Raw genomic sequence first — 95,278 nt, 5'->3', positions numbered from 1 at the left:
GCTCCGTTCGGACCGCGTCGGCGCTGTTCGCGTCGGGAGGCGCTTTATAGGCGGGCAGACTTCACCACGCAACTCCTTTTTTCAGGCGTAATGCATTTTTCGGAAGGCCGCTCAAAAGGCGGCGTTGGGCAGTTCATCTTCGTGCCAAGTGCGACCATCGCGTTCGATCAGGGCGATGGCCTGAGACGGCCCCCAGGTTCCGGAGATGTAGGGTTTGGGCTGGTCGCGGCGGGACTTCCAGCCTTCCAGGATGGTTTCCGCCCAGGCCCAGGCGGCTTCGACCTCGTCACGGCGCATGAACAGCGTCGGGTTGCCGCGCACGACGTCCATCAGCAGCCGCTCATACGCGTCGGGGAAGCGGGAGCCAAAGGTTTCGGCGAAGCTGAGATTCAGCGGCGCCTGTCGCAGGCGCATGCCGCCGGGGCCGGGTTCCTTCGCCATCAGGTGCAAACGGATGCTCTCATCCGGCTGCAAACGGACGATCAGCCGGTTCGCTTGCAACTCGCCCGCCGATTGCGGGAAGATCGAGTGCGGAATGGGACGGAACTGGATGACGATTTCCGACATCTTGGCGGGCAGACGCTTGCCGGTGCGCAGATAGAACGGCACCCCGGCCCACCGCCAATTGGCGATTTCCAGCTTCAGGGCCACGAAGGTTTCCGTGCCGCTGCCCGCCGGAATGCCGGGTTCGTCGGCGTAAGCCGGAACCGCGCCGCCCGTGACCGCGCCCGCGCGGTACTGCCCGCGCACGGTGCAGGCCCCGACATCCTCAACCCCCATCGGCTTGAGGGAGCGCAGGACCTTGAGCTTTTCGTCGCGCACCGCCTCTTGCGCCAACGAGACCGGCGATTCCATGCCGACCAGACAGACGAGTTGCAGCAAATGGTTCTGCACCATGTCGCGCAGCGCGCCGGAATGGTCGTAATAATCGCCGCGCCCCTCGACGCCGACGGTTTCGGCGACGGTGATCTGGACATGGTCGATGTGGTTGGCGTTCCACAGCGGCTCGAACAGGGAGTTGGCGAAGCGCAGCGCCAACAGATTCTGCACCGTCTCCTTTCCCAGATAATGGTCGATGCGGTAGATCTGGGATTCGGCGAAGACCGCGCCGACCTGCGCGTTGATCGCGCGGGCCGAGTCCAGATCGCGGCCAATCGGTTTTTCCAGCACGACGCGCGCCGCCGGAGTCACCAGCCCGGCGCCCTTCAGCCGGTCGCAAATCGGCCCGAACAGGCTGGGAGAGGTCGCGAGGTAGAAGATCCGCACCGGCCCGTCCCCGCGCCCCGCGAAGCGTCCGGCCAGATCGCTCCAGCCCTCGCTCGACGTCGCGTCCACCGAGACGTAATCCAGGCGCGCGAGAAAACGTGCGATCAACTCCTCGTCCAACTCATCGGCGGCGACGTGGCGGCGCACCGCCGCGTCGGCCTTCGCCCGGTATTCCGCCGGATCAAGCGCGCTGCGCGAGACGGCGATGATCCGGCTGCCCGCCGCCACCTGCCCCGCCCGATCACGCAGATACAGGGCCGGAAGCAGCTTGCGCAGGGCCAGATCGCCGGTGCCGCCAAACACCGTGTAATCGAAGGCGGGCAACGGCGGCGCGGCGACAATGCGGGGATGCGACATCGGTCTTCTCAGCTTTCGGTGTTTTCGGTTGCGGCGGGTTGGGATGCCATCAGGCTCAACACGGCCTCGCGGGTCGGCATGGCCGGAATGGCCCCGCGCTGGGTGGTGGCCAACGCCCCCGCCCCATTGGCGAAGCGGCAGACATCGGCCAACGGCGCGTTCGGTCTGGTCAGCAAGCCTGACAGGAACCCGGCGACGAAGGCGTCCCCCGCCCCGGTGGTGTCCACCGGGCGCACGGAAAAGCCGGAAACGCGCACATGATCGGTTCTGGTCAAGCAGGTGCAGCCTTTCGCCCCGTGCGTCACCACCAACGCCTGTGCGGCATCGTGCCACAGCGTCCGCCCAGCAACAACGGCGTCGGTGGATCCAGTCAGAAATTCAAGCTCTTCGTCGCTCAGTTTAACGACGGTGGCGCGGGCGACTCCCTCGCGGATCGCGGCTCGGGCGGCGTCGGCGTCGGGCCACAGGTCAAGCCGCAGGTTGGCGTCGAAGGAGACCATGCGGCCCTGCGCCCGCGCGGCGTCCACCGCCGCCCAGGTCGCCGCGCGCGGCCCGTCGCCGATCAGCGCCAGAGAGCCAAAATGCAGCAAATCCGCCGCGCCGATGGCGGCCAGATCGAGATCCGCCGGAACCAGATTGCCCCACGGCTCGCCGTAAAACAGAAATTCGCGGTCGCCGTCTTCGGCCAGGGAGACGAAGGCCAACGGCGTGCGGTTCGCCGGATCCTGGCGGACCAGCGTCGCGTCAACCCCGGCGTCGATCAGCGATTGAATGAGAAAGCGGCCAAAGCCGTCCGCGCCGACCTTGGCGATCATGGCGCTGGGAACCCCCAGCCGCGCCAGACCAACGGCCACATTGGCCGGAGCGCCGCCCGGCGCTTTCTGGAAGGCGGGGGCCGTGGCCAGATCGGTGCCGGTCACGGTGGGCACGAAATCGATCAACACCTCGCCCATGCAGATCGCGCGGATCTGGCGGGCCGTCACCGTCTCCGGCAGCGTGGCGATGGACATGGCGATGCGGTCCTTGCAAAGAGGGTGTCGGAGAAAAAATTGCCTCCGCTCCGCCGTCGCCGACGGCGCGGAGGCAGTTCAGGAGAGAGAACGAACAGACGGCGCTACGCAGACAGACTTACTTCGACGTCCAGCCCTTGTACTGGCCGACGTTGTCGCGGGTGATGAGATCGGACGGGATCAGGGTGACGGGCTGGGCCGGGGCCTTGCCCTGCATCAACTGATAACCGACATCGACGGCCTTCTGGGCCATGGCGAAGGGATCCTGAGCCGAGGAGGCCTCGACCAGATTGCCCGGCTGCTTCAACGCCCCTTCGATGTCGGGCGCGCCGTCCACCGAGGTGATGATGATGCCGGTCCGCTTCAACTGCTTGGCGGCGAGGTCGGCGCCGATGGCCTGCGGGTCGTTGATGGTGAACACGGCGTCGACCTTGTCGAAGGCGGTCAGGTAGCCGATCATGACCTCAAGACCGCCTTCGCGCGACCCCTTGGCGTTCTGGTTGTCCGACAGGATCTTGATCCCGGCGCTCTTGCCCAGAACCGCCTTGCAGCCGTTGACGCGGTCAACCACCGCCGACACCGGCGGGCCGTTCATGATGATGACGTTGCCCTTGCCGCCCAGCTTGTCGGAAATATACTTGCAAGCCTTCTCGCCCGCCTCGACGTTGTTGGTGGTGACGGTGGCGGCGGCGCCCTTGGCGGCCACGTCCACGGCCACGGCGATGATGCCGGCGGCCTTCAGGCGGGCCATCGCCGGGGCGATCGCCTCGGGATCGGCGGCGTTGACCAGAACCATGTCGACGCCCGACGCGATGAAATTGTCGATCTGGGTCGATTGCTTGTTCAGGTCGTAATCGGCGGACACAGCCGTGACCTTGACGTTCGCGCCGCCCAGTTCCTTGGCCTTGGCCTCGGCGCCCTTGACGATCTGCACGAAGAACGGATTGCCGAGATTGCCGACGGTGACGCCGATGGACTTCAAGTCCTTGGCCATGGTCGGGGCGGCGGTGGCGAGCAGGGCGGCGGTGGCCAGCAGCAGGGATTTCTTCAACACGAGAGATTCCTCCAGTTCTTGAGCGCTTGGACGCGCGTTTTGACAGTGGTGTGCGGAAGCGTTCGGGCGTCTGACCCACCCCGCAGACCGGACGCCGTAGGCGGTCATGCGGGTGTTCGGTGAGGGGGCGCCGTCCATTTAGGTCCGGGCGCTGCCCTTGTTGCGGTAGCGGTCCAGCGCCACGGCGCCGACGATGACCAGCCCCTTGATGATGAGCTGCCAGATTTCGGTGACGTTCATCAGGATCAGACCGTTGGACAGGACCGCGATGATGAGCGCGCCGATCAGCGTGCCGAAGATGGTGCCGATGCCGCCGACGAAGCTGGTGCCGCCCAGGATGACCGCCGCGATGGCGTCCAGCTCATAGCCGGTGCCGAGCTGGGCGCCGTTGGCCGAATAGGTGCGGGCCGCCGACATCACCCCGCCCAGCGCCGCCAGAACGCCCGAGGCGCAATAGGCGAACATCAGCACCGCCCAGACCTTGATGCCCGACAGACGGGCCGCGTCCGGGTTGCCGCCGACGCCGTAGATGCGCACGCCCAGAACCGTCCGGCGCAGGATGAACCAGCTCAGCGCGATCACGGCGAGCGCGATCACCACCAGCCAGGGAACCCCGAACAGATACTCGTTGCCGATCCAGGCGAAAGGCAGGTCGGCGTTGAAAACCGTGGTGTCGTTGCCCAGCAACCGGGCCAGACCGCGCACCGCCGTCATCGCCCCCAGCGTGACGATGAAGGGCGGCAGACGGAAAAAGGCGATCAGGCTGCCGTTCAACGCGCCCAAAATCAGACCGCTCAGCAGGGCGAGCGGGATCGCCGCCCAGGCCAGCCCCGTGGTGGACAAGGCGACCGCCGTGACCGCCGACACCGCCAGGACCGCGCCCACCGCCAGATCGATGCCGCCGGTCAGGATGACGAAGGTCATGCCCGCGCCCAGCACGATGTTGATGGAGGCCTGTTGCGCCACGATGGCGATGTTGCGGGCGGTCAGAAACTTGCCGGTCGCCAGATCGAAGGCGACGCAGATCAAAATCAGGACCGGCAGCATGCCGACCACTTGCACGATGGCGCGGATCTTCTGGCGCCGGGCGGCGGCGGCGGCCTGGGCCGCGTCGTCGTTGGCGGCGTCCGCCGTCTTCAATTCGGTAGTTTTGATGGCCGACTTGGCGATCATGGTGGTGCCCTCCTTCCAGCGCCGGCTTGTTGATGACCGCCGGCCTTCCGTCAACCCTGCGGGCTGCGGTGTTCGTCGCGATGCGATGGTGTCTCGCCGCCCGCCGGGCTTTCCCGGCGGCGCGGGTCAGAGCGTGACGCCGGTGGCCAGCGCCATGAGGTTTTCCTGGTTGATGGCCGTGCCGCTGTCGCCGCCGACCTCGCCCATGATGTGGCCCTCGCGCATCACCAGGATGCGGTCGCAGATGCCGATCAGTTCGGGCAATTCGCTGGAGATCACCAGAACGCCGACGCCGTTGCGGGCGAGCTGATCGATGGTCCGGTAAATCTCGGCCTTGGCGCCGATGTCGATGCCGCGCGTCGGCTCGTCCAGGATCAGCACGCGGGGGCCGACCTCCAGCCAGCGCGACAGCAGCACCTTTTGCTGGTTGCCGCCCGACAGCGAGCCGACGTTGGTGGTCGGACGGTCCACCCGGATGCCCAGCCCCTTGATGGCGTCCAGGGCGCGTTGCTTGGCCCGGCTGCGGTCGAGAACGCCCGCGCCACGGGCGTCGCCGCCACAGACGTAAAAGTTGATGTTGTCCTGCACCGACATGTCGAGGAACAGGCCCTGCGCCTTCCGATCCTCGGTCAGATAGGCGAGACCGGCGGCGAGGGCGCCCGCCGGGGTGGGCCGCGTCAAGGCCACCCCGTCGATGCGCACCGCGCCGCCGACCAACGGGTCGGCGCCGTAAATCAGACGCGCCAACTCCGTGCGACCGGAGCCGACCAGACCGGCCAATCCCAAAACCTCGCCCGACCGCAGCGTCAGGCTGGCGGGATGGACGCGGCGGCCGCCGTCCGTCACACCCTCGACCTCCAACACCGGGCGACCCGGCGCTCGGCTGGTCTGGTGGTCATGCTTGTAAAAACCGGCCAGATCGCGGCCAACCATCATGCGGACCAGCCGTTCGGCGCTGATCTCGTGCTTTTCCAGCGTGCCGACGTAGGACCCGTCGCGCAGCACCGCCACCCGGTCGGACAGCGCGTAAATCTCGTCCATCCGGTGGCTGATGTAGATGATCGCCAGCCCTTCGCCGCGCAATTGCCGCATCAGGGCGAACAGACGGTCGGTTTCCCGCGCCGACAGGGTCGTCGTCGGCTCGTCCATCACCAGCAGCTTGGATTTGGTGTGCAGGGCGCGGGCGATCTCGACCATCTGCCGTTCGGCGATGGACAGGTCGCGCACCAGCGTCGCCGGGCCGAAGGTCGCCCCCAGCCGCTGCAACACGCCCCGGCAATCCTCGCGCATTCCGGCGCGGTCGATCACCCCATGGCGGGAGCGTTCACGACCGAAGAAGATGTTTTCCGCCACCGTCAGGTTGGGCAGCAGCGACAACTCTTGATAAATGATGGCGATGCCGTGGTCACGGGCGACCTGCGGATTCGTGACCTGCACTGGCGCGCCGTCGATCAGGATTTCGCCGCCGGGATCGGCCTGATAGGCCCCCGACAGCACCTTCATCAGGGTGCTTTTTCCCGCCCCGTTCTCTCCCATCAGCGCCAGGATTTCACCCGACCGCGCGTCCAGACGGACGTCGCGCAACGCCTTGGCGCCGGGAAACGTCTTGGAGATTCCACGCATTTCGAGGATCGGCGGGCGCACGTCCATCGTTGGCGCGCGCAAGGCGGTCGCACCCATGTTTCTCTCCCGATGACTGATCGTGGTGACGGGTTCGACGCCGGTCTATTGGTTGACCAGAATCTCCCGGCTTGGGCTGTAATTGAGATGCAGGGGCAGGATCGCCGCCCCCAACGCCGCCGCTTGCCGCCCGACCTGGCCGAGCCGCAGCGGCGGCGGTCGTCGGGCTTCCGGCACGGCGTCGCTCAGGCATGTGTTCAAACGCGCTTCCAGATCGCGCCGGACCTCCATCGGAAGATCGGCGTCGATGACGATGGCCTCGACGTCCAACAGGCAGGCCGCCGACAGCAGCGGCATCACCAAGGCGTCGGCGGCGTCGTCCAGCCATTCCCCGACCAGGGCCGGGTGCAGCGGGATCGCGCGCTCCAGCTCGCTGCGCATCGTGATGTCCACGCCGTTGCCGCGCAGATGGCGGATCAGCGAGTTGATTGAGGCCCGCGTCAGCAGAATGTCGCAACTGTGCGTCGGACGCGGCGCGGTGGACAGGCGCGACGGCCCGACCGGCATCAAGCCGATGTCGCCCGCATTGCCGGTCACGCCGCGATAGTAATCGCCGTTCATCACCAAACCGCCGCCGATGGCCGAGCCGATGAAGAGATAGACGAAGGTCTGAAGCTCCCGCCCGCAGCCGCGAAACATTTCGGCGACGGCGGCGGCGGTGCCGTCATTCTCGCGGAACACCGGCAGGCCGGTCGCCTCGCCCAATTGGGCGGCGATGTCCACGTCGTTCCACACCTTGTAATCCTCGACCCGGATGTCGAGTTCGCGCCGCCAGCTTCCCATGTCGTACGGGGTGGCGACGCCGATTCCAGCCATCCGCCCCTGCCCGTCCATCGGCAGCGCGGCGCGCATCGCTTTGATGTCGTTCAGCGCCAGCGCAAGGGATTCTTCGGGCATCGGAAAATCGCGCTCGTGATGGCGGCGCTCCACGACATGGCCGCGAAAATCGACCAGCAGCGTGTCGACCGACCGGCGTCCGACCTTCACCCCGATGGAGTAGGCCCCCTCCGGGTTCAGCGACAGCAGGGTGGCGGGTTGCCCACGAGCGCCCGACCGCTTGCCTTCGCTGCGGATCAAACCGCGCTCTTCCAATTCCTTGACGATCACGCCGGCGGTGTTGCTGGTCAGGCTGACTGACCGGGAGAGATCGGCCTTCGACGCCTGCCCCAAACGGCGCAAGGCGTTGAGGATCACACGCTCGTTGAACAGGCGCAGATTGACGGAGTTGCTGCCCTGGCCGTTGCCGGTCCCAGTGCTGAGCACGCTTCCCGCCGCGCTGTTCGTGTAAGAGACGTAGGACACCCCGGCACCCTCCCTGATCGTTCATCCGTGATGCGGCCACTGTAGCGGACCTTGCGGCCCCTGTGACCGGGTGAACGTCTTGACGACAATCTCCCACACGAACCATCCTCGGTCAATAAGTAATTCATGGTGATTTAATTTTCTGGAACTGCGCCAAGCCGCGCGCTAACGTCGCACTCATTGCTGAACGCCCCGGTCAACCGACTCAAAGGTTGCTGACGCAGGGGGTGGCGAACAACTTATGCCTAGGGAGATGACGCCATGTTGAAAGGGATCAACCCCTTGCTTGGCCCGGATCTGCTGAAAATTCTGCGCGCCATGGGCCATGGCGACGAAATCGCCGTGGTGGACGCCAACTACCCGGCGGACACCGACGCCAAGCGGTTGGTGCGGCTGGACGGGGCCGACGCTCCGGCCATCGTGGACGCCATTTTGTCGGTGATGCCGCTGGATGATTTCGTCGAACACAGCGCCTTCCGCCCCGGCATCAAGGACCAACCGGATCGGGTCGAGCCGGTGATGACCGAGTTGGCCGCCATGGTCGCCCGGCATGAGCCGTCCATTGCCCTGGTTCCCTTGCAGGGCGACGCCTTCTACGCCCGCGTCAAAACGGCTTACGCCCTCGTCGCCTCGGGCGAGCGGCGGCTGTACGGCAACATCGTGCTGCGCAAGGGGGTGGTTCGCCCGAACTGAGGCGCACACCAACGTCGCCAACCGCCCATCACGAGAGAGAAATCAGGCGCAGAGGTTTTTTGCGCCTATTTCTTGCGGCTCTCGATTTCATTGGTAGCATATCCCCATCGTCATTCAATTTGATGATCGGCACTCCCACGCCGCCGCAATCTTTGGAACAGGGGATGCACGATGGTGGTTGGCAGCGGACGCGACGCCTTTCTCGATTCGAAAACCTACCGGGACGAACAGGACTCCATCCGTCGGCATCGCGCCGAGTCCGGCGCGGAGGCTGAAACGGAACGCCCGCTGGTCGGGTTGGCCCTGTCGGGCGGCGGCATCCGCTCCGCCTCCTTCTGTCTCGGGGTCATCAAGGCGTTGCGCCGCAACGGGCGGGTTGGCGCGTTTGATTATCTCTCCACCGTGTCGGGCGGCGGTTACGCGGGATCGGCGCTGACCTGGCTCATCCGCCAGGGCAAGCTGGACCAGTTCGACGATTACCTCGCCCGTTTGCGCTCCCACGGCCATTACCTCGACCCTGGGCGGCGCCTGACCGCCACCGCGATGGCGGCGGTGGTTTTGCGCACCGTGCTCATCAATTTGCTGGTCTATGGCGGCCTGCTGACCGTCGGGCTGTATGCCCTGGAAATGCTCGCCACTTGTCTGCCCGGCGGCGTCGGGTTGACCGGCGCGCTGTGGGGGGCGGTCGCCATCGCGGCTTTCTTCGCGCTCGCCGCCCTGGTCTACGCCTTGGCCACCGGCGTCACCGCCGACGTCGTCGCCAAACGCCGCTACCTCTGGCGGCTGGGTTGGCAGCACTGGGGCGGGTTGGCGCTGGGCGGCGCGGTCGGCTTGATCGTCATCGGCCTGCTGCCCTCTTTGCGCGCCGCCGTGGACGTCCTTCTGGCCGACTACATCAGCCAGGATTTCGCCGGGGCCGGGCTGGGCGGCGTGTCGGTCGCCGTCAGTTGGCTGGTGTCGGTCGCCGCCAAGCTCAGCGGTTCGACGAAAGACGACTCCCAACCCTCGACCAACGCGCCGACGTCCCCGCTGATCGGCGCGCTGGCCCCCGTCGCCGCCGCGCTGGCCGTGGTCGGCGTTCTGCTCGTCGCCTATGATGTCTCGTTGAAACTGCCGCTGTGGGGGGCCTTGCTTCTGCTCGCCGTCGCGCTGCTGACCGGCTGGATCGCCGATCTCAACATGATGTCGCTGCACCGCATGTACCGAGACCGGCTGATGGAAGCCTTCCTGCCCAACGCCGACGCCGTCGCCGCCCAGGAATGGACCGCCGCGACCGAGGCGAACGGCGCGCCGTTGACCGGCTTCGACCAACGCCCGTTCCACCTGCTCAACACCAACGTCATCCTGATCGATTCGCCCAACACCCAGGTGCGCGGGCGCGGCGGCGACAATTACGTGCTGACGCCGATCCATTCCGGTTCGGCCTCCACCGGCTGGTTTCCCACCAGCGACATCATGGGCCGGGGCGGGCGCGACGGCTTGACGCTGGCCACCGCCGTGGCGATTTCCGGCGCGGCGGTCAACGCCCATGTCGGGCCGGGGGCGCAGCCCAGCATCCTGCGCAACGGCGCGGTGTCGTTCCTGCTGTCGCTGTTCGGCCTGCAACTGGGTTACTGGGTCAGCAACCCGGAAAAACCCATGACGAACGGCAATTATCTGGTTCCCGGCTTCCGGTCGCTGACCGGCGGCGGCTTCCACCGTTCGGCGTGGTTTCACATGCTGAGCGACGGCGGGCATTTTGACAACACCGGCCTGTATGAGCTGATTCGCCGACGGGTCCGCACCATCGTCGCCGTCGACGGCGCCGCCGACCCGACCTACCGATTCGCCGATCTGGCCGCCTTGATCGAAAAGGCGCGGGCTGATTTCGCCGCCGACATCAGCTTTCCCGGCGGGCCGGGCGGCAATCTGGCCGATCTGCGCCCCGAACGGCCATCGGTCAATTTCCCCGGCGTGAGCGTCGCGGAACGCGGCTGGATCGAGGGGGTGATCGCCTACCCCGACGGATCCAAAGGACGGCTTGTCTACATCAAGCTGACCATGGTGGACGCCCTGCCCGCCGACGTTTACGGCTACGCGGCGGGGAATTCCCCCTTCCCGAACCAGAGCACCGCCGACCAGTTCTTTGACGAATTCCAGTTGGAAAGCTACGTCACGCTGGGCGACGCGATCGCCCAAACCATCCACTGGCCGGATGCCCCCACGTCTTGAGCCAAAGACCGTGAACCAACGAAAAAGGGCGGTTCCAACCGGAACCGCCCTTTTGCTTTTTCAACGGCCCAGCAAGCCGAACACCGACGCGCCGGACTCCGCGCCGCTCACCGCGTTGCGGAACAGGCCGAACAGCTCGCGGCCACAGCCATGCCCAGCGTCCTCGCTGGCGGGCGGCGGCGCGCCCCGGCTGTCCCACTCCGCCGCGTCCACCAGCGCGTCGAGCGTCCCGGCCTCGGCGTCCAACCGCAACAGGTCGCCGTCGCGCACCCGGCCCAGCGGGCCGCCGCCCTTGACCTCCGGCGTCACATGGATGGCCGCCGGAACCTTGCCCGACGCGCCCGACATGCGCCCATCCGTCACCAACGCGACCTTGAACCCCTTGTCCTGAAGCACGCCCAAGGGCGGCGTCAGCTTGTGGAGTTCCGGCATCCCGTTGGCGCCCGGCCCCTGATAACGGACCACCACGACGACGTCGCGGTCCAGCTCCCCGGCGCGGAAGGCCGCCTGCACGCCCTCCTGGCTGTCGAAGACGCGGGCCGGAGCCTCGACCACGCGGTGTTCGGCCTTGACCGCCGACACCTTGATGACGCCGCGCCCGAGATTGCCGGTCAGCACCCGCAAGCCGCCCTCCGCCGCGAAGGGGGCGGCGACGGTGGCGACGACGCTCGGGTCGCCGCTCTGTTCAGTAGGCTGCGCGCGCCAGGACAGCGCGCCGCCGTCGCTCACCTCCGGCATGGCGCGGTAGGCCTCCAGGCCGCCATCGCCCCACACCGTCGCCACATCGGCGTGCAGCAGCCCGGCGTCCAACAATTGCCCGATGATGAAGGGCATGCCGCCCGCCGCGTGGAAGCGGTTCACGTCCGCCGAGCCGTTCGGGTAGACCCGCGCCAGCAGCGGCACCGCCGCCGACAGGTCGGAGAAATCCTCCCAATTCAACTGAATGCCCGCCGCCGCCGCGATGGCGGGGATGTGCAGGGTGTGGTTGGTCGAACCGCCGGTGGCCAGCAGGCCGACGATGCCGTTGACCATCGCGCGTTCGTCGACGATCCGCCCAATCGGCGCGCCGCCGCCGGGCTGGGTCATCGCCACGACCCGGCGCGCGGCCTCCTCGGTCAACGCCTCGCGCAGCGGGGTGTTGGGGTTGACGAAGCTGGCGCCGGGCAGATGCAGGCCCATGATCTCCATCAGCATCTGGTTGGTGTTGGCGGTGCCGTAGAATGTGCAGGTCCCGGGCGCGTGATAGGATTGCGATTCGGCTTCCAACAGTTCCTCGCGCCCGACCTTGCCCTGGGCGTAGAGCTGGCGGGCCTTGGCCTTGTCGGCGTTGGACAGGCCGGACGGCATCGGCCCGGCGGGCACGAAGATCGTCGGCAGATGACCGAAGGACAGCACGCCGATCATCAGACCGGGCACGATCTTGTCGCAAATGCCAAGGCACAGCGCGCCGTCGAAGGTGGCGTGCGACAGGGCGACGCCGGTGGCCAGCGCGATCACGTCGCGGCTGAACAGCGACAGCTCCATCCCCTCATAGCCTTGCGTCACGCCGTCGCACATGGCCGGAACACCGCCCGCCACCTGGGCGACGCCGCCCGCCTGGCGCACCGCCTCCTTGATGACCGCCGGATAGCGTTCATAGGGTTGGTGGGCGGACAGCATGTCGTTGAAGGCTGTGACGATGCCGATGGACGGCTTGACGCCGCCGCGCAGCCCCTCCTTGTCGGTGGCCGAGCAGGCGGCGAAGGCGTGGGCCAGATTGGCGCAGCCCAGCTTTTCGCGGCGCGGCGTGGCGCTCGCCGCCTCCAGACGGGCCAGATAGGCGCTGCGGCTGTCGCGGCTGCGCGCGGCGATCCGGTCGGTGACGCGGGCGACGACGGCGTTCAGAGTGGCGGAATGCAGGGGCTTGCTCATGCTGACGACTCAACCGCTGGAGGGGCCGCTGGAAGGGCGCGATGGTTCACAGGGCCAACCATACGCCCACTCCGCTCTTCTGTTAAGAAAAAAATTTTCACAAATTGGTGGATTTTGCCGAATTTCACGATGCTTTCTCGCCTTTGGTGAAAACCATCGCCATACTGCTGGCTCATCCACCCATCATCCGCTCGCCTCACACCGTCGGCCCCATGCCCCACCCGATCAACATCCTGGAAGACATCCGCCGTCTGCGGCCCACGCTGAAACGCTCCGAAGCGCAGGTGGCCGATCTGGTGCTGGACAACCCGCGCGCGGTGTTGGAGTTGAACGTCACCTCGCTGGCCCACCGGGCCGAGGTCAGCGAAGCCACGGTCGTCCGTTTTTGCCGCAGCGTCGGTTGCGGCGGCTTCCCCGATTTCAAGCTGCGGCTGGCCGAGTGCCAGGCGCGCGGCGGCACCCCCTATGTCAGCCAGGACGTGGCGCCCGACGACAGCGTCAGCGTCTTGGCGCGAAAAATTTTTTCATCGAGCGCCGCCGCCCTGACCGCCGCCGCCAACGCGCTGGACGATTCGGCGCTGGGCGACGCCATCGCCCGGCTGGCCGACGCCCCGCGCATCCTGTGCGTCGGGATCGGCGCGTCGGGGGCGCTGGCGCAGGACGCCGCCCACAAGCTGTTGCGTTTTGGCGCCAACGCGCAACCCTGCTCCGATCCGGTGCTGGCCCGGATGCTGCTGCTGAATTTGGGAACGGACGGCCTGCTGCTGGCCCTGTCCAACAGCGGGCGCAGCGGCGCCGTGAACGATCTGGCCGCCGCCGCCCGCGCGCAGGGCCTCGCCGTGGTCGCCATCACCGCGCCCGACTCGCCGCTGTCCCGGTTGGCGACGGTCACAATCGCCAGCCTGCCGGTGGAAGACACCGAAATGTACACGCCGATGGCCTCCCGGCTGGTGCATCTGACCCTGATCGACGTGCTGTCCACCGGGGTGGCCCTGCGGTTGGGCGACCCGGCCCGCCAGCATCTGGCCAAGGTCAAGGCGGCGATCAACGCCAGCCGCACCCGCTGAGCGACCCGCGACCCGACCGCCCGACCGTTTCACGCTTCGGTTGACGTATGCGTCGCACTGGACGCGCCGGACGGTCCGTGCGACAAATTCGTTGACACAACAGTCCGCACACCGCAGCGGTTGCCATGACCCGGATTTTGATCGCCGACGACCACCCGATGGTGCGTGACGCCCTGCGCAACGCCGTCCTCTATTCCTGCCAAGCCAGCAGCGTGCTGGAGGCGGACAGCCTGGACGCTGTGATCGCCGCGTTGCAGGGCGGGGCTGAGGATTTCGACCTTGTGCTGTTGGACGTCAACATGCCGGGCATGAACGGCTTGAACGGACTGCGCACGCTGCGCCAGCGCTTCCCCGCGACCCCCGTCGTCATGGTGTCGGCGCATGAGGAGCGGCGGATGGTGCGCGAGGCCATCGACAGCGGCGCGGCGGGCTTCATCCCCAAATCCACCCCGCGCGACGCCATCGCCGCCGCCCTGCGCCATGTGCTGAACGGCGAAATCTACCTGCCGCCGCAAAGCGAGGAGGCGTTGGCCGAGGAGGTCGCCGAAGACGCCGAAACCGCCGACATCGCCCGGCGCATCGCCACCCTGACCGCTCAGCAATTGCGGGTCTTGGAATTGCTGGGCACCGGCAAACTGAACAAGGAAATCGCCTTCGACCTCAGCATCACCGAAACCACGGTGAAGGCGCATGTTTCGGCGATCCTGCAAAAGCTGAAGGTCTACAGCCGCACCCAAGCGGTGGTCATCGCCAACCGCGTGCTGACCGACAAACGTTAAGCGAAGCGTTTGGCCCCGGCGACGCACAGAACGACCAATCCCGTCGCGGCGACCATCGTCCATGCGACGGGTTCGCCAAGCAGAAGCCCCGCCAGCGCCAGCCCAAAAAAGGGTTGCAGCAATTGCAACTGGCCGACCCCGGCGATGCCGCCCAGCGCCAGACCGCGATACCAGAAGACGAAACCAATCAGCATGCTGAAGACGGAGACATAGGCCAACCCGGCCCAGGCCGCGCGGTCCACCCCGCTCCAGGCAACGGGCAAGGTCGCTAGCGCCACCGCCGCCATGACCGGAAACGCCAGCGCCAACGCCCAGGAAATGACCTGCCAGCCGCCAAGCCGCCGCGACAGGGTCGCGCCTTCGGCGTAGCCAAGCCCGCACAGCGCAACCGCCAAAACCATCATAAGATCGCCGTCCAGCGACCCGTCGCCCGCCTGAAACAGGGCGAATCCGGCGACGCAGAGGCTTCCCAACCCTGAAAACAGCCAAAACATCGGCTTTGGCCGTTCGCCTCCGCGCAGCACGGCGAAAATGGCGGTTGCGAGCGGCAACAACCCAATGAAAACCACCGAATGGGCCGACGTCACGCGCTGAAGCGCCAGCGCGGTCAGCAGCGGGAAACCGACGACGACGCCCAGCGCCACCACCGCCAGCGACGCCAGATCGCCGCGCCCCGGACGGGTTTGCCGCAACGCCCACAGCAGGGCGGCCCCCAACAGAGCGGCGATCACCGCCCGCGCCGAGGTCAGGAACAGCGGATCGAACCCGCCGACCGCAAGCCGCGTGGCGGGCAGCGACCCGCTGAAAATGACCACGCCGCACAAGCCGCTCCACCACCCATCCGTCCGCGCCCGCATCCCATCATCCTTGGTTGGATTCATTCGACGCGGGGGATGCTAGCGTGAACGGCGCTGGCCCCGACAGCGACAGTCCCATACAATTTCACCAAACTGTATGGCTGACTGAAGCGATACGGATGACGGAGAGCCAAGCGATGGAGCAGCGGGCAAAGACACGGACGGGCGCGGTGATGGACGCGATCCGCCGAAAAATCGCCGGTCGCGCGCTGTCCCCAGGCGAAAAGCTGCCCTCGATCCGCCGCTTCGCCGACGTCATGGGCGTGTCGCCCTCGACCGTGGTGGAGGCCTATGACCGGCTGGCGGCGGACGGGGTGATCCGCGCCCGCCCCGGCTCCGGCTTTTTCGTGGCGGGCGGCGCGGCGCCGCTCGCGGTGGCGGCGGTCGAACCCCGGTTGGATCGGGCGATTGATCCCTTCTGGGTGTCCCGGCAATCGCTCGACGCCGGGGCCGGAATGCTCAAGCCCGGCTGCGGTTGGCTGCCCGCCGATTGGATGCCGCAGGCGGCGATCCGGCGCGCGCTGCGCCACCTTGCCCGCGCCGACGAGTCCGTGCTGGCGGATTATGGCGGCGCGCGCGGCTCCTTCGCTCTGCGTCGGTTGCTGGCCCGCCAATTCGCCGACGAAGGGCTGGCGGTCGGCCCCGATCAGATCCTGCTGACCTTGTCGGGAACCCAGGCCATCGACCTGATTTGCCGGTTCCTGCTGCGCCCCGGCGACACGGCGCTCGTCGATGATCCGGGTTATTTCAATTTTCAGGCCCTGTTGCGCGCCCATCAGGTCCGCATCGTCGGCGTGCCTTTCACCCCGACCGGGCCGGATCCCGCGCTGTTCGCGCAGGCGTTGGCGCAGCACCGCCCCCGCCTCTACATCACCAACTCCGCGCTGCACAACCCGACCGGGGCGACTCTGTCGCCGCAAACCGCCCACACGCTGCTGAACGCCGCTGCGGCCCACGACCTCGTCATCGTCGAAGACGACATCTTCGCCGGATTCGAGCCGACCCCGTCGCCACGATTGGCCGCCCTGGACGGGTTGTCGCGGGTCATTCGGATTGGCAGCTTCTCCAAAACCCTGTCGGCGTCGATCCGCTGCGGCTACGTCGCCGCAAGGCCGGATTGGCTGGAGGCGCTGGTCGATCTGCAAGTCGCCACCAATTTCGGCGGTCCAAGCCCGGTCGCCGCCGAAATCATCGTCGCGGCCTTGAGCGACGGCAGCTACCGCAAGCATCTGGACGGCCTGCACCGCCGGTTGGCGCGGGCGCGGCGCGAAGCGGCGGGCAAACTGGACATTCTTGGCGTGCGGCCCTGGCTGACGCCGCGCGGGGGCCCGCATCTGTGGTGCCGATTGCCCGATGGCCGCGACGCGGCGGCGGTGGCGCGGGCGGCGCTGCGCGACTCGCTCATCCTGGCGCCGGGCAACGTCTTCAGCGTCTCCCAATCGGCGAGCGGCTTCATGCGCTTCAACGTCGCGCAAATGGAAAACCCGCGCGTTTACGAGACGCTGGCCCGCATCCTGGCCACTCCGCCCGTCGCCGACAAAGCGGGCGATCACGCCAGCAGATTGACCGCGCCCGCTCCGGCGTCGGGTTGAGGAACCGCCTGCGCGGCGACCGCGCCGGACAGCGCGTCGCTGACGCCGCCGACGTCGGTCGCCTCCGGCCCCTGCCCGCTCGTGTTGTCGGCGCCGCCCAGCAAGGACGCGACGGTGACGCTGGAACCGAAGGCGGCCTGGCGCAAATTGTTGACCTCCTTTTGCGCCGCGTCGATCATTCTCTCATCGACCTTGAACTCTTCCCGCTTCTCCTTCCGCCGCTTTTCGGATTCCTCCTGCTCGTTGGCGATTTTTGCGTCGCTCAACGCGCGCTTGGCGACGCGCAACACCTTTTCGACCCGCTGCCCGAAGGCGTCGGCCTCCTTGTAGCGGGACATTTTCAGGTCATTGTCGGTCATCAGGCTCTGCATCGCCGCGTGCGCGCTGTCCCGCCGATTGCCGGGAATCAGACCGTCGCCGCCACGCAAGCCGGACAACGCGCCATCCACCAAACGCGCCAACTCCGGCGGCAAATCATCATCCTTCGCATCCGACGCCCCTGCTTTCTCGTCGTCCGCCCCGCTCGGCGCCGCCTCGCCCATTGGGGCGTCCATTGCCATTGGGGCGTCCATTGGGGCGTCCAGGCTCGGGAACGCCGCCTGCGTCGGTTCCGGCTGGACCATCGTCGGCTGTTCGGGGGTGGTCGCCGCGTTGTCGCCCGCCGTCGTCGTCACCTTCAGGGAAAAAGACAGCGCCGTGTGCTGAACGGTCAGCGTGGTCACAGTGGTGGTGCGGGTGATTTCCGTCGTCCCAATGGCGCCCGCCCCGCCGGGCAAGCCCATCTCCGCCGCCGCCGCGACGCCGCTGGCGTACTCCTTGGCCGCCCGCCCGGCCTCGCGCGCCAGCAAAGCGGCCTCGCGCGCCAATTGCGCCAGCTTGTTGCGGTCGCCCTGGGCGAACCGCATCATCCGTTTCAGATCTTCGATCTTGCGTTCGACCTGTTCCAACTTCTGTTCGGCGGAAGCCTTGGGGCCGCCGATCCGACGCGCCTCCTCCAACGCCGCCTGCGCGGTGGCGTGGTCGCTCTGCTGCTTGGGCGACAATTGAAAGGACTGCGCCGCCTTCGACGCCTTTTCAGCCAATTGGCCCAGCGCGTCCTTCGCCCCAATCTCTTTTTCCCAGGGCTTTTTGGCCTGCTGCATGCGGAACATGCCGCTTTGCGCATCCGACAGAACGCTGAAAACACCGCTCATGCCCGCCGCCCCCCGGTTGGATTGGCAACAAACCTAAACGGGAAAGTTTAAAAGAATCTCAAAGTCTCTGCACGTCTGCGTGCAAAACGGCGCGGCGCCACCCTCAGGCTGCGGCGGATCGTCGCGCCCGACCATCGCCGGGGCTGTTCCGCCGCATGGCGGCGCTGTATAACTGAGCGAAGCTGTCGGGGATTCCCGCCCGCAGTTTTTCTTGACAAGCAGCCCCTGGAAACCGCCTAATCAGGACCAATTTAGTCCTGTATTCCGAAGCCCGCACGCCGCGTGCGGGCGGATCGGCAACCGGGGTTCCGCGTCCATGATCCGGCTGAGCAAGCTGACCGATTACGCCATCGTCGTGTTGAGCGAGATGGCCCGCCATGTCGGCGCGGTCCACACCGTCACCCTGTTGGCGGAGCGCACCGGCGTGCCCGCGCCCACGGTGGCCAAGCTGATGAAGGCGCTGACCCCCGCCGGGCTGACCACGTCGCAACGCGGCGCCGCCGGTGGTTATGCGCTGAGCCGACCCGCCGACGCAATCTCAATCGCGGAGATCATCACCGCGCTCGACGGCCCCATCGCGCTGACCGCCTGCGTCGACGGCGCCGACAGCCAATGCGGCGTCGAACGGCTCTGCCCGATGCGCGGCGGTTGGGAAAAGGTCAACAACGCCATCCGTGGCGCGCTGGAGCAGGTGACGCTGGCGGACATGATGACGCCGGTTCTGTTTCCGCTTCCCGCCACCCCGTCCGTTGCGGCCCCCGCCCCGCAACCGGCGCTCCAACCGATTTCTTGAGAAGGACGAGGCACGCCATGGCCGCCCAACCGGAAACCATCGATCAAGTCCGCGCCGTCACCGAGCAGAAATACAAGTACGGCTTCACGACCGACATCGAATCCGACGTTGCGCCCAAGGGGCTGAACGAGGACATCGTTCGCTTCATCTCCGCCAAGAAGAACGAGCCGGAGTGGCTTTTGGAATGGCGTCTGCGCGCCTTCCGCGTCTGGCAGACGATGGAGGAGCCGCAATGGGCCGCCGTGAGCTTCCCGCCGATTGATTACCAGGACGCGCATTACTACGCCGCGCCCAAGCAAAAGGTCGGGCCGAAGTCGCTGGACGAGGTCGATCCTGAATTGCTGGCGACCTACGCCAAGCTCGGCATTCCGTTGCGCGAGCAGGAAATCCTGGCGGGCGTCGAAGGGTCGGAGGGCAAAAGCCCGTCCATCGCGGTGGACGCGGTGTTCGACAGCGTGTCGGTCGCCACCACCTTCAAGGCCAAGCTGGAAGAAATGGGCATCATCTTCTGCGCCATTTCCGAAGCGGTGCAAAAGCACCCGGATCTGGTGAAGAAATATCTGGGATCCGTCGTTCCCTACACCGACAATTTCTACGCGACGCTGAATTGCGCGGTCTTCACCGACGGCAGCTTCGTCTACATCCCCAAGGGCGTCCGCTGCCCGATGGAGCTTTCCACCTATTTCCGCATCAATCAGGCCAACACCGGCCAGTTTGAACGCACGCTCATCATCGCCGACGCGGGATCCTACGTCAGCTATCTGGAAGGCTGCACGGCGCCCCAGCGCGACGAAAACCAGCTCCACGCCGCCGTGGTCGAGTTGGTGGCGCTGGACGACGCGACCATCAAATACTCCACCGTGCAGAACTGGTATCCCGGCAACGCCGAAGGCGTCGGCGGCATCTACAATTTCGTGACCAAGCGCGGCGCCTGCCGGGGCAAGAACTCCAAGATCTCCTGGACCCAGGTGGAAACCGGGTCGGCGATCACCTGGAAATACCCGAGCTGCATCCTGCAAGGCGACAATTCGGTCGGCGAATTCTATTCCGTCGCCATCACCAACAACCGCCAGCAGGCCGACACCGGCACCAAGATGATCCACATCGGCAAGAACACCCGCTCGACCATCGTGTCGAAGGGGATTTCGGCGGGCAAGGCGCAGCAGACCTATCGCGGGCTGGTCAAGATCCTGCCCAAGGCCGAGGGCGCGCGCAACCACACCCAGTGCGACAGCCTGCTGATCGGCGACGCCTGCGGCGCGCACACCGTGCCCTACATCGAAAGCCGCAACCGCTCCGCCCGCGTCGAGCATGAGGCGACGACGGCCAAAATCAGCGACGACCAGCTTTTCTACTGCCGCCAGCGCGGCATTTCCCAAGAAGACGCCGTGTCCTTGATCGTCAACGGCTTCTGCAAGGAGGTCCTGAAGGAACTCCCCATGGAATTCGCGGTCGAGGCCCAAAAGCTGGTCGGCATCAGCCTGGAAGGCAGCGTCGGGTAAACGGGGAAGACGGAAACAAAAAGGTGAGGACAGGATGGAGAAGAATTTTTTCGTCTACATCCTGGCGAGCCGAACGAAAGGAACCTTGTACGTTGGCGTCACCTCAAACTTGCCGCGCCGCATGATGGAGCACCGAGACGGCATCGTTCCAGGCTTCACAGACCGTTATGGCGTTAAACGTCTGGTCTATGTTGAACCTTACGACACCGCTGAAAGCGCCATCACGCGTGAGAAGCGATTGAAGAGGCGGAATCGGGACTGGAAGATTCGGTTGATTGAGGAACACAACCCTGATTGGTCGGATCTGTATGAACGACTGAACGCATAACCAAGCCGTCATCCCCGCGAAGGCGGGGATCCAGACGATGCGAGACGAACCTTATGGGACAGTCTGGATCCCCGCCTTCGCGGGGATGACGGTTGCTTCAAAGGGCATAGCGAACAGACGGAAAAGGCGGTCGCATCCGGGCAAGCGTGGCGACGGCGTGAGAAAAGGACAGAGCGCATCATGATCGAAATCAAGAATCTGCACGCCAAAGTGGACGGCAAGGACATCCTGAAGGGCGTCGATCTGACGATCCGCCCCGGCGAGGTTCACGCCATCATGGGGCCGAACGGCGCCGGCAAAAGCACCCTGTCCTATGTGCTGGCCGGGCGCGAGGGGTATGAGGTGACGGACGGCTCCGTGACCTATTACGGCAAGGATCTGCTGGCGCTGGAGCCGGAAGAGCGCGCCGCCGAGGGCGTGTTCCTGGCCTTCCAATACCCGGTTGAAATCCCCGGCGTCGCCAACACGACCTTTCTGAAAACGGCGATCAACGCCACGCGCAAGCATCGCGGCGAGAAGGAACTCGACGCCATGCAGTTCCTGAAGCTTCTGCGGGAAAAGACCAAGGCGCTGGGCATGTCGGACGACATGCTGAAGCGCGCGGTCAACGTCGGCTTTTCCGGCGGCGAGAAGAAGCGGAACGAGACGCTGCAAATGGCCATCCTCGAACCGAAATTCGCCATTCTCGACGAGACCGACAGCGGCCTGGACATCGACGCCCTGAAGATCGTGGCGGAGGGCGTCAACGCCCTGCGCTCGCCGGAGCGTTCGATGCTGGTCATCACCCATTACCAGCGCCTGCTCGACTACATCGTTCCCGATTTCGTCCATGTGCTGGCGGCGGGACGGATCGTGAAGTCCGGCGGCAAGGAACTGGCGTTGGAACTGGAAAAGAACGGCTACCGCGATTTCGGCGTGGACGAGGCGGCGTGATGACGACGACCGGCTACTCAACGCGCGGGGCCGATCCCACGACCGCCCCCGCCTTCCTCGCCCCGCTCGACGGACAGTCCGCCGCGATCCTGCCTGTGGTGGCGGAACTGCGCGCCCAGGGCCGCGCCCGCTTCGCGGCGGTCGGCCTGCCGACCATCAAGAACGAGGCGTGGCGCTACACCAACCTCCGCGATCTGGCCAAGCTGACCGTGACGACGGCGAGCGGCGACGCCCCGATTGACCGCCTGCCGACCGTGCGCGCCGACGGCCAGAGCGGCCCGCGTCTGGTCTTCGTCGATGGCCGTTTCCGCGCCGACCTCTCGACGGCCGACAGGCTGCCCGACGGAGTTCTGCTGACCGACTTCGCCAGCGCCTGCCAAAGCCACAGCGGCCTGATCGCCGACCATCTGGGACGGCTGGCCAGCGCCGAGGACCGCCCGCTGGTCGCCCTGAACAGCGCCGACCTGACCGATGGCGCGGTTCTCCGCGTCGCCGCCGGCGTCAGCGTGGACGCGCCCATCGAGCTGGTCTTCGTCTCGGTCGGGCGCGACGGCGCGACCACCGCCAGCCACCCCCGCGCGCTGATCGTGCTGGAGGCCGGGGCGCGCGCCGTGCTGGTCGAGCATCACGTCAGCCAGGGCGGCAACGCGACGCTGAGCAACCACGTCGCCGAAATCACCGTGGGAGAGGGCGCGACGCTTCATCACTGCAAGGCCCAGCGGGAAAACGCCGCCAGCTTCCACCTGTCCCACATCGCGGCCAGCGTCGCGGCGGGCGGCTGCTACGACAATTTCATCCTGACCATCGGCGCGCGCCTGTCGCGCAACGAGGTGGTCAGCGCGCTGAACGGCGGCGACGCCCGGACCCATGTCAGCGGCGGCTATATGGTGCGCGGCAACCAGCACGCCGACATCTCGACCATCATCGACCACGCCCAGCCCAACGGCACCAGCCGCGAGATCTACAAGGGCGTGATCGACGACAGCGCGCGCGCCGCCTTCCAGGGCAAGATCATCGTCCGCCCGCAGGCCCAGAAGACCGACGGCCACCAGTTGAACCGCGCGCTGCTGCTGTCCGACAGCGCCGAGATCGACGCCAAGCCGGAGTTGGAAATCCACGCCGACGACGTCAAATGCAGCCATGGCTGCACGGCGGGCGAGCTGGACGACGCGGCGCTGTTCTATCTGCGCGCGCGCGGCATCGACAAGGAGACAGCGCGCGGTCTGCTGATCGGCGCCTTCCTGTCCGATGTTCTGGACGAAATCGCCGAAGCCCCCATCCGTGAAGCCTTCCAGGGCTTCGTCGCCGGTTGGTTGGAGGAACAACGCTGATGCCCGACGCCGACGCCATCCTGTCCCCAGCTTTCGACGTCCTGCGCATCCGCGAGGATTTCCCGATCCTCGCCCGCAGCGTCCACGCCAGGAAGGGAAAGCCCGGAAAGCCGCTGGTCTATCTCGACAGCGGCGCCTCGGCCCAGAAACCGCGCCAAGTCATCCAGGCGATGACCCGCTTTCTGGAAGAGGATTACTCCAACATCCATCGCGGCGTGCATTTCCTGTCGCAGACCGCCACCGACCAGTTCGAGGCGGCGCGGGCCAAGGTGGCGCGCTTCATCAACGCCCCCAGCGAGCGCTGCGTCGTCTTCACCCGCAGCTCGACCGAGGCGATCAACCTCGTGGCGGCCAGCTATGGTCGGACCTTCCTGACCGAAGGCGACGAGGTGATCCTGTCGATCATGGAGCATCACGCCAACATCGTTCCGTGGCAGTTGCTCCAGGCCGAAAAGAAGATCGTCATCAAGGTGGTCCCCTGCGACGACGACGGGGTTCTCGACCTCGACGCCTACAAGGATCTGCTGTCCGACCGCACGAAGCTGGTGGCGATCACCCATTGCTCCAACGTGCTGGGCACCGTCACCCCCGCCAAGACCATCGCGGCGCTGGCCCATGAGCGCGGCGTGCCGGTGCTGTTCGACGGCAGCCAAGCGGTGGTGCATGGCCCGGTGGACGTGCAGGAGATCGACGCCGATTTCTACGTCTTCACCGCCCACAAGCTCTATGGCCCGACCGGGCTTGGCGTGCTCTACGGCAAATACGACATCCTGAAGCGGATGCCGCCCTACCAGGGCGGCGGCGACATGATCGAATCCGTCAGCTTCGCGGGCACAACCTTCAAGGCTCCGCCATCACGCTTCGAGGCGGGAACCCCGCCGATCACCGAGGTGATCGGGCTGGGGGCCGCCATCGACTACATCGAATCGCTGGGCCGCGACGCCATCGCCGCGCATGAGCACGACCTGTTGCAATACGCCACCCAGCAGCTTTCCCAGGTCGCCGGTTTGCGGATCATCGGCACCGCGCCGGGCAAGGGGCCGATCATCTCCTTCGCGCTGAACGGCGTGCACCCGCACGACGTCGGCACCATCGTCGATCAATATGGCGTGGCCGTGCGGGTTGGCCGCCATTGCGCCGAACCGCTGGCCGAACGGTTCGATGTGGGGCCGACCGTCCGCGCCTCCTTCGGTCTGTACAACACCCGGGCGGAGGCCGACGCGCTCGTCGAATCCCTCCTCGCGGTCAAGGAGTTCTTCGGAGCATGATGGACGATCTGCGCGAGCTGTATCAGGAAGTGATCCTGGATCACGGCAAGAATCCCCGCAATTTCCGCCATCCCGACGACTCCAACCGTCAGGCCAAGGGCGAAAACCCGATGTGCGGCGACCGTTTCATGGTCTATCTGACCGTGAAGGACGGGGTGGTCGAGGATGTGGCCTTTCAGGGGCGCGGCTGCGCCATTTCCACCGCCAGCGCGTCGATGATGACGGAGTTGGTGCGCGGCAAAACGGCGGCGGAGGCCGAAACCCTGTTCCAGACCTTCCATGATTTGTGCACCAAGGACGACGAGGATCACGCCGACCATGGTCCGGTGGACGAAGAGACCATGGAAAAGCTGATGGTCATGTCCGGCGTCCGGCAATTTCCGGTGCGGGTGAAATGCGCCACGCTTGCGTGGCACGCCATGAACGCGGCCCTGCATGGTCAGGATTCCGCCTCCAGCGACAGCTTTTGACGAGAGAAGGGGTGACTGACATGCCCGAAGACGCCCTGCCCCGCCAGATCGAAACCTCCGGCGAGGCCCCGCTCGACACCCGTGGCGACGACCCGCGCGAAGCCCTGATGGACAACGTCATCGCCGCGATCAAAACCTGCTACGACCCGGAAATCCCGGTGGACATCTGGGAACTCGGCCTGATCTACCGCGTGGACATGGATGGGGACCGCAATGTCGAGATTGACATGACCCTCACCAGCCCCATGTGTCCGGTGGCGGGCGAATTGCCCGAGCAGGTCCGCCAGACGGTCAAAAGCGTCGAGGACGTGAACGAGGTCAAAATCGAACTGGTCTGGGAACCGCCCTGGCACCAGGGGATGATGTCCGAAGTCGCCCGCCTGCAATTGGATATGTTCTGAGCGTTTTTTTGAGGGAGACCACCGCCATGGCCCGTCCGCTTCCCAAGGCGATCACCATCACCGACAGCGCCGCCGAGCGCGTCAAGGCGCTGATGTCCAAGGCGACCGGGGACGTCGTCGGCCTGCGCATCGGCGTGAAGGCGCGCGGCTGCTCCGGCCTCAGCTACGACGTTCAGTACGCCAAGGAAAAGCTGAAGTTCGACGAGGTGGTGGAGGACAAGGGCGTCACCGTCATGATCGACCCCGCCGCCGTCATGTTCCTGATCGGCAGCGAGATGGATTACGTGGACGACAAGTTTCAGACCGGCTTCGTCTTCAAGAACCCCAACGAAAAAGGCCGCTGCGGCTGCGGGGAAAGCTTCCACGTTTGACGCGCGGAACCCGCGAAAAGCAGGCGCGCCCAATGGCGACGCCTGCTTTCTGTCTTGGCTCAAACCCCGCCGAACCGTCGCGACAGCCGTTCGATCGCCGCGTCCAGAACCTCGTTTTTCTTTGAGAAGCAGAAACGCACGCAGCTTTTCGGCGCGTCTTCGACGAAGAAGGCGCTGACCGGAATCGCCGTCACCCCCGCTTCCGCCGTCAGCCAGCGGCAAAAATCCTGATCGTCGCCGTCGAAGCCGAAGCGCGCGACGTCGGCCACCACGAAATAGGTTCCCGCCGAGGGCAGCACGTCAAAACCGACCGACGCCAACCCGGCGGCCAGCCGGTCGCGCTTGGCCTGAAGCCCGCCCGCCAGTTCGGCGAAATAGCCGTCATCCTTGTTCAGCCCGAAGGCGACCGCCGTTTGCAGGTTGGGCGGGGTGGTGAAGGTCAGGAACTGGTGCGCTTTGGCCACCGGCTGCAACAGATGCGGGGCCGCCGTGACGTAGCCGACCTTCCAGCCGGTCAAGGAAAAGGTTTTGCCCGCCGAGCCGATCTTCAGGCAACGGTCGCGCATCCCCGGCAGCGTCATCAACGGGATGTGGCGGCGGCCATCGAAGACCAGATGCTCGTACACCTCGTCGCACACCGCCAGCGTGTCGAAACGCTGGACGAATTCGGCGATCAGCTCCAACTCAGTCCGGGAAAACACCTTGGCCGCCGGATTCAGCGGATCGTTGATGAGGACGAGCTTGGTGCGCGGCGAAAAGGCCGCCTCCAGATCGGCGCGGGTGAAGCTCCAATCCGGGGCCTTCAGCGAAACGAAACGCGGCACGCCGCCCGCCAGCCGGACGATGGGCAAATAGCTGTCATACATCGGCTGGAAGAGCACGACCTCGTCGCCCGGATTGATGAGGCCGAGCAGACAGGCGGTCAACGCCTCCGTCGCGCCGGACGTCACCATCGTCTCGGTCTTCCAATCGACGTCCAGATCGTAAAAGCGCTTGGCGTGGCTGGCCAGCGCCTGCCGCAGGTCGGGCGTTCCCATCATCGACGGGTATTGGTTCCAGCCCGTCAGCAGGGCCGTCGCCGCCGCGTCCAGCACGTCGGCCGGGCCGCGCTCATCGGGGAATCCCTGGCCGAGATTGATCGCGCCATGCTCCTCCGACAAGCGGGACATGACCTCGAAAATCGTGGTGCCATAGCTCGACAGGATTGCGTTGCCCGACTTCACCGATGCCTCCAAACCTCAAACGGGCGGTTAGGATGGCGGCAGCGGCGGGGGAATGTCCAGACTCCTGTCCGCCGATCTCTTATGCCGCGCCGTCGTCTTGTCGCGCGCGGCGCTGATGCCGCCGCGTCCGCAACTTCACCCGCAGACGCTCAATCGGACCGAGCATGCGCGGGTAGCGGCGCTTCATCCGCACAAAGAATTTCCGGGAGGTTGCCGAGTTGCGCAGAACCAGAACGCCGCCCACCAGCATCACCGGCAGACCGCCCGGCCCCGGCAACGGCGCGATAATCAATCCGACCAGAATGATCGTGCAACCCAGGCCGATCATCGCCCCTTGCCGCAGCCGCGCCATGGGTGGGGACGATTCAGCGGATGACGTGTCGCGCGTCACAGTCTTGATGCCTCATCCTGGAAATCCTCTCCCGGCATATGGGGAGCCTTGACCACCGGAAAAGGGATATTTTGATGACGCTCCCCCTGTGCCCTGCCCCGCCGGGCCGCCTTGGGGAACCGATTTCGACTGGCTTGTATTTTGGATTTAACGCAAAATTTAGGTTCGCGGCGTCGTAATCTCTCGACACTCTCGTCGCAGGCACGGTCGGACCTCCTATGCGTTCTCTCACCAATTTCGCGCCGTCCACCTTCGAGGATCGCGGCGCCGCCGTGGCCTTCACCACGCCGGTCCTGGCTCAGACCCGCGTCCGCAAGGACAGCCGGGAACAATTGGAAGTGTTGATTCCCAACCTGTCGGAAGGACGCGGCGTTTACGTGGTGCCGTGGAGGTCGCTGCCGCTGGCCTTTCCGATGACGGTGCATGACCGGATGCTGCACGACCTGATCGCCAAAAGCGAAGGCTGCTCGCCCGACGACATCCGCAAGGCGGTTTTGGAAGCCGCCTGCTGTGGGCTGGCCGGCCCCCACGCGGTTGAGGCCGCCGAGACCGCGCTGGACGACGACGAGGAGCAACGCCTCCTCATCAACTATCAATTGATCGTCGAAGCCCTGAAATCCGCTGGTCTGGAATCCACCGACATCCTGCGCGCGGGCCTCGCCTCGGCGGAAGGGCAAAAGCTGACGCGCGACCTGATGTCGAAGGCCGCCCAAAAGCTGGGCATGGAGCCGACCGAACTCTACAGGCGCATCGCCGAATTGGCTGGGTACTTGGAATCCATCGGCCTGTCCAGCTCGCCCAAACCCGCCCGTCTGCGCCGTCTGATGCGCGATCTCAACGGTTTCCGCGACAGCATGACCGAATGGGCCACCGGCAATGTGTCGGAGGCCGCGCCCATCGGTGGTTTCTGCGCCGAGGTCGCCGAACACACCGTCAACCACGCCCGCAACGTGATGACCCAGCTCGATCAGTCGGTCACCTCGTTTGAAACGTTGCTGCGGCAGTGGGACGCCAAACGGCTGCTGGTGCGCAAGGCGGCCACCCGGCTGTCCTGGTTGCTGGACGGCTGGGAGTTTCTGATCGTCCTGTGGTCCGACGCCGTCACCCGCAGCCGCCATGAGCAGGACATGGCGGTTCACGACATCTTCCGCGTCATCCCCCTGCTGCCCAAAGACGAAGCGCGCGCGGATCAAGCGCTTGCGGCGGAAAAGCTTCTGCAAAGCAACCGCCGCTCGGTGCGCGCCTATGTGGACTGGCGCAGCGGTCAGCTCGACGTCGATCTGGTGATGCGGATCGAGACGATCAAAGGAAGGGCGGCCTAGCGTCATGGACATCAAGGACCTGATCGCGCTGGGCGACAAGCTGCTCTACATCGACGAACCAAAGTTCCGGCAAATTGTCGGGCTGCTGGAACAGATGGGCGATCACCCCGACATCCAGCAGACCATCGCGGTCATCCGTCCCCGCATGGTGGAATTGCGCGTCCACCGTCGTCCCACCATGAAGCGCCTGTTTTGCGACCCCTTCGAGGATCTGTTCGAGACCTTCGGCAAAGACGATCCCCTGCCGCTCAGCGTGATCGAACGGTCGCTGATGAACAGTCTGTGGCCCGTGGTCGAGACCCAGATCGGACGCCCGAAGCTGAAGGCCTATCATGGGGCGTTGCAGGATGGCCCGCAGCGCGACAATCTGGCCGAAGCCTTTTGGGTGGAGGCCGCCAGCGTGGTCGCCGCTCTCGCCAGCAACACCGAAGCCGGGCGCTTCGACGACGCCCTGGATCTGCGCCTCAACCCGGACCGGGTGCGGGCGATCGCCGACATCGCCATGATTATGTCCATCGCGGCGGAAATTCGTGACCTGAAAGCGGTGCTGTCGCCCAAGCCGGTGTCCAAGCTGCACAAGGATCATCTGGACGGGATCCGCGACCTTGGCCGTCGCGTCGCCCGCGCCCGTCCCGACGCGCTGAAGATCTTCATTCTGTTGGCCGCCTCCCGTTTGAGCAACCCGTCGACGCTGCTGGGCGGCCTGCACGACATGGATTTCGGCCAGAAACCCACCGAACGGGCCAAACTGTTCATGGAACTGACCGACACCGTGGTTGGCCAGATCGAGGACCGCTCCCGCTCGCTGAAGGCGACGCCGGAGGCCAATGCCGACCGGCTGGCGGTGGCCGATCTGGCGGTGGATCTGATCGCCAGCCTGGACGCCACCCGCAACGCCATGGAGTTGAGCCGGAACAAAGCGTTCGATCAGCGCCTGAAAGAGGTGCGCGGCTCCATTCACGACATGGTCCGAAGCCAGATTCTCGACAACGCCGACAACGGGATCGTCGGCGCGCTGACCGCCATGAGCGGCGGCGTCAACGACCGGGCGCACATCCTCCAGGCGGAAAATCAGGCGCGCGCGCTCCGCAAATGTGCGAGCATCGCCGATTCGCTGGGGTTGCGCGGCGAATTGAAGACCGTGACGCAAAAGGCCACAACCTCCCTCACCGAACAGGCCCGAAAATCACTGGGCGGCGGGGCGACGGCCGGCGGATCACGCACGGGATACACCGCAATCCGCATGATCGAACTGCTGTCCGGCCCCGCCGAGGCGAACAAGCTGATGGACGACATTCTCAACGGCGGACGGCGCTGACGGAGACCAAGGTATGAGCACGGGGTACACGGGTTGGGAATTGCCCGACAATGAACGCGCCCGCCTTCTGGCGCACTTTCCCCAACAGTATGAGATCCTGATCGCCCACCATGTGACGCTGGACGTCGGCGTGCCGCTCGGCCACCCGGCGCCCTACCCGGTGGCCGCCGAGGTGATCGCCACCGTCGATGACGAGTCCGGGGTGCAGGCCCTGATCGTCGCGATCAACGGATCGACGGACCGGCCCGATGGATCGACCTTCCACATCACCTGGTCGCTGGCGTCGGGACGCCATCCGGTCGAATCCAACACCGTCATCCGCGAATTCGGCTGGCGTCCGGTGGAGCCGATGGCGATCCAGTTGATTCCACGCTTCTTCACCTGAGCGACGCCGCAGCGTCACCCAGGCGGACGCGAATCAGCTCGAAGGGGTCTTTTCCAGCGACCGAATGATGTGCTCCGCCAGCAACTCAACCGCTTTGGGCATCGCGTTGGACAAGCGATGCAGTGCGACCTCCATATCGTCAAGCTCCGGCAATCGGTGATCGGCGCCGACGATGTGAAAGCCCGCCTCCAGCAGGTCTTTGGGCAGGATGGTGACGCCCAAACCGGCGCTGACGGCGGCCTTGATGCCGGTCAGGCTGGGACTGGTGTAGACGATCCGCCAAGCCCGCCCGCAAGCGTCGAGCGCTTCAATGGCCCTCTTGCGATAAATGTCCGGCGCGGGGGCCAACACCAGCGGCACCGGCGCGCCGGGGCCAAGCAACAAACGGTCGGACGCCACCCAGACCAGCGGCTCGCGCCACACTTTCGTGCCGCCGGTCGGGCCTTGCGGTTCCCGTTTGCACAAAACCAAATCAAACTCGCCCCGCGAAAAGCCGCCCAACAGGTTGAGCGTGAAGTCGCATTGAACCTCAAGCGCCACCTGGGGATGCGCGCGGGAAAAGCGCCACAGCACGTCGGGCAGATGCGCGGTGGCGAAATCCTCCGGCGTTCCCAAACGCACCACCCCGCCGACCTCCGGCTCCATCAGCATGGCGCAAGCCTCGTTGGCCATGCCCAGCAGACGGCGCGCGTAGGTCAGCAGGATTTCCCCGTCGGGCGTCAGCTCCAGGCTCCGCCCGTCGCGCTGGAACAGGCGCTTGCCCAGCCCGTCCTCCAACCGCTTGATCTGCAAACTGATGGTCGATTGCGTGCGTCCCAGCCGTTCGGCGGCGCGGGTGAAGCCGCCGCCCTCGACGATGGTGACGAAGCTCCGCAGCAGATCGAGATCAAAGGGTGGCAAAGGTGTCGGCATCGCGTGTTTTCCGTCCGGCCCGTCAGGTGAACATCGCCCGCGTCACCGCGATGTAAAGTGGGATGCCGACAAGGATGTTGAAAGGGAAGGTGATTCCCAACGACAGCGGCAGGGACAGCCCCGGATTGGCGGTGGGCAGGGCGTGGCTCAGCGCCGCCGGAACGGCGATGTAGGACGCGCTGGCGCACAAGGTGACGAACAGCGCGGCGTCGCCAAAGCCAAGACCCAGCGCGCTGGCGACCGCCAGGCCAACGCCCGCGCCGACCAGCGGCATGCCGACGCCAAAGGCGATCAACCCCAGCTTCAGCGTCATCGCCTCGCGCAGCCGGGTGGCGGCCAAGCAGCCCATTTCCAGCAGGAACAGGCTGAGCGCCCCATCCCACGGCGCGACGAACAGGCCGTTCAGCGCGGCGAACCCCGTCTTCCCAATCACCAGACCAATCAGCAACGAGCCGACCAGCAGCAGGACCGAGTTGTTCAAAACAGCTTCCCGGATGGCCGCCTTGAGAGACACCTCCTTGCCGCCCTGGCCAAGCGACAGGGACAGGGTTCCGCCACCGCCGCCCGCCGCGACGCCGACGGTCGCCACCGCTCCGGTCGCCCCAGCCAGCAGCAGGCCGGTGACGATGGCCGGTCCCTCCATGAGCGCCAGCGCGGCGACCATGTGGCCGCCGAACAGAATGCCCTGGCTTTCCAGCAGCTTGGTCATGGTGATGAAGGTCACGAGGCTGACGGACCCGTAATGCGCGGCGATGGCCGCCGCGTTCACCGCATCCAGGCCAACCGTCATCCGCAAGGCCGCGAAGGCCAGAACCGGCATGGTCAGGCTGACCAGCCCGGCGGTCAGCAGCAGCGGCGCCACCGTCGCCACATCGACGCCCGTCAAAGCGACGCCGCCCTTCAGCCCGATGGCGACCAGCAGATAGGCGGCCAACCCCTTGGCGAAACCATCCGGGAAAGGCGTGCGGGCGCCAGCCATCGCGATGAGCGCGCCAAGGGCAAAAAACAAAATGGGCGCGGACAGCAAAACGTCCATATCAGTTCTCCTTCGCCATGATCCGTGGGCGGGCGGGCTGCCCAACGGAGGCGACGATAACGGCGTCGCATCATAAGGAGAAATTGATATGTTTGAAGCTACCCATTGAAAAAATCAATGGAGTGGAGCGCTGCGCCTCAGATGTGGTCCGACGACGCCCCAGCCGCCGCGCCCTGCTTCAACCGCTGTTCGCGGTGGAAGATGAACAGGCCGCTGCCGATGATGAGCGTGCCGCCCACCGCCATGCGCAGGCTCGGTTGCGTTCCCCAGACCGCCAGATCCAGCAAAACCGCCCACAGGATCGACACATACTGAAACGGCACCACCACCGCCGCCGGGCTGAGTTGCAGGGAGCGGTTGATGAGGGAGTGACCGCCCAACGCCGTCACGCCCAACAACCCCAGCAACAGAAAATCCAGCCATCCCGGCGCCGACCAGGAAAAGGGCAAGGCGACGCCGCCCATCACCAGGCCGCCCAAGGTCTGATAGCTGACCAGCGACAGATTGCCCGCCTCGCGCAGCAGCCGGGTGAAAATCAGGCCGGAGGAAAAGATCGTCGCCCCCAACAAGGCCACCATCGACGGCAACAGGTCGAACTGCCCGGTCGGGTTCAGCACGATCACCACGCCGACGAAGCCGACCAGCACCGCCGCCCAACGCCGCCAGCCCACCGATTCCTTGAGGAAGACGACCGACAAAGCGGTGACGATCAGCGGGGCCGACATGTAGATCGTCATCACGTCGGCCAGCGGCAGATAGCTGACGGCCCAATAGAAACAGGCGATGTCCACGGTGACGAGGAAGACCCGGACCAGATGCACCGGCAGCCGTTTCACCGCGAAGACCGCTCCAAACCCCTCCCGCGCGATCAAGGGCAGCAGGATCGCCATGCCGAACAGGCTGCGCACCGCCAGCAGCATCGCCACCGGATAATCCGTGACCAGCCATTTGCCAAGGGCGTCGTTCAGCGTGAACAGCGTCATGCCGCCCAGCATCATCAGGATGCCAAAACGGCTGTCGGGGGCGGGGGTCACGGCGGTCATGGCTCTCGATCAATCGGTCGGGGAGGGAAGCTTTCCGCCCAAAGTTTGGGCAGGGAGGAGCCGGAACGCACCTTAGCGGTTCAGACCACGCCCTTGTCGCGCAAAGCGGCGATGTCTGCCGCGCACAGGCCAACGCCCCGGATCAACAGGGCGTCAGAGCGGCGCTCGGTAAGGGTCCGCCAGAACGGGCAAGCGGTTCGTCGCCTTCATCTCCCGCAGGGACAAGTTCGACCGGATGCTGGCGACGCCCGGAAGCGTTCGCAACACCGTGTCGACGAAGCGGCTGTAATCGTCCAAATCCCGGGCGACGACGATCAACAGGAAATCCGCCTCCCCGGTCGTGTTGTGGCAGCTCAAGACGGATGGGCATCCCTGAATGATCCTCTCGAACGCCGCCGTCACATCCTCGCCATGCTGCGCGCAGACGATCTGCACGAAGGCCATCACGCCGAAACCCAGCGTTCGGCGGTCGAGAACCGCCTGATAGCCTTTGATGGCTCCGCAATCTTCCAAACGTTTCTGACGCCGCCAGCACGTCGCCTCGCTGAGAGAAAGCTGCTCGGCGAGCTTGGCGTTGGACAGTCGGCCATCCTGTTGCAGCCGGTCCAGAATCGCGGCGTCTATTTTATCAAGCGCGTCCATGCCGATAAATTCCTTCAGAATGACGTCCAAATAGGGAAGAACCTTTCATATCTCTGAAATGATCCCTCTTCAAACGAAAGCCAATTTCAGGGCGCTCCCGGTACAATGGCGGGACATTCCAAAAGGAGAACCCCATGAAAGCGGTGGTCTACGAGGCCTTTTCCACGCCGCCCCGGATCATGACCGTGCCCGACCCGACGCCGGAGGCGCACGGCGTCGTCGTCAAGGTGATGGCGACGGGGGTTTGCCGAAGCGATTGGCATGGTTGGGTTGGGCATGACCCCGACATCCAGCTTCCCCATGTTCCCGGTCATGAATTGGCCGGGATCGTCGAAGCGGTCGGCAAGAATGTGACGACATGGAAAATCGGGGACCGGGTGACGGTCCCGTTCGTCGGCGGCTGCGGCGCCTGTCCCGAATGCCATTCCGGCAATCATCAGGTGTGCGACCGGCAATTCCAGCCCGGCTTCACCCATTGGGGATCCTTCGCCCAGTATGTCGCCCTGCATCAGGCCGACATCAATCTGGTGCGGCTGCCGGACGCGCTGGACTTCGCCACCGCCGCCAGTCTGGGATGCCGGTTCGTGACGTCCTTCCGCGCCGTCGTCGATCAAGGCAAGACCTCCGCCGGTCAGTGGGTCGCCGTTCACGGCTGCGGCGGCGTCGGGCTGTCCGCCGTCATGATCGCCAACGCGGTGGGCGCCAACGTCGTCGCCATCGACATTGCGGACGAGAAGCTCGCCTTGGCCCGCGCGTTGGGCGCGGTCGCCACCGTGAACGCGGCCCAGGTCGCCAATGTCGCCGAGGCCGTCATCGAGATCACGCGAGGCGGCGCCCATGTCTCCCTCGACGCGCTGGGCCACCCCGCCACCTGCTTCAACTCAATCAGCAACCTGCGCAAGCGGGGCAAACATGTGCAGGTCGGTCTGATGCTGGGCGACCACAGCGCGCCCGCCATCCCGATGAGCCGCGTCATCGCGATGGAGTTGGAGATCCTGGGCAGTCACGGCATGCAGGCCCATCGCTACGACGCGATGATGGAGATGATGCGGTCGGGAAAGCTGGCGCCCGAAAGGCTGATCGGCAAGACGATCACCCTGGAACAGTCGATCGACGCCTTGATGAGCATGGACAAGTTTGAAGTCGCGGGCGTGACCGTGGTCACGGAATTCTGAAACGGCGCCGGAGAGGTCCGCCGCGTGGCCGGACCTCTCCAGCGGACCTATGCCCGCGCGCCAACAAAACAGCAACCGCCAAACGGACGGTCAGACCACGCCCTTCTCCCGCAAGGCCGCGATGTCGGCCTCGCTGAGGCCCAACGCTTCGGTCAACACCGCGTCGGTGTGCTGACCAAGCGTCGGCGGGGCGGCGTCATGGACCAGCGGGGTTTCCGAATAGCGGATCGGGCTGGCCACCGTCGGCACCGTTCCCAGCACCGGGTGCGGCAAATCCTGGCGGATGTTGCGCGCCTGGACGTGGGGATCGGCGAAGACCGCTTCCAGGTCGTTGATCGGGCCGCAAGGCACGCCGACCGCCTCCAGCGCGCTCAACCAATCCTGGCTGTCGCGGGTCCGCAGCAGCTCTTCCAACTGCGCCACCAGCTCCTTGCGGTTGGCGACGCGGGCCGGGTTGGTGGCGTAACGCGCGTCCGCCGACAGATCCGGGCGACCGGCGACCTGACAGAATTTGGCGAACTGCCCGTCGTTGCCGACCGCCAGAATGATGAAGCCGTCGCGGGTGGCGAAAGCCTGATAGGGAACGATGTTGGGGTGGGCGTTGCCCAAGCGCTGCGGGGCCACGCCGCCGACCAGACAATTCATCGCCTGATTGGCCAGCACCGCGACCTGAACGTCGAGCAGGGCCAGATCGACCCATTGCCCCTGTCCGGTGCGGTCCCGGTGCGCCAAGCCGCCCATCACGCCGATGGCGGCGTACAGGCCGGTGAAGATGTCCGTCACCGCGACGCCGACCTTGACCGGACCGGCCCCCGGCTCGCCATCGGGCAGGCCGGTAACGCTCATCAAACCGCCCATGCCCTGGATCATGAAATCATAACCGGCGCGGTTGCGGTACGGCCCGGTCTGGCCAAAGCCGGTGATTGAGCAATAGACCAGACGCGGGTTGATCGCCTTCAGGCTGTCGTAATCCAACCCGTATTTGACCAGACCGCCGACCTTGAAGTTTTCGATGACGACGTCGGCCTGCGCCGCCAGCTTGCGGACCAGCTCCTGGCCTTCCGGGCGCTCGAAATCAATGGTGATCGAGCGTTTGCCCCGGTTGGTGGAGAGAAAATAGGCCGATTGATCGCCCGCCCAGGGCGGCCCCCAGGCGCGGGTGTCGTCGCCCGACCCGGGCCGTTCGACCTTAATCACGTCGGCGCCGAGATCCGCCAGCGTCTGCGCCGCCCAAGGGCCAGCCAGCACGCGCGACAGCTCCAGCACCCGGATGTGCGACAAAGGTCCGGCCAATTTTCTCTCCTCCCGATTTTTATTGCCCTCTCCCGCCTCGGGAGAGGGAAGGGACCCGCTTTAGCGGGAAGGGTGAGGGGCTTGGTGGACATGGATTCGCACCACGCCCGATAGCCCCTCACCCTCCCCACCTCCGGTGGGTCCCCTCCCTCTCCCAGGACGGGAGAGGGAACGTCACGTTACGCGGCCACCAGTTCTTCCAGAGAACGCTCGATGATGTCCAGACCTTCGTCGAGCACCGCGTCGGAGATGGTCAGCGGCGCCAGCACGCGGATGACGTTGCCATAGGTGCCGCAGGACAGCAGGATCAGGCCCTTTTCCGCCGCCTTGGCGACCAGCGCCTTGGTCAGATCGGCGGCGGGTTCCTTGGTCTCGCGGTTCGTCACCAGTTCCATGGCGACCATGGCGCCCAGGTTGCGGACGTCGCCGACGACCGGCAGCGTGTTGCGCTGGCCCATGGCGCGGAAGCGGTCGGCGATGCGCTCGCCGATCACCTGAGCGCGCTCGCACAGCTTCTCTTCGCCGATCGCGTCGATGACCGCCAGCGCGGCGGTGGTGGCCAGCGGGCTGCCCGCGTAGGTGCCGCCGAGACCGCCCGGAATCGGCGCGTCCATCATCGCCGCCTTGCCGGTCAGCGCCGACAGCGGGAAGCCGCCCGCCAGACTCTTGGCCATGGTGATGAGGTCGGGTTCGATCCCGGCGTGCTCAACCGCGAACATCTTGCCGGTGCGGGCGAATCCGGTCTGGATCTCGTCCACGATCATGACGATGCCGTGCTTGTCGCACAGCGCGCGGACAGCCTGGAGGAATTCCGGCGAGGCGATGTTGAAGCCGCCCTCGCCCTGCACCGGCTCGACGATGATGGCGGCGACGCGGGCCGGATCAACGTCGGACTTGAACAGGGTGTCCAGCGCCTTCAGGCTTTCGGCGACCGAGATGTCGCGGTAGGCGTTGGGGAACGGCACATGATAGATGTCCGCCGGGAACGGGCCGAAGCCGACCTTGTAAGGCACGACCTTGCCGGTCAGCGCCATGCCCAGCAGCGTGCGGCCATGGAAGCCGCCGGAAAAGGCGATGACCGCCGGACGGCCGGTGAAGGCGCGCGCCACCTTGACGGCGTTTTCCACCGCTTCGGCGCCGGTGGTGAAGAAGGCGGTCTTCTTGGGCGTAGGGCCGGGAACCAGCGCGTTCAGCTTTTCCGCCAGCTCGACGAAGCTGTCATAGGGCGTGACCATCATGCAGGTGTGAGTGAAACGGTCGAGCTGGGCCTTCACCGCCTCCATCACCTTCGGGTGGCGATGGCCCGTGTTCAACACGGCGATGCCCGCGCCAAAATCAATGTAACGCTTGCCCTCGACGTCCCACATTTCCGAATTTTCGGCGCGGTCGATGTAGACCGGCAGGCCAGCGGAAATGCCACGGGAGACGGCGGCGTCGCGCCGCGTGACCAACGACTGATTGCTCATGTGTCTGTTCCTTGATCCTGAAAGCGTCAGGCGCCGAGGCCGACGCAGAGATATTTGGTTTCCATGAAGTCATCGAGGCCGTATTTGGAGCCTTCGCGGCCAATGCCGGACTCCTTGACCCCGCCGAACGGGGCGAGTTCGGTCGAAATGATGCCTTCGTTGATGCCGACCATGCCGTATTCCAGCTTTTCGGCGACGCGCCAGACGCGCCCGATGTCGCGGCTGTAGAAATAGGCGGCAAGGCCGAATTCGGTGTCGTTGGCCATGTGAATGGCCTCCTCTTCCGTCTCGAAGCGGAAGAGCGGGGCGACCGGGCCGAAGATCTCCTCACGCGCCACGCGCATGGCGCTGGTGACGCCGGTGAGGATGGTCGGCTCGAAGAAGGTGCCGCCCAGTTCGTGGCGCTTGCCGCCCAGCGCGACCTTGGCCCCCTTCTCCAGCGCGTCGCCCATCAGCTCTTCCACCTTGGCGATGGCGTCGGCGTTGATGAGCGGCCCCTGGCTGACGCCGGGTTCGGCGCCGTCGCCGACCTTGAGCTGCTTGACCGCCTCGGCCAGCTTGGCGGTGAAGGCTTCATAGACGCCCGCCTGGACCAGCAGGCGGTTGGCGCAAACGCAGGTCTGACCGGCGTTGCGGTATTTCGACGCCATCGCACCCTTGACCGCCTCGTCCAGATCGGCGTCGTCGAAGACGATGAAGGGGGCGTTGCCGCCCAGCTCCAGCGACACCTTCTTGACCGTGCTGGCGGCCTGCCGCATCAGCAGCTTGCCGATTTCGGTCGAGCCGGTGAAGCTGACCTTGCGGACGATGGAGCTGCTGGTCAGCTCGCCGCCAATCGCCGCCGGGTTCGACCCCATGACGATGTTGAAGACGCCGGCGGGAATGCCCGCGCGCGTCGCCAATTCGGCCAGCGCCAGCGCCGACAAGGGCGTGTCTTCGGCGGGCTTGACCACCACGGTGCAGCCCGCCGCCAAAGCAGGCGCGCATTTGCGGGTTATCATGGCGTTGGGGAAGTTCCACGGCGTGATCGCCGCGACGACGCCGATCGGCTCCTTCAGAACCAGAATACGCTTGTTGCCCGCGAAGGTCGGGATGACGTCGCCATAGGCGCGCTTGCCCTCTTCGGCGAACCATTCGATGAAGGACGCGCCGTAGAGCACCTCGCCGCGCGATTCCGTCAGCGGCTTGCCCTGTTCGGCGGTCATCAGTTGGGCCAGATCCTCTTGGTTGGCGAGGATCAAATCGTGCCAGCGGCGCAAGATGGCCGCGCGCTCCTTGGCGGTCTTGGCGCGCCAGCCCGGCAGGGCGGCGTCAGCGGCGGCGATGGCGTCGCGCGTTTCCGCAGCGCCCATGTCGGCGACGTTGGCGATCACCGCGCCGGTGGCCGGGTTGGTCACGGCGAAGCTTTTGCCGGAGTCGGCGGCGCGCCACGCGCCGTTCACATAGCCCTTGGTCTGGAGAAGGCTCTGGTCGTTCAGCGACAGCATGTTCGATCCGCCCTGGAATGGAAGGAGGTGGAAGTTTGGCGACGGTCCGGCGCGCCCCCGATGGACGCTGACCGTTGGGACCACGAAGGAAAGCCTAGCATGTTTAATAAATTAAACAACCCCTGTTTAGCTGTTCATATTTTGATGACGGGGTTGCGGGAATCGGGTATTGCGTAAGGTTGAGGAACCAGGAGTCGGGTGATGGATTTCGATGTCGGCACACGGTTGAAGCAGATTCGCGAGCAACACGGCCTATCGCAACGGGCGCTGGCCCAGAAGGCTGGCGTGACCAACGGCACCATCTCGCTGATCGAACAGAACCGCAGCAGCCCGTCCGTGTCGTCCCTGCGCAAGGTGTTGCAGGGCATTCCCATGTCCCTGGCCGAATTCTTCTCCTCCGACGATTTGCCGCCGCCCGAACAGATCTTCTTCAAGAACACCGAACTGATCGAACTGGCCGAAGAGCTGAAGGGCGCCGTCGGTCAGGTGTCCTTCCGGCAGGTCGGCGATCTGCGGGGCCGCAACCTCCAGATCCTGCACGAACGCTACGCGCCGGGGGCCGACACCGGCCGGACCATGCTCCAGCATGAATCGGAAGAGGGCGGCATCGTCGTGAAGGGCAAGATCGAACTGACGGTCGGCGACCGCAAACAGATCCTGGCCCCCGGCGACGCCTACCTCTTCGACAGCCGCATCCCCCACCGCTTCCGCAACATCGGCGACGAGGATTGCGAACTCATCAGCGCCTGCACCCCGCCCTATCTGTAAGCGCGCCCTCCCCCGCTCAAGGCGGGAGAGGGAGCGGGAACAAGACGCGCCGCTTACGGGGCGTTCCCCTTCAGCCGTTCGTTCCGGCGGCGCAACAGTTCGATCATCGTCAACAGACCAATCGAGATCACCGTCAGCACCACCGCCACGGCGGTGATGGTCGGGCTGATGTTCTCACGGATGCCGCTGAACATTTCGCGCGGCAGGGTGCGCTGCTCCGGCCCGGCGAGGAACAGGACCGTCACCACCTCGTCAAAGCTGGTGGCGAAGGCGAACAGCGCGCCCGACGCCAAGCCCGGCAGGATCAAGGGCAGGATCACCCGGCGGAAGGTCATGATCGGCGGCGCGCCCAGCGACGCGGCGGCGCGCGCCAGCGTCATGTCGAAGCCCTGCAAGGTCGCCGACACGGTGATGACGACGAAGGGCGTCGCCAGCGCCGTGTGCGCCAAAATCAGCCCCAGATAATTGCCGGTCAGCCCCAGCGGCGCGAAGAAGAAATAGACGCCGACCGCCGTGATGACGACCGGAACCACCATCGGCGACAGCACCAGGGCCAGCACCAACGGCTTCCACTTGCTCTTCCACTGCGCCAGCCCCAGCGACGCCAGCGTTCCCAGCACCATCGACAGCAGGGCCGAGGCCACGCCGATGATGGCGCTGTTCTTCAGGGACAGCATCCAGCGCGGCGAGTTGAGGAAATCCTCATACCAGCGCAGCGAGAAGCCGGGCAACGGGTAGGTCAGATACGCGCCGGAGCTGAAAGACAGCGGCACGATGGCCAGGATCGGCGCCATCAGGAAGACGAAGATCACCGACGACAGGACCACCGTCGTGAGCCAAGCGTAGCGCTGGCTGGCGGTTTGCGTGGACTGATTCGCGCTCAATTCTTGAGACCTCCCGTCGTCTGGCGACCCAGCGCCAACTTGCCATAGACCAGCGCCAGCACCAGCGTGGACAGCAGCAGCACCGCCCCCAACGCCGAGGCCAAGCCCCAATTGACGGTTTCCGTGGTGTAAAAAGCGATGAAGGCCGAAATCATCTGGTCGCCCGCCCCGCCGACCAGCGCCGGGGTGATGTAGTAGCCGATGGCCAGAATGAAGACCAACAGACAGCCCGCGCCAATGCCGGGAATGGTCTGCGGCAGGTAGATCCGCAGAAAGGCCGTGGTCGGAGGCGCGCCGAGCGAGGCCGCCGCCCGCATGTAGGCCGGGGAAATCGACCGCATGACGCTGTACAGCGGCAGGATCATGAAGGGCAGCAGCACATGGGTCATCGCCATGTAGACGCCAAAACGGTTGTAGATCAGGCGCAGCGGCTCGTCGATCACGCCCAACCATTGCAGCGAACCGTTGACGATGCCCTCGCCCTGCAAAATCACGATCCAGGCGCAGGTGCGCACCAGAAGCGAGGTCCAGAAGGGCAGCAGCACAAAGATCATCAGCATGTTCGACTGCGCCGTCGGCAGATTCGCCAGCAGATAGGCGACCGGAAAGCCCAGCAGAAGACACAGCGCGGTGACGCCGAAACCGATGGTGAAGGTGCGCGCGAAGACGTCGCGATAAATCGCTTGATCTTCGGGTGTGGCGACGATGGCGCCGTTGACGTCGCGGGTCAGATCGACCGCGCCCAGCAGGTAATAATCGGTGACGGGACCGCTGGCGCTTTTGATCGCCGCCCAGGTGGCGCGCTCGCCCCAGGCCGGGTTCAGCCCGATCAGGGTCGCCTTGGCGGCGCCGGGTTCCGGCGCTGTTTTCAGGTTGCGCGCGGTCGACGTCAGGATGGTGCGGAAGCCGTTGATGACATAGTTCAACCGCTTGGCCGCCACGGCGACCGTACCGGCGGCGCGCGCCGCCTGAAGATCGCCCGCCAGCGCCGCGAAGGCGGTTTCGCTCGGCAAATCCTTGCCGTTCCAGTCGGACAGCGCGGCGACGGTGTGGGGCAGCACCTGCGGCGCCTCCCAATCATCAACCGACCGCCAGATCATCCCGGCGATGGGAATGACGAAGGTGAACAGCAGAAACAGAAAAAGCGGAAGCACCAGACCCAGCGCGCGAAGCTGCCGGGCGCGTTCGGCCCGCCTCAATCGACGCTTCAACGGCATCTCGGCGCCAACAACGATTGCGGCTGTCATCGGTGATGTCCTGTCGGATGGTCCCGTCACGCCCGCGAAAACGGAGATCCCGCGCGGCGCCGTTTGGGACGTCGCGCCGAGATGGATCACGATCCCCGCCTTCGCGGGCGTGACGATGGTCTTGAAAAGGCGGGCGTCGTCACGGACGGATCACCCTTTTTGGGTTGGCGCCGACGGGGAGCAACCACGCAACCCCCGCCGACGCCGAAACCCGACCGCCGAAGCGGTCGTCTCAGGACCTTACTTGGCCGCCCACTTGTTGAAGCGCTCGGTCAGACGGTCGATGTTTTCCAGCCAGAAGTTGACGTCGATTTCGGCGGCGTTCTTCAGGTTGGCCGGGGCCGTCGGCAGATCGGCCAACAGGGCCGGGGCCAGCTTGGCCGGGGCGCCCTTGTTCGAGGTGCCGTAGGCGATGCCTTCGGACAGCTTGGCCTGGTTCTCGGCCTTGCCGACGAAGTTCAGGAACTTGTGCGCGGCTTCGACGTTCGGGCTGCCCTTCAGGATGACCCAACTGTCGATGGTGAACAGCGCGCCGTTCCACACCATCCCGAAGTTCTTCTTTTCCTTCTTGTTGGCGGCGTCGATGCGGCCGTTGTAGACCGACGTCATCACCACTTCGCCCGACGCGAGGAGCTGCGGCGGCTGCGCGCCCGCCTTCCACCAGACCAGATCGCCCTTGATGGTGTCGAGCTTCTTGAAGGCGCGGTCAACGCCCGCCTCGGTCGCCAGCACCTTGTAAACGTCCGCCGGAGCGACGCCGTCGGCGATCAGGGCGATTTCCAAGGTGGTCTTGGCGCCCTGGCGCAGCGCGCGCTTGCCCGGATATTTCTTGGTGTCGAAGAAATCAGCCCAGCCCTTCGGCGCGTCCTTCAGCTTGTCCTTGTCGTAGCCAAGAACGAAGTCATAGACGATGGCGCCGACGCCGCAGGCGTTGACGGTGGCGGGCAGATAGGCTTCCTCGCCGCCGATCTTGGAATAATTGATCTTCTCGAACAGGCCCTCGTCGCAGCCCAGCGCCAGCTCGTCGCTTTCAACCTGGACCACGTCCCAGGTGGACGCGCCGCCCTGAACCTTGGCGCGCAGAACGCCGACGCCGCCATCCCACGATTCATCGTTCATCGCCGTGCCGGACGCCTTGAACGGCTCGAAATAGACCTTCTTCTGAACGTCCTGATACGCGCCGCCCCACGACACGACGGTCAGGTCACGGGCGCTGGCGACCGACGCCAGAGCGGTGACGGCGGTGAAGGTCGCGGCGAAACCAAGAGCCAGCTTAAACTTCGACATGATCCCCGTCCTATGTCTTGTGGTTGTTGTTCGTCGATTGAGACCGACCTGAAAGCTTTCTCTTTCAGATTGGATCCAGCGCCCGGCAATCTTCGGGGCGGAAGGCGATGGTCACAGCTTGTCCTTGCGACAGCCCGGAATAGGCGCCGGCGGGCAGCTTGACCATGAATTCGTTGTTGCCGGGGGCAGCCAGCACCGCCAGCGTGTGGTCTCCCACATAGATCAAATCTTTCAGCGTTCCCGGCAGCCGGTTGAACCCGGCGTCGCCGTCGTCGCTGGTCAGCAGGGACACCCGTTCCGGGCGCACCGACAAGGAGGTGCGCGCGCCGACGCCGCCAATGTTGACCGCCGTCGCCACCACCGACCCGCCGGCGGCCAGCGCCACCCGGCAGAAACCCTGTTCGATATTTTCGACGGTTCCCGCCAACACGTTGCTTTCGCCGATGAAGTTGGCGACGAAGCTGTTGACGGGCCGCTCATAGAGCGCGTCCGGGCTGTCGATCTGCTGCACGATCCCGTCGTTGAACACGGCGATGCGGTCCGACATGGTCAGCGCTTCGCCCTGGTCGTGCGTGACGTAGACGACGGTGATGCCCATCGTTTCGTGCAGACGCTTGATTTCCAACTGCATGTGTTCGCGCAGACGCTTGTCGAGCGCGCCCAGCGGTTCGTCCATCAGCACCAGCGCCGGTTTGAACACCAGGGCGCGGGCCAACGCGACGCGCTGCTGCTGACCGCCCGACAATTGGCCGGGATGGCGCGTGGCCACATTCTCCAGCTTAATCATCTGCAAGGCGGCTGTGACCCGCTCCTTCACCTCGGCCTTGGACACGCCGCGCACCGTCAAGGGAAACGCGACGTTTTCCTCGATGGTCAGGTGGGGGAACAGCGCGTAATTCTGGAACACCATGCCGATGTCGCGCTTGTGCGGCGGCGTGTTCTTGATCGACCGATCACCGAGGAAAATCTCGCCGTGAGTTGGAACCTCGAACCCGGCCAGCATCATCAGGGTGGTCGTTTTCCCTGAACCGGACGGTCCAAGCAGCGTCAGGAACTCGCCCTTGCGGATGTCGAGATCCAGGCTTTTCACGACCAAATGTTCGCCGTCGTAGGTTTTCTGCACCCCGACGAACCGCACCAAAGCCTGCGTCGTCGCCATCATCCCGCCGTCCATCATCCTCTCCCGTCAGAGGCGACAAGAACCCGTCGGGCTAGCCCCGGTTCCTGCCCGTCTTGATGGCCCCGACGGTAGCCGCGTTTAAGAAAATAGACAAGAGGAATGCTTATGTCGCGATCATTTCAACAGCGTGCCGTTTTATTGTGCAACTGCGAAGGCGTTGCCCACACTCCGAACAGCAGTTTGCGCCATCCGCAGGCGATTGAGAAGACGAATGATGGGGGGCGCGGATGACATACCGCCGCACTCCCCACGACTCGCGCGAACGACTCCGAACGTAGCGGCCCCGATTCAGCGACGTTGGGCCGACTGGCTGTAGACGAAGCTGTCAAAGCCATTCTCGGCGACGCGGAACCACAGCCGCTCCTCCTCCAGGAACGGCTTCCACGCCTCATACACTTTCTTGAAGCGCGGGTTGGTCCCGGCGATCTGGTCGTAGAGATCGAAGGCGGCCTTTTCGCAGGCCTGCATCATCTCGCGCGGGAACATGCGCAGCACGGCGCCGCCGCCAACGAGCCGCTTCAGGGCCGAGGCGTTGAGCGTGTCGTATTTGGCCAGCATCCAGGTGTTGGCCTCCCAACAGGCCATTTCCAGGACCGTGCGGTAGGAGGCCGGAAGCTGGTCCCACGCCTGCATGTTGAACAGCAGCGGAATCTGCGCCGAACCTTCCCACCAGCCGGGGTAATAGTAGTTCTTGGCGACCTTGTGGAAGCCCAGCTTCTCGTCGTCATAGGGGCCGACGAATTCGGCGGCGTCGATGGTTCCGCGCTCCAACGCCGGATAGATGTCGCCGCCGCCAAGCTGCTGCGGCACCAGCCCCAACGGGGTCAGCACCTGCCCGGCCAGCCCGCCGATGCGCATCTTCAGGCCTTTGAGATCGTCCGTCGATTTGATTTCCTTGCGGAACCAGCCGCCCATCTGCGCGCCGGTGTTGCCCGCCGGGATGTTCAGGATGTTGTACTCCTTGAACTGCTCCCGCATCAGTTCCAGCCCGCCGCCGTGCATCATCCACGCCATGTGCTGGCGGGTGTTCAGCCCAAACGGCATCGCCGTGTCGAAGCAGAAGGTCGGATCCTTGCCGACGTAGAAATAGGCGGCGGACTGGCCGCATTCGACCGTGCCGTTCTGCACCGCGTCCAACACCTGAAGCGCCGGAACGATTTCGCCCGCCGCGAAGGTGCGGATCTGGAATTTGTTGTCGGTGGCGGCCGCCACCCGCTTGGCGATGAACTCAACCGCGCCGTAGATGGTGTCCAGGCTTTTGGGATAGCTGGAGGCGAGGCGCCATTTGATCTCGGGTTGGCTCTGCGCGATGGCGGGAGCGGCGACCGTGCCAGCGGCAAGGCCGACCCCGGCGGTGGTGAGGAACGCGCGCCGTTTCATGATGATGTGTCTTCCCGGTGCAGTCTGGTTGATCCCGCATCATAACGCGGACCATCGCCAGCGCGACCACCACACACATCCGTTTTCGGAATGTCAGCCTTCCAAACGAAAAATCCAGCCACATGGGCTGGATTTTCTGCGACGCAGCATTATCTTTGTTTTTAGCGCCTTGTATCAGGCGTTTCCTCCCCAAACTCGGGCCGCAGGCGTATAGCTAGCGGCCTTTTGCTTTTTATGCAATATGCGGAACGTCAGTGCGGCGAACTTTTTTTGCGCGTGAGCGCCCCCTTGCGTCGCCGGTTCGCGAGCGTCGAAATTTTTAACCTTCCATCGCCATCTTGTTCGTGTACCTACGTATGACGCTCATCCCGCCATGCCCCTTAGCCGAACCGTTTGATTGGGCCAGCGCCGACAGGAACCGCCGATGCCTTTTTCGTCCACGCGGCCGTTGGGCCTCCGCGTCACGGTCGCGGCCACCACAGCGCTTCTGGTGATGGGCTTGACGCTCGCCAAGGGGCTGTTCGTCGGCACCCAGGCCGAGCAGGTGCTGAGCCGCGAGGTCGGCAATTCGATGATGGGGGTGGCGCAATCGCTGGCCCATCAGTTGGATTCGACCATGTGGGCGCGCGCCAACCTCATCGCCTCGCTCGCCCGCATCGACGCGCTGAAGGATCCCGAGGTGGCGCGGGCGACGATGGAGGAGTTGAAGCGGCGCGACCCGACCATCGCCTGGATCGGCATGACCGACCTTTCCGGCACGGTGCTGGCCGCCAGCAACGGCCTGCTGGTGGGGCTGAACATCGCCAGCCGCCCGGTTCACGCCCAGGGGCTGAAGGGTCTTTTCGTCGGCGACGTGCACGAGGCGGTCGCCCTGAAAGGCAAGGTTCCCTATCTGGCGGGCGAGGAGCCGAAATTCGTCGACGTCTCCGCCCCGCTGCTGGATCGGAACGGCAAGCCGGTTGGCGTGCTGGCGGTGCATTACAGTTGGGAATGGACACGCGCCACCATGCGGGAACTGACCGACCCGCTGCGCGACCGTCAGAGCCTGACCGTCTACATCCTGTCGGCGGACGGCACGGTGCTGTTGGGGCCGGAAGACACCATCGGCAAACCACTGCCCCACGCCGCCGTCGCGTTCAAAGACGGGTGGGAGACCCGACCGTGGGCCGACGGGGTTTCCTACGTGACCGGCATCGCCCACGGCAAGGGCGTGAATGATTACGCCGGTCTCGGCTGGACCGTCCTGGCCCGCCAACCGACCAGCGTCGTCCATGCGGAAGCCGACAAGCTGCGTTTGACCATCATCGGATCGGGCGCGGCGCTGGCGCTGCTGTTCAGCGCGCTGGGCTGGTTCGCCGCCGGGCGCATCGCCCGCCCATTGATCGCCATCGCCCGCGCCGCCGAACGGATCCGCCAGGGGGAAAGCGGCGTTGAGATTCCCAACGTCGGCGGAACGACGGAAATCGGCCATCTGTCCGCCGCCCTGCGCGACCTGATCGACAGCCTGACGCACAAGGACGCCGCGCTGATGCGGTTGGAGGACATCGCCTATCAGGACCGGCTGACCACCCTGCCCAACCGCCGCTATTTTGAACAATATCTGGAAGCCTGCACCCACGGGACCGGGGCGGCGGCGATGATGTACATCGACCTTGACGGTTTCAAACCGATCAACGACCGGCTGGGCCATGACGCCGGGGACACGGTGCTGCGCCAAGTCGGCCAACGCCTGACCACCCTGTTCCGCGACGACGACGTGGTGGCCCGTTTGGGCGGCGACGAGTTCGCGGCGATTCTGCCGCGCTCCGCCACCCAACCGCCGCCCGACGCCGACGCCCTGGCCGCCCGCGTCATCGCGGCGGTGAACGAGCCGGTGTCGATTGGCGGCTCCATGGTGCGGGTCGGCTGCTCCATCGGCATCGCCCGCTGGCCGGAGGATTCGCCGGACGTCGCCACCGTTCTGCGCCGGGCCGACGCGGCGCTCTATCAGGCCAAGCGCGATGGCCGCAACCGGGCGGTCGTGTGGGATTCCAGCGTCGGCCAGAAGATCGCTTAAGCGGTCGGCCCGGCCTCAACCGGCGAGCATCCAGCGGAGGCGGGGAGCGCCGCGCGAAACAGCCCGGCCAGAGCGCGCAAACCCCGTCCGCGCGGGTCGCTGGCCCGCCACGCCAAGCCAACCGCCCGTCCGGGCCGGTCGGCGGCGAAGGCGCGGTAGCCGACCAGCCCGCCCACCGTGGCGGCGTCGCCCGTCGCCAACAGCGGCATCAGCGTGCAGCCATTGCCCGCCGCCACCATGTGGCGCAGCGTCTCCAACCCGGTGGCGTGCCGCCCGGCCCGCGCGGTGACGCCGCAGACCGCCAGCGCCTGATCGCGCAGGCAATGCCCTTCCTCCAGCAACAGCAGCTCGGCGGGATCGACGTCGGACAGGCTCAAAACCGGCCTTTGCCCCAGCCGATGGCCGACCGGATGGGCCAGCACGAACGGCTCGAAGAACAGCGCTTCGGCGGCGATTCCCTCCGCCTCGACCGGCAGGGCCAGCAGAACGGCGTCGATCCGCCCGTCCCGCAACTCCTCCAACAGGCCGTCGGTGCGTCCTTCCGACAGGATCAACGTCAGATCGGGGTGATGCGCCCGCAAAATCGGCAGCAGATGGGGGAACAGATACGGCCCCAGGGTTTGAATGGCGGCCAGACGGAAGCTTCCGGACAGGCCGCCATCCTGCCCCTCGGCCAGCGCCAGCAGCCGTTGCGCCTCGGCCAGCACGACGCGGGCCTGCCGGATGATCGGCTCCCCCGCCGGGGTGGTCAGGACGCGGCGGCTGGTGCGCTCGAACAATGCGAGGCCGAGGCCGTCCTCCAGCTTGCGGATTTGCGCGCTCAAGGATGGTTGGCTGACGCCGCAGCGCTCCGCCGCCTTGCCGAAATGGCGCAGGTCGGCGACCGCCGCCACATACTCCAAATCACGCAGGGACAGACCAGCGATATTCATAGCCATCACCTATCAGATCGTTCCAAACCATGTCTTGGATATATCAACGCCGGGGGTGGATAACCAGACCCACGCACAGGCCACCCACCGCGAGGAACCGATCATGAGCGTCTTGACCACCAGCTTCGGCCAGCCCGTCGCCGACAACCAGAATTCCTTGAGCGCCGGGCCGCGCGGGCCGCTGCTGTTGCAGGATTTCCACCTGATTGAAAAGCTGGCCCATTTCAACCGTGAACGCATCCCCGAACGGGTGGTCCACGCCAAGGGCGCCGGCGCCTACGGCGTCTTCCGCGTCACCCGCGACGTGACCGGCTGGACCAAGGCCGCCTTCCTGGCGGCGGTCGGCAAGGAAACGCCGGTCTTCCTGCGCTTTTCCACCGTCGGCGGCGAAAAGGGATCGGCGGACGCCGACCGCGACCCGCGCGGCTTCGCGGTGAAGTTCTACACCGAAGAGGGCAATTACGATCTGGTCGGCAACAACACCCCGGTGTTCTTCCTGCGCGATCCGCTGAAGTTCCCCGACTTCATTCACACGCAAAAGCGCAACCCGGCGACCAATCTGAAGGATCCTACGGCGATGTGGGATTTCTTCTCGCTGTCGCCGGAAACCATGCACCAGTTGACCATCCTGTTCAGCGACCGGGGCACGCCGCGCGGCTACCGCCACATGGACGGCTTTTCCAGCCACACTTTTTCTTGGATCAACGCGGCGGGCGAACGTTTCTGGGTCAAGTATCACTTCAAGACCCGCCAGGGGATCCAGAACTTCACCGCCGATCAAGCCGCCACGATGGCGGGCGTCGATCCCGACCACGCCACCCGCGATCTCCACGCCGCCATCCAGGACGGCGATTTCCCGGCCTGGACCGTCTCCGTCCAGATCATGACGGAGGTCGAGGCGGACGCCTACGCCATCAACCCGTTCGATCTGACGAAGGTATGGCCGCACGCCGATTATCCGCTGGTTGAATTCGGCGAATTGATCCTGAACCGCAACCCGGAGAATTTCTTCGCGGAGACCGAACAATCGGCCTTCAGCCCGGCCAGCGTCGTTCCCGGCATTTCCTTCAGCCCCGACAAGATGCTGCAAGGCCGCCTGTTCGCCTACGCCGACGCCCATCGCTACCGGCTGGGCGGCAATTACGCCCATCTGCCGGTCAACCGCCCGCAGGGCTGCCCGGTCCACAACCACCAGCGCGACGGGGCGATGCGTTTTGACGGCAACGGCGGCGGGACGCCGCATTACGAGCCGAACAGCTTCGGCGGCCCGACGCAGAGCGCCGCCGCGTCCGAACCGCCCTTGCGGATCAGCGGCGACGCCGACCGCTACAACCATCGGGACGACAACGACGATTACGCCCAGGCGGGCGCCCTGTTCCGCCTGATCGGGGAGGAGGCGCAAGCGCGGTTGATGGACAACATCGCCGGATCGCTGAGCAAGGCCCCCCGCTTCATCCAGGAACGCCAGTTGGCGCATTTCCACGCCGCCGACCCGCGTTACGGGGCCGGAATCGCCGCCCGGCTGGCGCTGACCACCACCGCGTGACGAAAAAGGGGCGGGCCGTTCATCCGGTCCGCCCCCTCTCGTCTCATCAACCCTTACGCCAGATCAAAGACCAGCACCTCAGCGACGTCGGCCTTGTCGAGCGTGACGGCGGCCTCGTCGCTCAGCGCCGCGCCGTCGCCTTCCTTCAGCAGCACGCCGTTGACGTGAACCTGACCGCGCGCCACCTGCACCCAGGCGTGACGGCCCGGACGCAACGGCAGGCTGGCGCTTTCTTCGCCGTCCAACAGAGCAGCGTACAGATCCACATCCTGGTGGATGGTCACGCTGCCCTCCCGCCCGTCGCGGGAACCGACCAGCCGCAGTTGGCCGCGCTTTTCCGCGTCGGAGTAGGCCGATTGCTCGTAGCTGGGAGCCAGCCCATGGACCTCCGGCAAAATCCAGATTTGCAGGAAATGCACGGGATCGGCCTGCGAGGCGTTGTATTCGCTGTGGCGTATGCCGCGCCCGGCGCTCATGCGCTGGACCTCGCCGGGCCGGATGATGGAGCCGGTGCCGATGGAATCCTTGTGCTCCAACGCGCCGTTCAGCACGTAAGAGACAATCTCCATGTTGGCGTGGCCATGGGTGGGGAACCCGGCGCCGGGGATCACCCGATCCTCGTTGATGACCCGCAGGGCGCGAAAGCCCATCTGGTCCGGATCATGATAATGGCCGAAAGAGAAACTGTGCTGGCTGTTCAGCCAACCCATGTTCGCCGCGCCGCGTTCATCCCGATGACGGATTGTCAGCATAACCGAAACCCTCCTGTGCCGCTTGGGCTTGCCTCGTTGACCCAATCATGCGGCCAAAAGAGCTTCGGGAACAATCCAACGCGTCAGAACATCATTGTCGCTTTACATAGAACAATTATCCTCATCGCGCCTCGACCATGCCGACGAACTGGGCCAATTCAGGGGTTTTGGGATGGTCGAACAGGTCGGCGGGCGGTCCCTGTTCGATGATGCGCCCGCCATGCATGAAGACCAGGGAATCGCAGACCTCGCGGGCGAAGCGCATCTCGTGCGTCACCAGCAGCAAAGTCATTCCTTCTTCCGCCAGCTTGCGGACGACGGACAGCACCTCGCTGACCAGTTCGGGGTCGAGCGCCGAGGTGATCTCGTCGCACAGCAGCACCTTCGGGGCCATCGCCAGCGACCGGGCGATGGCGACGCGCTGTTGCTGGCCGCCCGACAGATGCGAGGGGTAGGCGTCGAATTTGTGGCCCAACCCGACCTTGGCCAACGCCTGTTCCGCCGCCGCGCGGCACGACGCCTTGTCCTGCTTCTTCACCACCTTCAGGGCCAGCATGACGTTTTCGCCAGCGGTCAAATGGGGGAACAGGTTGAATTGCTGGAACACCATGCCGACCTTCAGGCGCAGCGCCCGCAAATCGATCTGGCTGGGATCGACGCATTCGCCATCCACCTCAATGACGCCGTCGTCGATGCGCTCCAGCCCGTTGACGCTGCGCAGCAGGGTGCTTTTGCCCGAGCCGCTGCGCCCGATCATGGCGACGACCTGCCCCTCCTGCACCGCCATGTCCACCCCCTTCAGCACCTCCACCGGGCCAAAGGATTTGCGGATGTTGGTCAGCTTGACCAGGGGACGGGGGGACGGCGGAACGGATCCATCAGCGAGCGACATTGAGCTTCCTTTCCAGCGCCTTGGCCGAGAGCGACAAGGGGTAGCAGAGGGCGAAATACAGCAACCCGACGAGGCCATAGACCAGGAAGGGCTGAAAGGTGGCGTTGGTTATCATCGTTCCCGCCTTGGTGATCTCGACAAAGCCGATGATCGAGGTGACGGCGGTTCCCTTCACCACCTGGACCGAAAAGCCGACGGTGGGCGGAACGGCGATGCGCAGCGCCTGCGGCAACACGACGTAACGCATTTGTTCGGCATAGTTCAGCGCCAGACTGGCCGAGGCTTCCCATTGGCCCTTCGGCACGGCGTCGACGCAACCGCGCCAGATTTCCGCGAGATAGGCGCTGGTGAACAAAGTCAGCGACACCGCCGCCGCCGTCCAGGGCGAGGTTTCGACGCCGACCAGCGGCAGGACGAAAAAAACGATGAAAAGCTGCATCAGCAGGGGCGTGCCCTGGAACAGCTCGATGTAGATTTTCATGGCGCCTTGCAGTGGGCGCAACGGGGCGACGCGCGCCAGCAGCACCAGAAGCCCGGCGACGCCGCCGCAGACGAAGGCGATGGCCGACAGCAGCACGGTCCAGCGCGCCGCCAGCAGCAGGTTGGACAGAATGTCCCAGAAGGTGAAGTTAAGCACGGGCGGCCCTCGCGAACAGCCGGTCCCCCAGCCGGGCCAAGAGCCACCGCAGCCCGACCGCCAGCGCCAGATACAGCGCGGTCGCCACGAAATAGACCTCGAACGGGCGGAAGTTGCGGGATTGGATGAAGTTGGCGGCGAAGCTCAGCTCCTCCACCGCGATCTGCGAACAGACCGACGATCCCAGCATGACGATGATGATCTGGCTGGTCAGCGCGGGCCAAATCTTGCCCATCGCCGGGCCAAGGATGATGTAGCGGAAAATCTGCGGCCCGCTCATCCCCAGGCTGGCGCCCGCTTCGATCTGACCCTTCGGCGTCGCGTCGATGCCGGCCCGGATGATCTCGGTGGCGTAGGCGCCCAGGTTGATGACCATCGCCAGCAGCGCCGCCTGCCATTCCGGCAATCGGACGCCCAAGGACGGCAGACCGAAGAAGATGAAGAAAAGCTGGACGAGAAAAGGCGTGTTGCGGATCAGCTCGACATAGGCGCCAACCGCGACGCGCAGCGGCGCGTTGGCCGATGACCGCGCCGCCGCCCCGCCGACGCCGATGCCCACGCCCAGCACGGCGCCGACCAGGGTCAAACCGACCGTGGTCGCCACGCCGTTGACCAGCACGGGCGCATAGTCCAACAAGGACGCAAAATCAAACCGATAGGCCATGGGATCGCCCGCGCTGGAAGTGAGTGGAGCCGGTTACAGATCCTTGGGCAGGGGCGTTCCCAGCCACTTCTTGGCGATGGCGCTCAGCGAGCCGTCGGCCTTGGCCTTGGTCAGGATGCCGTTCACCTTCTCCAGCAGCGGGCCTTCCTCCTTGTTCAGACCGACGAAGCAGGGCGAATTCTTGATGAGGAATTTCAGGATCGGCAGGCGCGGCGGGTTGCGCTCGAAGATCGCGGCGGCGACGACGTTGCCGGTGGCGACCAACTCCACCTGACCGGAGAGGAAGGCGGAAATCGTGCCGTTGTTGTCCTCGTACCGGCGCACCGTGACCTTGTCGGTGACGATCTTCGACAGTTCGATGTCCTCGACCGAACCACGGGTGACGCCGACCGTCTTGCCGTTCAGATCCTCGACCTTCTCCACCGCGCTGGCCTCCGGCCCGAACACGCCGTTGTAGAAGGGGGCGTAGGCGACCGAGAAATCGATGACCTTTTCGCGCTCGGCGTTCTTGCCAAGGCTGGAGATGACCAGATCGACCTTTCCGGTGGTCAAATAGGGGATGCGGTTGGAACTGCTGACGGGAACCAATTCAACCTTGGCGCCCAGTTCCTTGGCGATCAGACCGGCGGCGTCGATGTCATAGCCGACCGGCTTCAGATCGGTGCCGACCGAGCCGAAGGGCGGGAAATCCTGCGGCACGGCGACGCGCAAAACCTTGTCCTTGGTGATCCGCTCCAGCGCGTCGGCCTGCGCCGCGCCGGTCATGCCACCCACGAGAACAGCCGTGGCAAAGCCGACAGCACCGAGTATCGTTGCAAACCGCATGGTGTTCGATCTCCAAGCAAAAGGACGTTCCCATGCATTTCAAACGCCGTGCCAGCCGGACGACGGCCGCGCGCATCGATCCCAAAGGGCTGAAATGATACAATTATCCCATATGTACTAAAATTCGTTACGCTCGTAACCTACCCTCCTAACCGTTATTGCTCAAGAAACGCGCAAATGACCGACCAAAAAACCGGCACATTGCCCGAACAGGCTCTGACCACCCGAATCCACGACCGTTACGCCGCCCTGAGCCGCAGCGAGCGGCAGTTGGCCGACGTGATTCTAGCCTGCCCTGGCGAGTTGTCCGGTTATTCGGCGACCGAATTGGCGCGCAGCGCCGGCGTGTCGAAAATGACGGTGTCCCGTTTGGTCCGCCGCCTGGGCTTCGCCAATTTTGAAGAGGCGCGGTTGGCCTCCCGGCGCGGCACCGAATGGGGATCGCCGCTCTATCTGCTCGATCAACCGGCCACGCCCAGCGCCGACGCTCCTCCATCGGTGGACGCCCATTTTCAGCGCAGCGTCGAGGCCATCGCCGCCACCGCCCGCCAGATCGACCCGGACGCGCTGCGGCAGGCCGCCGCCCTGCTGCACACGGCCCGGCGCATTTGGGTGTGCGGCGCCCGCAACAGCGCCTTTCTCGCCGGATACGCACGTTGGCAGTTCATCCAGGTCCGGGCCGAGGTTCACCACATGGTCGCCGCTGGCGAAACGCTGGCCGAGACCTTCGCCGACCTCGACGAGCAAGACGTCCTGCTGCTGGTCGGCATCCGCCGCCGCACCCCGGCGATCATCGAATTGCTGCGAGCGGCGCTGGCGCGCGGCGTTCCCACCATCCTGCTCGCCGACAGCCATTCCCCCCTGGAAGGACCAACCCCACCCCTGACCTTCCGTTGCGAAACCCGCAGCTTGGCCCCGCTCGACAACCATGTCGCGGTAATGGCGGTGATACATGTCCTGGCGGCTGAACTGATTCGTCTTTCCGGCAACGCCGGGCGTGACCGCATCAAGAGCATCGAAAAGCTTCACGAGACTTTGGGAGAATTTTAAGAACAATTTTTACGAGATATTTTAAATATCCTCTTTCTCGTAATTTTATTTGATCTTGGAGATTATATCCAGCGCCAGTCCAACGTTGGATCTGGTTCACTTTATGAAAAATAACCGATAATTTTCTGATGAATACCTATGCGTGTATCTGTTTGTTTCTATGTAGGCGTTTAAACCTATCCTTCTGATCCATCTTGCTTTGCGTTCACACGTCAACACGCCCAGCCATACCCGACATCCGCCGCCACAGCGCGTGATAGGCGCCTTCGACATCCTTGGTGAATTGCACCGGATCCGACAGGGGCGACGCCCGCATCCGGGCGCGCAGATCGCCCCGCAGCGCGCGCAGCCGCTCCACGTTTCCGGCCAGCCCGACCGCCGTCTCGACATAGTCGGTGAGCGAGCGCGTGACCAAATCCTCCAAAGACACCGCGCGCAGCAGCGACGCGCCATAGCGGTCCAGCACCCGGTCTCCCGCCAGGGTGACGACCGGCACGCCCATCCACAGGGCTTGCGCCGTCGTGGTGACGCCGCCATAGGGGAAGCTGTCGAGGTGGATGTCGATGCCGTTGAACGCCGCCATATGCTCGTCCACGCTGGCGGTCGGCCCACGAACCTCAAGCTGCGGCCCCAATGCCCGGCTCAACGCCCGTTGGTCGCTGACGGTGACGTCGATTGATTTGACGATCAGGCGCGCGGTGGGAAGGCGGCGCAAAATCAACGCCCATGCCTCCAGGGTGGCCGCCGACAGTTTGCTCATCGCGTTGAAACTGCCAAACGTGACGCCCCCCGTCTTGGCGACGGGAGGTTCCCGCGCCACGTCAGGCGTCGGAGCGAGGGGCGAGTAATGGTAGCCGATGGGCAACCGCATGACCTGCTCGGAAAAATCCGCGTCTCGCCCGACCGGAACCGTGGTTCCATCCACCAGCACCGCGTCCATCGCCGACAAGCCGGTGGTCGTCATCACCGGAAAATGGATCTGAAGCGGGGCCGGGCGCCGCGCCATGGTCAACAGCCGCGCGCTGTGTGAGGAAAAACCAGCGCCATCCACCAGAATGTCGATGGCGTCGGCGCGAATCAGATCGGCCAACGCCGCGTTGTCCAACCCAGGAACCCGGCGGAACAGCCCCGCCGCCGTCGCGTAACGCGCCAACAGCTCGTTGTCGTCATCGCGGCCCAGGGAATAGACCGCAATGGTGAAATCCGCGCTGTGATGCTCGACCAGCGGCAGACAGGTGAAGTCGTGCGTCAGGAAATTTTCGCACAGATAGCCAACGCGCAGCGGACGCCCCGCCGAAGACCGTGCGGCGGGCGACGGCGCCGCGCGCGACAACGGTTCGGCATGGCGCGCCGCCCAACGCCGCGCCGCCGCCGTGATGACAGCCGCCGGAGCGTTGGTCAGGTTGAGAGACAGAATCGCCGAGGCCTCATGCCCCGGATCGTCGCCCAACCGCGCGGCGCGACCGTACCATTCCGCCGCTTCCCTCGGCTCCCGCGCCAGCACCAGCGCACGCGCCGCGCCCAGACACAGATCCACATTCGTCGGGTCGAGCGTCCAGCGCCACATCAGCGCCCGCATCCCCCGTTCGCGCTCCCGACAATCCAGCCAGCCCCGCGCCGCGCTGTCGAGCGCCGCCGGATGCGCCGGATCCAGCATGACCGCGTTGGCGAACGCCCGCGCGGCGTTCTCATAGACGCTCACCGCGTGCCACGACACGCCGATGAACAAGCACAAGTCACGCGCCCGGTCCGCCCCAGCGGCCTGGGCCTGTCCCGCAATCAACCGCCACGCCTCGCCAAACAGCGCCAACGCCTCCGCATGGCCGCCGCCGTATTGCCAGGACCGCCCACGGGCAAACAGGATGTCCGACAGATTGGCGCGCAGATCCGGCGCATCGAACCCACAGTCCAGCGCGACGCGGTAACACCCCTCCGCCGCGTCGTTTTGCCCAAGCCGTTGGAACGCCACCCCCAAGTGAGCCTGGACGACGCCCACATCGGGCATTGCCGCCGCCGCAAGCGACAGCAGCCGACACGCCGCGCGCGGATCGCCGCCCTCAAGCCGCCGTTGCCCGGCTTGCGCAAGAATCTCCGGCATCCAGGGTTCCAGCCGATCCGGCGCGATCAGGGCGACGGCCTGACACAGCCACACAACCTCGCCACGTCGGCCAAGCGCCATCAACAGCTTGGCGAGGTTTCCCACGCAATCGGGCCGGTCGGGGGCCAACGCCACGGCCCGGCGCAGCAGCGGTTCCGCCGCCTCCAGCCGCCCAGACTGCGCCAGCAGAAGCCCCAGCAGGTGCCACGCGTCCACCGTCGCCGGAGCGGCGTCGAGAATGCGGCGATGCAACGTCTCCGCCTCGACGACGCGCCCCTGGTCCTGGTGATCCAGCGCCGCCAGCAGCGCGTCGCTTACGCTCGCCATCACGCCCCCGTTTGCGTCCGTTCATGGCAGAAACGCCGCCAAACCGCCCGGTACAAGCGCTCGACCTGACGGGCGCGGCGGCGACCGTCGCACAGCGGGGACGCGGCCAGCCGGTCCCGCAGCGTCGCCCGCAGGTCCGACAGACGGGCCGGATCGCTCGCCAACGCCTCGGCGATGGTCACATAGTCGTCTTCGCAGGACGCCACCAGACCGTCCAAGCGCAAGGCGCGCAGCATCGACGCCGACCAGCGGCTGACCATGGTGTCGCCCGGCAGGGTGATGACCGGAACGCCCATGACCAGCGCCTCGAAGGTCGTCGTCGAGCCGCAGAAGGGAAAGGGATCCAGCGCGACGTCGATGCCGCTGTATCGGGCGAGGTGAGTGGCGGGCCGCTCCGCCTCCGCCGGGTCGGCCCACAACCGGGACGGATCGACCCCGCCCGCGCGCAACGCCGCGCGGATGCGGCCGACGCAAAGCTCGGAGCGGTAAGAATCCAAATATTTCAGCACCAGCCGCGCTTGCGGAATCCGCGCCATCAGCTTGGCCCACAGCCGCAACGTCTCATCCGAGATCTTGGCCGGGTTGTTGAAACAGCCAAAGCGGATCACCCCATCGGCCAGCATCGGCAATGGGCCGGGCGGCGGCGCGGCGGCGGGGATCGCCGCCACGTAAAAGCTGGGCAGGCGCAAAGGCCGTTCGGTGAAGCGCTCCAGCCCATGGCGCGGCGTCATCGTCCGGTCGGTGATGAGATAATCGATGGCCGACAGGCCGCTGGTCGCCGCGTCGTGAAAACTGACCTGCACCGGGGCGGGCCGCAGGTGGCAGATGTGGGGGCGGTTGTTGTCGAAGCGGATCCCCAACGGAACCAAAATGTCCACGCCGTCCGCCCGCATCCGCGCGGCGACCGTCGAATCGTCCTGCCCGGTGATGTCGCGCCAGCCGTCGGACAGGGCGCGGAACCGCTCCGTCGTCGCGTCGGGTTCCAGAACATGGGCGTAGACGATGACCTCGAAGCCCTCCCGGTCGCGATTCTCAAACAGCGGCAGCAGGTTGCGCCCGATGGGCTGAAACGCCCGCAGGTCGGAGGTCAGATAACCGATCCGCAAGCGGCGATCCGGGTCCAAGCGGTTGGCGAAGGGAAGCGGCGGCGCGGCCAGCGGCGGAAAGGCGGCTTCCAGACGGCGGTGCAGCGCAAAACGGCGGTCCGCGTCAACGCCGGACACATAGAGGATCGACAGCATGGCCGCCCGATGCCAGTTGGCCCGATCCGCGCCGAACCGCAAGGCGCGCTCCAGCCACGCCGAACCAAGTCGGGCGAAACCAAGCCCGGTCAACAGCGCGCCCAGACTGTGCAGAGGATCGCCCAGATCCGGGGCCAGCGCCACCACCCGCCGCAACAGCGCCAGGGCGCCGTCGCGATCCGACTGTTCGATGAGCGCTTGGGCAAGATTGTAGAGGATGACCGGATCATCCGGCGCCCGCCGCGCCAGCGCCGTCAAGCGCCGTTCCGCCGCCGCCGCCTCTTTGCGGGCCAGAAGCAGGACGGCCAGGGTCAAGCCGCTGTCGCGGTCGCCCGGTTCCAGGGCTTCCGCCCACAGCAAGGCGCGCTCCGCCATGCCGCTTTGGCCTTGACGCCGGGCGATGTCCCCCAAACGGCGGTAGGGCGACGGGTCATCCGGGCGCAGCGCCGCTTGACGTTGGAACAGCGCGGCGGCCTCGGCCAGACGCCCCGAATCGACGCGACTTTGCCCCAAGGCGCCCCACACCAGGGCGAATTGCGGATCCCGGTCCAGCGCTTGGCGAAAATGCTCCGCCGCCTGCGCCGCGCGGCCCTGCCGCTGCCGGACCAGAGCCAGATTCGCCTGCACAAGCGCCGAGGTCGGATCGCGCTCCGCCGCCCGCTCCAACAGCGCCGCCGCCCAATCCTCCAAGCCATCGACGCGGCTGAGCGCCAGCGCCAGCCCAGTCAACGCCTCCAGACTCACCGCCGCTGAATTGGAGAGAGCCTGACACGCCAGTTCCCGCGCCGAATCTGTCGCCCCTTGCGCGGCGCGCAGCGCGCCAAGCCGGGATGCAGCCTCAACATTGTCGGGTTGCAGGGTCAGGCTGTGGGCGTCATGCCGCCCGGCGCCCTCCTTGTCCGCGTCGGCCCGCAGAATGTTCGCCAGATTGCCGTGAAAATCGGGCCGGGCCGGGGCCAGCGCCACCGCCCGCGCGATCCGCCGCCGCGCCCCGGCGACATCCCCAGCCATGCCGCACAGCACGCCCAGCAGGTGGTGCGCGTCGGCCTGCTCCGGATCCGCGTCAAGAATGCGCTGGTACAGGAGTCTCGCTTCGCCGACGCGCCCCGCCTGATGCAGATCCAGGGCCATCACAAGCGCTTCGCCGATGCTCGCCATCAAACAATCCGTGAGTGGCCCCGGCGACGCGCAAGGGAACGACACCCGGCATATCAATGAAATCGGCGGATGTCGTCAACGCCCAGTCGCAGGCCGTTACGCGGCCACCGCGCGGTTGCTCATGAAGGCCGCGAACATCTCCGCCGGCAAGGGGCGGCTGATGAGATAGCCCTGGATGCGGGTGCAGCGTTGTTCGCGCAACATCGCCGCCTGCTCCCAAGTCTCCACCCCTTCGGCGATGGTGTCGAAGCCCAGGCTTTCGGCAAGATTCACGATGGTGCCGACAATCGCCGGATCGGTGGACGACTTGACGATGTCGCGAACGAAGCTGCGGTCAATCTTCAGCGTGTCGATGGGGAAGCGCTTGAGATAGGCGAGCGACGAATAGCCGGTGCCGAAATCATCGATGGACAGGCGGACGCCGATGTCCTTCAGGCCATTCAGGATCGTCACCGCCTTTTCGATGTCGCCGATCATCGCGCCTTCGGTCAGCTCCAGTTCCAACCGGTCGGGCTGAATGCCGGACGCCTCGACGACGCTGCGGACGAAGCCGACCAGCCGCGCGTCCTGGAACTGGCGCGGCGACAGGTTGACCGACACCGAGGGAATCGGAACGCCCTGCTTGGTCCACACCGCCAGTTGGCGGCAGGCTTCCATGAAGGTCCAGGCGCCGATTTCCCAGATCAGGCCGGTGTCTTCGGCCAGCGGGATGAATTCCGCCGGGCTGACCATGCCGCGCACCGGGTGACGCCAGCGGATCAGCGCCTCCGCCCCGATCACCCGGTCGGTCGCCAGATCAATCTTGGGCTGGTAATGCAGTTCGAACTCTTCGCCGCCGCTGGCCCGGCGCAGATCGCTTTCCAGCCCCAGCGAGAATCCCGACCGCTCGCGCATCCCGCCATCGTAGAACACGAACTTGTGCTCCGGGTTGCGCTTGGCGTGATACATGGCCAGATCGGCGTTGCGCAGAAGCTGGTCCGCCGTTTCGCCGTCGTCGGGGTAGAAGGCCAGCCCGATGGACGCGCCGCAGAACAATTCTTGATTGTGGACGCCAAACGGCTCGTCCATCGAATAGAGGATCTTCTCGACAAGACGCGCGCCCGCCGAACGGTCGGCGGCGTCGGGGGCGACGATCAGGAACTCGTCGCCGCCCAGGCGGCCAACCGTGTCGGTCATCCGCGTGCAGTTGCGCAACCGCCGCGCCACCAGCTTCAGCAGATCATCCCCGGCGTGATGGCCGAGCGTGTCGTTGACTTGCTTGAAGCGGTTGAGGTCGAGGAAGGCGACCGCGACCTTGCTGTGGTTGCGCTGGGCGCGCGCAATCGCCTCTTCCAGCCGTTCGCAGACCAGCCAGCGGTTGGGCAGGTCGGTCAGCCGGTCGAAGCTGGCCTGATAGCGGATCTGGTGCTCTTGGGACTTGCGCTGGCTGATGTCGGCGATGGTGAGCACATAATGCTCCAGCACGCCGCTGGGCGCGCGCACCGACGTCACCGACAGGGCGGCGGCGAAGGCGTCGCCGGAATGGCGGAAGCTGGTGACTTCGCCCTGCCAGCGCCCGGCCTGCCGCGCGGTGGTCCAGATGGAATCAATGAAGGAACGCTCGTGCGAACCGGGGGCGAACAGGACCAGCGGGCGGCGCAGCAACTCTTCGCGCTGAAAGCCGGTGGTGATCTCATAGGCCGGGTTGATGGCCTGGACCGTCAATTCCGGGTCAACGATCAGGATGCCGTCGGCGACGCTGTCGAACACGGTGGCGAGCAGCCGGATTTTCTCCTCATGCTGCTTGCGTTCGGTGATGTCCTGAACGGTGCCTTCGTAAAAGCGGATGCGCCCGGCGGCGTCGCGCACGCAACGCGCGCTTTCGGCGATCCAGATGATCGTGCCGTCGCGGCGGAAAACCCGGGCCTCAAAGGAATGGACCGTGTCCTTGCGGGCCATCAGGTCGGCGAAGGCTTCGCGCTTGCCGGGATCCACATAAAGCTGCCCGGCGATGTCGGTCAGGTTGGCGATCAAATCATCGGGGGAGCTGTAACCGTAAATCTCAGCCAGGGCTGAGTTGACGCGCAGATAGCGACCGTCCGTCGTCGTTTGATAAATGCCCTCTACGGCATTTTCGAAGATGCTGCGGTACTGCTCTTCCGTCTCATGACTCATTGTGCGCGCCTCTTCCGACGCCAAGCCTGAACCGCCTGGAAACAACATCTCGCTACTCAAACATACGATTGTGAACAGTCCAACTTTTACCGCACCGCAGAAAAGTAGATGCCAGCCCGCCGAAATCCGTCAAGCCCGATCTCTGGGACTGTCGCACACCACGCGTCAAAATATAACAGGAATGTAACTTAATGGGCATAGTCCTATTAGGGGGTTGATTTTGTTGAAATTAGAAATCGATCCCCCAAAAAACGCCGGGAGGGACAGGATGGGCAGAACCGTTCAGCCGGTCATTTTCATCCTGTCTTCCGATGCCCGCACGACATGTTCCTGCACAAGGGCGTCGAACGCCTTGGCCGCCGCCAGACTTTAGGCTTGGGCCCTTGGGCCGAGTCGCGTCCAATCAGTGGCCGTGGCTCAGCTTGACGCCATCCTTCAGAACATAAACGCGCGAGCAATAGGGGCATTCGACGCGGCCTTCATGGTCCAGGGTCAGATACACCAGCGGATGGCCAAGCGCCCCCCCGCCGCCGTCGCACCCAATGGTGGCGGTTTCCACAGTAATCGTCTCGGTCGGCTGCATGGCGATCATCCTCTGTTTTGACAGGCGCGCGCGATCACGCCATCGTGGGAGCGCCCGTTGCGACGAGCCTCGAACACGGAACTGCCCGCGCGGGCCGGATGATACCCATCGCGCGGCGCGGATCAACGGGATTGACTCGGTTTCCTGCAACTCCACCAGAATGGTCTTGAAGACACATGGTCGCGCACCTCTCCCCATCGGGCGTCCCCGCCCCGGTCGATCTTCCGGCGAACGCGGTTGAACTTCGCGGTCTGACCAAGATTTACCAGCCGACCGGCAAGGCTGGCCCCAAGCACGCGCTGAAGGGGATCGACCTCGCCATCCCGCGCGGCTCCCTGTTCGGATTGCTGGGTCCAAACGGGGCCGGAAAATCCACCATGATAAACATTCTGGCCGGGCTGGTGAACAAAAGCGGCGGAACCGCCCGGATTTGGGGCCATGAGGTGACGGACGACCCACGCCGCGCCCGCGCGTCCATCGGCGTGGTTCCCCAAGAGCTGAACATGGATCCCTTCTTCACCCCGCGCGAAATGCTGGAATTGCAAGCCGGGTTGTATGGCGTGCCCGCGCGTGAACGGCGGACGGACGAGCTGCTCGCCGCCGTCGGGCTGGCCGACAAGGCCGACGCCCACGCCCGTTCGCTGTCGGGCGGCATGAAACGCCGCCTGATGGTCGCCAAGGCGATGGTCCACACCCCGCCGGTGCTGATCTTGGACGAGCCGACCGCCGGGGTGGACGTGGAGTTGCGCCGCCAGCTTTGGGACTATGTTCGCACGCTGAACCGGGCCGGAACCACGGTTCTGCTGACCACGCATTATCTTCAGGAGGCTGAGGAGCTGTGCGACACCATCGCCATCATCAACCATGGCGCGATGGTGGCCTGCGAGCCAACCGCCACCCTGCTGCGCCGAATCGACAACAAGGCGCTCTGCCTGACGTTGGACCGTGATTTGACCGCCGCCCCGTCGGCCCTGAACGGCTTCACCGTGGAACTGCCGACGCCTCGGCGCTTGGTCGTCCGTTATCAGCCCAGTCGGCAACGGGCCGACGCCATTCTCAACGCCCTCGTCGCGTCAGGATTGGGCATCGTGGACGTCTCCACGGAAGAATCCAATTTGGAGGACATCTTCCTGCAATTGACCGGCGGCGCGCATGGCGGCGGCGAAACTCACGCCGCGTAACCGGCTCGCGGCGTTGGCCCAAGCCTCGGTCGTCGGGGTCGCTCTGCTGCTGGGCGGCGGCCTGCTCAGCGGCTGCGCGGGCCGACTGCAACCGATGGGGCCGGCCGTGATCGCCCCCAGCCTGGACGACCACGCTCTGACCGCCGCCGACGGCTACACGTTGCCGACCCGCTCATGGTTGCCCGAAATCACCCCGCCACGGGCGGTGATCCTGGCGCTTCACGGCTTCAACGACTATTCCAACGCCTTTGACGACGCCGGACGGCGTTGGGCGACGCAGGGGATCGCCACCTACGCCTATGACCAACGCGGCTTCGGAGCCACCGCCAACACCGGCGTTTGGCCAGGAACGCCGACGCTGGTCGCTGATCTGAAAACAGCGGTGGCGCAACTCCGGCGTCGCCACCCGAATCGTCCGCTGTTCCTCCTGGGCGAAAGCATGGGGGGAGCCGTGGCCTTGACGGCGCTGACCGATTCCTCCGCCCCTCTCGCGGTCGATGGCGCCATCCTGGTCGCCCCCGCCGTCTGGGGCCGGGACACGATGGGGGTCTTTCCCCGCGTGGCGCTGTGGCTCAGCAACGCGTTGGTTCCTGGCATGGTGGTTCATCCTCCCCGCGACCTGGGCATCGAGCCGTCGGACAATCTGCCGATGCTGCGCGCGCTGGGACGCGACCCGCTGGTCATCAAGGGCGCGCGGGTTGACGCGCTGGCCGGGTTGACCGATCTGATGGATGAGGCGCTGGCCGCCTGCCGTCGCCTGGACGCCCCCGCGCTGATCCTCTATGGCGCCCACGAGCAGGTGTTGCCCCCCCGCCCCGTGGAGCGCGCTCTGGCCGCTTTTGAAGCCAACGAGCGGCACGTCGTGGCCGTCTATCCTGACGGCTACCACATGCTGCTGCGAGATCGCCAGGGGGCCGTGGTGATCGACGACATTGCCGGTTGGATCGGCGATCCCAAGAAGTCCTTGCTCAGCGGGGCGGAACAGCGTCCACGCAGGCTGTTGGCGTCGCAGTGACGCGGACGGCGCTTTACGCCTCCTCCGGCTCTTCGCCAGGTTCAAAGCCGCCGGACTCGTCGAAATAATCGCCTGCGACGTCGGGGCCCCATTCCTGAACCAGCGCGACTTTCTTCTGCTTCAGAACTTCCACGCGCTTTTCGGCGCGGGACACCTCCATGCCGGCCACAACCGGGGGAATGCCGTAATACAGCCCCCAGCCAACCGCCGCCGCGCCATACATGGTCAGCCACGACAATGGATCGCCCAACAGTTTCGCGACGGCGCCAATGGTGTGCTGGTGCTTCCACAAATCGATGGCGAAAGGCATGCACCCGCAAAAATTCACCCCACCGACCGTGATGGGCGCCGATTTTTCCGGATCACGGTCGACGATGTAGGCGACGATGGTCGGGATCATCCCCACCCCGAACAGGATGGAGGTCGGCAGCACGATCAGCCCCGCCGGAATGACCAGCAGGAGCAACGTCAGCATCCCGCCCTTTTTCCTCCGCCTCCGCGCCATAGCGTCACCCCCGTCAGAATGCGAAAAGCAAAATGATGCCCGCAACCAAAACGGTTGACAGCAGGCTGGACACAATGGCGGCCACTTGCCGCCCGGATGTTTCGACGATGCTGTTGCGGTCGGCGATGGTGTGGCGGACCTTCTCCATCTCAGCGTCGGCCTCGCGATACTCAATCTGCGCCGCCTCGAATTCCAGACGGTCGCGGCGCAACGATTCGGGATCGTCCACCACCTTCAGCAGCTCGGTCAATCGCCCGTTGTGGGCCGCGCCGTCCGCCTGCTTGCGCACCAGCTCTTGTGTCTTCCGATTGTGAAACCGACGGAAAACCGGATCCAGCATCGCCTGCACCCAGCTCGCCAGATGGGTCAACCCATCGACGCCGGTGCGCGCCTGGACATCCGACAAAATGGTCAGCATGGCGATGACCCGGCGCGTCGGCTCGATCCCGCTGCCAAGCTGCGTGTAGAGCAAATCGTCCGACCGCTTGTGCCGCGCCGCCAGAAAGGCGGCGATTTGCCGATCAATGGGGTCTTTGTGCCGCTCGCCCCCAGCCCCCAGCCAATCGAGCGCGCGCAGCAGCTCCGCCGGGTTGGTTGGCAACTGCTTGACCACCAGACCGCTCATGCAGGGCATCGTCGGATTCATCTCGTACAACACACGCTCGATGCCCAACCCATAGGCCGAGCGCTCCAAAAAACCGCGCAACTGGTCGTACATTTGGACCAAAGGCACGAATTCCGGCTTGAAGTCGCTTTGCACGTTCACCCAGAACATCGGCAACTGATTGCCAATCACTTCGGCGACCGCCTGCGGCGATTCGTTGCGCAAAAAGGCTTCCGCCAGCATGGTGGCCACCCCGTCGGGCATCATCGCCCGCCCGCGATAGCGGATCGGCGCCGACGGGTCCAAGGCCATGCAAACACGGGCGACCAGCCGGTCGCCTTGGCTGCCGCCCTTGCCGCTGGACGCCGTCTGAATGGCGTTGCCGACGGCCTCCGCCCGCAAATCGTCACCCATCGAACGGCGCAGCCATTTGTCCAGCTCGCCGCTTTCAATGACCGTCGCCGCCGCTGGAACATGACGGGCGAAGCCGCGCGCCAATGTCCGGCAATGCCAATATTCCTGGCCCTGAAATTCCATTGGCCGCGCGGCGCGCCGGGAAATCTGCGGCTGCTTCGGGCTGAGCCGCCGCCCAGCCACCCACAAATCAAGATCATTCAGCGTCCAGCGCTGTTTGGGGTCGTCCACCAGAAGCCCGCGCACCACCTCGTTGATCGCCAGCGGCAAACGGTGCTGCTGGACCAGGGCGGGATACGAACCGCGCTCGATCTTCGCCTGAACAATCGCCTCGTCGTCCAACCCGGCGACCGGATTGCGCCCCAGCGCCAGAATCAGCAGCGTCACGCCCAACGAATACATGTCGTCCGCCGCCGTTCCGGTCCCGCGCCCGGCGGGAGCGGACATGCCGCGTTCAACGGTTTCCAACACCACATTCTGGCCATAGCCAGGTTGCGCTGACACGCATTCCCCCAGCATCAACCCGCCCGAGGCGAGATCGCGGAAATACATGTTGGTCGGTCGGATGGCGCCATGCACGACGCCTCGACTCGTCATTTCCTTCAGCGCCGACACCAGCGGATGGACGATCTGCCGGGTGAGCTGGTCTTCTGGCATCGGGTCAATGGTGTCGGTCAGCGCGCCCATCAGACGGCGCCCGCCCGGTCGCTCAAACACCAGACAATAACGGCGTCCACGATCCTGCGGCCAATCCACCAATCCCCAATCCAACAGCCGCATGTGCGTGCCGTTGTCGAGGCTGGCCACGGTGGAACAGACATCCATCCGGGGCAGGGTCGAGGCGTGACAAATGATGGAGAAGGGTTCGATGCGCTTTTCGCGCAGCGATTTGGCGGTGAAGGCGTTGCCGCCCACCGCGTTCAGCATCGGGAGTGGCGCGCTGGGCTGGATTTCGTAGCGTTCCGCCAGCTTGACAGCGTCGGCGTTGGCCATCGCACCCATGGCGGCGGTCTGAGCGTCGGACGGCATGAGCGGCGTATCCCCGAGACAAGCGAACCTGCGCAAGCCCTAGGTGGCGCGAAAAGGGCAAACAAAGTCTTAACGCGCACGCGAACGAAACGGCAAGCTGTTGATGACAAACATTCCGCATAGCCCGTTCGGCCCCCTCCCCCTGGGCGGAGGGCCGAACGGCGCGGGTCGATCAATCCGAAAACGGATCGGTCATCAGGATGGTGTCGTCGCGTTCCGGGCTGGTGGACAGCAGGGCGACCGGAGCCTGAATCAGCTCTTCGATATGGCGGACATACTTGACGGCCTGAGCAGGCAGTTCGGCCCACGAACGCGCGCCGCGCGTGGTGTCCTTCCAACCTTCAAACGTCTCATAGATCGGTTCGACGCGAGCCTGGGCGCCGGCGTTGGCCGGGAAATAATCCAGCTCCTTGCCGTCCAGACGGTAGCCGACGCACACCTTGATCTCGTCAAAGCCGTCGAGCACGTCCAGCTTGGTCAGCGCGATGCCGTCGATGCCGCCGGTCTTGATCGCTTGGCGGACCATGACGGCGTCAAACCAGCCGCAACGGCGCTTGCGCCCGGTGACGACGCCGAACTCCTTACCCTTCTGGCCGATCAGCTCGCCAATCTCGTCCGTCAACTCGGTCGGGAAGGGACCGGAGCCGACGCGGGTGGTGTAGGCCTTGCTGATGCCCAGCACATAGCCGACCGCGCGCGGCCCCATGCCGCTGCCCGCCGCCGCGTTGCCCGCCACCGTGTTGGATGAGGTGACGTAGGGGTAAGTGCCGTGGTCGATGTCGAGCATCGAGCCTTGCGCGCCCTCGAACAGGATGCGCTTGCCCGCCCGGCGCAGCTCGTCGAGCCGCTTCCACACCACGGCGGCGTAGGGCAGGACCTGCGGGGCGATCGCGCGCAACGGCTCCAGCAGATCGGCGGGCGTCATTTCCGGCGCGCCCAGGCTGCGCAGCAGCGCGTTGTGGTGGGCCAGCAGGGCGTCCACCTTTTCGACCAGCACCGCTTCGTCGGTCAGGTCGCACAGGCGGATGGCGCGACGGGCGACCTTGTCCTCATAGGCCGGGCCGATGCCGCGCCCGGTGGTGCCGATCTTCGACGCGCCCTTGGATTCTTCACGGGCGCGGTCGATGGCGCCGTGCACCGGCAGGATCAGCGGCACGTTTTCGGCGACGATCAGGTTGCCGGGGTTGACGTCAACGCCCTTTTCCTTGATCGCGTTGACTTCGCGGATGAAAGCCCACGGGTCGAAGACGACGCCGTTGCCGATGACCGACAGCTTGTTCTGGCGAACGACGCCCGACGGCAGCAGGCTGAGCTTGTACTCAACCCCATTGATGACCAGCGTATGGCCCGCGTTGTGACCGCCCTGGAAGCGCACCACGACATCGGCCCGGCTCGAGAGCCAGTCGACGATCTTGCCCTTGCCCTCGTCGCCCCACTGGGCGCCGACCACCGCCACGTTGGCCATCTCATGTCTCCGCAAACAAAATGATCCGCACACCCCCTCGCCCCGGAGGGGGGAGGGAAAGAAAAGCCCTACTCAACCGGATGCCCTACTCAACCGGATGGACGACGCCATCCGCCAGACGATGCCCGCACAGAAGCCGCTTGGCCTCCGCCGCCGCGTCCGCGACCGGGGCCAGCCCGGCCACCGTCACCCAGCCATCGGCCCGCAGCTTGCTCGACACGTCCCACGGAGCGCCATGCGGCACATAAACGCGCGCGGGCGCGGGCACGACCGGGATCGCCGGAAGGATGTAATCCATGTAAAGCGTGAAGCCGGTGGCGCGCTCTTTGTTCGCGCCCGCGTGATAACGACCGCCCTGCCCGACCTCCCCGACGTCGCGGGAAAACAGGGTGAAGCTGAGGCCGGTTTGATAGCCGAAACCGCGATGCTCGACCAGATCGATGGTGACGGTCAGATTCGGCATGGCCGCCCGCATGACCGCCAGCGCGGCGGTCAGACGACGACGGTCCAACTCCGCCTCTTCCGGCAGTTTAACGGCCGTCAGAGCGCTCATGGCCCGATCCGCCGGGCCAGACGCGCTCATCAGCGTTTCCAACAACGCCGCCGCCGGGCCGCCAACCTCGGCCACCCCGGCGACGTCCTTGCGATCCAGCGCCGCGCGCAACTGCCGGATTTCCTCCTCCGGACGGCCAAGCCCGGCGCAGATGCGCTCCACCATCTTCGGGACGCAGAGATCCACAGACAAATGCGGCACGCCAATGGCGGTCAGCGCTTGGACGGCCAGCAGGATCACCTCGGCGTCGGCCTCCGGCTCCACCGCGCCGATCAGCTCGACGCCGACCTGGGTGAACTGGCGTTCGGGGCGAAGCTGGGTGCCGTTCACCCGCAACACCGGCCCGGCGTAGCACAGGCGCAGCGGGCGCGCCTCGTTCAGCAGGCGGGTGGTGGCGATGCGGACGATTTGCGGGGTGATGTCGGCCCGCACCGCCATCATGCGTTGGGAATGCGGGTCCATCACGCGGAAGGTCTGCTTGGCCATCGCCGCGCCGGCGCCGGACAGCAAATTTTCCTCGAACTCCACCAAAGGCGGATCGACGCGGCGGTAGCCGTGCGCCGCGAACTCCGTCAAAAGGCGTTCGACGGCGACCGCTTCATGCGCCGCTTCGGACGGCAGCACATCGTGCAATCCGGCGGGCAGAAGGGCGGAGTTCAGAGCGTCGGCGGGCATGGCCAGAGTCGTCTCGTCAGGGAATGGCAAATGTCGGGCATACGGGGCGGGCTAATACCCGACGCCAGCCCGCCATGCAAATGGAAAAGCCCCGCAAGCCGTCGTCATCTCCCCTGCGTCGGCGCCAGGGCCGGTTGTCTTCGCAAGCAACCGACAAGAGAACGACAGAAAATACCGTTGAATTTATCAGAAAAATATCCGAATCCTGGATCATTCAGAGAGCGAAATTTTGGGTGATGCGCCGCATGGCCCTGGTGAGCAGCAGTTACGAAGTTCAGATTTACCAGGCGGATCATTGGGTTCTCGATTCCTGTTTCGAGAGCGAGGCCGAGGCGCGCGCCTATGGCAAGCGCATCCTGTCCGGAGGGAAAATCGAGGGGATTCGGGTGGTCCGCGACTGGGCCAGACCCGACGGACGCCACGTCGAAACGGAAGTCCACCAGGAATTCCGCAGCGTTTCCAACAGCATCGTCATCACGCCCATCGACGAAGCCCCAGCGCTTTGTCACAGCGCCGAAGCCTGTTTTGGCGTTGAAGGACGGATGGTGATGAATCGGCTGTTGCGCAATTACATCGAACGAATCGTCGTCACCCCCACCGAAATCCTCCACAACCACACCGAGTTGAAGCGACTGCTCGACAAGGACAACTTGGTTCCCACCGCCGTGGGCCGCGTCGCCGTTCTTCAAGCGGAACAGGCCGGAATGGACAGCCGGTCGCGGCGGGATGAGCTGTACGGTTTCCTCAACAGCGCCACCGAACGCGCCCGCGCCGCCGCCGCCCGCAAAGATTTGCCGAATCTGGAAAGCGTCGGCTTCCGCCCGGCCTTTGAGTTTCTCGCCGCGCGGGAAGAACCGGAATCTTGCGATTTCCTGGCCCGCACGCTGGTGTCGCGCGATCTGGTGCAAATGCGCAACTGGCTGGCCAAGCTTGATTTTCTCGGCGAACTGGTGCGGCAGGACGGTGGTTTGACCGACCGCCCCCTGCTGTTGATCGACGGGGTGATCGCCGACGTGCTGGGCGCGCCTTCGGTGGCCCAAGAGCTGCTTGGCCTGCAAGGCAGCTTGGCCGAGGCTCTGTGCAGCCTGATCGACCTGTCGCGCGGGCGTCTGGACGTCAGCCGCCGGGCTGAGGATGACCGGGCGGTCCATCTCAACGAGTTGCTGGCCTTTCACGATCTCGACGAAACCCGCCATGTCATGATCGATCTGGTCCGCCGCCAACTGAAAAGCAACCAACCGCTCTACCGCGCGGATCCGGGGCAGGAGCGGGAGGCGTTCCAGCGGGTGTTGCGGCGCGTGACCACGCCCGACGGGCTGATTGGCGGCGGCGGCATGGCCGAGGCGCTGGTTCTGCGCTATTTGCGCTTCCTGGAGGGTGGCGGGGCCGCTGGCCGACGGCGCGCGATGGAGGAGGTCTGCGGCCTCTACGCCGACGCCAAAGAGGGGTTGCGCTTCCTCATGGCCTTGTCCCAGTCCGATCTTGGCCGCCAACAGGCCGACGACGTCGCCCGGCTGATGAACGGTTTGACCGGCGACCCGCGCGCCTTTGGCCGCTTTGTGGACCGCAGCCAACCGATCAAGATCAATCTGGAACTCTTCACCAAGCTTTACACCCAGGTTCGCGACTCCAACACGCCCGAACCACTGAAGGCCGGTTTGGCCGACAGCATCGACACTCTGTTGGTGGCCTACATCCATGATTGCAAGCTGGTTGAACGCATCGACAACCCGTCCGACCCGCTGCGCCACCGCGCCAACCGGCTGATGCAACTGTGCGCCCCCGGCACGCTGCAAAGCCGCAAGGCGCTGGCCGTGGTGCGCGAGCGGGTCGTCTCCCACCTGCGTCAACCGCAGTTCGAGCAGAAATACATCGCGGATCTGGCCGATCCCACGTTGCAACAAACCGCCTTGCGGGAATTTTACCGGCTGTTGGGCCAAGCTGGCCTGACCTGACCCATGCAATGGTCACGCGGCAGACAGACCGCTGCTGAAAATTTCGGCGTCTTGACGTTTTTTTAGACGACGCTTACCATCCGCGCCGCTTTTGCGGAGGGTGGCGGATGAAACGGCTGGGCGTTTTCTTCGGAAAAATGAAAGGCGCCGAACAGGCCCCGACCCGCCCCCATCTGCGCGAAATTCTGTGGTCCTGGGTGGGGGGAAGCGCCGGGATCGGGGCGATCAGCCTTCTCTCGATCCTCAGCAAATTGCCGATGCTGCTCGCCCCCTTCGGCGCGACCTGCGTGCTGATTTTCGCGGCGACGGACAGCCATCTGGCGCAACCCCGCAGCGTCATCGGCGGCTATCTGGTGTCGGCGCTGATCGGCGTGATCGCCCTGTCGTTGCTGGGCAGTTCGCCTTGGGTGGTCGCCCTGTCGGTCGGCACGGCCATCGCGGCGATGCAATTGACCCGCACCTTGCACGCGCCCGCCGGAGCGATGCCGCTGCTGGCGCTGGCGCCGGGAACCGACGCGCTGACGCTGCTGCCGACCGCGCTGGTCGGCGCCTTGACGTTGATCGGCATCGGCCTGTTGGTCAACAACCTGCGCCGCGACCGCGCCTATCCGCGCTATTGGGTGTGAGGCTCGCCAGCGGTCGGTTCAAACCGCTGGCGGAGTCTCACAATTCCGTTCACTTCGCCCCGATCACCTCGGCTTTGACCGTGGCGAACGCCCAGTCCAGCCAGGGCAGCACCGCTTCCATGTCCTCGTTCTCCACCGTGGCGCCGCCCCACAGACGCAGGCCCGGCGGGGCGTCGCGGTAGGATCCGGCGTCAAAGGCGGCCTCTTCCTTTTCCAGCAGCGCCGACAGCTTTTTGGCGAAGGCGGCCTGCGCCTCGTCGGACAGCGCCCGAACCTCGGGATCGGTGAAACGCAGGCAGATCGAGGTGCAGGAGCGCGTCGCCTCGTCGTCGGCCAGGAACCCGGCCCACGCGCTGTCCTTCACCCAGTCGGCGACCAGACGGAGATTTTGCTCCGACCGGCGAATCAATTGCGACAGGCCGCCGACCGACAAGGCCCAGCGCAGACCGTCGATGGCGTCCTCGACGCACAGCATCGACGGGGTGTTGATGGTGTCGCCCTCGAAAATGCCTTCGATCAGCTTGCCGTTCTTGGTCATGCGGAAAATCTTGGGCAGGGGCCGGTCGGGCTGGAAGCTTTCCAGCCGTTCGACCGCGCGCGGGCTGAGCACCAGCATGCCGTGCGCCGCCTCGCCGCCCAGAACCTTTTGCCAGGACCAGGTGGCGACGTCGATCTTGCTCCAGGGCAAATCCATCGCGAAAGCGGCGGAGGTCGCGTCGCAGATTGACAGACCTTCGCGGTCCGCCGGGATCCAATCGCCGTTCGCCACCCGCACGCCGGCGGTGGTGCCGTTCCACGGGAACACGACGTCACGCGAGAAATCGACCTTGGACAGATCGGGCAGCGCGCCATAGTCGGCGATCATCGTCCGCACGTCGGGCAGCTTGAGCTGCTTGACGACGTCCGTCACCCACTCCTTGCCGAAGCTTTCCCAGGCCAGCATGTCGACGCCGCGCGCGCCCAGCATCGACCACAGCGCCATTTCGACGGCGCCGGTGTCCGACGCTGGAACGATGCCGATGCGGTAATCGCCGGGAATCGCGAGAATGGCGCGGGTGAGGTCGATGACCTCCTTCAGCTTGGCCTTGCCCGGTTTGGAGCGGTGCGAGCGACCAAGCAGCGCGCCTTCCAACGCTTCCAGCGACCAGCCCGGACGCTTGGCGCAGGGGCCGGACGAAAACAGCGGGGTGGAGGGACGGCGGCTCGGCTTCATGGCGGACTTCCTACCCGGACAAGGGGGTGTGCAGAGGTTCGGACCTTAAAAGCAGCGGCCCGACCCGTCAACCAACCCCGCGCCGCCCGTTGGAGCGTCTGCCATTCGCTCAGCGCGTGCGGGCGACCCGCCCGTCGCGGTAGGTCCAGGCAGCGGTTTCCGTCGCCGCCGGAACCGGCATCGACACCGTCAACACGCCGCCGTCGGTGGACACCTCCGCCGCGTCGCTGCACGACCCGAAGGGCAGCGAAACATGCGGCTTGGGCGCCGACAGCTCCAGAACGCGGAAGCGGGCCGGACAATCCTTGCCCCCGCTCTCGGCCTTCAGCAGCAGCATCCAGCGGCCATCAATGGTGTAGGCGTTGACGAACGTCACCAGCGCGCTGTCCCGGTCCTCAAACACCGTCGCGTCGTTGACCACCACCCGCGTGACCTTCGGCGCGACGTCGATCAGCTTGAACACCGCGTCGCCCAGCGCCGCCGTCAAACGCGGCTCCTCCGCCGCCTGCGCCAGTCCGGCGGTCATCAGCAAACCACTCGCCAGCGCAACCGCGCTCACCACACCATGACGCACAACGCCTCTCCCTCATTGTCCGCCCAAACGGGGCGGTCCCGAATGGGGAGCACCTTAATCCGCCCGGCGGCCAGTCGGAAGCGGTCCATTGCGTCAAAACCGTCGATCAACGGATCGGAATGTTGGCGCTGAAGCCAAAACCCAGAGTCGGCGGCGGGTAATAGGCGGGCGGGGCGTAGACCACCGGCGGGGGCGCGTAGATCACGCGCGGCGGAGGAGGCGGCACGTAAATCACGCGCGGCTCTTCCCAATGGCGGTGATGGCGCCGCCACTCATGATCCGGGCCACGCCATTCGCGCTCGCCCCGATAGCCATAGCCGCGCCAATCATCGCCGTGAGCCGACGCGACGCCCGCCGTCGCCCCGGCGAGCGCGCCGCCGATCACCAGACCGCCCGCCACGGTCCACAAGATTTTCAACAAACGGCCAGACATCACGGCGTCCTCCTGCTGCCGGGGAACGACATCCCCGATATCAGGCGAACAAGCGCCGCGCCCCGATCATTCCACGCCTGCGGTGAAAAAAGACGCGGCGCCTCTTTATGTCACAATCAGATCGGCCAAGCGGAATTCGGCGATCTTGTAAATTTCCTCCAACGCCTGGGCAAACTCCACCTCCGGCGCGTTTGGCACGCGGGCGCGCATCCCTTCCAGAATTTTCTGCGGGGTGCTGAACCGCACCGCCATGATGAAGGGAAAGCCGAAACGCGCGCGGTAGGCGCGGTTCAGCGCCCGTTGCTCCTCAATCTCCGCCTCGGTCAGGTCGTTCAGGCCGGCGCGCGCCTGTTCGATCTGGGAAAAGGCGGCGAGGGTGGCGGGCCGCGTCGCCTTGTCGGCCAGGTCGGGGTGGGCCAGGATCAAGGCGCGCTGCCGCTCCGTCCCCGCCGCGCGGACGACGTCGCGCATCGCCGCGTGCAGATGCGCGACGTCGGCGAAGGGGCGGTTCTCCCAAGCGGCGGCGGCGACCCAAGGGCTGTCCTCGAACACCGCGCCCAGAACGGCGACGAAGGCGTCGCGGTCAAGGGCGGCGAGATCGGCGAGGCGGTGCGGCATGGCGGTGACTTTCCCGGCGGTGGCCGATCAGGCGCGGTAGGGGTGCTGGGCGATCCAGTGGCGGGCGATGTCCAGGCGGGTGGCGACCCACACCCGATCATGACCGCGCACGTAATCAAGGAAGCGGCCAAGCGCGGCGGCGCGGCCCGGACGCCCGACCAACCGGCAATGCAGCCCGACCGACAGCATTTTCGGCACGCTCTCCCCCTCGGCGTACAGCGTGTCGAAGCTGTCCTTCAGGTAGGAAAAGAACTGGTCGCCGCTGTTGAAGCCCTGGTTGGTGGCGAACCGCATGTCGTTGGCGTCGAGCGTGTAGGGCACGATCAATTGCGGGCGGCCATGGCGGTCGTCCCAATAGGGCAGATCGTCGGCGTAGGAATCGGCGTTGTAGACGAAGCCGCCCTCTTCGGCGACCAGACGCCAGGTGTTCGGGCTGCTCCGCCCCAGATACCAGCCCAGCGGGCGGCTGCCGGTGACGCGGGTGTGAACCTCAATGGCGCGCGCCATGTGCTCGCGCTCCACCTCGATGGGCAGATGCTGGCAGTCGATCCAGCGCCAGCCATGGGTGGCGATCTCCCACCCGGCGGCCTGCATGGCGGCGACCGCCTCCGGGTTGCGCTCTAGCGCCATGGCGACGCCGTAGACGGTGACGGGCAGGCCGCGTTCGCTGAACATCCGGTGCAGCCGCCAGAAACCGGCCCGCGAGCCGTATTCGTAGATCGACTCCATGTTCATGTGGCGCGCGCCGGGAATCGGCTGCGCCCCGACGATCTCCGACAGGAAGGCTTCGGACGCGGCGTCGCCATGCAGCACGCAGTTTTCCCCGCCCTCCTCGTAATTGACGACGAATTGCACGGCGATCCTGGCGGCGCCCGGCCATTGGGCGTGCGGCGGGGTCGCGCCATAACCGATCATGTCGCGGGGGTAGGGCTGGGTCATCGCGCGCGTCCTTCGTGAAGAGGCCAAGGGAAGGGAGCTTGGACCCGATCACGCTAATCCACCGGGACCGGCGGCGGCAATCCGTCCCGTGACCGGAGACAGTTTCAAATTTCCCGCCCTCGCCAAGCCGCCGCCGCGCGCGTTAGGCTGCCATGATCGCCGCCATCCGACACGCTCATCCAAAGGGGCCACGCCATGGGACGTTTGACCACGCATGTTCTCGACATCGCTTCCGGCCGTCCGGCGGCGGGAATGGGCGTGCGCCTAACCGATCTGGACAGCGGCGCGACGCTGGGCGAGTTCGTCACCAACGCCGACGGCCGTCTCGATTCCCCCGCCTTGCAGGGCGACGCCCTCAAGGCCGGGCGGTACGAGCTGCTGTTCCGGGTCGGCGACTATTTCCGCGCCACGGGGGCCAGCGGCGACGGCCTGCCCTTTCTGGACGAGGTGCCGTTGCGCTTCGGCGTCGCCGACGCCAGCCAGCATTACCATGTTCCCCTGCTGGTCTCGCCCTGGGCCTATTCGACCTACCGGGGAAGCTGACGATCTTGTCGGATCTGGCGCCGCACGCGCGCCGGATGCTAGCCTTCGCGCTGGCGGCAAGCGCCCGATCCGACAGGGGAATTCCGCAACCATGGCGTTGCTTGAAAACATGCGCATCTTCGTGCGCGTCGTCGAGCTGGGCAGCCTGTCCGCCGCCGGGCGCAATTTGCGCATGTCGCCCGCCATGGTCAGCCACCGCATCCAACAGTTGGAGGCGCATCTCGGCGTCCGGCTGCTGAACCGCACCACCCGGCAATTGCAGGCGACCGAAACCGGCCTCGACTACTACCAAAGCTGCCTGGAGGTGTTGGAGGCGGTGGAGCGCGCCCACAGCGGCATCGCCGCCGGATCCGGCGTGCCGTCGGGCAGCGTCCGCGTGACCGCGCCGCTGGGCTTTGGCCGCCGGATTCTGGCCCCGCTGGTCCCGGATTTCTGCGCCGCCCACCCGCTGGTCGAGCTGCGGTTGCGGCTGTCCGACCATCTGCTGGATCTGCTGCGCGAGGCGGTGGACGTCGCCGTGCGGATGGCGGTGTTGAAGGATTCGAGCTTCGTCGTGCGCAAGATCGCCGACGTGCGCCGGGTTCTGGTGGCCTCCCCCGCCTATCTGTCGGCCCATGGCCGCCCGGCCAAGCCCAGCGACCTGTCGGCGCACAATTGCCTGTTGCTGCGCTTTCCCGGCACCCAACAATATCAATGGACGCTGCTGGACGGCGGGGAGCCGGTGAAGGCCCCGGTGTCGGGCCGTTTTGACGCCGACGACGGCGACGTGTTGACCGGCTGGGCGCTGGACGGGCGCGGCGTCGCCCTGAAGCCGCTGTGGGAAGTGGCCGACCACATCCGCAGCGGCGCGCTGGTGCCGTTGCTGCCCGACCACCCGCCCGAACCGATCACGCTGGCCGTGCTCTACCCGCACCGCGCCCTGGTTCCGGCCAAGGTGCGCGCCTTCGCCGACCACATGATTCCGCACATCCGCGCGTCGCTGACCAGCCTGTCGCCCGACGCGCTCATATGATTACACGCCGCGCGACCGGACCAGCAGGACGCGCGCCTCCTCCGCCGCCCGCAGCAGGCGGGGCAAAAATTGGGTTTCCATCTCCGGGCAGGTGACGCGGGCGGCCTGGGCGCTGACGTTGACCGAGGCCACCACCCCGCCCGACGCCGTGCGGATCGGCACGGCGATGGAGCGCAACCCCAACTCCAGCTCTTGATCGACCAGGGAAAAACCGCGCTCGCGCACCCGCTCCAACTCGCGCTTCAGGGGGTCGGCGGCGGTGATGGTGCGTTCGGTGAAGGGCTTCAACGGCACGCGCGCGAGATAGGCGCTCAAGTCCGCTTCCGGCATCGCCGCCAGCAACACCCGCCCCATCGAGGTGCAATAGGCGGGCAGACGGCTGCCGACGTTCAGGCCGACCGACATGATGCGCTTGGTCGCCGCGCGGGCGATGTAGACCACGTCATCCTCGTCCAGCACGGCGGCGGAGCAGGATTCCTGCACCGCGCCGCTGACCTGCTCGATCAACGGATCCAGGATCGTCGCCAGCGGGGCCGACGACAGGAAGGAATAGCCCAGCGCCAGAATCTTCGGCTTCAGGAAGAAGGTGCGCCCGTCCGATCCAGCATAACCCAACTGCATCAAGGTCAACAGACAGCGCCGCGCCGCCGCGCGCGGCAGGCCGGTGATTTTGGCGATGTCGGCGATGGTCAGGTTCGGTTCGCGTTCGGTGAAGGCGCGGATCACCGACAGGCCGCGCGCCAGCGACGTCATGAAATTGGGATCGGCGGCGTCCTCGCCCGCGTCGGCGGCGCGCGACGCCCCATCCCCCGGATGCGCGGTGTCCACCATGCTGTGACGCTCCCCCAACGATGCGCTTTGCTCGTCCCCGCATAATGGTGCGATTATCGCGCAAATACCAGAAAAAACGCACAAACCTTACGTTTCGCCCGCATATCGCCCATTGTGGACCCTTGGTTCATTCTGTGCAATCCTGCCCGTCAATCCGAGCCAGACTGGAACGCGCGATGAGCGAGCGGCGATCCGGCGGCGCCAAACCCGTCAACGCGCTGGTGCGCGGTTTGCGGGTTTTGGCCGTCGCCAACGAGATTCAGGCCCCGACCGTGGCGGAGATGGTTCGCCGTTCCCGTTTGCCGAAGGCCACGGTCATCCGGCTGCTGCAAACCCTGGTTCATGAGGGCTACCTCGACGATCTGGGCGAGGCGGAGGGCTATCAGGTGACGGCCAAGGTGCGAAACCTGTCGCGCGCCCTGCTGGACCGCACGCCCATAGCCCAACAGGTTCAGCCTTTGCTGGACGAGTTGGCCGGACGGGTCAAATGGCCGTCGGAGTTTTTCGTCGCCGAAGGGCGTTCCGTGGTGATCGAGGTGTCGAACCGAAGCGCCGCGCCGATCAAGCTGAACCTGTTCGAGCATCGCCGCTTCCCCATGGTCGCCTCAGCCACCGGGCTGGCTTATCTGTCGGCTCTGCCGGAAGCCGAAGCCCAGCGCATCGTTCAGGATTCGCTGGCCGACGGCGCGCTGACTCGCCCGGTGGACGATTGTCTGTCGCAGATCGCCGCCGCCCGGCGCGACGGCTACGCCCTGTGGGAGTACCCCGCCTTGTCGCCGGGTTTGCGCATGGCGTCGATCCCGGTGCTGTCCAACGGTCGGGTCATCGGCGGGCTGTCGCTGATCCATTTTCGCGATCTTGTCCCCGACGCCTTGTTGGAGACGCTGTTCCTGCCCGACCTGCGCCGGGTCGCGGCGCGGATTGGCGAGGCGCTGGCCGACAGCCGGGCTTGAGCGCCGCCGCCCCGGAGAGGGGCGTCACCCCTCGTCCGGCGACTCGCCGATGGCACTCAGAATGGCGAGCCGCAGGGGGTCCGCCTTGGCGGGACCGGCCACCAGTTCCAGCAAACGCAGCGCGTAGAACAGAGTCAGTTCCGCCGACTCGGCGGCCTCCGCGTCGCCCGCCATCTGCGGGTAATCCTTCAACAAAGCCTGCGCTCGCACCGACACACCCTGCCCCATCCGTTTCAAGGTGTCGCTCACCGCGTGCCGCAAACCCAGCGTGTCAGCCAATCCTTCGCAGCGGCGCAGCGCGCGGGCATGATCCTCGGCGGCGGCTTGCGCCGCCTCGTCGACCACCGGCAGCGCGCCGGGCGTGGGAAGCGGAATGGCCGACAGGATGCCGTCCGACGCGGTGTCGAGCACCGCCCCCGTCACCATCGCGCCGACCGCCGCCTTCACCGCTTCCAGCCGCTCCCGATAAATCGGTTCGTTGAGCAGATCCATGACGGCGTTGGTGGTGGTCACGCTGGCGATCAGCCGCTCGGCCAGCGCCATCGCCGCTTCCGGCGACGTGGCCGCCGTGGACGGCGCCCCGGCTTTGGGTTCAAAGCGCGCCGTGCGCTCCTCCAGATTGCTGACCACCAGCCCGCTGAGCTGGGCGAAAATCACCGGCTGATCGCGCCGCGCTTTGCCCAAATCCAGATCGTTCAGCACCCGCAAAAGATCGGCGGGGGCGGCCAGCCGGGCGGCGGCCACCAGCAACAGGGAATAGACGGCGGCGACGTTCTGCCGGGCCACGGCCTGGGCCGCCTGCTCGATGGCGGCGACGTGACGGTCTTCCAACTCCGGCAACGGCTTGGGCGACAGGTCGCTTTTCAGCGCCTCGATGGACAAGCCGACATCGAGGAAGACGGCGGCGTCGATCACCTGGCGCCGCAAATCCTCGTCGCCATGCAGCCGCCGCCACAGCACATGGCGGGAGCCGTCGCTCTCCATCACGCTCCGCAAGGTCTGCGCCGCCAGCGGCCACAGGCGGCGGCCAATGTTCAGCATCCCGTTGTGGTCGCCCGGCGCGACCTCCTGCACCTGCCGGTCAAGCTGGTCCAGGGCGTGGCGGTCGGCGCAATCCTCGATGACGCCCCACATCGGGTCGATCGCCCGGCGTTCAATCCGCCTAAGCGGCACGTCGGCCCCGCCAAAGCTTTCCAGCACATCCTCGAACGGCATGCACAGCACCCGTTTCAGCGTGGGGCGCCGTTCGGGCCGCATCTGGACCAGACGCGGGCGAATGCTGGCGAAGGTCTGCTGAACGTCGGGGTGGTCGCGCACCCGCTCCAACAGCCGGACGACCTCCAGAAACTTGTCGTCGGGAATCGCCAACAGCCGGTGTTCCAGCGTCGGCAAAAGATCAGGAGGCGCAAGGTCGGACGGCGCCGCGTCCGGCGACGCGGTCATGGGGCGCGGGCCTTGACCAGTTCGATCCGGCGGATGGAGTCGACGTCCATCTCCCCGGTTCGCCAATCCTCCAGCATGCGGACGGAGCGGCGATGGACGGATTTGATCCGCTTGGCCGCGCCCAGCATGTCCTGGCGGCTTTCCTTTTTCGGCAGCAGCGGGATGATGCGGAACAGATCGTTGATGGTCGCCGCCTGTTGCTGGCGATCCTCCGTCTGAACGACGTCCCAGGCGGCGGTGACGTGCGACCAGCCGTCCAACAACCACGCCATGCGTTGGGCGTGGCTGCGGATGACGACGAACTCCGTCTCCCAATCGCGCATCAACGGACCGATGGCGTCAACCCGGCGCTGAAAGTCGGTCAACAATTTTTCACCGATGCCGATGGTGTGCTGAGCGACGTCGGCGCAAAAGGCGGCGACCGGCGCCGCGTCGCTGGGAACCTCGTTCGACCAGTTCGTCATGCTCTGGCGGAAGGCTTTCAGCTCCTGCATGCCGCGCTGCAGGCGGCCCGGCTTGGGCGATTGCGCCAGACCGACGGGGGCGACCGCCGCCGCGATCTCCGCCAGGCGGGCGTACAGGAGGTTGGCCTCCAGCTTCAGGCTGTCCGCCGCCCGCGCCATCAATTGGCGGGTCAGACGCTGCCCCTCGTCGGTGCCGATGCCCGCCTTCAGCATCTCCGGCGATTCCAGCCCCACGGCCTTCAAGATGGCCAGCAGCAGCAGGTAATGGGTCAGCGTGCCTTGCTCCTCGTCCTCTTCCAAGGCGCGGCGCGCCGCCTGAGCCGCCTGGGGACCGGCCAACCCGCGCCGCGCCGCCTTCAGCGTCGCCCGGCGGATCTCCTGCGGCGAGCAGGCTTCCTCCTTCACGATCAAATCATGCAGATAGCGGTCGTGCATCGTCATCGACACCATTTCCGGCACCGATTTCCAGGCGACCACGTAGATGCCCATGCCTTCGGACAGGCTGGGGATCAACACCTCCAGCTTGGAGCGTTCGCCCCGGCGCACCCGCGTTTGCGACAGAAGAGGCGTGGTGAAGGCGACGGCGGCCCCCCGCTCCTCAAAGGTCGACGGCGCGTATTCGATCGCACCCTTCAGCATGGCCCGCGTCCCAACTCTTCACAACGACTCATCCGAACGCGCGCGCCCCTTGCCAAATGGCCGATCACGCGCCTGCCGGAAGACATATTATTAGACGCCTGTAAGGAAAGCGCCGGAATAAATTTGTTTTGAAATGTGTCATGGCGAGACGACATGCCGCAGGGCCATCCGCTTGGCTGATGAACTTTCATCTTGCTTCGGCGGAGAAGATTGGTTCGTCCCTTCAACTGCCAGACGCCGAAACGCCCCGGTCGGCGGCCACAGGGTCTCTTAATCACTCTTGCGCTTTGCCCGGCGGGGCGACACTTTGACCGCGAGACAAACCAGCACAGCGACAGGAGTGGCGCAGGGTGAACAGCATTGGCATCGTGCTTGGACGGTTCCACACCAAGGAAGTCGAAGAGATGCTGGACGAGGCGCGCGCCGTCGCCGCCCGTCGGCAGCTTCGCATCGCAGCCGAGGTCTGGGTCCCCGGCTCCATGGAAAAGCCGTTGGCGATCAAGCGGTTGCTGCGCCGCGACGACATCGTCGGCGCGGTGGCGCTGGGCATCATCGAACGGGGCGAGACTGAGCATGGCAACGTGATGGGCCACGCCGTGATTTCCAGCCTCATCAACCTTCAGCTTGAATTCATGAAGCCGGTCGGCGTCGGCATTCTGGGTCCGGGGATCAACCCGTCGCAGATCCCGCCGCGCACCCGCCCCTACGCCGCCGCAGCGGTGGAGGCGGTGGCCGATCTGTTGGCCAGCGCCTAAGCGGCTTTTCCGGCGGGGCGCCAATGATGCAGCGCGTGCATCGCCCCGCCGAACAGCAGCCCCCAAAAGGCTGAGCCGACGCCCCAAAAAGACAGGCCCGACGCCGTGACCAGCAGAGTCATCAGCGCCGGAACCCGCTCCTCCTCGACCTGCACCGCGCCCAACAGCGCCCCGCCGAAGGCCCCGATCAGCGCCAGTCCGGCCACCGCCTCGATCAAAATCGGCGGGGAGCGCAGCACCAGCGTGGCCGTCACCGCCGCCAGACCGGCCAACAGGATGTAACCAACCCCGCCGACCACCGCCGCTTGCCAGCGCCTTGCGGGTTGCGGGTCGGCGTCGGGACCGGCGCACAGCGCCGCCGTGATCGCCGCCAGATTGATGGTCGGCGCGCCGAACGGCGCGGTCAGCGCCGACAAGGCCCCCGTCACCAGAAACACCGGCGGCACGCGCGGGGTATAGCCAAAGGTCGCCAGCACCGTCAGGCCGGGGATGTTCTGCGAGGCCATCGTCACCACGAACAGCGGCAGGGCGATCCCGACCAGCGCCTCCCAGGTGAAGACCGGCGTCACCAGAGACAGGCTGGGCAACGCGAAGCCGGTGAACGCGCCCCCGGCGCCCGGCGGGTTGAGCGCCATCGCCGCCAGCGCCACGGCGACGGCGGCGGGAACCGCGTAAAGCCGGGCGAAGCGGCCAACCACCGCCCAGGTGACGAGCACCAACAGCCCCAACCCCGGCGCCTGCGCCATCGCGGCGAAGGGGGCCAAACACAGCTTGAGCAGGATCCCTGCCAGCATGGCGTTGGCCAGGGGCTTGGGGATCGCCGCGATCCACCGCCCCAGCGGCGTCCACAGCCCCGTCGCCATGACCAGAACGGCCACCGTCAGAAAGGCCCCGACCGCCGCCGGAAAGCCGCCCGCCACCGGGCCGGTCGCCGCCAACAGCGCCATGCCCGGCGTGGTCCAGGCGATGCTGATCGGCTTGCGCTGCCAACTCGCCAACAGGATGGCGGCCAACCCCATCGACGCGCCCAGCGCCGCCAACCCCGACGCGATTTGCGCGGTGTCGGCCCCGACCCCGGCCAGCCCCTGAATCACCACGGCCACCGAACTGGCGTAACCGACCAGCGCCACCAGAAAACCGGTGGCCACCGCCGAGAGCGACAGGCCGGAGGCGCCGGGCGGCAGGTTCTGCTGGGAGGAAAGCGTGGATGACGGCATGACCCGTTCCTTATCCGACAGGGCGCCGGGAGAGGCGCGTGGACATTCGAGGCTTAAACCGATATATTGGATCCAATATCCACGCAAGTGGCTTTCCGCGAGACCGCCCCACCCATGACCCAGCCGTCCGCCGACCTGTCCAGCCTGATCGCCCGCAACCGCCCGCGCTACCGCACGGCGACGGAGTTTGTCGAAGCGGCGCTGCGCGAGGCCATTCTCAGCGGCGTTTTGCCGGGCGGCTTGCCCCTGCGGCAGGAGGAGTTGGCGACCGCCTTCGGCGTCAGCCGGATGCCGGTGCGCGAGGCGTTGCGCCAGTTGGAGGCCCGCGCCCTGGTGGAGTTCCACCCGCATCGCGGCGCTGTCGTGGTGGAGATTTCCGCCGAGGATTCCGCCGACATCGGGGCCATCCGCGCCGCCCTGGAACCGGCGGCGCTGCGCCTGTCCCTGCCCCATCTGACCGCGACCGATCTGGATTTGGCCGAGGAGTTGATCGCGGAAATGGACGCGGAGGCCGATCCTGGGCGGATGGGGGAGCTAAACCGCCGCTTCCACATGACGCTCTACGCGCGGGCCGGGCAGCCCCGGCTGCTGGCCCTGACCGAACAGCATCTGGCCGCCGCCGACCGCTATTTGCGCTTTCAATTCGCCGCGTTGGGCTATCACCCGCGCTCGCAGGACGAACATGGCGCGTTGCTCGCCGCCTGCCGACGGGCCGACGCCGACGCGGCGTGCGCCCTGGTGGTCCAGCACATCGCGCTGGCCGAGGAGCAGTTGACCGCCTTCCTGAAGGACCGGCCCGCCACGCCCGAGGCGTAAGCGGCGGCGACCGTCAGCGCGGCGACCGCAACAGCCCAATGGCGCTCTGCGCCACCGCGTGCAGGTCAGTCCCGCCCGCGTCGGCGTGGGCGAACAGCGCGGCGCGCATCCGGGGATCCCAGAATTTGCGGATGTGAGCCGCCGTTTCCGCCACCGCCTCGTCCGGCGGGAAGCTGCTGAAATGGGTGGCGATCTGGTTGGCCATGCGCACCAGATCCCGGCTGCGGGTCGTCGCGTTGGCGTCGGTCATCGGCGGCCTCTCATTCAAGCTCACAAAAACAATCCTCAACGAAACAGAACGACGCCGTCGTCGCGCGACAGCGCCCCCAGCGTCATGCCCGCGCCGCGCGCCAGATCCAGCGCCAGCGCGGTCGGCGCGGAGACGGTCGCCAACAGCGACACGCCGACCGCCGCCGCCTTTTGCACCAGCTCGAAGCTGCACCGGCTGGTCATGACGACGAAGCCCGAGGCCGGATCCCGGCCCGACCGCGCCAGCGCGCCAATCAGCTTGTCCAGCGCGTTGTGCCGCCCGACATCCTCGCGCGCCACCTGAATGTCGCCCGCCGGATCGCACCACGCCGCCGCGTGAACCGAATGGTTGATCCGGTTCATCGGCTGATGGTCCGGCAAGGCGCGGAAGGCGGCGGCGATGGCCGACGGCTCCACCGACAGGCGCGCGCTCACCCACTTCGGCTCGCGCACGGCGTTGGCGAGGCTGTCCACCCCGCACAGGCCGCAACCGCTGCGCCCCTCCATCGACCGACGGCGCAGCGCGCCGCGCAGCAGACGCAGCGGGTCCACAGTCATGCTGACGACCAGACCCAGCGGGGTGTCGCGCACAGCGATCCGCTCAAGGTCGGCGGCGCTTGGAATGATCTCTTCGCTCAGGCTGAAGCCCAGCGCGAAATCCTCCAGATCCGCCGGGGTCGCCATCATCACCGCGTGCGAACGCCCGTTGTATTCCAGCGCGACCGCCGTTTCCTCCGCGATCTGCCATGTCACCGGCGCCGCCGCGCCCATGGATGGAACGGCGAGGCCAAGGACGGGGATGGAGCGCAAACGGGACACCGCCCGCGCTATTCCGCCGCCGAGACGGCGGCGGACACGCGCTTGCGTTCCCCCTCCTGCCGGTCGCGCTCCACCTGCCAGTCGGACGGCTGGTTGCTGCGGGTGATCTGCACCGCCGTCACCTTGTATTCCGGGCAGTTGGTCGCCCAGTCGGAGTTCTCCGTGGTGACGACGTTGGCCCCCGTCACCGGGTGATGGAAGGTGGTGTAGACCACGCCCGGCGGCATCCGGTCGGACAGTTGCGCCCGCAGCGTCGTCGCCCCCATGCGGCTGGCCAGCGACACCAGATCGCCGTCCTTCAGGCCGCGCTGTTCGGCGTCGTGCGGGTTGATCTCCAGAATGTCTTCCGGGTGCCACGCCACGTTCGCCGTGCGCCGGGTCTGGGCGCCGACGTTGTACTGGCTGAGGATGCGGCCCGTCGTCAGGATCAGCGGGTACATCCGGGTCGTGCGCTCGTCGGTCGGGATGTATTCCGTAATCATGAAACGGCCCTGCCCGCGCACGAAGCGGTCGGCGTGCATGATCGGCGTGCCCGCGTGGTCGGCGTCGGTGCAGGGCCATTGCACGCTGCCCAGCCGGTCGAGCTTGTCGAAGCTGACGCCCCGGAAGGTCGGGGTCAGCCGGGCGATCTCGTCCATGATCCGCGCCGGATGGTCGTAGCTCATGGGGTAGCCCATGGCGGTCGCCAGCGCGCAGGCCACCCGCCATTCGTCCCAGCCGACCTGCGAGGGCATGGCCGGGCGCACCCGGTTGATCCGCCGTTCGGCGTTGGTGAAGGTGCCGTCTTTTTCCAGGAAGGAGGTTCCGGGGAAGAAGACATGGGCGAAGGCCGCCGTTTCGTTCAGGAACAGATCCTGGACGATGAGGATCTCCAGCGATTCCAACGCCGCGCTGACATGGCGGGTGTTCGGGTCGGATTGGGCGATGTCCTCGCCCTGGACGAACAGGCCCTTGAAACTGCCGTCGATGGCGGCGTCGAACATGTTGGGAATGCGCAGGCCCGGTTCGCCGTCCAGCGCCGCGCCCCACACCTCCTCGAACAGCGCGCGGACGCCGTCGTCGGAGACGTGGCGGTAGCCGGAAAACTCGTGCGGGAACGACCCCATGTCGCAGGAGCCTTGCACGTTGTTCTGGCCGCGCAGCGGATTCACCCCGACGCCGTCGCGCCCGATGTTGCCGGTGGCCATCGCCAGATTGGCCATCGCCATCACCGTGGTCGATCCCTGGCTGTGCTCCGTCACCCCCAGCCCGTAATAGATCGCCGCGTCGCCGCCGGTGGCGTAGAGCCGGGCGGCGGCGCGGATCTCCCCCGCCGGAACGCCCGTGCGTTCCGCCACCGCGTCGGGCGCGTTGCGCGCCTCGGCGACGAAGGCGGCCCAACGGTCAAAGGCGGCGACGTCGCACCGCTCCTCGACGAAGGCGCGGTTGACCAACCCTTCGGTGACGATGACGTGGGCCATCGCGTTCAGCACGGCGACGTTGGTTCCCGGCTGAAGTTGCAGATGGTGGCGCGCCTGGACATGCGGGCTGCGCACCAGATCAATCCGGCGCGGGTCGATGACGATCAATTCCGCCCCGGCGCGCAGCCGCCTTTTCAGGCGGGAGGCGAAGACCGGATGGCCGTCGGTCGGGTTCGCGCCGATGACCAGCACGACGTCGGCCTCGGCCACGCTTTTGAAATCCTGGGTTCCCGCCGAGGTGCCGAAGGTCTGCGACAGGCCGTAGCCGGTCGGCGAGTGGCAGACGCGGGCGCAGGTGTCGACGTTGTTGTTGCCGAAGGCCGCCCGGATCATCTTCTGGACGACGTAAATCTCCTCGTTCGTGCAGCGGGACGAGGTGATGCCGCCGATGGATCCCCGGCCATGCTTGGCCTGCACCGCCTTCAAACGCGCGGCGGCATACGCCACCGCCTCCTCCCACGACACCGCGCGCCAGGGATCGGTGATCCGTTCGCGGATCATCGGCGTCATCACCCGGTCCTTGTGGGTGGCGTAGCCCCAGGCGAAACGGCCCTTGACGCAGCTATGCCCCTCGTTGGCCCCGCCATCCTTGTGCGGGGTCATCCGCACCACGGTGGTTCCCTTCATCTCCGCCTTGAAGGAGCAGCCGACGCCGCAATAGGCGCAGGTGGTCAGGACGCTGTGTTCGGGCTGGCCATGCTCGATCACCGATTTTTCGGTCAGGGTCGCGGTTGGGCAGGCTTGCACGCAGGCCCCGCAGGACACGCATTCGCTGCCCATGAAGCTTTCCCCCGCCCCCGGCGACACCGCCGAGGCGAAGCCGCGCCCGTCGATGGTCAGGGCGAAGGTTCCCTGGGTTTCCTGGCAGGCCCGGACGCAACGCGAACAGACGATGCATTTGGCCGGGTCGAAGCTGAAATAGGGGTTGCTCTCGTCCTTGGCCGCCGCCCGGTGACTTTCGCCGTCGAAACCATACCTTACATTGCGAAGACCAACCGCGCCCGCCATGTCCTGCAACTCGCAATCGCCGTTCACCGCGCAGGTCAGGCAATCGAGCGGGTGGTCGGAGATGTACAGCTCCATCACCCCGCGCCGCAGCTTGGCCAGACGCGGGGTTTGGGTGGCGACCTTCATGCCGGGGGCGACCGGCGTGGTGCAGGACGCGGGCGTGCCGCGCCGCCCCTCGATCTCCACCAGACACAGGCGGCAGGATCCGAACGGCTCCAGACTGTCGGTGGCGCACAGCTTGGGCACCGTGATCCCCGCCTCCATCGCCGCCCGCATCACCGACGTGCCGTCCGGCACGGTGACGCGGCGTCCGTCAATCTCCAGCGTCACCAACTCGCCCGCCGTCCGGGCCGGGGTGCCGAAATCCGTCTCGTGAGGATGAGGCGTGGCGTGGGTCATGGCGCGTCTCCTGCGCGGATGCCGGTTGCGGACGGCGAAGCCGGGGCGGGGCGGAAATCCTCGGCGAAATGCTTGATGGCGCTGCGCACAGGAAAGGGCGTCATCCCGCCCATGGCGCAGAGCGAACCGTCGAGCATCACCTCGCACAGATCATCCAACAGGGTGAGGTTGTCGTCCACGTCCTGCCCGGCGATGATCTTGTCGATCACCTCGACGCCTCGGGTCGAGCCGATGCGGCAGGGCGTGCATTTTCCGCAGGATTCGATGGCGCAAAACTCCATGGCGAAGCGGGCTTGGCGCGCCATGTTCACCGTGTCGTCGAACACGACGATGCCGCCATGGCCCAGCATCGCCCCTTGCGCGGCGAAGGCCTCGTAATCCTTGCGCAGATCGAACTGCGCGGGCGGCAGATAGGCGCCGAGCGGGCCGCCGACCTGAACCGCGCGGATGGGCCGCCCGCTGATGGTGCCGCCGCCATACTCGTAGAGCAGCTCGTGCAGGGTGACGCCGAACGCCTTTTCGACGATGCCGCCCTGGCGGATGTTGCCCGCCAACTGGAAGGGCAGCGTGCCGCGCGACCGGCCCACGCCGAAATCGCGGTAATAATCCGCGCCGCGATCCAGGATGATCGGCACGGCGCAAAGCGACAGCACGTTGTTGACCACGGTCGGCTTGCCGAACAACCCCTGCAAGGCCGGAAGCGGCGGCTTGGCGCGGACCATGCCGCGCTTGCCCTCCAGGCTTTCCAGCATCGCGGTTTCTTCCCCGCAGATGTAGGCCCCGGCGCCGACCCGCGCCTCCAGGTGAAAGGTCCGGTCGGTCCCGTGGATGTTCTCGCCCAACCAGCCTTCGTCATAGGCCAAGCGAATGGCGTGGCGCAGCGTTTCCGTGGCGTGCGGGTATTCCGACCGCATGTAGACGTAACCCGCCGTCGCCCCGACCGCCAGCGCGGCGATGGTCATGCCTTCGATCAGGCAAAAGGGATCGCCCTCGATCATCATGCGGTCGGCGAAAGTGCCGCTGTCGCCCTCGTCGGCGTTGCAGCAGACGAATTTCTCGTCGGCTTCGGCGTTCAGCACCGTGTTCCATTTGACGCCGGTCGGAAAGCCGGCGCCGCCACGCCCGCGCAAGCCCGATTCCGTCACCGTCGCCACGATCTCCGCCGGGGTCATCGCCAGCGCGTTTTCCAGGCCGCGAAAGCCGCCATGGGCGCGGTAATCCTCGACCGACAGCGGGTCGATGACGCCGCAGCGGGCGAAGGTCAGCCGCTCCTGCTTTTTGAAAAAGGGGATCTCCTCGGTCAAGCCCCGCCCCAGCGGGTGCGGCCCGCCGGTGAGGAACCCGGCGTCGAACAGCGACGGCACGTCGGCGGGCGTCACCGCCCCATAGGCGACCCGGCCCGCGTCGGTCGCCACCTCGACCAGCGGCTCCAGCCACAGCATCCCGCGCGAGCCGTTGCGGACGACGCGCAGCGGCAGCCCCCGGCGGCTGGCCTCCGCCCGAATGGCGGCGGCGACCGCGTCAGCCCCGACCGACAGGGCGGCGGCGTCGCGCGGCACGTAAAGGGTGGTCAGACGATGGCTCATCGCGCGTCCTCCGCCTGATCCTGCGCCCGCAAATCCGCCGTCAGCGCGTCGAAACGCTCCGGCCCGACGCGGCCATGCAAAACCCCGTCGATCATCACGGCGGGGGACAGGGCGCAATTGCCCAGACAAAAGACCGGCTCCAGGGAAAACACGCCGTCCGCCGTCGTTCCATGCGCATCAATCGACAAGCTCCGCCGCGCGTGGTCGAGCAGCGCGTCCGCCCCCATCGCCTGGCAGGCTTCCGCCCGGCACATCTTCACGACATGGCGGCCCGGACGGGTCCGGCGGAAATCATGATAGAAGCTGACCACGCCATGAACGTCGGCCCGCGACAGGTTCAGCGCCCCGGCCAGCAGGGGAATCGCCGCATCGTCGATGCAGCCGAACGTCTCTTGCAACGCGTGCAGGATCGGCAACAGGGCGCCGCGCTGTTGCATGTGCTCGGCGACGATGGACATGGCGCGCTCGGCGCTCCACGGCGGACAGACGCTCACGTCGGATTCTCCCTGCGGTCACGGGATGGGAGCATGCCGGATTGCGGAGCCTCCCAGCAAATTGGATTTGCTGATGGCGTGATAGGGTTTGGCTATCACGCCAACGCCAGCCGCCAAGGCGTCAAGGCGGCGGCGGTGGCGATGGCGACGCGCTGGCCGATGTCGTCGTCGGCCAGCGCCACGGCCAGCGCCTTGGCCAGTTGCGGCGGCGGATCGCGGTCGGCGTAAGCCAGCCCGACGACGTAGCTCACATCCGGTTCGACCAGCGGCAGGGCCACCAGATCCGGGCGCGGCGGAACGCAGGTCAGAAGCTGGCCCGGCACCACGCTGGCGCAATGGCCGCCGCGCACGATGGTGTAGAGCGTGACGATGGAGTTGGTTTCCAACACCGGCTCCACCGCCCGCCCGGTCATGCGAAAGGCGGTTTCGGCGATCCGCCGGTTCTGCATGTCGGGCGACAGCAGGCACAACCGCAACCCCGCCGCCGCCTCCCAAGACATGGCCCCTTGGGCGAGGGTCGCCGCGTCCAGATGGGCGCGTTGGGCCAACAGGTAATAGCGTTCGGAATAGAGCGGCAGGGTGCGGACGTTGTTCAGCGGCTCGTTGTCCAAATAGGTGACGGCGGCGTCCAGGGTGAATTCGTCCAGCCCGCGCTGAATCTCCCGCGAACTCAGCGAGGTGACGCTCGCCCGGATGTGGGGGAACCGCGCGGCGAAGGGGGGCAAAAGCTGCGGGATGACCGGCAGCGCCGTCGGGATCGCCCCAAGCCGCAGATGACCGGACACCCCCTGCGCCAGCGCCTGCAACTCGTGATGCAGATTGTCCCGTTCGGCGACGATGCGGCGGGCGTAATCCAGCACCTTCAGCCCTTCCGGCGTGAAGCCGCCGAATTTCTGCCCACGCTCGACGATGGGCACGTTCAGGTCGGCCTCAAGCTGGCGGATGGCGTTGGACAGGGTCGGTTGGGCGACGTGGCAGCGCTCCGCCGCGCGTCCGAAATGACGCTCCTGCGCCAAGGCCAGAAGATAGACGAATTTTCGGAACATCACGCCACTCGGCAAGGAAGACGACGCCATCCTGCCGCACAGCGGGGGAGCGCCGTCAACCCGGAAGCGCGATTTTTCCGCCCCATCAGGCGCGGATGCGGGCCTGATCGTCGGCGCGGCGGCTTTCCTCCTGGCCCCATTCCAGCAAACGGGCGACCGCGCCGTCGGCGGGGGGGAGCAGGAAGGGGGCCGCGCCCAGCAGGACCGCGCCACTGCCGCCGTCGATGGTCAGAAGGTCGCCGCTGCGGATGGTGATGTCCCCGACGGTCATCCGGCCTTGCTCCGGCTCGATGCGCAAGGCGCGGGCGCCCGCCACGCAGGGACGGCCCAGGCCGCGCGCCACCGTGGCGGCGTGGCTGGTGAAGCCGCCGCGCGCGGTGACGATCCCGACCGACGCCTGCATCCCGCGAATGTCGTCCGGCAGGGTTTCCGGGCGGCACAGAATGACCGGAACGCCGGTTTGCGCCAAGCGCACCGCCTCGTCGCCGGTGAAGACCACGCGGCCCGTCACCGCCCCCGGCGAGGCCGCCAGACCGTTGGCGATGGCGGTCGCCGCCACGTCCGGGGCCAGAACCGGGCGCAGCAGCTCGTCCAGCGCCTGCGGATCGACGCGCTCCACCGCCGCGCGGCGGGTGATGATGCCCTCCTGGGCCAAATCCACGACGATGCGCACGGCGGCGGCGCTGGACCGCTTGCCCGCGCGGGTTTGCAGGATGTACAGCCGCCCGGATTCCACCGTGAATTCAATGTCCTGCATGTCGCCGAAGGCGCGCTCCAACCGGGCCGACACCGCTTGCAACGCGGCGAACACGGCGGGCAGATGGGTTTCCATCGAGCGGCCCGGCAGAATGGCCCCGTTCGCGTCGCGGCGCGCCATCAACGGATCGGGGTCGCGGATTCCCGACACCACGTCTTCGCCCTGCGCGTTGGCGAGAAACTCGCCGCACAGCCCCGGCTCGCCGGTCGAGGGATCGCGGGTGAACAGCACGCCGGAACCGGAATCCTCGCCCCGGTTGCCAAAGGCCATCGCCTGCACCGTCACCGCCGTTCCCCAACTGTCGGGGATGCCGTGCAAACTGCGGTAGGCCACGGCGCGCGGATTCATCCAGGACCGGAACACCGCCGCGACCGCCGCCCGCAACTGCTCCGCCGGATCCTGCGGAAAGGGCTGGCCGCAATGGTCGAACACCGCCTGTTGATAGAGCGGCAGCAGGAGCCGCCAGTCGTCCGCCGTGAGATCGGCGTCGCGGACCAGACCGCGCGCGTCCTTGTGATCGTCCAACAACTGGTCGAACACCCGGCCCGGCACGCCCAGCACCACCGGCGCGTAGGTTTGGATCAAGCGACGGTAGCAGTCATAGGCGAAACGGGCGTCGCCGTGGCGCGCCGCCAGCGCGTCCACCGTGCGGTCGTTCAGCCCCAGATTCAGCACCGTGTCCATCATGCCCGGCATCGACGCCTGCGCGCCGGAGCGCACCGCCAGCAGCAACGGCGCGTCCAACCCGCCAAAGCGCGCGCCCGCGCGGGTTTCCAGCGCGCGCAACGCCTCGGCCAACCGCGCCTCGAAGGCTGGAAGGACGCGCTGCGCGTCGCCCTGCGCCGCCTGCATCCGCCGACCGACCTCGGTCGTGATGGTGAAGCCGGGGGGAACCGGCACGCCCAACCGCGCCATGGCGACCAGACCGGCCCCCTTGCCGCCCAACCGTTCCGGGCCGATGGACGCGCCCGACGGCGGCAACGGCGCGCCGACGCCAAACTCGACGATCCAGGAGGAGGCGTCCACAACCGGCTCCAGCGCGACAACGGAGGCTACGCGGTGATCCGTCGCTCGCGACGTTTCGCCGAACACACCCTCGATCATCCCCACACCCACGGCCGATTCCATGCGAACCCTCCAACGAGCAGCCTTTCGGAATATCCCGAAAGCCCCAACTTTCAGCATGCGCCTTTGTCACCGCACTGCACAACGATACTATCGTGTAATTTTCAAGCTGTTGGAAGCGGGTAAAACTTGTCTGTTCTTACGTTTTGTTGATTTTTCCGAAGGGTGTGGCCGTTGTGCCGAACCCGGTCCGGGCAAGAATCCGCGCCTTCAGGCGCCGCCATCCCCTTGGCGGGCTTGGAAAATCCAGCCTTTTCGCGTGAAATCAACCCAGCGAAGCCGCGCTCAGCAAGGCGGCGACCGCCGGGGGATCGCGCATCGCCAGCCCCATCACCGCCGCCCCCGCCGCCCCCGCTTTTCGGCATTGGACCAGCGCGGCGGCGCTTTCCACGCCCCCCAGCGCGACGATGGGAAGCCGCGACTCGGAGACGACGGACGCCAGCCCATCCGCCCCAATCAGCGGACCATAGCCGGGCTTGCTGGCCGAGGCGAAGATCGGCGACAACGTGGCGTAATCGGCGCCCAGCGCCGCCGCCCGCGCTACCCCCGCCCTGTCATGGGCCGACGCGCCGATCAGCGCCCCCGGCCCCAGCAACGCCCGCGCGCGCGCCACATCGCCGCCATCGGGCAGATGCGCGCCCGCCGCCCCGACCGCCAGGGCCAGCGCCGGATCGCCGTGCAGCGTGACCAACGCCGACCAGGGCCGCGCGCGCGCCACCAACAGGCGGGCCAGCGCCGCCCGCTCCCCCTCCTCCATATCCTTGTCCCGAAGCGACAGCCACCGCGCGCCCCGCGCGAACAGGGCGTCAGCCAGATCGGGCAGCGGCAGGGCCGCTTGGCTCCGGTCGGTGATGACAAGCAGCGGCGGTTCGGGAAGCGGCATGGCGACAAGCCCTTAGGATAAATCAAAGATTAGAGTATCCGTTATGGACAAGCGGTTTTTTCGCCCCACTTTCGGCCTTTGCTC

The 95,278-nt window shown here is 66.1% G+C and carries 85 protein-coding genes; 31 read left to right on the top strand and 54 right to left on the bottom strand.

All coding sequences use genetic code 11. From position 1 onward, the window contains the following. Positions 1 to 111: 111 nt before the first annotated feature. From zwf to ACODS4_RS22425, 6 genes are all read right to left on the bottom strand, one after another. A complete protein-coding gene (gene zwf / locus ACODS4_RS22450) occupies positions 112 to 1,623 on the bottom strand; it encodes a glucose-6-phosphate dehydrogenase (protein ID WP_488867732.1) in 1,512 nt (503 codons plus the stop codon). A gap of 8 nt (positions 1,624 to 1,631) precedes the next feature. Further along, a complete protein-coding gene (locus tag ACODS4_RS22445; protein ID WP_488867730.1) occupies positions 1,632 to 2,633 on the bottom strand; it encodes a PfkB family carbohydrate kinase in 1,002 nt (333 codons plus the stop codon). 118 nt (positions 2,634 to 2,751) lie between these two features. Further along, positions 2,752 to 3,687 (bottom strand): ABC transporter substrate-binding protein, encoded by a 936-nt coding sequence (locus ACODS4_RS22440; RefSeq protein WP_199721014.1) that lies wholly within the window; start codon positions 3,685 to 3,687, stop codon positions 2,752 to 2,754. A 138-nt stretch (positions 3,688 to 3,825) separates the two neighbouring features. Beyond that, a complete protein-coding gene (locus ACODS4_RS22435) occupies positions 3,826 to 4,860 on the bottom strand; it encodes an ABC transporter permease subunit (RefSeq protein WP_488867728.1) in 1,035 nt (344 codons plus the stop codon). 126 nt (positions 4,861 to 4,986) lie between these two features. Then, positions 4,987 to 6,540, bottom strand: coding sequence for a sugar ABC transporter ATP-binding protein (locus ACODS4_RS22430; RefSeq protein ID WP_488867726.1), 1,554 nt, complete (start codon positions 6,538 to 6,540; stop codon positions 4,987 to 4,989). A gap of 45 nt (positions 6,541 to 6,585) precedes the next feature. Beyond that, the gene (locus tag ACODS4_RS22425) at positions 6,586 to 7,842 is read right to left on the bottom strand and encodes an ROK family transcriptional regulator (protein ID WP_488867724.1); all 1,257 of its coding nucleotides are present in this window, start codon (positions 7,840 to 7,842) and stop codon (positions 6,586 to 6,588) included. A 261-nt stretch (positions 7,843 to 8,103) separates the two neighbouring features. Between ACODS4_RS22425 and ACODS4_RS22420 the strand changes: the two genes are divergently transcribed. Together ACODS4_RS22420 and ACODS4_RS22415 are read left to right on the top strand one after the other, a co-directional pair. Continuing rightward, positions 8,104 to 8,535 carry an RbsD/FucU family protein gene (locus ACODS4_RS22420; protein ID WP_488867722.1) on the top strand — a complete coding sequence of 144 codons (432 nt, stop codon included), beginning with the start codon at positions 8,104 to 8,106 and terminating at the stop codon, positions 8,533 to 8,535. A gap of 171 nt (positions 8,536 to 8,706) precedes the next feature. Continuing rightward, positions 8,707 to 10,746, top strand: a complete 2,040-nt coding sequence (locus tag ACODS4_RS22415; RefSeq protein ID WP_488867720.1) for a hypothetical protein — start codon at positions 8,707 to 8,709, stop codon at positions 10,744 to 10,746. A 60-nt stretch (positions 10,747 to 10,806) separates the two neighbouring features. Here ACODS4_RS22415 and edd read toward each other — a convergent pair whose 3' ends face one another. Continuing rightward, positions 10,807 to 12,657, bottom strand: coding sequence for a phosphogluconate dehydratase (gene edd, locus ACODS4_RS22410; protein ID WP_488867718.1), 1,851 nt, complete (start codon positions 12,655 to 12,657; stop codon positions 10,807 to 10,809). A 212-nt stretch (positions 12,658 to 12,869) separates the two neighbouring features. Here edd and ACODS4_RS22405 point away from each other — a divergent pair, with 212 nt between their 5' ends. After that, positions 12,870 to 13,724 (top strand): SIS domain-containing protein, encoded by an 855-nt coding sequence (locus tag ACODS4_RS22405; RefSeq protein WP_488867716.1) that lies wholly within the window; start codon positions 12,870 to 12,872, stop codon positions 13,722 to 13,724. A gap of 125 nt (positions 13,725 to 13,849) precedes the next feature. Then, a complete protein-coding gene (locus tag ACODS4_RS22400) occupies positions 13,850 to 14,503 on the top strand; it encodes a response regulator transcription factor (protein ID WP_488867714.1) in 654 nt (217 codons plus the stop codon). Here the strand turns inward: ACODS4_RS22400 and ACODS4_RS22395 are convergent. Continuing rightward, a complete protein-coding gene (locus ACODS4_RS22395) occupies positions 14,500 to 15,360 on the bottom strand; it encodes a DMT family transporter (RefSeq protein WP_488867712.1) in 861 nt (286 codons plus the stop codon). The two genes, ACODS4_RS22400 and ACODS4_RS22395, sit on opposite strands and share 4 nt — an antisense overlap. A 119-nt stretch (positions 15,361 to 15,479) precedes the next feature. Here ACODS4_RS22395 and ACODS4_RS22390 point away from each other — a divergent pair, with 119 nt between their 5' ends. Next, the gene (locus ACODS4_RS22390; protein ID WP_488867710.1) at positions 15,480 to 16,952 is read left to right on the top strand and encodes an aminotransferase-like domain-containing protein; all 1,473 of its coding nucleotides are present in this window, start codon (positions 15,480 to 15,482) and stop codon (positions 16,950 to 16,952) included. Here ACODS4_RS22390 and ACODS4_RS22385 read toward each other — a convergent pair. Continuing rightward, complete coding sequence (locus ACODS4_RS22385) at positions 16,910 to 18,145, bottom strand: hypothetical protein (protein WP_488867708.1); 1,236 nt, start codon at positions 18,143 to 18,145, stop codon at positions 16,910 to 16,912. The two genes, ACODS4_RS22390 and ACODS4_RS22385, sit on opposite strands and share 43 nt — an antisense overlap. Positions 18,146 to 18,461: 316 nt before the next feature. Between ACODS4_RS22385 and ACODS4_RS22380 the strand changes: the two genes are divergently transcribed. The 9 genes from ACODS4_RS22380 to ACODS4_RS22340 all read left to right on the top strand — a co-directional run bounded on the left by ACODS4_RS22380 (position 18,462) and on the right by ACODS4_RS22340 (position 25,542). After that, complete coding sequence (locus ACODS4_RS22380) at positions 18,462 to 18,938, top strand: SUF system Fe-S cluster assembly regulator (RefSeq protein ID WP_298375654.1); 477 nt, start codon at positions 18,462 to 18,464, stop codon at positions 18,936 to 18,938. A 17-nt stretch (positions 18,939 to 18,955) separates the two neighbouring features. After that, positions 18,956 to 20,440 (top strand): Fe-S cluster assembly protein SufB, encoded by a 1,485-nt coding sequence (gene sufB, locus ACODS4_RS22375; protein WP_488867706.1) that lies wholly within the window; start codon positions 18,956 to 18,958, stop codon positions 20,438 to 20,440. Between the two features lie 34 nt (positions 20,441 to 20,474). Beyond that, on the top strand, positions 20,475 to 20,768 hold the full coding sequence (locus ACODS4_RS22370) for a GIY-YIG nuclease family protein (RefSeq protein WP_488867704.1): 294 nt from the start codon (positions 20,475 to 20,477) through the stop codon (positions 20,766 to 20,768). Between the two features lie 180 nt (positions 20,769 to 20,948). Beyond that, positions 20,949 to 21,701: a Fe-S cluster assembly ATPase SufC gene (gene sufC / locus ACODS4_RS22365; RefSeq protein ID WP_488867702.1), complete on the top strand. Its 753-nt coding sequence runs from the start codon at positions 20,949 to 20,951 to the stop codon at positions 21,699 to 21,701. Beyond that, complete coding sequence (sufD, locus tag ACODS4_RS22360) at positions 21,701 to 23,032, top strand: Fe-S cluster assembly protein SufD (RefSeq protein WP_488867738.1); 1,332 nt, start codon at positions 21,701 to 21,703, stop codon at positions 23,030 to 23,032. Before sufC ends, sufD begins: the two co-directional genes overlap by 1 nt. Further along, positions 23,032 to 24,300 carry a cysteine desulfurase gene (locus ACODS4_RS22355; RefSeq protein ID WP_488867700.1) on the top strand — a complete coding sequence of 423 codons (1,269 nt, stop codon included), beginning with the start codon at positions 23,032 to 23,034 and terminating at the stop codon, positions 24,298 to 24,300. Before sufD ends, ACODS4_RS22355 begins: the two co-directional genes overlap by 1 nt. Further along, entirely contained in the window at positions 24,297 to 24,770 is a 474-nt protein-coding gene (gene sufU, locus ACODS4_RS22350; RefSeq protein ID WP_488867698.1) for a Fe-S cluster assembly sulfur transfer protein SufU, read from the top strand. Before ACODS4_RS22355 ends, sufU begins: the two co-directional genes overlap by 4 nt. 20 nt (positions 24,771 to 24,790) lie before the next feature. Then, positions 24,791 to 25,171 carry an SUF system Fe-S cluster assembly protein gene (locus ACODS4_RS22345; protein WP_488867696.1) on the top strand — a complete coding sequence of 127 codons (381 nt, stop codon included), beginning with the start codon at positions 24,791 to 24,793 and terminating at the stop codon, positions 25,169 to 25,171. A 26-nt stretch (positions 25,172 to 25,197) separates the two neighbouring features. Next, positions 25,198 to 25,542: a HesB/IscA family protein gene (locus ACODS4_RS22340; RefSeq protein ID WP_488867694.1), complete on the top strand. Its 345-nt coding sequence runs from the start codon at positions 25,198 to 25,200 to the stop codon at positions 25,540 to 25,542. 59 nt (positions 25,543 to 25,601) lie between these two features. Here ACODS4_RS22340 and ACODS4_RS22335 read toward each other — a convergent pair whose 3' ends face one another. Both ACODS4_RS22335 and ACODS4_RS22330 read right to left on the bottom strand, forming a co-directional pair. Then, positions 25,602 to 26,765, bottom strand: coding sequence for an aminotransferase (locus tag ACODS4_RS22335; RefSeq protein WP_488867692.1), 1,164 nt, complete (start codon positions 26,763 to 26,765; stop codon positions 25,602 to 25,604). A gap of 79 nt (positions 26,766 to 26,844) precedes the next feature. Further along, positions 26,845 to 27,117 carry a hypothetical protein gene (locus ACODS4_RS22330; RefSeq protein ID WP_488867690.1) on the bottom strand — a complete coding sequence of 91 codons (273 nt, stop codon included), beginning with the start codon at positions 27,115 to 27,117 and terminating at the stop codon, positions 26,845 to 26,847. Between the two features lie 257 nt (positions 27,118 to 27,374). Between ACODS4_RS22330 and ACODS4_RS22325 the strand changes: the two genes are divergently transcribed. Genes ACODS4_RS22325 through ACODS4_RS22315 form a run of 3 tightly spaced genes read left to right on the top strand, consistent with a single transcriptional unit; the run spans position 27,375 to position 30,181 of the window. Then, entirely contained in the window at positions 27,375 to 28,478 is a 1,104-nt protein-coding gene (locus ACODS4_RS22325) for a hypothetical protein (RefSeq protein WP_488867688.1), read from the top strand. Between the two features lie 4 nt (positions 28,479 to 28,482). Continuing rightward, positions 28,483 to 29,796, top strand: coding sequence for a hypothetical protein (locus tag ACODS4_RS22320; protein WP_488867686.1), 1,314 nt, complete (start codon positions 28,483 to 28,485; stop codon positions 29,794 to 29,796). 13 nt (positions 29,797 to 29,809) lie between these two features. Continuing rightward, positions 29,810 to 30,181: a hypothetical protein gene (locus ACODS4_RS22315; protein ID WP_488867684.1), complete on the top strand. Its 372-nt coding sequence runs from the start codon at positions 29,810 to 29,812 to the stop codon at positions 30,179 to 30,181. Between the two features lie 33 nt (positions 30,182 to 30,214). Here the strand turns inward: ACODS4_RS22315 and ACODS4_RS22310 are convergent, their stop codons facing one another. The 4 genes from ACODS4_RS22310 to ACODS4_RS22295 all read right to left on the bottom strand — a co-directional run bounded on the left by ACODS4_RS22310 (position 30,215) and on the right by ACODS4_RS22295 (position 33,814). Next, on the bottom strand, positions 30,215 to 31,093 hold the full coding sequence (locus ACODS4_RS22310) for a LysR substrate-binding domain-containing protein (RefSeq protein ID WP_488867682.1): 879 nt from the start codon (positions 31,091 to 31,093) through the stop codon (positions 30,215 to 30,217). A 22-nt stretch (positions 31,094 to 31,115) separates the two neighbouring features. Continuing rightward, the gene (locus ACODS4_RS22305; protein WP_488867680.1) at positions 31,116 to 32,129 is read right to left on the bottom strand and encodes a sodium-dependent bicarbonate transport family permease; all 1,014 of its coding nucleotides are present in this window, start codon (positions 32,127 to 32,129) and stop codon (positions 31,116 to 31,118) included. 137 nt (positions 32,130 to 32,266) lie between these two features. Continuing rightward, the gene (locus tag ACODS4_RS22300; RefSeq protein WP_488867678.1) at positions 32,267 to 33,172 is read right to left on the bottom strand and encodes a DMT family transporter; all 906 of its coding nucleotides are present in this window, start codon (positions 33,170 to 33,172) and stop codon (positions 32,267 to 32,269) included. 153 nt (positions 33,173 to 33,325) lie between these two features. Further along, positions 33,326 to 33,814, bottom strand: a complete 489-nt coding sequence (locus ACODS4_RS22295) for an Lrp/AsnC family transcriptional regulator (protein ID WP_488867676.1) — start codon at positions 33,812 to 33,814, stop codon at positions 33,326 to 33,328. A 134-nt stretch (positions 33,815 to 33,948) separates the two neighbouring features. On the opposite strand from ACODS4_RS22295, the gene ACODS4_RS22290 reads away from it, so the two are divergent. After that, positions 33,949 to 34,989 carry a zinc-dependent alcohol dehydrogenase family protein gene (locus ACODS4_RS22290; RefSeq protein ID WP_488867674.1) on the top strand — a complete coding sequence of 347 codons (1,041 nt, stop codon included), beginning with the start codon at positions 33,949 to 33,951 and terminating at the stop codon, positions 34,987 to 34,989. A 90-nt stretch (positions 34,990 to 35,079) separates the two neighbouring features. Here the strand turns inward: ACODS4_RS22290 and ACODS4_RS22285 are convergent, their stop codons facing one another. The 3 genes from ACODS4_RS22285 to ACODS4_RS22275 form a co-directional block, all read right to left on the bottom strand. Further along, positions 35,080 to 36,282 carry a CaiB/BaiF CoA transferase family protein gene (locus tag ACODS4_RS22285; RefSeq protein ID WP_488867672.1) on the bottom strand — a complete coding sequence of 401 codons (1,203 nt, stop codon included), beginning with the start codon at positions 36,280 to 36,282 and terminating at the stop codon, positions 35,080 to 35,082. Positions 36,283 to 36,461: 179 nt separating this feature from the next. Further along, positions 36,462 to 37,748 (bottom strand): 4-aminobutyrate--2-oxoglutarate transaminase, encoded by a 1,287-nt coding sequence (gabT, locus tag ACODS4_RS22280; protein WP_488867670.1) that lies wholly within the window; start codon positions 37,746 to 37,748, stop codon positions 36,462 to 36,464. A 26-nt stretch (positions 37,749 to 37,774) separates the two neighbouring features. Next, positions 37,775 to 39,235 carry an NAD-dependent succinate-semialdehyde dehydrogenase gene (locus ACODS4_RS22275; RefSeq protein WP_488867668.1) on the bottom strand — a complete coding sequence of 487 codons (1,461 nt, stop codon included), beginning with the start codon at positions 39,233 to 39,235 and terminating at the stop codon, positions 37,775 to 37,777. A 201-nt stretch (positions 39,236 to 39,436) separates the two neighbouring features. On the opposite strand from ACODS4_RS22275, the gene ACODS4_RS22270 reads away from it, so the two are divergent. After that, the gene (locus tag ACODS4_RS22270; RefSeq protein ID WP_488867666.1) at positions 39,437 to 40,003 is read left to right on the top strand and encodes a cupin domain-containing protein; all 567 of its coding nucleotides are present in this window, start codon (positions 39,437 to 39,439) and stop codon (positions 40,001 to 40,003) included. 53 nt (positions 40,004 to 40,056) lie between these two features. Here ACODS4_RS22270 and ACODS4_RS22265 read toward each other — a convergent pair whose 3' ends face one another. The 5 genes from ACODS4_RS22265 to ACODS4_RS22245 form a co-directional block, all read right to left on the bottom strand. Continuing rightward, positions 40,057 to 40,887, bottom strand: a complete 831-nt coding sequence (locus tag ACODS4_RS22265) for an ABC transporter permease (RefSeq protein ID WP_488867664.1) — start codon at positions 40,885 to 40,887, stop codon at positions 40,057 to 40,059. Continuing rightward, positions 40,884 to 42,134, bottom strand: coding sequence for an ABC transporter permease (locus ACODS4_RS22260; protein ID WP_488867662.1), 1,251 nt, complete (start codon positions 42,132 to 42,134; stop codon positions 40,884 to 40,886). The genes ACODS4_RS22265 and ACODS4_RS22260 overlap by 4 nt, the downstream gene beginning before the upstream one ends. Before the next feature lie 240 nt (positions 42,135 to 42,374). Beyond that, positions 42,375 to 43,421 (bottom strand): ABC transporter substrate-binding protein, encoded by a 1,047-nt coding sequence (locus ACODS4_RS22255; protein ID WP_488867660.1) that lies wholly within the window; start codon positions 43,419 to 43,421, stop codon positions 42,375 to 42,377. Between the two features lie 64 nt (positions 43,422 to 43,485). Then, positions 43,486 to 44,580, bottom strand: a complete 1,095-nt coding sequence (locus ACODS4_RS22250) for an ABC transporter ATP-binding protein (protein WP_488867736.1) — start codon at positions 44,578 to 44,580, stop codon at positions 43,486 to 43,488. Between the two features lie 309 nt (positions 44,581 to 44,889). Then, the gene (locus ACODS4_RS22245) at positions 44,890 to 45,981 is read right to left on the bottom strand and encodes a TRAP transporter substrate-binding protein (protein ID WP_488867658.1); all 1,092 of its coding nucleotides are present in this window, start codon (positions 45,979 to 45,981) and stop codon (positions 44,890 to 44,892) included. A gap of 424 nt (positions 45,982 to 46,405) precedes the next feature. On the opposite strand from ACODS4_RS22245, the gene ACODS4_RS22240 reads away from it, so the two are divergent. Continuing rightward, positions 46,406 to 48,037 (top strand): cache domain-containing protein, encoded by a 1,632-nt coding sequence (locus ACODS4_RS22240; RefSeq protein WP_488867656.1) that lies wholly within the window; start codon positions 46,406 to 46,408, stop codon positions 48,035 to 48,037. On the opposite strand, the gene ACODS4_RS22235 is transcribed toward ACODS4_RS22240, so the two are convergent. Next, entirely contained in the window at positions 48,034 to 48,975 is a 942-nt protein-coding gene (locus tag ACODS4_RS22235) for a LysR substrate-binding domain-containing protein (protein WP_488867654.1), read from the bottom strand. The genes ACODS4_RS22240 and ACODS4_RS22235 overlap by 4 nt on opposite strands. Before the next feature lie 97 nt (positions 48,976 to 49,072). Here ACODS4_RS22235 and ACODS4_RS22230 point away from each other — a divergent pair, with 97 nt between their 5' ends. Beyond that, entirely contained in the window at positions 49,073 to 50,515 is a 1,443-nt protein-coding gene (locus ACODS4_RS22230; RefSeq protein WP_488867652.1) for a catalase, read from the top strand. Positions 50,516 to 50,568: 53 nt separating this feature from the next. Here ACODS4_RS22230 and ACODS4_RS22225 read toward each other — a convergent pair whose 3' ends face one another. The 5 genes from ACODS4_RS22225 to ACODS4_RS22205 form a co-directional block, all read right to left on the bottom strand. Continuing rightward, on the bottom strand, positions 50,569 to 51,267 hold the full coding sequence (locus ACODS4_RS22225; RefSeq protein ID WP_488867650.1) for a pirin family protein: 699 nt from the start codon (positions 51,265 to 51,267) through the stop codon (positions 50,569 to 50,571). A gap of 121 nt (positions 51,268 to 51,388) precedes the next feature. Further along, the gene (locus ACODS4_RS22220; protein WP_488867648.1) at positions 51,389 to 52,159 is read right to left on the bottom strand and encodes an amino acid ABC transporter ATP-binding protein; all 771 of its coding nucleotides are present in this window, start codon (positions 52,157 to 52,159) and stop codon (positions 51,389 to 51,391) included. After that, positions 52,146 to 52,796, bottom strand: coding sequence for an amino acid ABC transporter permease (locus ACODS4_RS22215; protein WP_298375319.1), 651 nt, complete (start codon positions 52,794 to 52,796; stop codon positions 52,146 to 52,148). Before ACODS4_RS22215 ends, ACODS4_RS22220 begins: the two co-directional genes overlap by 14 nt. Further along, the gene (locus ACODS4_RS22210; protein ID WP_488867645.1) at positions 52,789 to 53,460 is read right to left on the bottom strand and encodes an amino acid ABC transporter permease; all 672 of its coding nucleotides are present in this window, start codon (positions 53,458 to 53,460) and stop codon (positions 52,789 to 52,791) included. Before ACODS4_RS22210 ends, ACODS4_RS22215 begins: the two co-directional genes overlap by 8 nt. 33 nt (positions 53,461 to 53,493) lie before the next feature. Next, positions 53,494 to 54,225 carry a transporter substrate-binding domain-containing protein gene (locus ACODS4_RS22205; RefSeq protein WP_488867734.1) on the bottom strand — a complete coding sequence of 244 codons (732 nt, stop codon included), beginning with the start codon at positions 54,223 to 54,225 and terminating at the stop codon, positions 53,494 to 53,496. Between the two features lie 237 nt (positions 54,226 to 54,462). Here ACODS4_RS22205 and ACODS4_RS22200 point away from each other — a divergent pair, with 237 nt between their 5' ends. After that, entirely contained in the window at positions 54,463 to 55,335 is an 873-nt protein-coding gene (locus tag ACODS4_RS22200) for a MurR/RpiR family transcriptional regulator (protein WP_488867643.1), read from the top strand. 205 nt (positions 55,336 to 55,540) lie between these two features. On the opposite strand, the gene ACODS4_RS22195 is transcribed toward ACODS4_RS22200, so the two are convergent. From ACODS4_RS22195 to ACODS4_RS22180, 4 genes are all read right to left on the bottom strand, one after another. After that, positions 55,541 to 57,760: an O-linked N-acetylglucosamine transferase, SPINDLY family protein gene (locus ACODS4_RS22195; protein ID WP_488867641.1), complete on the bottom strand. Its 2,220-nt coding sequence runs from the start codon at positions 57,758 to 57,760 to the stop codon at positions 55,541 to 55,543. Beyond that, positions 57,760 to 60,159 (bottom strand): tetratricopeptide repeat protein, encoded by a 2,400-nt coding sequence (locus ACODS4_RS22190; RefSeq protein ID WP_488867639.1) that lies wholly within the window; start codon positions 60,157 to 60,159, stop codon positions 57,760 to 57,762. Before ACODS4_RS22190 ends, ACODS4_RS22195 begins: the two co-directional genes overlap by 1 nt. Before the next feature lie 96 nt (positions 60,160 to 60,255). Further along, on the bottom strand, positions 60,256 to 62,313 hold the full coding sequence (locus tag ACODS4_RS22185) for a sensor domain-containing protein (RefSeq protein WP_488867637.1): 2,058 nt from the start codon (positions 62,311 to 62,313) through the stop codon (positions 60,256 to 60,258). A gap of 403 nt (positions 62,314 to 62,716) precedes the next feature. Next, entirely contained in the window at positions 62,717 to 62,896 is a 180-nt protein-coding gene (locus tag ACODS4_RS22180) for a zinc-finger domain-containing protein (RefSeq protein WP_488867635.1), read from the bottom strand. 176 nt (positions 62,897 to 63,072) lie between these two features. Here ACODS4_RS22180 and ACODS4_RS22175 point away from each other — a divergent pair, with 176 nt between their 5' ends. Continuing rightward, complete coding sequence (locus ACODS4_RS22175; RefSeq protein WP_488867633.1) at positions 63,073 to 64,077, top strand: ABC transporter ATP-binding protein; 1,005 nt, start codon at positions 63,073 to 63,075, stop codon at positions 64,075 to 64,077. Continuing rightward, positions 64,049 to 65,092: an alpha/beta hydrolase gene (locus ACODS4_RS22170; protein ID WP_488867631.1), complete on the top strand. Its 1,044-nt coding sequence runs from the start codon at positions 64,049 to 64,051 to the stop codon at positions 65,090 to 65,092. Before ACODS4_RS22175 ends, ACODS4_RS22170 begins: the two co-directional genes overlap by 29 nt. Positions 65,093 to 65,105: 13 nt before the next feature. Here ACODS4_RS22170 and ACODS4_RS22165 read toward each other — a convergent pair whose 3' ends face one another. From ACODS4_RS22165 to ACODS4_RS22150, 4 genes are all read right to left on the bottom strand, one after another. After that, complete coding sequence (locus ACODS4_RS22165; protein ID WP_488867629.1) at positions 65,106 to 65,567, bottom strand: hypothetical protein; 462 nt, start codon at positions 65,565 to 65,567, stop codon at positions 65,106 to 65,108. Positions 65,568 to 65,610: 43 nt separating this feature from the next. Then, positions 65,611 to 67,644 carry a protein kinase family protein gene (locus ACODS4_RS22160; RefSeq protein WP_488867628.1) on the bottom strand — a complete coding sequence of 678 codons (2,034 nt, stop codon included), beginning with the start codon at positions 67,642 to 67,644 and terminating at the stop codon, positions 65,611 to 65,613. Between the two features lie 172 nt (positions 67,645 to 67,816). Next, positions 67,817 to 69,109, bottom strand: a complete 1,293-nt coding sequence (locus ACODS4_RS22155; protein WP_488867626.1) for an adenylosuccinate synthase — start codon at positions 69,107 to 69,109, stop codon at positions 67,817 to 67,819. A gap of 85 nt (positions 69,110 to 69,194) precedes the next feature. Then, positions 69,195 to 70,337 carry an ATP phosphoribosyltransferase regulatory subunit gene (locus ACODS4_RS22150; RefSeq protein ID WP_488867624.1) on the bottom strand — a complete coding sequence of 381 codons (1,143 nt, stop codon included), beginning with the start codon at positions 70,335 to 70,337 and terminating at the stop codon, positions 69,195 to 69,197. A gap of 236 nt (positions 70,338 to 70,573) precedes the next feature. Between ACODS4_RS22150 and ACODS4_RS22145 the strand changes: the two genes are divergently transcribed. Further along, positions 70,574 to 72,292: a hypothetical protein gene (locus tag ACODS4_RS22145; protein ID WP_488867622.1), complete on the top strand. Its 1,719-nt coding sequence runs from the start codon at positions 70,574 to 70,576 to the stop codon at positions 72,290 to 72,292. 107 nt (positions 72,293 to 72,399) lie between these two features. Next, positions 72,400 to 72,918, top strand: coding sequence for an HPP family protein (locus ACODS4_RS22140; RefSeq protein WP_488867620.1), 519 nt, complete (start codon positions 72,400 to 72,402; stop codon positions 72,916 to 72,918). A 49-nt stretch (positions 72,919 to 72,967) separates the two neighbouring features. On the opposite strand, the gene ACODS4_RS22135 is transcribed toward ACODS4_RS22140, so the two are convergent. The 5 genes from ACODS4_RS22135 to puuE form a co-directional block, all read right to left on the bottom strand. After that, a complete protein-coding gene (locus ACODS4_RS22135) occupies positions 72,968 to 74,131 on the bottom strand; it encodes a phosphoserine transaminase (RefSeq protein ID WP_488867618.1) in 1,164 nt (387 codons plus the stop codon). 109 nt (positions 74,132 to 74,240) lie between these two features. Further along, the gene (locus ACODS4_RS22130; RefSeq protein WP_488867616.1) at positions 74,241 to 74,705 is read right to left on the bottom strand and encodes a hypothetical protein; all 465 of its coding nucleotides are present in this window, start codon (positions 74,703 to 74,705) and stop codon (positions 74,241 to 74,243) included. 106 nt (positions 74,706 to 74,811) lie between these two features. Beyond that, a complete protein-coding gene (locus ACODS4_RS22125) occupies positions 74,812 to 75,138 on the bottom strand; it encodes a hypothetical protein (RefSeq protein WP_488867614.1) in 327 nt (108 codons plus the stop codon). 105 nt (positions 75,139 to 75,243) lie between these two features. After that, positions 75,244 to 75,756: a 2-oxo-4-hydroxy-4-carboxy-5-ureidoimidazoline decarboxylase gene (gene uraD, locus ACODS4_RS22120; RefSeq protein WP_488867612.1), complete on the bottom strand. Its 513-nt coding sequence runs from the start codon at positions 75,754 to 75,756 to the stop codon at positions 75,244 to 75,246. 27 nt (positions 75,757 to 75,783) lie between these two features. Continuing rightward, positions 75,784 to 76,695 carry an allantoinase PuuE gene (puuE, locus tag ACODS4_RS22115; protein WP_488867610.1) on the bottom strand — a complete coding sequence of 304 codons (912 nt, stop codon included), beginning with the start codon at positions 76,693 to 76,695 and terminating at the stop codon, positions 75,784 to 75,786. Between the two features lie 195 nt (positions 76,696 to 76,890). On the opposite strand from puuE, the gene uraH reads away from it, so the two are divergent. Together uraH and ACODS4_RS22105 are read left to right on the top strand one after the other, a co-directional pair. Continuing rightward, positions 76,891 to 77,238, top strand: a complete 348-nt coding sequence (uraH, locus tag ACODS4_RS22110) for a hydroxyisourate hydrolase (protein ID WP_488867608.1) — start codon at positions 76,891 to 76,893, stop codon at positions 77,236 to 77,238. Between the two features lie 91 nt (positions 77,239 to 77,329). Next, positions 77,330 to 78,250, top strand: a complete 921-nt coding sequence (locus ACODS4_RS22105) for a LysR family transcriptional regulator (protein WP_488867606.1) — start codon at positions 77,330 to 77,332, stop codon at positions 78,248 to 78,250. Here ACODS4_RS22105 and ACODS4_RS22100 read toward each other — a convergent pair whose 3' ends face one another. Then, the gene (locus ACODS4_RS22100; RefSeq protein ID WP_488867604.1) at positions 78,251 to 79,081 is read right to left on the bottom strand and encodes an IclR family transcriptional regulator domain-containing protein; all 831 of its coding nucleotides are present in this window, start codon (positions 79,079 to 79,081) and stop codon (positions 78,251 to 78,253) included. 176 nt (positions 79,082 to 79,257) lie between these two features. On the opposite strand from ACODS4_RS22100, the gene ACODS4_RS22095 reads away from it, so the two are divergent. Next, entirely contained in the window at positions 79,258 to 80,034 is a 777-nt protein-coding gene (locus ACODS4_RS22095; RefSeq protein ID WP_488867602.1) for an IclR family transcriptional regulator, read from the top strand. Positions 80,035 to 80,058: 24 nt separating this feature from the next. On the opposite strand, the gene ACODS4_RS22090 is transcribed toward ACODS4_RS22095, so the two are convergent. After that, positions 80,059 to 81,477 (bottom strand): hypothetical protein, encoded by a 1,419-nt coding sequence (locus ACODS4_RS22090; protein ID WP_488867600.1) that lies wholly within the window; start codon positions 81,475 to 81,477, stop codon positions 80,059 to 80,061. Continuing rightward, positions 81,474 to 82,580, bottom strand: a complete 1,107-nt coding sequence (locus tag ACODS4_RS22085) for a cysteine peptidase family C39 domain-containing protein (protein ID WP_488867598.1) — start codon at positions 82,578 to 82,580, stop codon at positions 81,474 to 81,476. The genes ACODS4_RS22090 and ACODS4_RS22085 overlap by 4 nt, the downstream gene beginning before the upstream one ends. 350 nt (positions 82,581 to 82,930) lie before the next feature. Here ACODS4_RS22085 and ACODS4_RS22080 point away from each other — a divergent pair, with 350 nt between their 5' ends. Next, positions 82,931 to 83,335 (top strand): 6,7-dimethyl-8-ribityllumazine synthase, encoded by a 405-nt coding sequence (locus ACODS4_RS22080; RefSeq protein WP_119834015.1) that lies wholly within the window; start codon positions 82,931 to 82,933, stop codon positions 83,333 to 83,335. Here ACODS4_RS22080 and ACODS4_RS22075 read toward each other — a convergent pair. Then, complete coding sequence (locus ACODS4_RS22075) at positions 83,332 to 84,552, bottom strand: benzoate/H(+) symporter BenE family transporter (RefSeq protein ID WP_488867595.1); 1,221 nt, start codon at positions 84,550 to 84,552, stop codon at positions 83,332 to 83,334. The genes ACODS4_RS22080 and ACODS4_RS22075 overlap by 4 nt on opposite strands. A 114-nt stretch (positions 84,553 to 84,666) precedes the next feature. Here ACODS4_RS22075 and ACODS4_RS22070 point away from each other — a divergent pair, with 114 nt between their 5' ends. Next, positions 84,667 to 85,368, top strand: a complete 702-nt coding sequence (locus tag ACODS4_RS22070) for a GntR family transcriptional regulator (protein ID WP_488867593.1) — start codon at positions 84,667 to 84,669, stop codon at positions 85,366 to 85,368. A 13-nt stretch (positions 85,369 to 85,381) separates the two neighbouring features. Here ACODS4_RS22070 and ACODS4_RS22065 read toward each other — a convergent pair whose 3' ends face one another. The 8 genes from ACODS4_RS22065 to ACODS4_RS22030 form a co-directional block, all read right to left on the bottom strand. Continuing rightward, the gene (locus ACODS4_RS22065; protein ID WP_488867591.1) at positions 85,382 to 85,618 is read right to left on the bottom strand and encodes a formate dehydrogenase subunit delta; all 237 of its coding nucleotides are present in this window, start codon (positions 85,616 to 85,618) and stop codon (positions 85,382 to 85,384) included. A 35-nt stretch (positions 85,619 to 85,653) separates the two neighbouring features. Beyond that, positions 85,654 to 86,436 (bottom strand): formate dehydrogenase accessory sulfurtransferase FdhD, encoded by a 783-nt coding sequence (gene fdhD / locus ACODS4_RS22060; RefSeq protein WP_488867589.1) that lies wholly within the window; start codon positions 86,434 to 86,436, stop codon positions 85,654 to 85,656. 8 nt (positions 86,437 to 86,444) lie between these two features. Further along, positions 86,445 to 89,303, bottom strand: a complete 2,859-nt coding sequence (gene fdhF, locus ACODS4_RS22055; RefSeq protein WP_488867587.1) for a formate dehydrogenase subunit alpha — start codon at positions 89,301 to 89,303, stop codon at positions 86,445 to 86,447. Beyond that, positions 89,300 to 90,889 (bottom strand): formate dehydrogenase beta subunit, encoded by a 1,590-nt coding sequence (locus ACODS4_RS22050; RefSeq protein ID WP_488867585.1) that lies wholly within the window; start codon positions 90,887 to 90,889, stop codon positions 89,300 to 89,302. The genes fdhF and ACODS4_RS22050 overlap by 4 nt, the downstream gene beginning before the upstream one ends. Next, positions 90,886 to 91,383, bottom strand: coding sequence for a formate dehydrogenase subunit gamma (locus ACODS4_RS22045; protein WP_488867584.1), 498 nt, complete (start codon positions 91,381 to 91,383; stop codon positions 90,886 to 90,888). Before ACODS4_RS22045 ends, ACODS4_RS22050 begins: the two co-directional genes overlap by 4 nt. A 95-nt stretch (positions 91,384 to 91,478) precedes the next feature. After that, positions 91,479 to 92,429 (bottom strand): LysR family transcriptional regulator, encoded by a 951-nt coding sequence (locus ACODS4_RS22040; RefSeq protein ID WP_488867582.1) that lies wholly within the window; start codon positions 92,427 to 92,429, stop codon positions 91,479 to 91,481. Between the two features lie 85 nt (positions 92,430 to 92,514). Then, positions 92,515 to 94,314, bottom strand: a complete 1,800-nt coding sequence (locus ACODS4_RS22035) for a pyruvate, phosphate dikinase (RefSeq protein WP_488867580.1) — start codon at positions 94,312 to 94,314, stop codon at positions 92,515 to 92,517. Between the two features lie 262 nt (positions 94,315 to 94,576). Then, complete coding sequence (locus ACODS4_RS22030) at positions 94,577 to 95,194, bottom strand: thiamine phosphate synthase (RefSeq protein ID WP_488867578.1); 618 nt, start codon at positions 95,192 to 95,194, stop codon at positions 94,577 to 94,579. Positions 95,195 to 95,278 lie beyond the last annotated feature (84 nt).

The organism is Azospirillum sp. FG154 (assembly GCF_057809575.1).
This window is presented reverse-complemented; position numbering and strand designations above follow the sequence as displayed.

Excerpts from the sequence above, each read along its gene's own strand:
- zwf (WP_488867732.1), bottom strand. The coding sequence starts at position 1,623 with ATGTCGCATCCCCGCATTGTCGCCGCGCCGCCGTTGCCCGCCTTCGAT.
- ACODS4_RS22445 (WP_488867730.1), bottom strand. The coding sequence starts at position 2,633 with ATGTCCATCGCCACGCTGCCGGAGACGGTGACGGCCCGCCAGATCCGC.
- ACODS4_RS22435 (WP_488867728.1), bottom strand. The coding sequence starts at position 4,860 with ATGATCGCCAAGTCGGCCATCAAAACTACCGAATTGAAGACGGCGGAC.
- ACODS4_RS22430 (WP_488867726.1), bottom strand. The coding sequence starts at position 6,540 with ATGGGTGCGACCGCCTTGCGCGCGCCAACGATGGACGTGCGCCCGCCG.
- ACODS4_RS22420 (WP_488867722.1), top strand. The coding sequence starts at position 8,104 with ATGTTGAAAGGGATCAACCCCTTGCTTGGCCCGGATCTGCTGAAAATT.
- ACODS4_RS22415 (WP_488867720.1), top strand. The coding sequence starts at position 8,707 with ATGGTGGTTGGCAGCGGACGCGACGCCTTTCTCGATTCGAAAACCTAC.
- edd (WP_488867718.1), bottom strand. The coding sequence starts at position 12,657 with ATGAGCAAGCCCCTGCATTCCGCCACTCTGAACGCCGTCGTCGCCCGC.
- ACODS4_RS22405 (WP_488867716.1), top strand. The coding sequence starts at position 12,870 with ATGCCCCACCCGATCAACATCCTGGAAGACATCCGCCGTCTGCGGCCC.
- ACODS4_RS22400 (WP_488867714.1), top strand. The coding sequence starts at position 13,850 with ATGACCCGGATTTTGATCGCCGACGACCACCCGATGGTGCGTGACGCC.
- ACODS4_RS22395 (WP_488867712.1), bottom strand. The coding sequence starts at position 15,360 with ATGCGGGCGCGGACGGATGGGTGGTGGAGCGGCTTGTGCGGCGTGGTC.
- ACODS4_RS22390 (WP_488867710.1), top strand. The coding sequence starts at position 15,480 with ATGACGGAGAGCCAAGCGATGGAGCAGCGGGCAAAGACACGGACGGGC.
- ACODS4_RS22385 (WP_488867708.1), bottom strand. The coding sequence starts at position 18,145 with ATGAGCGGTGTTTTCAGCGTTCTGTCGGATGCGCAAAGCGGCATGTTC.
- ACODS4_RS22380 (WP_298375654.1), top strand. The coding sequence starts at position 18,462 with ATGATCCGGCTGAGCAAGCTGACCGATTACGCCATCGTCGTGTTGAGC.
- sufB (WP_488867706.1), top strand. The coding sequence starts at position 18,956 with ATGGCCGCCCAACCGGAAACCATCGATCAAGTCCGCGCCGTCACCGAG.
- ACODS4_RS22370 (WP_488867704.1), top strand. The coding sequence starts at position 20,475 with ATGGAGAAGAATTTTTTCGTCTACATCCTGGCGAGCCGAACGAAAGGA.
- sufC (WP_488867702.1), top strand. The coding sequence starts at position 20,949 with ATGATCGAAATCAAGAATCTGCACGCCAAAGTGGACGGCAAGGACATC.
- sufD (WP_488867738.1), top strand. The coding sequence starts at position 21,701 with ATGACGACGACCGGCTACTCAACGCGCGGGGCCGATCCCACGACCGCC.
- ACODS4_RS22355 (WP_488867700.1), top strand. The coding sequence starts at position 23,032 with ATGCCCGACGCCGACGCCATCCTGTCCCCAGCTTTCGACGTCCTGCGC.
- sufU (WP_488867698.1), top strand. The coding sequence starts at position 24,297 with ATGATGGACGATCTGCGCGAGCTGTATCAGGAAGTGATCCTGGATCAC.
- ACODS4_RS22345 (WP_488867696.1), top strand. The coding sequence starts at position 24,791 with ATGCCCGAAGACGCCCTGCCCCGCCAGATCGAAACCTCCGGCGAGGCC.
- ACODS4_RS22340 (WP_488867694.1), top strand. The coding sequence starts at position 25,198 with ATGGCCCGTCCGCTTCCCAAGGCGATCACCATCACCGACAGCGCCGCC.
- ACODS4_RS22330 (WP_488867690.1), bottom strand. The coding sequence starts at position 27,117 with ATGGCGCGGCTGCGGCAAGGGGCGATGATCGGCCTGGGTTGCACGATC.
- ACODS4_RS22325 (WP_488867688.1), top strand. The coding sequence starts at position 27,375 with ATGCGTTCTCTCACCAATTTCGCGCCGTCCACCTTCGAGGATCGCGGC.
- ACODS4_RS22320 (WP_488867686.1), top strand. The coding sequence starts at position 28,483 with ATGGACATCAAGGACCTGATCGCGCTGGGCGACAAGCTGCTCTACATC.
- ACODS4_RS22315 (WP_488867684.1), top strand. The coding sequence starts at position 29,810 with ATGAGCACGGGGTACACGGGTTGGGAATTGCCCGACAATGAACGCGCC.
- ACODS4_RS22310 (WP_488867682.1), bottom strand. The coding sequence starts at position 31,093 with ATGCCGACACCTTTGCCACCCTTTGATCTCGATCTGCTGCGGAGCTTC.
- ACODS4_RS22305 (WP_488867680.1), bottom strand. The coding sequence starts at position 32,129 with ATGGACGTTTTGCTGTCCGCGCCCATTTTGTTTTTTGCCCTTGGCGCG.
- ACODS4_RS22300 (WP_488867678.1), bottom strand. The coding sequence starts at position 33,172 with ATGACCGCCGTGACCCCCGCCCCCGACAGCCGTTTTGGCATCCTGATG.
- ACODS4_RS22295 (WP_488867676.1), bottom strand. The coding sequence starts at position 33,814 with ATGGACGCGCTTGATAAAATAGACGCCGCGATTCTGGACCGGCTGCAA.
- ACODS4_RS22290 (WP_488867674.1), top strand. The coding sequence starts at position 33,949 with ATGAAAGCGGTGGTCTACGAGGCCTTTTCCACGCCGCCCCGGATCATG.
- gabT (WP_488867670.1), bottom strand. The coding sequence starts at position 37,748 with ATGAGCAATCAGTCGTTGGTCACGCGGCGCGACGCCGCCGTCTCCCGT.
- ACODS4_RS22275 (WP_488867668.1), bottom strand. The coding sequence starts at position 39,235 with ATGCTGTCGCTGAACGACCAGAGCCTTCTCCAGACCAAGGGCTATGTG.
- ACODS4_RS22270 (WP_488867666.1), top strand. The coding sequence starts at position 39,437 with ATGGATTTCGATGTCGGCACACGGTTGAAGCAGATTCGCGAGCAACAC.
- ACODS4_RS22260 (WP_488867662.1), bottom strand. The coding sequence starts at position 42,134 with ATGACAGCCGCAATCGTTGTTGGCGCCGAGATGCCGTTGAAGCGTCGA.
- ACODS4_RS22255 (WP_488867660.1), bottom strand. The coding sequence starts at position 43,421 with ATGTCGAAGTTTAAGCTGGCTCTTGGTTTCGCCGCGACCTTCACCGCC.
- ACODS4_RS22250 (WP_488867736.1), bottom strand. The coding sequence starts at position 44,580 with ATGGCGACGACGCAGGCTTTGGTGCGGTTCGTCGGGGTGCAGAAAACC.
- ACODS4_RS22245 (WP_488867658.1), bottom strand. The coding sequence starts at position 45,981 with ATGAAACGGCGCGCGTTCCTCACCACCGCCGGGGTCGGCCTTGCCGCT.
- ACODS4_RS22240 (WP_488867656.1), top strand. The coding sequence starts at position 46,406 with ATGCCTTTTTCGTCCACGCGGCCGTTGGGCCTCCGCGTCACGGTCGCG.
- ACODS4_RS22235 (WP_488867654.1), bottom strand. The coding sequence starts at position 48,975 with ATGGCTATGAATATCGCTGGTCTGTCCCTGCGTGATTTGGAGTATGTG.
- ACODS4_RS22230 (WP_488867652.1), top strand. The coding sequence starts at position 49,073 with ATGAGCGTCTTGACCACCAGCTTCGGCCAGCCCGTCGCCGACAACCAG.
- ACODS4_RS22225 (WP_488867650.1), bottom strand. The coding sequence starts at position 51,267 with ATGCTGACAATCCGTCATCGGGATGAACGCGGCGCGGCGAACATGGGT.
- ACODS4_RS22220 (WP_488867648.1), bottom strand. The coding sequence starts at position 52,159 with ATGTCGCTCGCTGATGGATCCGTTCCGCCGTCCCCCCGTCCCCTGGTC.
- ACODS4_RS22210 (WP_488867645.1), bottom strand. The coding sequence starts at position 53,460 with ATGGCCTATCGGTTTGATTTTGCGTCCTTGTTGGACTATGCGCCCGTG.
- ACODS4_RS22205 (WP_488867734.1), bottom strand. The coding sequence starts at position 54,225 with ATGACCGGCGCGGCGCAGGCCGACGCGCTGGAGCGGATCACCAAGGAC.
- ACODS4_RS22200 (WP_488867643.1), top strand. The coding sequence starts at position 54,463 with ATGACCGACCAAAAAACCGGCACATTGCCCGAACAGGCTCTGACCACC.
- ACODS4_RS22195 (WP_488867641.1), bottom strand. The coding sequence starts at position 57,760 with ATGGCGAGCGTAAGCGACGCGCTGCTGGCGGCGCTGGATCACCAGGAC.
- ACODS4_RS22190 (WP_488867639.1), bottom strand. The coding sequence starts at position 60,159 with ATGGCGAGCATCGGCGAAGCGCTTGTGATGGCCCTGGATCTGCATCAG.
- ACODS4_RS22185 (WP_488867637.1), bottom strand. The coding sequence starts at position 62,313 with ATGAGTCATGAGACGGAAGAGCAGTACCGCAGCATCTTCGAAAATGCC.
- ACODS4_RS22180 (WP_488867635.1), bottom strand. The coding sequence starts at position 62,896 with ATGCAGCCGACCGAGACGATTACTGTGGAAACCGCCACCATTGGGTGC.
- ACODS4_RS22175 (WP_488867633.1), top strand. The coding sequence starts at position 63,073 with ATGGTCGCGCACCTCTCCCCATCGGGCGTCCCCGCCCCGGTCGATCTT.
- ACODS4_RS22170 (WP_488867631.1), top strand. The coding sequence starts at position 64,049 with ATGGCGGCGGCGAAACTCACGCCGCGTAACCGGCTCGCGGCGTTGGCC.
- ACODS4_RS22165 (WP_488867629.1), bottom strand. The coding sequence starts at position 65,567 with ATGCTGACGTTGCTCCTGCTGGTCATTCCGGCGGGGCTGATCGTGCTG.
- ACODS4_RS22160 (WP_488867628.1), bottom strand. The coding sequence starts at position 67,644 with ATGCCGTCCGACGCTCAGACCGCCGCCATGGGTGCGATGGCCAACGCC.
- ACODS4_RS22155 (WP_488867626.1), bottom strand. The coding sequence starts at position 69,109 with ATGGCCAACGTGGCGGTGGTCGGCGCCCAGTGGGGCGACGAGGGCAAG.
- ACODS4_RS22150 (WP_488867624.1), bottom strand. The coding sequence starts at position 70,337 with ATGCCCGCCGACGCTCTGAACTCCGCCCTTCTGCCCGCCGGATTGCAC.
- ACODS4_RS22145 (WP_488867622.1), top strand. The coding sequence starts at position 70,574 with ATGCGCCGCATGGCCCTGGTGAGCAGCAGTTACGAAGTTCAGATTTAC.
- ACODS4_RS22140 (WP_488867620.1), top strand. The coding sequence starts at position 72,400 with ATGAAACGGCTGGGCGTTTTCTTCGGAAAAATGAAAGGCGCCGAACAG.
- ACODS4_RS22135 (WP_488867618.1), bottom strand. The coding sequence starts at position 74,131 with ATGAAGCCGAGCCGCCGTCCCTCCACCCCGCTGTTTTCGTCCGGCCCC.
- ACODS4_RS22125 (WP_488867614.1), bottom strand. The coding sequence starts at position 75,138 with ATGTCTGGCCGTTTGTTGAAAATCTTGTGGACCGTGGCGGGCGGTCTG.
- uraD (WP_488867612.1), bottom strand. The coding sequence starts at position 75,756 with ATGCCGCACCGCCTCGCCGATCTCGCCGCCCTTGACCGCGACGCCTTC.
- puuE (WP_488867610.1), bottom strand. The coding sequence starts at position 76,695 with ATGACCCAGCCCTACCCCCGCGACATGATCGGTTATGGCGCGACCCCG.
- uraH (WP_488867608.1), top strand. The coding sequence starts at position 76,891 with ATGGGACGTTTGACCACGCATGTTCTCGACATCGCTTCCGGCCGTCCG.
- ACODS4_RS22105 (WP_488867606.1), top strand. The coding sequence starts at position 77,330 with ATGGCGTTGCTTGAAAACATGCGCATCTTCGTGCGCGTCGTCGAGCTG.
- ACODS4_RS22100 (WP_488867604.1), bottom strand. The coding sequence starts at position 79,081 with ATGGTGGACACCGCGCATCCGGGGGATGGGGCGTCGCGCGCCGCCGAC.
- ACODS4_RS22095 (WP_488867602.1), top strand. The coding sequence starts at position 79,258 with ATGAGCGAGCGGCGATCCGGCGGCGCCAAACCCGTCAACGCGCTGGTG.
- ACODS4_RS22090 (WP_488867600.1), bottom strand. The coding sequence starts at position 81,477 with ATGACCGCGTCGCCGGACGCGGCGCCGTCCGACCTTGCGCCTCCTGAT.
- ACODS4_RS22085 (WP_488867598.1), bottom strand. The coding sequence starts at position 82,580 with ATGCTGAAGGGTGCGATCGAATACGCGCCGTCGACCTTTGAGGAGCGG.
- ACODS4_RS22075 (WP_488867595.1), bottom strand. The coding sequence starts at position 84,552 with ATGCCGTCATCCACGCTTTCCTCCCAGCAGAACCTGCCGCCCGGCGCC.
- ACODS4_RS22070 (WP_488867593.1), top strand. The coding sequence starts at position 84,667 with ATGACCCAGCCGTCCGCCGACCTGTCCAGCCTGATCGCCCGCAACCGC.
- ACODS4_RS22065 (WP_488867591.1), bottom strand. The coding sequence starts at position 85,618 with ATGACCGACGCCAACGCGACGACCCGCAGCCGGGATCTGGTGCGCATG.
- fdhF (WP_488867587.1), bottom strand. The coding sequence starts at position 89,303 with ATGACCCACGCCACGCCTCATCCTCACGAGACGGATTTCGGCACCCCG.
- ACODS4_RS22050 (WP_488867585.1), bottom strand. The coding sequence starts at position 90,889 with ATGAGCCATCGTCTGACCACCCTTTACGTGCCGCGCGACGCCGCCGCC.
- ACODS4_RS22040 (WP_488867582.1), bottom strand. The coding sequence starts at position 92,429 with ATGTTCCGAAAATTCGTCTATCTTCTGGCCTTGGCGCAGGAGCGTCAT.
- ACODS4_RS22035 (WP_488867580.1), bottom strand. The coding sequence starts at position 94,314 with ATGGAATCGGCCGTGGGTGTGGGGATGATCGAGGGTGTGTTCGGCGAA.
- ACODS4_RS22030 (WP_488867578.1), bottom strand. The coding sequence starts at position 95,194 with ATGCCGCTTCCCGAACCGCCGCTGCTTGTCATCACCGACCGGAGCCAA.